Below are 114,210 nucleotides of genomic sequence, written 5' to 3'. Positions count from 1 at the left end.
CCTAAGAGGGTAGGGACCAGGACCGAGCGTTGAAATCGGCCCGCGCCGGGGTACATTCAACCGACGCTACTGATAAGGGAGGGATTGCATGGGGCTGGCAAGGGTGGTGTCCGGGGGACAGACCGGAGTGGACCGGGCGGGGCTGGACGCAGCACTGGAACTGGGGATGCCTATCGGCGGGTACTGCCCCTGCGGAAGGAAGGCGGAAGACGGGACGGTACCGGCTCGCTACCCTCTCATCGAGCTGAGCTCCGATTACTACTGCACCAGGACGGAAAAGAACGTCGTCGAATCGGATGGGACGCTGATCCTGAACCAGGGTGAGCTTACCGAGGGTACCAAGCTCACCCACGACTACGCCAGGCAGCACGGCAGACCCTGCCTGATCGTGCAACTGGACCAGGATCCGGTCCTCGACCCGGCCCGGGTCGCCGAATGGCTTAGGGGCAACCGCATCTCCGTCCTTAACGTCGCCGGGCCGCGGGAGTCGAAGTGTCCCGGCGGTATCTACGACGCTGCCTTCCGGTACCTGCGCCGACTTTTCCAACTGGAGTGCGACCGCGCCTCGGACTCCGGTGGTAACCCCGGTGACCCTGGCGCGCCTTGACTAATGGGGCTTGGGTGATAAAAAGGGGAGATGTTTTTTGCCTTGGGGTTATCTAATGATAGTCCAAGGGACAACTTACCAACGGTCTCCGGACCGAAAAGGGGGATGACATGGCAACACCTTACGTCGACAAGAGTGTCTGTATCAGCTGCGAGCTCTGCGCCAACATGGTTCCCGAGGTTTTCCGGATGGGAGACGACGGCTTCGCCGAGTGCTTCGATCCGCAGGGGGCGCCGGAGGAAAAAATCCAGGAAGCGATGGACAGCTGCCCGGTGAACTGCATCCACTGGCAGTAGGAGGGAGCCGGGCCGATCGGAACGCGCCACGCAGAGCGTGCGGGAGGGGACGTGCTGACCGAAAGCATGAAAAAGATGGTGGAGACCGTGCATCATGCCTTTGTGGCTTCCTCGGGTGCCGATGGCATGCCCCACCTTGCCGCGGCCGAAGCGGTATCGGTCCCGGACCTGCAGCGCCTGCGCTTCGAGGCTTGGTTCTGTCCCACCACGCTGCGCAACGTGAGCGTCAACCCGATCGTTGCGGTGGCGGTTGCCGATCCGGCTTCCGGACAGGGATTTCAATTCGTGGGGCGGGTGGAGACGGTCGAGGAGACCGCGATGATGGACGGCTTTCTTCCCGACGAACCGCCGGGAATGCCGCAGGTCGAGACCAGAATGACCGTCCTCGTGGAATGTGTCATGGAATTTACCGCCGGGGCACACACGGACCAGCCGCTCGGCTAGGTCCCGCGCCCCGACGGTGCCGTTACCCGGTGATCGTTGCCTTGAGCAAAAGCTCTTCGGCAAACGGCACATCCTCCTCAGCTACACAGATTTCTTGCGAGTTTTTCGCCTCAGTCGCTGGCGCTACGGTATATTCGATGCCCCCTTTTTGGAGGATCGCCTCCACGCGATTCAGATCGCTTTCTTCCTTTGCATCGTAGAACTTCATCGGTTACCTCCTTTCCTCATTGGACGGTGCGCACCGCGGCTCCGATTCCTCCTACACCATCCTTCCTGACTTTCTCTTCCCATAATAACATGGGGCGCGTTGCTCCAGTCTCTGTTTCCTCGGATCGGTACTGGCAAAGGGGGAGCACCTTCTTGGCCGGGTTCAGATGCCGGCTGCCTTGGTGTGTCTATAACCTTTGTATCTCTGGTTCTGGAGTTACCGGGGGATGAAACAGATGTCGACGATGATGGCCGCAAAGAGGATAAGCAGGTACATGACGGAACAGCGGAAGGCAAAACGGAGCGGACCTTTCCCGAGCAAGGACCAGTAGCAGCAGCCCCAGAAGGAAGCGCCGGCGACGAGCGCCATGGTGCCGTAGCAGGCCGAGGCGTACCCGGTGGCCGGCAGAAGAAGCGTTGCCCCGGTCAGGAGCGCCACCCAGGTGAGGATGGCGCGGCGGGTGGCATCGATGCTGCGTGCGATCGGGAGGACTGGAAGCAGGGCGGCGTGGTAATCGTTTCGATGGCTGAGGGCGAGCAGCCAGAAATGGGGGGGCTGCCACAGCATGAGGATGAGAAAGAGGATGAGAACGCCGAGGCCCGGAGGATTGCCGGACGCGCTTCCTCCCACGAGCACCGGGAAGGCTCCGGGCAAACCTCCCAGCACCGCGGCCCACGGGGTCTGCGGCTTCAAAAACAGGGTGTAGCACACCGTGTACCCGAAAACACCGCCACAAAGAAGGAGGGTCGGGGCAGGACCGAGAAAGCCGGCCGCGATCGCCACCCCGGCGGTCAACAGCGCAGCCGCTACCCCCAGGATCAGGCGGGGCCCGGCAACGGCTAGGGCCTCGTTTCTTTGCGCCAGCCGCCCCATCTTGAGGTCCCGATCGGCTTCGACGACGCAGTTGATCATGGCGGAGGCGGCTCCGGTGCACAGAAGGGCGAGCAGGCAGGGGAGGAGTTTGGAAAAATGGGGGGGACGCTGGGCGGCAACCGTCAGGGCAGTTGCACCCGAAAGGGCGATGGCTGCCACGATGCGGGGCTTGGCGAGTCGGTAGAGCGCACGGCAGATTTCGGTTGCCGCAGGTGGCTTTGCCGCTGCAACTCCCGCGCCACGCCCGATCATTTCTGGATCCCTTCCGGATTGTTTACCTGTCTCAGCCACAGGCGCAGCCCGAGCCAGATGCTGAGGAGCGCAATGGCCAGGTGGACCGCGGTGAGGGAAAACTGGAAGCCCGATTTCACCACCGCGGCACCGACCATCAGTTGCAGTGCGACCAAAAAAAGGAGGGCGAAGCCGCGGACGATCCCGAAGCTGAGGTCCCGATCCAAAAGCGAAAAGGCGAAGAGGATGGCGGCGGTGGAGAGCAGGGCCAGCGCGATCAACCGGTGTCCGTAATTGATGGCGATGGCGAGGTCCCAGACATCGGGGATCCAGCTCCCCTGGCAGGCCAGGAATCCGGTACAGGCCATCGCCGAGCCGGAATGGCGCAGATAGGCCCCCAAAGACGCCTGGGAGAACATGAGCAAAACCATGCTGAACAGAAGCCCCGAATAGCCGGAAAAGCCAAAGACCGGCGGTTGGAGGACGCCGTCGCACTGAACCATGTAGAGGACCAGGACGAAGATCCCCAGCGCCACCATGAAGTGCACCGTGGTCAACTGGACCGGGAGCCCCAGCAGGACCACGACCCCGCCGATCACGATCTGACCCACCAGAAGCAGTATCGCCGCCAGGGGAATCGCCTTGGACCACCCCCGGTAGGCCTTCCATCTCTGCCCCGCCAAAACGAACAGGGAAACCGATGCCAGCGCCGCAATGACGCGGTGCAGAAATTCCATCCAGACGTCCAGATGCAGGGGGGGCAGGAGCTCGCCCCGGCACAGGGGCCAGTCCGGACAGGCGAGCCCCGCTTTCATACCCGCCACGAGGTTCCCCCAGACAAGAAGCACGAAAAACAGAAACGCGGTGATTCGACCGACCATGATATACCTCCGTCAGCGCTCCGGATTCCCCGGACCGTAGTCATTTCAACCGGCGGGCGATCGCCCGATCCGCAGACCACGGCCCCGCGCCCCCGTCACCAGCACCAGGCTGATGGCGATCGCGAGCAGGTGGTATTCAAACCCTTCCCCGGCCTGGGTTCCCATCCAGTTCATGAAGAAACCGTTGCGCCAGTGCACCAGGATGATGGCGCCGACCATGTCGCAGAGGATGCCGAAGGCACACAAGCGGCAGCAAAAGCCCAAGATGAGCCCCAAGGCGCCGAGCGACTCGGCCAGGATGACCAGGATCGCCAGGAGGGTCGGGATGTGCATGTTGTTGGTGAACATGTTCAGGGCCGCCGTGAACCCCGGGCCGCCGTACCACCCGAGAACCTTCTGGGCCCCATGGGGAAAAAAGACCACCCCCAGGATGACCCTCAGGAGCAGCAGTGATCCCCGGTCGTCGGTCATGAAGAATCTTTTCATAATTCCCCCTTGTGGCTCGCGGCAGGTTTCTAACCCGCGCGTGGCAAGTGTCCTTCGTCAATGGGGCGTAACTGCGGCATTGGTGCCTCAGCGGAACAGGTTATCCATCAGCGTTCCCACGATGAGGAGTGCGAGGATGAACAACGGGAAAACGGCGAACCCGAGCACGAGTTTCACCTCGTAGCGCAGGTGCATGAAATAGAGTGCGACGAGGGTGCCCTTTACCGAGGCGATGAACAGGGCCGCCCCGGCATTCCACAGCCCCAGTTCGAAATAGGAAATGGCAACGGTCGCCCCGGTGAGCACCAGCAGCGCCAGCCATACCAGCAGGTAGTTTCGATATGCCGCCATAGCCACCTCAGCCGACCAGGTAAAAGAGGGGGAACAGGTAGATCCAGATGATGTCCACGAAATGCCAATACAGGCCGGTGATCTCTACCGGCGTGTTGTAGTCGCCGGAAAAGACTCCCTGGCGCCCCTTGATGAGGAGCCAGACCATCACGGCCATGCCGAGAATGACGTGCAGCCCGTGCAGTCCGGTCATGACGAAGTACAGCCCGAAAAACAGGTTGCTCCGGGGAAAGAGCCCCCGGGCAAAATCCTCGCTCCACTCGAGGTACTTGATTCCGAGAAAGCAGGCCCCGCAGAAAAGGGTGGTCGCGACCCCGATCTCCATCAGTTTCCGCTGCCCCTGGCGGATCGCGGCGATGGCGAGCGCCATGCTGAGACTGCTGGTGAGCAGGATGACGGTGTTGGATGCGCCGAGGATCCGGTTCAGCTTCAGGTGTTGGAGGTGGAACAGGTCCGGATAGCTGATCCGGAAGACGGTGTAGGCAGTGAAGAGCCCGCCGAAAAGAAGCAGCTCGGTCGCCAGGAAGGCCCAGATCCCCAGCCGGGCGCTGACCGGCGCGCCGGCATGTTTATTTCCCGCATCAGCGCTCACGTTTACCCTCCGTTCTGCGCTCCGGCTTTTCGCCGTAGTTGTAGGGCCACTCGGAAACGGTCGGGATCTCGGCGAAGTTTTCTTCCGGCGGGGGCGAGCTGGTGCTCCATTCCAGGGTGAGCCCGCGCCACGGGTTATCCGGCGCCAGGCCCCCCCTGCGCAGCGAGCGGATGAAATTCAGGAACATGAGGAACACGCCGAGGGCCAGCACCCAGGAGCCGACGGTGGCGACGATGTTGAGCCCCTGGTACTTGGCGGGGTACTCCGCGTAGCGCCGCGGCATTCCCTGCATCCCGAGGATGAACATGGGGAAGAAGGTGAGGTTGAACCCGACCAGGATGAGCCCCCACGCGTATTTCGCGAGCTTCTCGTTCAGCATCCGGCCGGTAACCTTCGGAAACCAGTAGTGAAGCCCGGCGAAGAGCCCCATCACCGTCCCCCCCATCATCGTGTAGTGAAAATGGGCGACCAGGAAGTAGGTGTCGTGGACGTGGACATCGGTCGCCAGTGAGCCGAGAAAGAGCCCGGTGAGCCCGCCGATGATGAAGAGAAAGATGAAGGTGAGCGCGTAGAGCATCGGTGAATCGAGCGAGATCGATCCGCGGTAAAGGGTGGCGATCCAGTTGAAGATCTTGACCCCGGTCGGCACCGCGACGAAAAAGGTCAGAAACGAAAACACGATCCCCGCGAGGGTACCCATGCCGCTGACGAACATGTGGTGTCCCCAGACCAGGAAACCGATGAAGGCAATGGCCAGCGCGGAATAGGCGATGGCCCGGTAGCCGAAGATCGGTTTTCGGGAAAATACCGGAACCACCTCGGAAATGATTCCCATCGCCGGCAGAATCATCACGTAGACGACCGGATGGGAGTAGAACCAGAAGAAGTGCTGGAACAGCAGCGGATCACCCCCTTTGGCCGGATCGAAGAAGCCGATGCCCAGGACCCGCTCCGCCGCCAAAAGGATAAAGGTGATGCCGATGACCGGGGTGGCGAGCACCTGGATCACGCTGGTCGCGTACATCGCCCAGATGAAGAGCGGCATCCGGTACCAGGTCATGCCGGGGGCGCGCATGGTATGGATCGTGACGATGAAGTTGAGACCGGTAAGGATCGAGGAGAGTCCGACCAGGAAGAGCCCGCCGCTCAGCACGGTGACCGCGGCGCTGGTCTGCTCGGAGTAGGGGGTGTAGAAGGTCCAGCCGGTATCCATCGGGCTTACCAGCGATCCCAGGATAACGACGATGCCGGCGACGAAGCACCAGTAGCTGAAGAGGTTGAGCCTGGGGAAAACGACGTCCCGGGCGCCGATCATGAGCGGGATGAAGAAATTCCCCAGCGAAGACGGGATGGCCGGGATGACGAAGAGGAAGATCATGATGGCGCCGTGGATGGTGAAAAGAACGTTGTAGGTATGATCGCTGAACAGCGCCGGGCCCGGGGTGAGCAGCTTGAGCCGCAACAGGAGCGCGACCACCCCTCCGACCAGGAAGAAGAAGAGCGTGGTGCAGATGTAGAGGACGCCGATCCGCTTGTGGTCCAGGGTGAGCGCCCAGGAACGGAGGGTCTTCTCCGCGAGGTAGCTTCCGTGGTGTCCTGCGGTCGCCTCTGGTGCGTGGTCCATGATCACCCCCGAACTACCGTTTCCGGTCCGGTCGTCGCAAGCTCCCCTTCTTTTGCCGCGCCATCACTTGAGCGTCTTGAGGTAGGCGATGATGGCGGCGACATCGTCATCTTTAAGCGTCGCCTTGAAAGTCGGCATCACCGGCTGGTACCCCTTCACGATCTTGGCATTTGGGTCGACGATCGACTCCCTCAGGTACTCTTCATCGGCGGTCAGCGTCTTGCCGTTGTCGAGCACGACCGTGCTTCCGAAGATCCCCTTCAGCGTCGGTCCCACCTTGGGAGTGCCGTCGATGCTGTGGCAGCCGAGGCAGCCGGAATCCTGGAAGAGCTTTTCCCCCTTTTCCACCGGCGATGCGGCTGCGCCTTTCTGTTTTTGCTCCTCCCGCTCCTCCCAGGCCTGGTAGTCCGCCACCGGCATCACCAGGATCTTTCCCCGCATGATGGAGTGCCCCGTGCCGCAGTACTGCGAGCAGTAAAGGTCGAAACTGCCGGCTTGCCGGGGGAGGAACCAAAGGTAGGTGTAGCGTCCCGGGAGGACGTCCTGCTTCTGGCGGTAAGCCGGCACGAAGAAACCGTGAATCACGTCCTTGGAGGTCATGATCAGCTTCACCGGTTTGCCGACCGGAAGTCTCAACTCGTTCAGAGCGGTCCTGCCGTCCGGATATTTGAAGCTCCATTGAAACTGCGAGGCGGTTACCTGCACTTCCATCGCCCCGGGGATCGGGGTCCGCATCCGGAGAAACACCACCATACCGTACCCGAAGATGGCGACGAGGAGCAGGGACGGGATGATGACCCAGACGATCTCCAGGACGGTGTTCCCGGTGATGTAGGGGGTCGGTTGCTCGATCCCTTTTCTCCTGCGGTACTTCAGGGCGAAGTAGATCAGGAACCCCTGGGTCAGGAGAAAGAAGAAGGACGCTATGGCGAGGATGAAGATGAAGACTCCATCCACGCTGTGGGCGATGAGGGTAGCGTCGCCGGATGTGAGCGGGTAAACGTCGGGCATGGAAGGTTCCTCAATTCCCGGGGGGGGCTTTCCGCTTCCCTTTCCCGCCCCCGGACGGCTCCCGGCGCCAAAGAAACGACAGCAGCGCCGTCGTCAGGAGGAGCACCAGGATCATGGCGGCGGTCATGATTCGCGAGGCGATCAGGACATACTTCTTCCCCACCGGATCGTAGTAGAAACAGTAGAGAAGAGCCCGGTTGATCAAGGGGGAGGTGCCGATCTTCCCTTCCGCCGCCTCGATCAGGGCCAGCTTCAAATCCCTCGGTGCCGGGTCGATTCCGTAGAGGTAGCGGGAGATCCGTCCCTCGGGGGTGACCACCACCATCACGTTGGGGTGGGCGAACTCCCCGTCGGCAAGTCGCACGCTCCGGACCCCCGTAGCGCTTGTAATGGCCTCGACCGCGGCAGCGGTGCCGTAGAGAAAGGGCCAGTTCCGGTACGGCGCCGGCATCGTTTCGTACATCGAGTAGGTAGCGGCGGCCTTCTCCGCGGCCAGCGCCTGCCTTTCCGCCGGATCGATGCTGACGGTCACGACCCGGAAATCCCTTCCCGCCGAAAGCCCCTCCATCTTTTTGAGGGACCGGACCAGGTTCGCCAGGACCTGCGGACAGAGAGTGGGGCAGGAATAGTAGTTGAGCGTCAATAACACCGGTTTTCCGGAAAAGAGCTGCCGCAGTTCGAACCGCTTTCCCTGGGCGTCGAGGAAAACCAGATCCAGGGGGAGCGCCTGCCCCGCGCGTTCGTCCACTCCGACCTGCTCAAGGACCGTGTCTTGCGGATCGTGCCCGGCCGCCTCAAGGGGGGCAAAAACTGAAATAAGCGCCGCTGATATCAACGCCGCTTTCCAAGTCGTCATGACCTGCCCTCACTTCCGCTCAATCCCTTGGTTTGGCGCATGGCCGCAGGGCGCAGATACCGGGCCGAAAAAAACTTAGAGCATTTTAATAGTGTCTTTGGCAAAAGCAAGAAATGGTATTAGAAGGCGGCAGGTAGCTGATGACGCGGCGGAGGGGCGAAACTGGTGTTACGGATGGTTCAAAACGGTGGGCTCGATTTCTGGATGGGGTTAGGGGGCGGTTCGGCGGGGAGATGGATGGACCGGGTCAGCTGCGTTCCTTGAGTTCCTTGATGATCTCAACCTGCCGCTGGAAGATGAACCGGGAGATCAGGTTCTCGCTCTGCTGGTCAGGATCGAACGAAAAGCGGCAAACGGAATAGGAGTCCCGGGTAATGGTTTCCACCAGGGTAGCCGTGGTATTGAGCCGGTCCTCGCGCCCCTGGAGGAGGTTGGGGATGAGAACGGTCAATTCGACCTCGCTGCCTGGTTCCAGGTCGCACGGCTCGGCGGGAATCAGGGAGAAGCCCCCCAGGGAAACGTCGCGCAGTTTGGCAGGGATGATGAGCGACCCGCTGCGCATCTCGGCGTCGGTCTGCGGCACCACCTCAAGACGAATCGAGGTGCGGCGCTCCGCAAGTATCTCCACGAAGCTGAAATTGTGCAGGGAAACGGTTGCCTTGGGGACGTTGACGTCGCGGACCTCCCCGAGGATCGCGCTCTCGAAATAGTCGCACTTGATGAACACATAGCGGCTCCCTTCCAGGGCAGCCGCCTGTTGCTGGTTGACGTCCAGTTCCAGGGTTCCCTGATGAATCTCCACCGGCGTTGCCGGATAGGCAACCGGGAGCCCCTTGTAGTAGTTCACCAGTTTGCAGCGCGCGGAACTTCCGTTTTTCAGCAGGTCGCTGAAGCCGGAGACGATGCTGGTGAGGTCCTCATGGAGGCTTTTTTGGGGGGTGTTACGGTAGAAATGAGAAAAATCCATGTCCATGCCCTCCCGGGCCGCGCTGCCCGGTCCTTCCGGAGACTTTATGCTGCGGGAATGACCTCGTGCCGCCGTAAAACCGCCAAAAGATCGTCCTTCCCAATCGGCTTTACCAGGTAATCGGAGCAATCTCCTTCGATGATCGCCTCCTGCATCTCATCGACCGAGCTGAGCGCCGTGGTCATAATAATGACAGCTTTTTTCCCGGTTGCCGCATCGAGCGTTTTTTCCGCTTCGCGCATCAGTTTCAACGCCTGCTGCCCGTCGAGTTCCGGCATCATGACGTCGAGGAGCACCAAATCGAAAGGGGTCCCTTGCGCCAGCGCGCGCTGGAACATCTCCACTGCTTCTTTTCCGTTTGCAGCGGATTGTATTTCAGCAACGCCCATCAGGAAGAACTCGGTCTGAGCTCTAACAAAATCGTTGTCGTCAACGACGAGGCATCTCATAATTCCCTCCACCGATAATAGTCGGGGCAGTCACCGTTGTTCGATCTTCAAGAGACCCGGCAGTACAAAACTGCGACATTGCGAATTTACTTGACAGCGATGCCGCCATCGGACTTCTCTCCTTATAGCACTATTGGGTATTTCAATCCAACAAGGAAATGTACTTGGAGCACGAGTATCTCTGTTTCCTTGGCGATATTTATTTGCTATACTGCTTTAGTTTTGCGCTGGCACAGCGCCGGCGGACCGCTTTGAAGTGCATCTCTCGTAGATTTGATGGCTTTAACGGTACCGTGGGCAATGGCCATTATCCATCCCTGCGGCGCGGGTTGTGCCTTTCCCAGGGGAACTCTGCTTCATAATTATTCCGCCATCTGCAACAGATACAGATGCCTGCGGGCCAAAATCATGTAATCCGAAACCTTTCGGAGCAATAGGAAGAAGTCATGACGCAAAACCACCTTCAAGCAATTGAAGAGTTAGTAAAGAAAGCCAACGGGCCGGTCAGTCTCCGCATTGGGGAGGGAGAGCTTCGGGAGAACCTGATCGGCTGCGTGCCGGGTCGGCCCGAGGATGGTTTGGAAAACGACGGGAACCCGGCCGAGTTGGAGGTCCAGTTGCGTCTGGACCAGGACGGGAACGGCCTTTCCTTTTGCCTCTCCCAGCAGGGACAGCCCCGCAGCGCCGACTGCCCGCTGAGCACCCTCGACGAATCCACTCTCGAAACGCTCGCCCAGAGGCTCGCCCGCCTGTTCGATGCCAGCCGCCCCGGGAAGGGGGGAGCACCGCGGAACATTATCAAAAGGGAAGGGGAGCCGGATGCCTATGATATTGCCGGCGCGGCGTCGCGGCTGAGGGTGACTCCGGAATGGCTGAAAAGCGTCATCCCCTGCTCGACTTACAGCTACGACGAGATCGACGGCCGCAAGATCATCCGGGAATACTACTGGTACGTGGACCTGATCGAAAACCTGTTCCGGTTCAAGAACACCAAGGTCATGCCCGAGGACCTCAAGTACGTCGCCGACCAGTGCTGCTTTGGTGACCTCGACTGGGCGAAGGACCTGATCGCCCGGTTGAAGTCGCCGAACCGCCCCGACCAGCAGAAGGTGCAGCCGGCCAAAGCGCCCCAGAAGCAGGGGCGCCCCTTCTCCAGGGAGCGCAGTTCCAGCCGGCACCGGGCGAAGAAACCGGCCTGACCTCCCGTGCCTTCGGCATCCTCCCGCCCTCAAGCAACATGCCTTCGCCTGCCAGCGAAGGCATGCCCCTGTTGACCTCCTGCACCAAGAACCCTCCGGCCGATGCCCGCTTGGCAGCTGTTTCCTGCCTGGTCCGGTTTCCTGCCGCCGCGTCCCCCGGTTGTCTCCCCTCGGTAAAAAAGATCCCCTGCCTCTTGACAAATAAATAGAATTCGTTTCTATTTGGAGCTACTTCCGCGGCGTCGGTGTACCTTCCGCCTTCCGCTTTTTCATCTGTCCAAAGGAGAGTGTCGTGAAACGTTCCTTTTTCCTGTGTTTGCTCTTGGCCGCCGTTATTGCCTGTGTCTCCTGCAGCCGGGAGGTCGCACCCAAAAAGCCGGGGAAGCTGGCCGTGGTGACGACCCTCTTCCCTCTCTACGACTTCGCCAGGAACGTGGGGGGGGAGCGCGCCCAGGTGAACCTGCTCGTTCCGCCGGGGGTGGAGCCGCACAGCTTCGAGCCCAAGCCGGGCGATGCGGTGAAGGTTGCCGGGGCCGACCTTTTCGTTTACACCAGCGACCAGATGGAGCCCTGGGCCCCGGGATTCGTCAAGGGTATCGGCTCGGGAGCGGTCACCGTGGTCGACGCGAGCCAGGGGGTGCCGATGATCAAGTCTTCCGAAGAGGAAGGGGCGGAGCCGGAGGGGGAGGGGCATCATCACCACGGCGGGATGGACCCGCATGTCTGGCTTGATTTTGCCAATGCCCAGATCATGGTGGACAACATTGCCGCCGGCATGGCGCGCCAGGATCCGGCGGGGAAGGAATACTACCTGGCTAACGCCAAAAGCTACAAGGAGAAGCTCCAGGATCTCGATGCCCGGTACCGGCAAGGTCTCACCGGATGCGCCAAGCGGACCCTGCTGCACGGAGGGCATTACGCCTTCGGTTACCTCGCCAGAAGGTATCACCTGAAGTACGAAGCCGCTTCCGCGGTAAACGCCGATGCCGAGCCTACCCCGGCGAAGATAGCGGGGCTGGTGCAGAAGATGAGAGCGCAGGGGCTGCATTATGTCTTTACCGAAGAGCTCCTCTCGCCGCGGGTTTCCGAGCTGATCGCCCGGGAGACCGGGGCCAAGGTGCTGCTGCTGCACGGCGCCCACAATATCGGCAAGGACGATTTCGCCCGCGGCGTCACGTTTCTCTCCCTGATGGAAAAGAACCTGCAGAATCTCGAGACCGGTCTGGAGTGCCGGAAACAGTAAGTCGGGAGTAGTTGCCTACTTTCCCGACGCGGCCCCGGGCCCGGGGCTCTTCATGTTCCGGATGGCACTCATCTCTTTTTCGTAACAGTCCGGGCAGAGGCCGTGGCTGAACATGGCTTCGGAGTGCTCCGATATGTACTGCTCCATCTGTTGCCAACTCTGCTCGTCGTTGCGGATCTTTTTGCAGCTGGCGCAGATCGGGATCACCCCCTCCAGTTTCTTCACCGTCGCCATCGCGGCTTCCAACTGGGCTACCTTTTCGTGCAGCTCGCGGGTGCGTGCCTCCACCTGCTGTTCAAGGGTCCTGGCGTAAGCCTCCACCCGGTCCTTGGCACTTTCCACCTCGGCAACCAGCCCCCCGATGTAGGTGTCGAACACCAGCGCCAGGTCGAAATGCAGCAGCTTGTCCAGGGCCGTGCAAACGGCCTCGAACGGGGCGGGGTGCCCCAGGTGGCGTTGCAAGGACTTCACGATGAGGTCCTTGAGGAGCTTCATCGCGGCAAGGTAGAGCTTAGGCTCAACCCCGATCCTGTGATGGACCAGGCCGATCTGGAGCCGGTTGTTCACGTAATCGACCGTGGTTTCTCCCGCAAAAAGATCCAGGATGTATTGACGCTGTGCCAGATGGAGCCGCCGGAAGGTTTCCGGCTCGCCTATTTTATCGGCGATTTCGGGAAAGCTGATCTGGATGTCATAGAATTCGTCGACGATGGCATCGACGTCCGCCTCAATAAACCCTCTGCAGCTTTTCAACAGATTCAGTTCCTGCCGATCCAACCTCAGCAGCTGGTTTCTCCGTGAGATTTCCCGCTCACTCATCTCCTTTTCCATGACGTTTTGCAGCTTGATAGTATCCATGTATGCCTCACGGGCTCTTCCGGTTATGACTTCACAGATCCTGTGATTCCCTATATTTTCGGTTTAAGTGAGCCGGAGTAGGCCGGGCCACGAAACGACGTCAGGAACAGGGTAGCACAGCAGGGTGCAAAGATTCAAAGCACAAGAAGGGAAATATCAGGGGTACTGCCGACTTCTTAAAAAGTTGCTCATAAAAGGGGAATGCGTCTTTTCGCTTTGCCGGACCGAAGTCCTGTCCTGACGCTTTCGTTGTAGTGGCCGATGGCAACGAAGTAGGGTGTTGGATGGGAATGATATAATGAGTGGCAGCGACACGGCCCCGTAATCAACGTTTCCTTGGGGCGGCGCAAGCGTACAGGGGGTGCGGTCATGGCGGTTGCAGCGTCCAGTGTCACCAGATATTGCCGGTTCTTCCACGTCAAACACATCGCCTCTGTTCTCGATTACGGTGCCGGAACCCTCAGAAACGCCCGGTTTCTGGCGAAGGAGGGATTCACCGTCTATGCCGCAGACATCCCGGGGCAGGTAGAAAGGATTTTGAGCATGGCCGGCCACGAGCGGATGGCGGCCATCCTTGACGTCGAGCAACTGGAACGGACCCGGCTCGCAGTCGATCTCGTGGTCTCGACCTACGTCTTCAATATCATCCCCGATCCGAGCGAAAAAAGCCGTTACCTGAGAAATGTCAGGCTGAATCTTCGCCCCGGCGGCTACCTCCTTATCGAGGTCCGCTGCCGGATCCAGTCACCGGACTGCGGCACCCGTTGCACCTTCGCCCACAAGTGCTCCAGCTGCGTCAAAACCTATTCCCATCAGGAACTGGACGACCTGGTTGCCGCATATGGCTTCAGGCGTTTCAGTCACTATTACTGCCGTCACGCCGTCGCGGTGCTCTACCAGTTGCAAAACGCCTGAGCCGCACACCGTCTCATTGCCATCATGGGGAAGGGCTTCAGCAGATGCTGAAGCCCTTCCTTGTTGTGGGGTGGTCTCGACTCTCCTACCGGTACTCGGCTTCCTGCACCGGGGTGACCCCGCGATAGTCCCGCTCGAACCCCGCGCGCAAAAGAAGCCGCAGGTAAGGGGAGTCGTGCACCGGCACCCCATTCACCTTCTCGATCACCTGGAAGTGCCGTCGTCCCGATCGGGGAATGCGATGGAGCCCTCCCAAAGCCGCCAGCAGGAAGTCCTCCTCGCCTTCGGCGTCGGCAAAGCAGATCAGGCTGCGTCCCCCCGAGCCGACCACTACCCCCGGCACTCCCGCCACGATGACCACCCAGGCGTCCGGCACCCGGCGCGGTTGGCCCCCCTCGCCGGAGGCGACCGGCGGCCAGGGGAGCATGGCCCCATAGGGATTGGCCGGGTCCACCGTGGCCAGGACGGTGCAGTCGTCATCATGGTACGGCGCCTCGGGTCCCGCGTTGCGCGACGCCCTGAGCCGATCCACCGCTCCGGGGAGGGCGAACTGGGCTCCGGAAAACCCCTCCACAAAATAGCCGCGCCGTACCCGCCCCGCATCCTCCAGAGCCTTCAGCGCCTGGTAGACCGGTCCGAAGCCACCGGGAATTTCCTCGGCCTGGGCAACCTCCCGGCTGACGATCCCGTACCGCTCCAGGAGCATGGTCGCCGTCTTCAGCGCCAGCTCGGTCGGGTTGGTTTCGAGGGCCAGGTGGCGCACCAGCGACCAGCGCCCGCCGGCGAGGAGGTGCCGGCCCCGCGGCTGGCGGTCCCCGCCGGCCAGCGAGCGTAACGGCGCAAAGGTGTCGTTGGTGATGGCTCCCGCCCACACCAGATCCCAAAGGGCCGCGGTGAACTCCGGCAGGGTCGCCTTGGGTACCGCCGTTCGCGCCCCCTTTTCCAGCTCGGTCAAAAATGAAGCGCCTCGCTGCTCCAGATGGTCAACAATAGCCCGGGACAAGGGGGCGGAAGAAATAACGGCCGGTGCCGGGATCAGGGCGGCGTTTTCCCGGCGGTACAGGGCGACCCGCCCGTCGTTGTGTCCCAAGGGGCCGCGTCCGACCCAGACGATGCTTCCGGTCGCCGCGAGAAGGTCGAGCTCGTCGCGGCGTACCCCGCGCACCCGTGCCGGGATCAGGACCGACTCCAGCATCGACCACGGCAGCGGCACCCCTTCCAGGTGGGCGATCGCGTCCTCCAGCCCGACTCCCGATTTCGCGGTCAACCCTTGCCACGACGCTAAAAAGCGGGCAAAGGCAGGAGCTGCCACCGGCGCCGCCTCGTGACGAAGTTTTTCCAGGGTGCGCCGTTTCAGGCTCCGCAGCACCTCGACGTCGCACCACTCGGTCCCGAACCCGTCGGGGCGGATCTCGCCCCGGGTCAGCTTCCCTTCGGCCTCCAGTTCAATCAGGACCGCCGTTGCCGCCTCAAGGGATATCCCGAAGCGTGCCGCCGGGTCCCGGACCGGGAACGGTCCATGGCTTCGGGCGTAGCGCTGCAGCAGGTTTTCCAGCGGTCGTTCCACGGGGGAAAGGAGGGCCGGCGGCAAGCCGGCGGGAAGCGCAATGCCCAGCCCGTCCCGGTACAGCGCGGCGTCCTCGGCGGCGATACAGCGCTCTTCTCCGGCGACGCAAACCCACAGGGCACGGCGTTCGGCCTGAAGTCGCTCCAGCCACGGCCCGGGAGCTGCTTCGCATCGCGGCGCCAGTTCGACCCGGCTCAGGTCCCCGAGGCGACGCAGCAGGTCGTGCAGGGTGTCCGCGTCGCGCGCCTGCCGCCCGGCTGCCCGATGCTGCAGTTCCTCTTCCAGCTCGGCCAGCGCCCGCGGGTCGATCAGTTCGCGCAGCTCGCCTTGTCCCAGAAGCTCCTTCAACAGGGTCCGGTCCAGGGTGAGCGCCTGAGCCTTGCGCTCGGCCGGCGGGGCATCCTGTTCGTAGAGATAGCGGGCGACGTAGGCGAAGACCAGGGAGCGGGCAAAGGGGGAGGGGATGGGACCCTCGGATTCAACCACCGTGATTTCCCGGCTCCGGATCCCGCGCAAAAGCACCTTGAGCCCCGGGAGGTCGAAGACGTCGGCCATCGCCTGGCGGAAGGTTTCCAATACCACCGGGAAGGAGGGGTAGCGCTTCACGGCGGCCAAAAGGTGCTGGGCCTTGAGCCTTTGTGCCCAGAGCGGGGTGCGCCGGTCCGGCCGACGGCGCGGGATGAGCAGGGCCCGCCCGGCATTTTCCCGGAACAGTCCCGCGAAAAGCGGCGTCTCCAAAAGCTGTTCGGTCACCAGCTGTTCCACCTCGTCCGGATCGGGGAGCAGGGCCGCCGCCGGAGGGATTTCTTCCACGTCGGCGAAGCGGAGCACCATGCCGTCGTCGGTGTACATGACCTCCATTTCAAAGCCGCTTCGAACCGCCAACTGGTGCTGGATCGCCATCGCCCACGGTGCGTGGATGCGGGCTCCGAACGGGGAGAGGACCGCCACCCGCCAATCCCCCAGCTCATCCCGGAAGCGTTCTATGGTGATGGAACGGTCGGTGGGAAGGGTGCCGGTGGCACGTCTTTGGTCGAAGACGTAGGCGGCAATGTTCTGGGCGGCCAGGTGGGAGAGGGGATAATGCTCGCGCAGCCAGGCCACCGCCTCGTCCTCGGGCTGGCTCCCCAAATCCCGAAGGAAGGCGCCCAGCGCGCGCCCCAATTCGATCGGGCGCCCCGGTCCGTCACCGTGCCAGAACGGGAGTTTTCCGGGTTCGCCGGGGGCGGCCGGCGAAACGATGACCCGATCCCGCGTGATCTCCTCGATATGCCAGGTGCTCGCCCCGAGCAGGATGTTCTCCCCGGCCCGGCTCTCGTATACCATCTCCTCGTCCAGCTCCCCGATCCGCGGCCCCTCGGGCCCCAGAAAGACGCCGTAGCTGCCGCGGTCCGGAATGGTGCCGCCGTTCATGAGGACCAGCATCCCGGTACCGCGGCGCGCGGTGAGGAGGTCCTCGGCGCGGTCCCAGGAGATGAGGGGATGGAGATCGGCAAAATCGGTGGAGGGATAGCGCCCGGACAGCATGTCCAGGACCGCGGTGAGGGCTTCGCGGGAGAGATCCCGGTACGGGTAGGCGCGGCGCACCAGGGCGGCGACCTCTTCGACCGTGCGCGGACGGTCGGCGCAGATGGCGGCAATCTGCTGCGCCAGCACGTCGAGCGGCAGATGGGGCACCTTGAGCGGCTCGATCTCCCCCTTCAGCATGCTGGCGGCAACGACCGCACATTCCACGAGATCGCCCCGGAATTTCGGATAGATCCTCCCTACGCTCACCGCCCCGACCTGATGCCCGGATCGGCCGACCCGCTGCAGCCCGCGGGCGACCGACCCCGGCGATTCAACGAGCAGCACCAGGTCCACCGCCCCCATGTCGATCCCGAGTTCCAGGGAACTCGTGGCGACGATCCCCTTCAGGGTTCCTTCCTTGAGGCTCTGCTCGATGGCGAGCCTTTTTTCGCGGGCGACCGAGCCGTGGTGGGCCAGGACCAGTTCCTCCCCGGCAAGCTCGTTCATCCGCCGGGCCAGCCGTTCGCACAGCCCCCGGCTGTTCACGAAGAGGATGGTGGAGCGGTGGTTGCGGATCTCATCCAAAAGAACGGGATAGAGGGTGGGCCAGATGCCGCGCTCGGTCGGGCGCAGCGGCCCCTCTTCCGCGTCCTCCGGATGCCGGGAAGGAAGGACTACCGGCGGGAACTCCATGTCCGGGATCGGGACGGTAACTTCGAGATCGAGCAGCGGCGGCACCGAGGCGTCGACGATGTCCACTTCCCGCTCCCCTCCCAGAAAACGCGCCACCTCGGCGGCGGGACGGACCGTGGCGGAGAGGCCGACCCGTTGCGGATCGCGTCCGGTCAGCTCGGCAAGACGCTCCAGACTGAGGGCGAGATGGGTGCCGCGCTTGGTCGGGGCAAGGGCGTGGATCTCGTCGATGATGACGGTCTCGACGGAGGCGAGGGTTTCCCGTGCGGCGGAGCCCAGCAGGAGAAAGAGGGATTCCGGGGTGGTGACCAGGAGGTCGGCGGGGCGGCGGGCCTGGAGGCGCCGGTCCCGGGCCGGGGTGTCGCCGGTCCGGACGTCCACCCTGAGATCGCGCCAGGGGGCTTCCATGGCCGCGGCGGTAGCGGTGACGCCGGCCAAGGGCGCGCGGAGGTTTCGTTCGACGTCGTAGATGAGCGATTTGAGGGGAGATACGTAAAGGAGCCGGACCCCGGGGACGGTCCCGGGAGGGAGTTGGGAGAGGTGGTCGATGCCCCAGAGGAAGGCGGCGAGGGTTTTGCCGCTGCCGGTGGGCGCGATGAGGAGGGCGTGGTGTCCGGCGGCGATCGCATCCCAGCCGCGGCGCTGGATCTCCGTTGGGGTGCCGAAGGCGTCCTCGAACCAGCGGCCGGTCGCCGGGCTGAAAAGGTGCATCGCCATGGAATCCCCTATTGCCTCCCTCTCCTCCAAGGGTCGCGCGGGTGCGCGCGAGCTTGCGGCGGGCGGGGTGAGGATGGGGTAACTCTGCAACGGCACAGGTCCCTATCCCCCTCCGGTCCTCCCCCTTTGAAGACGGAGGGACGTTCGGCTGATAGTGATGCGGGATGGTTTCGGCCGGCCGTTCGGCATGCCGAACCTGCGATCAGCCGAGTCTTACGATCAGCGCGCCGATCTTGCCGTGGAGCTCTTCGAGACGGCTCTTCATCTGCTCGCGCTGCTTTTTCTTGAGCGACTCCACGTCGATGTGCTCGATCTTCTGTGCCACCGATTTCACGAACCCGACGCCCACCTTTTTCCGCGCCTTTTCCGCTTCAGCGCCGTTTCTCAAAAGGTGGCGGGGGAGCTTTTCCCGCTGGTAGCGCTCGTAAGCCTGGATCATCTCCGCTTCCGAAGGCTTGCGGGCGATCTCCACCAGGATGCTCTTGGCGATCTCCGGGTTGTGCAGGCACTCCTCGCGGATCTGAGCGGGGAGGCGCACCAGGGACAGGGTCTCGCTCACCGTGGTCTTCGATTTTCCCACGATCGCGCGCAACTCGTCCAGAGAATAGCCGTTGCGCTCCTTGAGGCGGTGCATCGCTTCGGCCTCTTCCATGCAGGTGAGATCGCTGCGCTGCAGGTTCTCGATCAGGGCGATCTCGAACGGGTCCCCGCCGGTCAGCACCCCGGGAATCTTCTTCAGGCCGGCCTTTCGGGCCGCAAGGAGACGGCGCTGCCCGGCGATCAGGACATGATCTCCCGTATCCTCGGCCTGGACCAGGACCGGCTGCAAAACCCCATGTTTTTGGATGGATGCGGTGAGTTCTTCGAGTTCCGCTTCAGCGATATAGACCCGTGGCTGGGATTGCGATATGCGGAGGGTATCGACGTCGTAGAGCTCGGTGACCTTGGAACTGCGGGCCGACTTGGCTTCTTTGGGCGGCTTTGCCGGTTTTGGCTGGACCTTCGGCTCCGGTTGAGGCAGGATGTCCATCCCGAACATCGAAAGCTGTTCGAAATCGGTCCCTGCGTCGTTTTCTGCCATGCATTTCCTCCTGGTTCCGGCGTTGTATCAGTACTACGGTGAACTACTCAGTCATACGAGCCAGTGAACCGTGATCAGTAAGGCGGTCGGATCCTGCTGCAATCTGGTCTCTGACTCGTATTGACTGTCGCTACTGATCTTCCCCGCCGGATCGTCCCGCGATAAGGGCCGGTATTATGCCAGAATGACCGGTCAAGTCAACACTGCTGGGCTTTTCCTGGAGTGAAACTTTGGTGTTTGGGGTACAATCAACTGTCCGGAGGTGCTTCGATGCCGCTTAAAGCAAATGCACGTTTCTGTTTGGTCACCCTGCTCGTCGTTGCAGCGCTGGCTCTGCTGGGCGGTTGCAAAACTTCCCCACAATTGAAAAGCGATGCTCCCATCAATGACGATGCCCTGGCCGGGTTTCTTTCCGAAACACCCATTGACGCCGAGCAGTTGCTCGTGGTGATCGGCGACGGGCCGGAACGGACCGGCGGCCGACTCTTTGGTTTCGAACGCCACGGCGACCACTGGATCAAGACCCTCGGGCCTTTTCCGGCAAGCGTCGGCCGGAAGGGGTTCGCTCCCCCGGGCGAAAAGAGGGAAGGGGACGGCCGGACCCCGAGCGGGCTTTTCCCGCTGGAGTTCGTCTTCGGTTACGCCCCCGGGTACACCGGAAGCATGCCGTACCGTCAAGCTACCGCGGCCGATATCTGGGTTGACGATGTGAACTCCCCCGATTACAACACGTGGGTCCGCCGCGGCGAGACGAGCGCGACCTCTTTCGAGAACATGCTTCTTCCCGACAAACGTTACCGGCACGGCGTCGTCATCGGGTACAACCGCAATCCGGTGGTCAAAGGCAAGGGAAGCGCCATCTTTATCCATTCCTGGCTCCAGCCGGGAACGCCGACGGCGGGTTGCGTGGCGCTGGAGGAGGGGGGACTGGTCTGGATCACCGAGTGGCTGCGCCCCGAAAAACGGCCCCAGATCCTGATGGGGAACGCGGGCGACCTGGTCGCGACCGTAGTGGCCCTGAGGAAACCGCAGTAGCAGCAAAAAGGGAACGAGAAAGGGGACCGGCTCCGCAGGTGCCGGCCCCCCTCGGTCGCCGGCCCCCTTGAATAATGTGTCCCCCGCGAATCCTGAAGGAGCATCATCATGAACGTCCTGAGCAGTTACCGGCTCTCGATCCTGCTGGTCATATCCATCGTGGCCGGTTCGGCCGTCGGGCATTTCGCCCCCGGTGTCGCCGCCGTGATCAAGCCGCTGGGCGACCTGTTCCTGAACCTTATCTTCATGATCATCGTCCCCCTGGTCTTCTTCTCGGTCGCCTCGAGCATTGCTTCTTCCCGTGGCTCCACGGTTTCCCGCGTCTCCTGGATGATGCTCCTGGTCTTTCTGATGACCAGCCTGGTGGCCGCGGTCACCTCGTTGGTCTTTCTCCTGTTCGTGCAGCCGGCCCCCGGGGCCGGAATCGCCCTCAAGGGCGCGCTCCCGGTGGAAACCCCTTCGCTTCTGGTCCAACTGGTCAAGACCTTCACCGTGCCGAGTTTTCCGGAAATGCTTTCGCACCGGGCAATGCTTCCGCTGATGATCTTTTCGGCCGCGGTGGGAATCGCCACCCGGCAGCTGGGGGCGGAAGGCGAGCCGCTGGCGCGGGTGCTGCGCAGCGGGTCCCAGGTGGCAATGCGCCTGATCGACTATGTCATGCTCGTGGCGCCCATCGGCCTTTTCGCCTACTTCGCCGCCACCGTCGCCGAAACCGGCGCCCAACTCGCCGGCGCCTATACCAAGCTCTTCATTGCCTACTATCTCTTTGGCACCGCCTACTTCTTCCTCGGATTTTCCGGGTACGCCTGGCTTGCCGGCGGGCGTAACGGGGTGAAGCGGTTTTGGTCCAACATGCTGGCGCCGTCGCTCACCGCGCTGGGGACCTGTTCCAGCATGGCCACCGTTCCGGTTAACCTGGAGGCGGCCCCGCGCATGGGGGTTCCTCGTGAAGTGAGCGACCTCGTGATCCCGGTCGGGGCGGTGCTGCACAAAGATGGCTCCGTGATCGGCGGCGTGGTGAAGGTCCTATTCGCCCTGAGCCTTTTCCACCTCGATTTGACTTCGGGGCGGCTCGCGCTTGCCATCGGCGTGTCCATCCTGGTAGGGGTCGTCATCGGGGCCATCCCGAGCGGCGGCATGATCGCCGAAATCGCGGTCCTTACCATCTTCGGGATGAGTCTGGAGGCGCTCCCCCTGCTCGTCGTGATCAGCGTGATCATCGACCCGCTGGCGACCCTGCTCAACTCGACCGGCGACAACGTTGCGGCGATGATGGTATCGCGGGCGGTCCGCCTCCCGGCCGACACCACGGCAACCGAGCCCACCACCGTGACCTGAAGGTACTCCGATGACCGACTTCCTTCATCTGCTTTCCTATCTTAGACAACCCCTGGTCGGCGCCTTCACCGGCTACGTCACCACCGACGTCGCGATCCGGCTCCTCTTTCACCCCTTGAAACCGTGGCATCTCTTCGGGGTCCGGATCCCGTTGACCCCCGGCGTCTTCCCCGCCAAGCGCTACGAATTCGCCGAGAAGGTCGGTGTCATGGTGGGGAGTCACCTGTTCACCTCCGATGACGTCCGCCAGGCGCTCCAGAAGGAGGAGTTCCGCCGCGAGCTCAAGGGGGCGGTCGACGGCAAGATCGACCGGCTCTTCGCCCGGGAGATGGGAACGCTGGAATCGCTTTTCCCGGTCGACTTCCAGCGCTGGCTGCGGGACCTGGTGGACCAGATGCGCCACCGCGGCATGGAGGAGGTCTACCGGTACCTGGAGAGCGATCCCTGTGCTGCGGAGGTGCGGCGGCTGTTGCATGAGATGGAGGATGCCCTCCTTGCCCGCGATCTGCATTCGCTGGTCACCCCCGAGCAGGACGAAATGCTGCGGCGGCGCCTGTCCGAAACCGTCGGTGAGTTTTTGCATTCCCGGCAGGTGACCGTGGCGCTCGCGGCCCTGGTGGACCGCAAGGTGGAGGAGATCTACGCGTCCGAGACTCCGCTTGGCGCCATCCTTCCGGAGGGGACCGCCGACGCGGTTGCCTCTATGCTGGAGCAGGAGCTTCAGTCCGCTGCCGAGGCACTCACCAGCGGGCCCGAATTCCGGGCGCTCCTTTCCGCGAAGATCCGGGAGTCGCTCCGCTCGGCGGTCGGATCGCTGCGCGGAGTCCCCGGCTTCTTCGCGAAGTTCGTGGACCCGGACTGGCTGATTTCCCAGTTTCCCGACTTCACCCAGAAGATCGAGCAGGAAATGGCGGCGTGGCTGCGGGACGAGCGGACTCAGGAGCAGATTTCGGAGGCACTGCGCGATCGCGTCGACCTTTTTCTATCCCGCCCGTGGTCCGAGCTCCTTTCCGGACTCCCGTACCGGCGCCTGGCGGCGCTGCGGCGGCTGGCGCGGATGAAGGTGCTCCGGATGCTGCGCGGCCGCCAGTTGGCGGCATCGGTCACCGCGGCGGTCGAGAGTAACCTGGATCGGCTCCGGGAGCGCACCCTGGGCGAGCTGCTGAAGGACATGCTTTCCGACCCCGGCGTGGAGCGGGTTCGGGAGGAGATCGCCGCCGAAGTGCTGGCCGCGCTGCGCTCGCCGGTCTCCCGCCAGACGCTGGAAAAGTCGGTGAGCGAGAAAGTGGAGGAGATGGTGTTTCAGCGCCCGATCGGGCATCTGTCTGCCTTCCTTCCGGTCCAGGCCCGTGACGAGTTGACCGAGGCCGTTTTACAGCAACTCTCCGAATTGTTGGTCAAGGAGCTTCCCCCGCTGGTGGACACGCTCAACATCCGGAAGATCGTCGAGGACAAGGTGAACGCCCTCGATATCGTCGCCATGGAAGGACTTCTCCTGGACATCATGAAGGAGTCCTTCATGTTTTTGAACCTCTTTGGAGCCTTCCTCGGGTTCCTCATCGGCATCGCCAACGAAATTCTCCCCGGCTTCGGCTAATACCAATCCGACCGATCCGTTCAATTCTCCCCCGCATAGGGGGTCACCATGAGTAACGGCCTTCGTTCCCACGGCGGTTTCCGCCACCTTCGTTCCTTTCAGGTTGCCGAGATCATTTACGACGGCACGGTCACTTTCTGCGAGCGGCTTGTCGACAAGCGCTCGCGGACCCACGACCAGATGGTACAGGCTGCGCGCAGCGGCCGGCAGAACATCGCGGAGGGGAGCCGGGCGTCGGCGACTTCGAGCCAGACCGAACTGCGGTTGGTGAACGTGGCACGGGCCAGCCTCGACGAACTGCTGCTTGATTTCGAGGACTACCTTCGGCAGCGGGATTTGCCGCAGTGGGGAAAAGACGATCCGGCGGCCCGGCAGGTACGCGCAGTCGGGAGTACCAACCACCCTGCCGCTGATGCGTACGCGCCATGGCTGGCCCACCCTGAACCGGCGGTGGGGGCCAACGCGCTGATCTGCCTGATCCACCAGGCGAACTATCTGCTGGACCGGCAGGTCGCTGCGCTGGAGCGGCAGTTCATCGAGGAGGGTGGTTCCAGCGAGCGCTTGCACGTTGCCCGTCTCCAGGAGCGCGAGCGCCAGCGCCAGCGCAACCAGACTGATCGGACGGATCGCCTCTGCCCGGCCTGCGGACGGCCGATGATCCTCCGCACGGCCCGTCAGGGCCCCTACGCCGGCGGGCAGTTTTGGGGCTGCTCCGGCTTCCCCGACTGCCGTGCCATCCAACCCGCCTCCTAGCCCACCAAAGGCCCCGTCAACTACCTGCCGGGGCCTTTCCTGTTTTCAGCCAGCCGCGTTGACAGCCGAGGTTCTCCCGATACTGTTAACCGTCATTAATTGTTAAAGGGGAGGCAGCGATGGCTCTCATTGACGACGTAAAGGACAGCCCCGGGGTGGGGATCTTCATTGGCATCGGTGCGGTTCTCCTGGCGCCGGTACTGCTCCCCATCCTGGCTTCGGCGGCGCGCCCCCTGGCTCCCCAAATATCGTCCGCAGCTGTTGGATTGACAACTTCACCCAAGAAAGGAGCTACGCCATGGTGAAACAAAGACACGAGGGTGACGAGGCCTCCCATCACGAGGGGGCCTCGTCCACACAGGAGTTTCTACCGCGCACCACGAACCCCCTACCTCCTGACCCTAGGCTTGCACCATGCCTGCACCGGCTACCCGCCCGAAGTTGGCTGCGGGCGAACTGGCCCAAAAGATCGAAGCCCTGGTCCGGGAATTCCTGCACCGTGGCGCCGAGCCGGGTGCTGTCTCGGACGGCACCCCGGGAAAGCCCTATTCCCGCAAACGGTTGCGGCAGCTTGCCCTGCGGGCGAATCAGCCGGAAGAACAGATCTGGCAGGTGATGGACTCGGGCGAGATAGCGCAGCAGCTTGCCACCTCTCCTAGCAAAGGTCTTGACCGCGGTGACATCGGCCCGAGGTTTACTACCTACGGGCCGAATCTGCCCCCCCCAGGCGGTGCCCCGCTCTGCTTTGGCCATCCTGCTCAAACAGTTTCAATCCCTGCCGGTAGCGCTTCTGGGCGGCACCGCAGCGGTTTCTTTGGCGACCGGCGGCCTCGCCGAGGCCGTGGTGATCGCCGCGGTCGTCGGGATCAATGCGAGCGCCGCCTCGCTGAGCGGGAAGGACCCGTACCGGATCGACCGGGTCGGCACCTACGCGGCGCGCTATGCCGCGAAAAACGTCGTCGCTGCAGAGCTGGCGCGGGAGTGCGAAATCTTGCTCACCTATTGCATCGGGATGGCGCGGCCGGTGTCGGTTCAAGTGGAAACCTTTGGTACCGGGCGGATTCCCGATGCCGAAATCGCGGCGCTGGTGCGCCGGCGTTTCGAATTCCGGCTGGCAGGAATCGTGCAGCAGTCCAACCTGCGCCGGCTCCCGGCCCCGGTGAAAGGTGGCTTTTTTCGCAAGCTTGCGGCGTATGGTCAGGTGGGACGGATGGATGTCGGTCTCCCCTGGGAGGTTACCGACCGGGCAGCGCTGCTTAGAGAGCAGGCAGCGGGGCGGGGCCCGGGATAATCCGCCGTTTTAAAAAAGTTGACAGATGATCAAAAAATCATTAAAGGTAGGCTCGCCTGAAACATGCCTTTTAATTCCTTACCAAACAGGGGGTGCGGATGACTTTCAAGAAGATCGGGATGGTGGTCCTTGCGGCGGTTCTGGCCGCGGGCGTCTTTGGATGCAAGAAGAAGGATGAAGCCAAGGAAGGGGCTCCGGCCGCTAGCGGCAACACGATCAAGATCGGATTCCTCGGGGCGCTCACCGGCGACGTCGCCATGTTCGGCGGGCCGAGCCTGCAGGGGATGAAGATGGCGGCCGAGGAAATCAACGCCGCCGGCGGGGTCTTGGGCAAGAAGATCGAAATCGCCGAGGCCGATAACCGCGGCGACAAGCAGGAAGGCGCCTCTATCACTCAGAAGTTCATCTCCCGCGACAAGGTCGTCGCCATCATTGGCGACCCGACCACCGGGATCACCAAGGTCGCCGCTCCCATCGCCCAGAAGGCGGGGGTGGTGCTTCTTTCCGGCGGTTCCACCGGCCCCGGCGTGGTGGAAAACGGCGATTTCATCTATCGCGACACCCTGCTCGACAGCGTCGCCATTCCGGCCTGCATCGGTTACTTCGCCAACACCCTCAAGTTCCGTAACGTTGCCGTCATCACCTCCGACAACAACGACTACAGCGTCGGCCTCTCCCAGACCTTCCGGGATGCCGCCAAGAGCGTGCCGGAAATCAAGATCGTCGCCGACGAGAAGGTGAAAGACGGCGACAAGGATTTCTCCGCCCAGATCACCAACATCAAGGGGAAAAACCCGGACGTGATCTTCTTCTCCGGTTACTACACCGAAGGGGCCCTGATCATGAAAGAGGCCCGCAAGCAGGGGATGAAGGCGGTCATGTTCGGCGGCGACGGCCTCTTCTCGCCGAAGTTCATCGAACTGGGCGGTCCGGCAGTCGAGGGTTCCATGGTCGCGCTCGGCTTCTCTCCGGAGCAGGGTTCCCCCGAAACCACCAAGTTTGTCGCTGATTTCAAGAAGAAGTACAACGAGGTCCCGGGCGTCTTTGCCGCCCAGGCCTATGATTCGATGCTTCTGCTGGCCGACGCGATGAAGCGCGCCAACAGCACCGATCCCAAGGTCTTCAAAAACGAGTTGGCCAAGACCAAGAATTTCAAAGGCGCCTCCGGCACCATCACCATCCGCGCCAACCGCGAACCGATCAAATCGCCGCTCAGCCTCCTGATGGTCAAGGACGGCAAGTTCGTCCTCAAGTCGACGGTTGCGGTGAAGATGGAGTAGGACCTTGAAGGCACGTGGGGCTGTGGCCTTGTGTCAAACTCGTATCGGTAATTCCCTCTCCCTTCGGGAGAGGGTGCCCGTAGGGCGGGTGCGGGAAGGCGCTCGGCAGCAAGCCCCCTCACCCCGACTCTCTCCCGGTGGGAGAGGGAGGTTGCCTTTCCTTTACGGCCCCGCTTGGCGGGGCCTTTTTAATGGCTGGTGCACCGGTGGGCAGCACATTATTCATGAGAAACTTTGTCTTTTATTAGAACAGCACCTCGTGTAGAATCGACTGATCCGCGGAAGGCTCCCGGGAGCGGCGGCGAGGAAAATAGAACGAGAAGGAAATCCGCATGTTCTGGCAACAGCTCCTGAACGGGGTCGCCCTGGGCAGCACCTACGCCCTCATCGCCCTCGGCTACACCATGGTGTACGGCATCATCACGCTGATCAATTTTGCCCACGGCGAGATCTTCATGGCCGGCGCCTTCACCGGCCTTTGCCTGGTCTCCTATTTCAAGACCAACATCTTCGTCGCCATCCTGGCCGCCATGGTCGTCTGCATGATCCTGGGCGTCGTGATGGAATTCATCGCCTACCGGCCGCTGCGCCGCTCCTCGCGGCTTTCCGCCCTGATTTCCGCCATCGGGGTTTCCATCTTCCTCTCCTCGCTCGCCCTCATGATCTTCGGCGCCGACGCCAAAGGCTTTCCGGACACCTCGTTCCCGGTCCGCCTGATCCGGGTCGGGAGCGCCGAGATCTCCACGCTGCAGCTGTTGATCATCGGCATCTCCGCCCTCCTTATGCTCGCCCTCCAGTTCATCGTGCAGAAAACCAAGATCGGCAAGGCGATGCGCGCTACCTCCGAGGATTACAACACCGCGGCCCTCATGGGGATCAACGTGAACCGGATCATCTCGTTCACCTTCGCTATCGGTTCGGCGCTGGCCGCGGCGGGCGGGGTGCTGGTCGGGGTGCTGTTCAACGCGGTCTCCTTCAACATGGGACTCATGGCCGGACTCAAGGCCTTTGCCGCTGCCGTGTTAGGCGGGATCGGCTCCATCCCCGGGGCCATGCTGGGTGGGCTTTTGCTCGGCATCTCCGAGGTCTTCGGGGTCGCCATCGGCTACTCATCCTACCGGGATGCCATCGCTTTCGCGATCCTGGTCCTGGTGCTCCTGATCCGTCCTACCGGGCTGCTCGGGAAGAAAATCGTCAAAAAGGTCTGATTCAATGGGTAATTTCCTCCAAAGCCTGGTCGGCGGGATCGATCCTTACCTGATGCAGATCCTGGTGAACATCGGGATCGGCATCATCCTGGCCCAGGGGCTCAACGTGATCGTCGGCTTCGCCGGTCAGCTCTCCCTGGGGCACGCGGCCTTCGTCAGTATCGGCGCCTTTACCAGCGCGCTCCTCACCATCCGGACCGGGCTTCCTTTCTCGCTGAACGTGGTTGCTTCGGGCGCCTTTGCCGCCCTGGTTGCCGTCCTCATCGGCTTTCCGATCCTGCGTCTCACCGGCGACTACCTGGCCATCTGCACCCTCGGTTTCGCCGAAATCGTCAAGGTCTTCCTGCTCAATTTCGAGCCGACCAACAAGGCGCTCGGGCTCACCATACCCGGTGCCCATACCGACATCCCGATGCCGATCTACGTGCTGGGACTGGCGATCCTTTCCATCCTGCTGGTAAGCTCGGTCAATTCCTCCCGTTTCGGCCGCGCCCTCAAGGCGATCCGCGAAGACGAGATTGCCGCCGAATCGATGGGGATCTACGCCACCGGGTACAAGGTCCAGGCGTTCGCACTGGGAAGTTTCCTGGCCGGCGTCGGCGGCGCGCTCTACGCCCACTTCCTCGGTTACATCAATCCCTCCGACTTCGGCTTCATGAAATCGGTCGACATCCTCTGCATGGTGGTGCTGGGGGGGCTGGGGAGCGTTCCCGGGACCGTCATCGGTGCCGCGGTTCTCGCCTCGGCGCCGGAATTTTTGCGCTTCATGGCCCAGTACCGGATGCTCGTCTACGGAGCGCTCCTGGTGTTCCTCATGGTATTTCGTCCCAACGGGCTTTTGGGCGGGGTCAACATGGTTGCCGTGCTCCTTAAGGTATTGGGCAAGAAGCCCTCCGGGGCGGCCCTGAAAAAGAACCGGGAGGGTAGGGGATGACCGCGACCAACCCGATTCTGCAACTGGAACAGGTGACGGTCCGCTTCGGCGGGCTGGTAGCCGTCGACAAGGTGGATCTTTCCGTGACCCCCGGGAGCATCGTCGCCCTGATCGGTCCCAACGGCGCCGGCAAGAGCACCCTTTTCAACGTGGTGACCGGGATCTATGCCCCCACCCTGGGACGGGTCATCTTCGACGGCACCGACATCAGCGGCAAAAAACCGGAGCGGATCGCCGCCGCCGGCGTCGGGCGGACTTTTCAGAACATCCGGCTTTTCGGACCGTTGAGCGTTTTGGAAAACGTGCTGATCGGCGCCCATACCCGGGGTAAATGGGGGCTCACCGGCGCGGCGCTCAAGTTTCTCCCCGCGGTGCGCCGGGAAGAGGGGGAGCTGCTCGATTGGGCTCTTGAGTGCCTGAAACGGGTCGATCTGGAATACCGCGCCTACGACCCTGCGTGCAGCCTTGCCTACGGCGAACAGCGCCGCCTGGAAATCGCCCGCGCCCTGGCGATCCGTCCCAAGATCCTCCTTCTGGACGAGCCGGCCGCCGGGATGAACCCGCAGGAAAAGCGGGTCCTCTCCGAGATGGTGCAGGCGATCGGGAAAAGCGGCATCACGATCTTTCTGGTGGAGCACGACATGAAGTTCGTCATGGGGATCTCCGAGCGGGTCGCCGTCTTGGACTACGGGGTGAAGATCGCCGAAGGGAGCCCGGCGGAGATCCGGGAAAACCCGGCGGTCATCGAGGCGTACCTCGGTAAAGGGGGAGCCGATGCTTGAGGTGGAAGGGCTTTCGGTAAATTACGGTGCCATCCGGGCCTTGCGCCAGGTGACCTTCTCCATTGCCAAGGGGGAGATCGTGGCCCTCATCGGCGCCAACGGCGCCGGCAAGAGCACCATTCTCAATACCATTTCCGGCATCGTTCCGGCCGCCGCCGGAAAGATCAACTTCCTCGGGAAGGATCTGACCAAGACGCCGCCGCACCGGATCGTGGAACTCGGCATCTGCCAGGTCCCCGAGGGGCGTCGCGTCTTTGCCCGGATGAGCGTCCAGGAGAACCTGGAGATGGGCGCCTACACCCGGACCGATTCCCGCGAGGTCTCCCGCGATCTCGATGCCATCTACCAGCGCTTCCCGCGCCTGGGGGAGCGGCGCAAACAACCGGCGCGCACCCTTTCCGGAGGCGAGCAGCAGATGCTGGCCATGGGCCGGGCGCTGATGGCGCGCCCGAAGCTCCTCCTGCTCGATGAGCCGTCGATGGGGCTCGCGCCGATGCTGGTCGAGACCATCTTCGGGATCATCCAGGAGATCAGCAAGGAAGGGACCACCATCCTGCTGGTGGAGCAAAACGCCAACATGGCGCTCGGCATAGCCGATCGCGGCTACGTGCTGGAGACCGGCGAGGTCGTCGTCCAGGGGCCGGCCGCTGAGTTGGCCGCGAACCCCGAGGTCCGCAAGGCCTACCTCGGCGAGTAAATCCGCCATCCCCGTTGCCTATGTAGGGGCGCAGCATGCTGCGCCCTTTTTTATTTGATTTGGCCACCAGGTCCATCTCGTCCACTCAGTCCACGCCCTTCCTTTCATCACACGTTCAACCCCAGTTGTAGAGCCTTTCAAACAGGGCTATCATCATAGCTGGCCGTCCTCATCTTTGGGAAAAGGAGCCAGTCATGAACAGCGTCGAACTGAACGAAAGGATCGTCTCGCGCGGGAAGGAACTGTTTGCCGCCATCGCGGGAGAGAAACCCTCTCTTTTTAACAAGAACGCCTGGGTGGGCAAAGTCATGGACTGGAGCATGAAGAACGAGACCTTCAAGGTCAGCATGTTCCGCTTTGTCGACGTCTTCCCCGCTTTGACTTCCGGAAAACTCCTCACCGAGCATATCAATGAGTATTTCGGCGACGAAAAGGAGATGCCGCAGTTTCTCTCCACCGGAGCCAAGGTCGCCGGGATGCTCGGCTCCCTGGGCTCAACCGTCCTCAACAAGGTCCTTTCCTCCAACATCCACGAGATGGCCCAGCAGTTCATCGTCGGCGAGAAGACCGGCGATGCGGTGAAGAACCTGGCGCATCTGAGAAAAGACGGCTTCGCCTTCGTCGTCGACGTCCTCGGGGAGGCGACCCTTTCCGAGGACGAGGCCGACGCCTATCAGAACACCTACCTGGAACTTCTGGACCACCTGCAAAAGGTCCAAGGTGACTGGAAACCGCTCCCCCGAAAGGACGGCGATCCCTCTCTCGACTGGGGCCATGCCCCCAAGATCAACGTCGCCATCAAGCCGACCGCCCTGTATGGGTTGGCCAACCCGCAAGATTTCGAGGGTTCCGTCGCCGCCATTTTGAAACGGGTGCTCCGGATCGCGGAAAAGGTGATCGAGGTTAACGGTTTTCTCTGCATCGACATGGAAACCTACCGGCACAAGGAGATCATCCTTGAGGTGTATCGCCGGCTGAAACGGGCCTACCCCGATTACCCGCAGCTTGGCGTCGTGCTCCAGGCCTACCTCAAAGACACCGACCGCGACCTGGAGGAGCTCCTCTCCTTTGCCCGCAAAGAGGGGATGAAGATCTCGATCCGGCTGGTCAAAGGTGCCTACTGGGATTTCGAAACGGTGCGTGCGAAGCAAAACGGCTGGGAAGTGCCGGTATGGACCATCAAGGCCGAGTCCGATGCCGCCTTCGAGCGCCAGGCCCGAAAAATCCTGGTAAACCAGGACATCTGCCACTTTGCCTGTGCCTCCCATAACATACGCAGCATCTCGGCGGTTCTGGAAATGGCCCGGGAACTTGGGGTGCCCGAGGACCGCTACGAATTCCAGGTCCTTTATGGGATGGCGGAACCGGTGCGCAAGGCGCTTCTCAAGGTGGCAGGCCGGATCCGGCTCTACTGCCCCTACGGCGACATGGTCCCCGGAATGGGGTACCTGGTGCGGCGGCTTCTGGAAAACACCGCCAACGAGTCCTTCCTGCGCCAGAGCTTTGCCGAGGAGATGCAGCTCGAGCGGCTCCTGGAAGACCCGGTGATCACCGTGGAGCGCGAGAAGGTCGGCGCCCGGCCTGCGCCGGCGGTGGCAACGGCCGGCGCCGAACTGCCTCCCTTCGAAAACGAACCGATGGTCGATTTCACCAAAGACGAGCCGCGCGAGGAATTCCCCCGCCAGATCGAGCTGGTGCGTTCCCGGCTGGGCCGTAGCTACCCTCTGTTTATCAACGGCAACGAGCGGGTGACCGCCGATACGTTGAAGTCGGTGAACCCGGCCAACCCGGAGGAGGTCGTGGGGGTGGTCTGCCAGGCGGGACCGGCGGAAATAGCCGATGCCCTTGCCGCGGCGAAGGCCGCTTTCCCGGCCTGGCGCGACACCGCGCCGGCCACGCGCGCCGGATACCTGGTCAAGGCGGCCGCCGCGGCACGGCGGCGCATCTACGAGCTTTCCGCCTGGCAGGTAATCGAGATCGGCAAGCAGTGGGACCAGGCCTATGCGGACGTAACCGAGGCGATCGACTTTCTGGAATACTACGCCCGCGAGATGATCCGCCTGGGGACCCCGCGCAAGGTCGGCCACGCCCCGGGGGAGCTGAACCACTACTTCTACGAGCCGCGCGGGGTGGCCGCCGTCATCGCGCCGTGGAACTTCCCGCTCGCCATCAGTACCGGGATGGTTTCCGCGGCGCTGGTCGCCGGCAACACCGTGCTCTTCAAGCCTTCCGGGCTTACCCCGGTCATCGGCTGGAACCTGGTGGAGCTGTTCCGCGAGGCCGGGCTTCCCGACGGCGTCCTCAACTTCACCCCGGGGCGCGGCAGCGTCATGGGGGACCTCCTGGTGGACAGCCCCGAGGTGAGCATGATCGCCTTCACCGGGAGTTTGGAGACCGGGCTGCGGATCATCGAGCGCGCCGCAAAGGTCTACCCGGGGCAGGAACAGGTAAAGCGGGTGGTCTGCGAGATGGGGGGCAAAAACGCGATCATCATCGACGACGACGCCGACCTGGACGAGGCGGTGCCGCACGTGCTCTACTCGGCCTTTGGTTTCCAGGGGCAGAAATGCTCGGCCTGCTCGCGGGTCATCGTCCTTGACGCGGTGTACGACCGGTTCGTGGAGCGGCTGGTCGCCATGGCCAAAACCACCAAGGTCGGGCCCGCGGAGGACCCGGGCAACTACATGGGGGCGGTCGCCGACGAGAACGCGGTGAACCATATCCGGGAGTACATCGAGATCGGCAAGCGGGAAGGGGAGCTTCTCTACCAGGGCGAGGCGCCGACCGGAGGGTACTTCATCCCCATGACCATCATCGGCGGGATCCGCCCCGAGCACCAACTGGCGCAGCATGAGGTGTTCGGACCGGTGCTGGCGGTGATGCGGGTGCAGGATTTCGACCAGGCGCTGGAGTGGGCCAATGCCACGCGCTTTGCCCTGACCGGTGGGGTCTTCAGCCGCAGCCCATCGCACCTGGAACGGGCCCGGCGCGAATTCCGGGTGGGGAACCTCTACCTGAACCGGAACAACACCGGGGCCCTGGTCGAGCGGCAGCCGTTCGGCGGGGCGCGGATGTCCGGCGTCGGCACCAAGGCCGGCGGGCCGGATTACCTGCTGCATTTCATGGACCCGCGGGTGGTGACCGAAAACACCCTGCGCCGCGGGTTTGCGCCGCCGGAAGATGAGGCGTGATCTTGATCCCTTCTTGACGGTAAAACAGCCATTATCTGTGGGAGCGCCATTCCTGGCGCGAACCGCTCGGACTCGCGCCAGGAATGGCGCTCCCACAGGGGTGGCACCCATTTCACCTGATCCGCACCACCCCTTACCCCCCGTCTCTGTTCAACTTGATTTAACCCACGACAGTTGAGGCTTCGTTAACCGTTTTTCCCTTGATTTTAAAGGGTATTTGGCATACATTACGCCGAGGTTAAAAATAATTTCATTTAATTACGGAGGGAACATGATTAAGGAAGCCGGTACCTCAAAATTCCAGATCGAGCTGCGCCGTCACCTGCGCGCCCAGAATATCAGCGACAACCTCGTACACCTGATGTGCGAGATCGCCGAGGCGAGTAAGTACGTGATCAACGCGGTGCGGACCGGTGACCTTGGCGTGGCGGGTACCTCGAATCTTTACGGCGAGGAGCAGCTCGCCCTCGACGTTCTTTCCGACCGCATCCTGCGCAAGCGCCTGATCCATTCCGGCGTGGTCTGCAACATCGCCTCCGAAGAGATGGACACCATCTACGAGTGCCAGGCTGACGCCGACGGGCTCTACTCGGTCGCCTACGATCCCCTCGACGGCTCGTCGCTGGTCGACGTCAACCTCGCGGTCGGCACCATCGTCTCCATCTACTCCGGCTGCGACCTGCTCCAGCCCGGCCGTAACCAGGTCGCCGCGATGTACATCCTGTACGGGCCGCGGGTCTCCCTGGTCTACACCGTCGGCGACGGCGTGCACGAGTTCACCATGAACAACCTGATGGAGTTCACCCTGACCCGCGAGAACGTCAGGATGCAGCCGGACGGGGAGATCTACGCTCCGGGCGGCCTGCGCAAGAAATACCACCCCGGTGACGAGAAGTTCATCCAGTACCTGGAAGGGAAAGGGTGCAAGCTCCGTTACTCCGGCGGCTTCGTTCCCGACATCAACCAGGTGCTGATGAAAGGGAAGGGGCTCTTCATGTATCCCGCCCTGAACGGTTCCCCCAACGGCAAGCTCCGGGTCCTCTTCGAGCTCAACCCGATGGCCTTCATCATCGAGCACGCCGGCGGTTCCGCCACCGACGGGAAGCAGAACATCCTCGATATCGTCCCCGAATCTTTGGACCAGCGTGCCCCGGTTTACATCGGCTGCAGTTCCGACGTAAAGAAGGCAATGGAGTTCGTAAACGGCGGGGCCTAAGCGCAGAGAAAATTTTCCTAAAGTTGCCGACCCCGGTGACGAATAGAATTTGCAAGAACTTTCCTTTTTTAGCAACACAGAGGTAACGAGTCATGGCAAACGAGGAACGTCCGCAGCGACTGTGCAGTGAGATTCAGCTTTTTGATCTGTGCGATCTGGACGTATGTGGACACAAAGACGGGAGATACTGCACCAAAGGTGACATCCTGCAGCGCTTTGAGGCAATCAAGGAAGAAGATGAGCGTTCGCCGGAGCAGTATCTTGCCGAAGAACTCGATGAAGTAGAAGGTGGTGAAGACCTCGGCTACGACGAAGCCTACGGCGTCGACGAATACGAGGACGACTGATCCTTGAGCAATACAGGCAGTGGCCGGGAAAAGGCGCTTTGACGGGTGCTTTTTCCCGGTTACTGTATCAACAGCCCATGTTATTTGAATTTTGATTCTTGCAATACCGAGGGGAGCAAATGTCCGCAAAACTACTGATTCTGGATGACGATCACGACATTCTGCAGATGCTGAAAACCATCTTCTCCACTGAGGAGTACGAACTTCTTTTGGAAAGCGATGGTGAATCGGCGCTGCGCAGGATTGCTGCCGACCGTCCCAACGTGGCGATCATGGACATTTCGCTGCCCAAGAAATCCGGCATCGAGGTGCTGAAGGAAGCGAAGAAGATCGATCCGGGGCTCGCCGTCATCATGGCGACCGGGTACAAGACCACCCAGAACGCGATCGAGGCGATGAAGCACGGCGCCTTCGACTATCTCACCAAGCCGTTCGACATGGGCAAGCTCAAGGCTGCCGTGAAGAAGGCGCTCGACTGCAACCTGATGAGCCGCAAGGTCCGCTACGCCAAGGACCGCAGCCAGATCATCGAGGAGGATGTGGCCGAGGACGTCATGATCGGCTCCTCCCCGGAGATGATCGAGATCTGGAAGATGGTCGGCTCGGTCGCCGATTCCGACGCCACCGTCCTGATCCAGGGCGAGTCCGGCACCGGCAAGGAGCTTCTCGCCCGCGCCATCTACGACAACTCCCGCCGCAAAAACCGCCCCTTTTTAGCCGTCAACTGCGCCGCGCTTCCCGAGGCGCTGTTGGAAAGCGAACTCTTCGGCCATGAGAAGGGGGCCTTCACCGACGCCCATTCCCGCCGCATCGGCAAGTTCGAGCAGTGCAACGGCGGCACCATCTTCCTCGACGAGATCGGGGAGATGAGCCTCGCCAACCAGGGGAAATTCCTCCGCGTCCTGGAAAACCAGGAATTCGAGCGGGTGGGGGGCAACGAGACCATCAAGGTCGACGTCCGCGTCATTGCCGCTACCAACCGGAGCCTCCTTGCCAACGTCAAGGAAAAGGCCTTCCGGATGGACCTTTTCTACCGCCTGCGCGTTGTCTCCTTTTTCCTCCCGCCGCTTCGGGACCGGCAGGAGGACATCCCGCTGCTGGTGGATCTCTTCGTCAAGAAGTTCGCCAAGAAGTACGGCAAGAACATCAAGGGGGTCGCCCACGAGGCGCTGGCGATGCTCTGCGCCCATCCCTACGAAGGGAACATCCGCGAGCTGAAGAACGTCATCAACTCCGCCACGGTCTTCTGCCGGGGCGACATCCTGGTGCCGGGCGATTTCGAATCGTTTTTGAAGGCGAAGGCCGGGTTCAAGGAAGTCGACCTCGATGCGGCCGGCGACGATTACTACGAGGTGTTCTGGAGGATGCTGGAGCCGGTTTTCGACGGCATCTGCCAGAAGAACAAGGGCGCCATCTACGAGAGCGTCAACATGGGGCTGGAAAAGGCCCTGATCCACATGGCGATGGAAAAGAGCAACAACAACCAGGTATTCGCCGCCAAGCTCCTGGGGATCAGCCGCAACACCCTGCGCGACCGCCTCGAGCGCTACCGGATCGGCGCCAGCGACGCCTGACGGACCCTTAACCAGCTCAGCTAAATAAAAAAGGCAGCCAGAATCTGGCTGCCTTTTTCGTTGCCTTTGGTCCGGCCGATCGGTCGACCGGCCGGCTCCCGGCTTTAGCGCAATTTGCTCCCCGCGGCCTTCTCCCAGGCCTCCTTGGGAATCGCCAGGAACACCTCCACGAGCCTCGGGTCGAACTGCTGCCCGCAGCAGCGCACCACTTCCTCGCGTACTTCCTGGTAGGTGAGGGCCTTGCGGTAGGGGCGGTCGGAGGTCATGGCATCGAGCGTGTCGGCCAGGGCGAAGATCCGGGCGCTGATCGGGATCTCCTCTCGGGCGAGGCCGTTGGGATATCCCTTGCCGTCCCAGCGTTCGTGGTGGCAAAGCACCAGTTCGGCCGCACCGGCAAAGTAACGGATCCCGTTCAGGATCTCGAAGCCGACCACCGGATGGGTCTTCATGATCGCCCACTCCTCCTCATCCAGCTTCGCCGGCTTGAGCAGGATGTTGTCCGAGACCCCGATCTTCCCGATGTCGTGGAGCAGTGCCCCCTTGGCCAGTACCTGGCGTCCCCGCTCATCGATGCCGGCCGCCTCAGCCAGAAGCCGCGAGTAGTCCATCACCCGCTCGGAGTGCGAGCCGACCTCCTTTTCCCGCGCGTCCAGGGCCCGGATCAGGGCGGCGAGGGTGTGTTCGTAGGCAAGGTTGATCTCCCCCATGACGGTCCGGATCACCTCGGTCTGCTCGCGCACCTTCTGCTCCAGGTTCGCCTGGTACTCCCGCTTCTCCAGGATCAACTGGCGCTTGGCCATGACGTTTTTCACCGTCAAGAGAACGCGGTCCAGGTTGAAGGGCTTGGTGATGTAATCCTCGGCGCCGAAATGGATGCAGGAGAGGGCGGTATCCATGTCGTTCATCGCCGTGATCATCAGGACCGACGTGTCCGGGGCGATCCGCTTGACGTCTTTGAGCAGGTCGATTCCCGAACGCCCGGGCATCATGATGTCCAGAAGCGCCATGTCCAATTCGGTCGATTGAATCACCTCGAGCCCTTCTTCCGCGCTGGCCGCCTGGAAGCAAGTGAACCCCTCCCTGGAGAGGGTGAGGGCGATCAGTTCCCTGATCATCTCCTCGTCGTCGGCGATGAGGATGTTTCCGTTCAAAAGCTACCTCCTGGGGGCAGATCCGGCTTCCCCGCTTCGCTTCCGTTCCCGAGGGTCTCGGTCACCTTCTTGATCAGCGCGTCCCCGGCAAAAGGTTTGGGGAGGAAGGGGACCCCGTTCTCGAGAATCTTTTCGAAGCTCAGGTTGTTGTCGGTATGACCGGACATAAAGAGTACCTTGAGTTTCGGATTTTTCTGCGTCAATTGCTCGGCAAGTTTGGGCCCGCTCATAAACGGCATGACCACGTCGGTAAGGAGCAGGTCGATCTCGCTTTGATGCTCATCGAAAAGGGTGACCCCCTGGAGCGGGTCGGTGGTCTCGATGATCCGGAATCCCTGCTTCTTGAGGGTGTGGACCACCAAGTTCAGGACCCCCGGTTCGTCCTCCACCACCAGGATCGTCTGGGTGTGCATGCCGGCAATTTCCTCTGCCATCGGCTTCTTCGCCGAAGCCTGCTTCTTGAAAACCCGCGGCAGGAAAATGTTGAATTGGGTCCCCTGGTTGGGCTGGCTGATCACCTCGATGTAGCCGCCGCTTTGCTTGACGATGCCGTAGACGGTGGCAAGCCCCAGGCCGGTGCCGCGTCCCATCTCCTTGGTGGTGAAAAAGGGCTCGAAGATGCGCCGTTTCACCTCGTCGCTCATCCCCACGCCGTCGTCGCTCACCGAAAGCCGCACGTAACTTCCCGGAACCGCACCCGGATGCAGCATCGCGAAGTTCTCGTCGATCTCGTCGTTGCCGGTCTCGATGGTGATCTTGCCGCCGGTGTCCGAGGCGTCGCGCGCATTGAGCACGAGGTTCATGATGATCTGCTCGATCTGCCCCGGGTCGCACTTGATATAGCCAACGTCGTCGAGAAGCCCGGCAACGAGCTCGATGTTTTCCCCGATCAGGCGGCGCAGCATGGTCTCGATGGAGCGGACCTGCTCGTTGATATTGAGGACCTTGGGCTCCATGATCTGGCGCCGGCTGAAGCTCAACAGCTGGCGGGTCAGGTCGGCGGCGCGCTCTCCGGCCCGCAGGATCTGCTCCGCCTCTTTGCGCATCGGGGTCCCGTATTCCAGGGAGCGGATCAAGAGCGTCGAGTAGCCGTTGATGATGGTGAGGAGGTTGTTGAAGTCGTGCGCGATACCGCCGGCCAGCTGGCCGATCGCCTCCATCTTCTGGGCCTGGCGCATCTGTTCGATGCCCCGCTTGCGCTCGGTGATGTTTTCCTTTACGGCGACGAAATGGGTGATCCGTCCGTCGCCGTTTTTGACCGCGGAGATCGAGGCGCTTTCCCAGAACAGTTCGCCGCTCTTTTTCTTGTTGTGGAGCTCGCCGTGCCACTCCCGCCCGTCGGTGATCGTGGCCCACAGGTCCTGGTAGAAGGGCTTGTCCATGGTCCCGGACTTGAGGATGCGCGGGTTCTTGCCGGCCACCTCGGTTTCATCGTAGCCGGTCACCTCGCAGAACTTCGGGTTTACGTACTCGATGTTCCCCATGATGTCGGTGATCACCACCGAAACCGGGCTCTGCTCGACCGCCTGCCAGAGTTTGCTCAGTTCCGCCTCGGCGTGTTTTCTTTCGGTGATGTCGAGCAGCGTGCCGATGATGGCGGGGTGGCCGTTGAGTTCGGTGCGGGACCCGTTCATCTCCAGGTCCACCATGGCGCCGTCGCTGCGCACCCCCTGGCAGAAGACGTGGATATTGCCGCCGGCCTCCTCGAGGGGGCGGAGGAACTGGGCCATGACCCGGAACTGATCTTCCCGGGCAACGAGGTCCAGGAGGGATTTCTGCCCGGTGAGGCTATCCTGGGGATAGGCGAAGATCTGGGCGAACTTGGGATTTACGTAGCTGAAGCGCCCCCCCTGGAGCATGAAGATCCCGACCAGGGACTGCTCGACCAGGCACTGCAGGCGCGCCTCGGTCGCCACCAGGGCTTCCTGGGCCAGGCGCCGTTCCCGGCGCACCACGGCTTCGTTCAGTTCCCGTTTTACCGCCGGGATCAGGCGGGTGAGATTGTTCTTTACCAGGTAGTCCTGGGCCCCGGCGCGCATCGCCTCGACGGCGAGGTCTTCGCCCATCTGGCCGGACACCATGATGAGGGGAAGGTCGAGGTCGCGGTCCTGGAGCAGCTTGAGCGCGGCAAGGCCGCTGAACCCGGGCATGACGAAGTCGGAGATGACCAGCTGCCATCCCCCACGGTCCAACGCCTGCTCCAGTTCCTCGGCGGTCTGAACCCTTTCGTAGCTCGGTTCAAACTCCTTTTGCAACTGCAGCGCGATGAGCGTTGCGTCCTCGGGTGAATCGTCAATGATGAGGATTCGAATGGCCTGTTTCATTGCACGTCGGTCCTTCTCGTTTTCGGGCCGGAAGTAGCGGCGGGCATCGATGTGCCGCACATATCATTTCGCTCTTATCGGCCGCAACGATCCATTAGTTTAGGTAAAAAATGTATCTTACGGGCGAAAAAACGATTTTTCCCGATAACTTGGCGGAAATCTGGTCTCCAGACGGCTTCCGGTTAATCAAATCGTTACCTTAGGTGTTCGTAGGGAAGGTCCCGACATGACGTTGCCTGGTGGCCGTTTCCCTCAAAGCGCCATGAGGACGGTTTTTTCTAAAGCTTCGCCGTCCGGGCGCCGATGGGTCCTATTGAGGTGGCGCGCCCCGGAAACGGGATCGAAACGGCGCCCGATCGGTTGGAGCGGCATCCCTGCCGGGGCGGCTGCTCTGGCCCCCTATCCCGACGCTCCGATCCGGAGGCAGGAGAATTCATGCTGATCAACGACGAGATACAGAGGCAGGTGCTGCCGACCATAGTAAAGGCGACGGCAGCGACCCCTGGGGGAGATACCGAGCAGCGCTCCGCCTCGCAGTTGGCCATGAACCCCGGCCAGCAGGTCAAGGCGGAGATCATCGCCACGCTCCCCAACCACATGTACCTCGCCCGGATCGCCGGGGAACTCTTCAATATCGAGCTTCCGATCATCATGGAGCCGGGGCAGGCGATGAACCTCATCTTCGTCTCGGCCGACCCCCGGGTTACCTTCCAGTACGTCCCATCTAACGGTGCAGAATCGATCCGGTTTACCCAGGTCGGTAAATGGCTTTCCACGGTGGTCGAAAATGCCGCTCCGTTGCTCCCTTCCGGCCCGCTGGTGGAGGACCCGATGCAGGGGGCCGATCTGATTGCGGCCCGTCTGCGGGAGGCTTTGGTGCAGGGGGGGCTTTTCTACGAGTCCCATCTCGCCCAGTGGGCGGCGGGCAATTACGCCACCCAGGAATTGCTCAAGGAGCCGCAGGGGCGTCTTTCCAAGACCGAGGCAAAAGAAGATGCCGATCCCGCCAAGGTGAAACAGGAGCGGGCCGACGGCGCCACCTTCGCGGATCCGAGCACCCTATCCCTGGTGAAGGAACAGCTCTCCATGCTGCGCAGCGGGCTTTTGACCTGGCAGGGGGAGGCGTGGCCCGGGCAGGATATGGAACTGGTGGTCTCCCGCGATCAGGGGGAGGATGGGGAGCCGGCGATTCAGGCGAACCTGGCGGTGGAACTGCCGCAACTCGGGGCGGTTCAGGCATTTTTGAAGATTTCCGCGGAAGGGTTGTCGGTGGAGCTGGCCTGCGGGACCCCGGAAGGGACCCGCCAACTCAAGGATGGCGCGCCCGATTTCAAGGCGGCTCTCTCCTCGGTCGGCTTGTATCTCGGACGGATGGCGGTGAAAGATGTCGAATCGTGAAACGGTGACCAAGCAGGCGGTGGCCATGGCCTACAGCCCAACCGACGGCGCGCCCCGGGTCGTCGCCAAGGGGAAGGGGATCACCGCGGAGGCGATCATCTCCCTGGCGCGGGAAAACGGGATTTACGTGCACCGCTCGCCCGAACTGGTGAACCTCCTGATGCAGGTCGACCTGGACCGGGAGATCCCGCCCGAACTGTATCAGGCGGTCGCCGAGCTTTTGGCCTGGCTTTACCGCATGGATCAGAACATGTCGAAGAACGGGTCCTCGATCAGGTAGTGTCCGTCCTGCGGCGTCACGGTCCTTCGGTTCAGCCCCGGGACCGTGGGAATGATGATCCGGTAGTCCTTTATCTTCAATTCCTCGGGAACTCCCGCCTTTTCCCTTACGTGCCCACCTCCGGCAATCACCACCATCACTCGCTCCGGGTGTGCGCCCAGGTACTCCTCGATCTTGCGGGCCATCACCCGGTTGCGGAGCATCTGCGCCTCGGAAATGTAGACGAAATTGCCGCCATGCACCGGGTAAGCCGCCTTGAGCTCGGCGAGGTATTCCTCCGGCAGCGGCTCGGCGGCCCCTTCCGGCAGGCGGCGCAGGTCGACATCGGTGAGGGAGGCAAACCCCTGCTGGGAAACCTTGAGCACCAGATCCCGGGGGGCGTTCAGCGCGATGACCGGAATGTGCTGGTCCCGGGCGTAGATGAGAATGTCGCGGTACAGGCCCCAAGGGAGATTGCGCCAGTTCCAGAGGTAGGTCCCGACGAACGTCGCCTCCGATACCTTCCCGGCGCTCCAGGCGTCGAGGGCATTCTGGCTCACCCCCTCGAACATCTCCATACCGATGGCAACCGGTTTGCCGGCGTTACGGGCCGCCTTGACCACCTCGAGCTGCAGTTGGTGGTGCGCCGGATCGTCGTGGCGCTCCCCGACCAGGATGATGCGCGAGGAGACCACCTCGTGGAGCATGGTCTCCACGTCGATGCGTTGGCGGTCCTGGACCCGGAGGGCATGGGTGACTGAGCAACCGGGGAGAAAGCAGAGGAGAAACAGCAGTAAGAATAATGGTGACTTGGGCATGCGACACCGTACCATAGGCAATGAACAATGAGCAATCGGATTAGCGTCCATCTCTATGGTCAGAGGGGGCCCGGAGGGCGGGTGAGGGAAGGCTCTTCGTGGGTATTTCCCTCACCCCGACCCTCTCCCGGAGGGAGAGGGAGGTTACTCTCGGCTGGTATGAAGAGGGGCGCAAATCAGAAAAAGTAACTTTGCAAAGGGCGGCCATCGTTGCGGGGAGTCCCTAACGTCCCCGGTGTCCCTTAGGTACCTTCAGCCCTTGTCCACAAAAAAACCCGAAGCTTGCGCCTCGGGTTTTTTTGTAAAAGCAGGTCCGGTGACTACCGCACGTAGACCCTTCTTCCTTCAACCTTGAGTTTCCCTTCGGAGAAGAGCCGGATCGCTTCGGGGTAGAGGCGGTGTTCTTCCTTCAGAATCCGCGCCGCCAGGGTGTCCTCGGTGTCGTCATCCTGGACCGGAACGGCCGCCTGCAAGATGATGGGGCCGGTGTCGGTGCCGGCATCCACAAAATGGACCGTGCAGCCGCCGAGCTTCGCACCGTATTCCAGGGTTTGCCGCTGGGCATGCAGCCCGGGGAACGCCGGGAGCAGGGCGGGGTGGATGTTCATCACCGCCATCGGGAATGCATCCAAAAGCACCTGGGTGATGATCCGCATGAAACCCGCCAGGGCGACCAGTTCCACGCCGTGCCGGCGCAGCACCTCCACGACCGCGGCATCGTAGCTCCGCCGCCCCTCGAACTGGGTGTGGTCGATGTGGATCGCCGGAATCCCGGCCGCTTCGGCCCGTTTGAGGGCGTAGGCGTCGGCCTTGTTGCTGATCACGCAGGCGACGCGTCCCTTGACGGTACCGTTGGCGCAGGCGTCGATGATCGACTGGAGGTTGGTGCCGCTTCCGGAAACAAGAACGCCGATGTTCAGTAACTTATCCATGTAACTGCGGCTCCCCTCAACACCTGTTCAACGTTCGGCGTTCAACGTTTAAAAGGTGTTGGCGCCTTTGGTCCCAACTTCCGACCTTGAACCTGGAACGTTGAACGTTGAACTGTTTATACGAGTTCCACGCATTCCTTGCCGGGCTCGCACTTGGCGACTTCGCCGATGTAGAATGCGGTCTCGTTGAGGCCGTTGAGACGAATCAGGATATCCTCGGCCTCGCGCTCGGGGACGATGAGGACCATGCCGATGCCGCAGTTGAAGGTGCGGTAAAGCTCGGACTCTTCGATGTTGCCGGCCTTCTGCATGATCTTGAAGATCTCCGGGATCTCCCAGCTGTCCTTGCGGATGACCGCCTTGCAACCGTTGGGAAGCACCCTGGGCACGTTCTCCGGCAGGCCGCCGCCGGTGATATGGGCGATCCCGCTCACGTTGAAGTCGCGCATGAGGTTCATGACGGTACGGACGTAAATGCGGGTCGGGGTGAGGAGCTCCTCGGCGACCGTTTTCCCAAGGCCCGGGAGCTCGTCGTTGATGCCGAGGCCCATCCGCTCCAGGATCACCTTGCGGGCCAGCGAATAGCCGTTGCTGTGCAGGCCGCTCGAGGCAAGGCCGATCAGGTGGTTGCCGACGGTGATGGAGGAGCCGTCGATGATCTTCTCGCGTTCCACGACGCCGACGGCGAAGCCGGCCATGTCGTACTCTTCACCGGCATAGAAACCGGGCATCTCCGCGGTTTCCCCGCCGATGAGGGCGCAGCCGGCCTGGACGCACCCTTCGGAAACGCCCTTGATGATGGACGCGGCCTTCTCGGGATCCAGCTTCGCGGTGGCGAGGTAGTCGAGGAAAAAGAGCGGTTCTGCTCCCTGGACGATGATGTCGTTGACGCACATCGCCACCAAGTCGATACCGATGGTGTCGTGTTTGTCGGCAAGGAAGGCGAGCTTCAGTTTGGTCCCGACGCCGTCGGTGCCGGAGACCAGGACCGGGTGTTTGTACTTCCCGGTATTGAGGGAGAAGAGACCACCAAAACCGCCGATGTCAGCGAGGACCTCCGGACGGGAAGTTGCCTTGACCAACGGCTTGATCATTTTGACAAAAGTATTGCCGGCATCTATGTCAACACCGGCATCTTTATAAGTAATTTTGGTCTCGTCCACGTTGGTACCTCCAAGAAATTAAAGGGAAAATCTAACCCATCTCCCCTTAAATGTCAAAGCGAAAAAAAGGTTTACTTCGCTCCGGCGTTTGCATATCATGCGCTTCAGTGCGCGATCTGTCTATGCAATTAATCATTTGTCCCATGTCAGAAAAGCACCTACAAAAGGTGCTCACCATTGAGAACGCCTCCTTCTCACGTCCCTGGACGATCCGTCACTTCCAAGACGAAATTGAATCCCCCCACGCACTCCCCATCGTTGCCGAGTCACCGGACGGTGAGGTGCTCGGCTACCTCTGTCCCAAGGTAGTGTTGGACGAAGGCGAGATACTCGATGTCGCCGTTGCCGAGAGTGCGCGCGGGAAAGGAATCGGGCGTCTGCTGGTGGAGCATGCCCTTTCCTGGTGCCGGGAGCGGGGTGCCGCGGTGGTACTGCTCGAGGTGCGGGTGGGGAACGATTCCGCGATCGAGCTTTACCGCCGGATGGGCTTCACCGAGTCCGGCATCCGCAAGCGCTACTACGAAGACGGCTCCGACGCACTGCTGATGCAACGGCCGTTGTAAATCCGTTCGGCGTTCGACGCTCGGCGTTGCCAAGGATTATAAGACTTGCGGGTAACGCTGATAAGTTGCGCTGAACGGCTTCATCACGGCTGTGTCGCCGGGAATGGGCGTACGAGGGTGCCGCACCAACAAAGAATCGGGCTTTTACTCTTTAACGCCGAACGTCGAACGCCGAACGTCGAACGCCGAACGTTTCTTTAGGAGTCACGATGCAGTTCAAATCCATGGTCATATCCAATGTCGAGCTTTCTCCCTGTTATTTCAGGATGAGAATGACCGCTCCCCAGGACCTCGGAACGTCGCTTCCCGGGCAGTTCCTCATGCTCAAGGTCACTGAGTCGATCGATCCGCTGCTTCGGCGCCCGTTCGGCCTCTTCGACGTCGGCACCTTCCAGGCCGAGTACGACGAGACCCCGCACACCTACGTGGAGATCCTCTACAAGGTGGTGGGGAAGGGTACCAGGATGCTCTCCGCCCTGCACCACGGCGACGGGATCGACCTTTTGGCCCCGCTGGGCAAAGGGTTCCGCCTCGGCGAAAAAGGGGAGGAAAAGATCCTGGTCGGCGGCGGCGTCGGTCTTGCCCCGCTCTACTACCTGGCCAAGGCACTGGTCGCCCAGGGTGAGAAGGTCCGCCTCTTCGCCGGCGGCCGCAACCGGGACGACATCCTGTGCATTACCGAGTTCGAACGCCTCGGCGTCGAGACCTACGTCGCCACCGACGACGGGACCCTTGGCGAGCAGGGCTTCGTGACCGAAGTGCTCGAAAAGCATCTGGGCGCCGGCCAGCGCATCTTCGCCTGCGGCCCGATGCCGATGCTGGGCGCAGTCTCCCGTATGGCCGAAGCGCACGGCGTTCCCTGTCAAGTTTCCCTGGAGGCGTACATGGCCTGCGGCGTCGGCGCTTGCCTCGGCTGCGTCATGCCGGGTGCCAACCACAGCGATCAGACCCCCGACTACCGCTGCGTCTGCAAGGACGGCCCGGTGTTCGACAGCTTTGAGCTCAAATGGAGTTAGTCATGCATAAACCTGATATGTCGGTGGAGGTCGCCGGGATCAAGATGCGCAACCCGGTCATGACCGCGTCCGGGACCTTCGGCTACGGCGCCGAATTTGCCGATTACCTCGACCTGGAGAGCATCGGCGCGATGATCACCAAGGGGCTCTCGCTCAAGCCCAAAGCGGGGAACCCGACGCCGCGCATCGTGGAGACCCCGGGCGGGATGCTGAACGCCATCGGCCTGCAAAACGTCGGCATCGACGCCTTCATCGCGGAGAAGCTCCCGTATCTTAAGAATGTGCAGACCCCGGTGGTGGTGAACCTCTACGGCAACACCCTGGAGGAATACGGCGAGGTTGCCAGTCGCCTGGACGGGCTCCCCGGCGTCGCCGGCATCGAGGTCAACATCTCCTGCCCCAACGTGAAGCAGGGGGGCATCGTGTTCGGCACCGATCCCAAGGCGGCGCAGGAAGTGGTGCGGCTGGTCCGCAAGAGCACCACCAAGCCGATGATCGTCAAGCTTTCCCCCAACGTCACCGACGTTGTTTCCATGGCCATCGCCTGCGCCGAGGCCGGCGCCGACGCGCTGTCGCTCATCAACACCCTGACCGGGATGGCGATCGACCTCGACCGGCGCCGCCCGATTCTGGCCAACGTCACCGGGGGGCTTTCCGGCCCGGCGATCAAGCCGGTCGCGCTGCGCATGGTCTGGCAGGTCGCCAAAAACGTGAAGCTGCCGATCATCGGGATCGGTGGTATCATGAACGGCCGCGACGCCCTCGAATTCATGCTTGCCGGCGCCACCGCCATCCAGGTCGGGACCGCAAGTTTCCTCGATCCGGGCGCGGCCCAGCGGATCGCCCGCGAGATGGAGCAGTACCTCACCGAAAACGGCATCGAGTCGGTATCTTCCCTGATAGGAGCGCTCAACGCCTGATGGAGAAGTGGGAACAGAGCCTGAAAGATTGCGTGACCAGCCCGGAGGAACTAGCCGGGCTTTTTCGCGTCGATACCGGGGATTGCGCTACGGTGAGCCGGCGCTACCCGATGCGGATCACCCGGTACTATCTCGGCCTCGTGCAAAAGCCGGGTGACGCCATCTGGCGCCAGTGCGTCCCGCAGACGGAAGAACTCGCCGATTTTTCCCAGTCCCCCGATCCTTTGGACGAGGAGCGGCTTTCGCCGGTCCCCGGGCTGATCCACCGCTATCCGGACCGGGTGGTCTGGATAGCCTCGGCCTCCTGCCCGGTTTACTGCCGCTTTTGCATGCGCAAAAGGGGGGTGGGGTGCGCCGCCATGGCCCCCGCCGCGCCGGAAGCAGCTCTCGCCTATATCGAAGCCCATCCGGAGATCCGGGACGTCATTCTCTCCGGCGGCGACCCGCTCATGCTCCATGACGACCAGCTCGATGCGCTCTTGAGCTCGATCCGGCAGATTCCCCACGTGGAAATCGTGCGGATCGGGACCCGCGTTCCGGTGACCTTCCCGGAGCGGGTGACCGCAAGGCTCGCCCGCATGCTCAAGAAGCACCATCCTCTCTTCATCAACACCCACTTCAACCACCCGGACGAGATCACGCCGCAGTCCGCCAAGGCGTGCGCCACGCTGAGTGACGCCGGGATTCCGCTGGGGAACCAGTGCGTGCTGCTGAAAGGGGTGAACGACGACCCGCAGGTGATGCGCCGCCTGATGCTCAAGCTCCTTTCCATCCGGGTGCGCCCTTATTACATCCACCAGATGGACCTCGTGAAGGGGACCGCGCATTTCCGCACCCCGGTCACCAGCGGCATCCGGATCCTCAACGCCCTGCGCGGCCACTGTTCCGGCCTGGCCCAGCCCCACTACGTCATCGATCTTCCCGGCGGGAAGGGGAAGGTGGAGATCCCGTCCGGCAAGGTGCGCCGCGATGGTGCCACCCTCTACCTCACCAATTACCTCGGCGAGGAAATCGCCTACGAGGACCTGGGATGAGCGAGCGCCGCCACCTGCAGGTCTCCTGTGCGCTGATCGAGCGCGACGGCGCGGTGCTCGCCTGCCGGCGCAGCGCCACCATGAAGATGCCGCTTAAGTGGGAGTTTCCCGGTGGGAAGATCGAGGCCGGCGAGAGCGCTGCAGAGTGCCTGGTCCGCGAGGTCCTCGAAGAGATGGCGGTGCGGGTCAGCATCATCGAACCGCTTACCCCCGTCACCCATGACTATGCGACGTTCACCGTCACCCTCTATCCCTTCGTCTGCAGCATCGAGGAGGGGGAGCCGGTCTTGCACGAGCACGCCGAGCTTTTGTGGCTCCCACCCGACGAGCTGCCCCACCTCGACTGGTGCGAAGCGGATTTTCCCATCATCGCCGATTACCGGGAGCGCCTTTCGGCGCGGCAGAAAGGGTAGGGGACCCATGTGCGGCCGCTTTGCCTTGACCCTTCCCCCGGAACTCCTGATGGAACTCTTCGGTCTCGCCTCCCTTCCCTCGGTCGCCCCGCGCTATAACATTGCGCCCACCCAGGCGGTGGCGATCATTCGGAAGATCGACGGCGGTAGAAAACTGGAACTGGTTCGGTGGGGGCTGGTGCCGCACTGGGCCAAGGATCTTTCCATCGGGGCCAAGCTGATCAACGCGCGGTCGGAAACCCTTGCTACCAAGGCCTCGTTTCGTGAAGCCTTTCGTTCCCGGCGTTGCGTCATCCCTGCCGACGGCTTCTATGAATGGATGACGGAAGGGAAGAAAAAGGTCCCCTGGTTCATCTGCCGCAAGGACCGGCAGCCGGTCCTCTTCGCCGGGCTTTGGGACCGCTGGGTGGGGCCGGAACAGATGGTGGTCGAAAGCTGCACCATCGTTACTACCGAAGCCAACCAGACGGTGCGTCCTCTCCACGACCGGATGCCGGTGATCTTGGGTCCGGAGCAGGCCGAGCTTTGGCTCTCCCCCGATCCTGCCTCGATGGAATCCCTTTCCCAACTACTCGTTCCCGCTCCCGAAGAGCTCCTTACCTCCTACCAAGTCAACCCGCTGGTCAACAGCGCCGGCCATGACGATCCCGCCTGCCTGGAACCGGCAACTCCTGGAGCCTATTCCCAATCGGAACAACCTTCCCTGTTTTAAAGGATGGAAATCAAACTCCACCCTTTATCTCCCTTTGACAAAGGGGGGAAGGGGGGATTTACCTTTCCCGAGGAGACCCCGACCATGCTGAAGGAAAATCCCGATCCCGGTTATTTGTGGGAGCACCGTTCCAGGCGCGCATGACTCTATCGGATCGCGCCGGGAATGGCACTTCTGCAAGGTACGGCTCATATTTTCCCCACATCCCCTAGACATCCGTTTTCGTGTATACTGAGGTGGTCGTTGAGTTTCCCAGCGGAGGTCTTCACATGAGAATAGATCGCGGCGATGAGGAAAACATTCACCTGCAAAAGAACGGAAAAGAAGCAGTAGCTGTCTGCGGGGTCTGTGGCTCGATCCTGGAACAAGACAAAGAAAGCGGCGAATTCCGCTGCACGGAGTGCGACGAAGAACAATGAAACAATGAGACAATGAGCCAATGAGACGAAAACGATTCTGTTCATTGTTTTATTGTTCATTGTCTCATTGAATCCGGGGGTGTGACATGGCAGAGCTATCACCGGGAACCCATTCGGAATTCAAGGACCTCCTTGCAGAGAGAAAGCGCCGGCTCTGGGCGGAACTTAGGGATGAGATATTCCGTTCCACCGGTGAGAGCCTGGCCAACCAGTATGACATCCCGCAAGACGTGGGCGACAGCAGTATCCTGGACATGTTGTCCGATGCCGGTCTTGCCGTGGCCGATATCCGGAGAGAGGAACTGACGCAACTGGAAGAGGCGCAACGACGTCTCGAAGAAGGAACCTACGGCAAATGCGAACGGTGCGGCCGTCCGATCGGCGCCCAGCGCCTGAACCTGGTACCCTTCACCCGTTACTGCGTAAGTTGCCAGACCGACGTGGAAGGCCCGGCCAAAGGCCCGGGAACCAAGCTGTAAGCCACGCAAAGAGCAAACGCAAAGAGCAAACGCAAAAAGGCAGGGCCGGAATACCGGCCCTGCCTTTTTTAATTCTGTTTCATATCCTCTAGCACCCCCCTTTGACAAAGGGGGGATGGGGGGGGGTGCTTTTGAGGTTCTTAAGTCGGACTCTCGTAAAGTCAAAACCTTAGAGGCAAATCCCCCTAAATCCCCCTTCGAAAAGGGGGATTTCAAACCAATGGTCAAAGCAACGCGTCGATCGCCTCGAAATCCATGACCTCGGCGTTGGCGGTAATCCAGTTCAGCTTTTCCTGATCTTCGTAGGTGATCTTGGCGACGTCTTCCATGAGGGTGGTGAAGACCTTTGCGGTGGTCTCCTCGACCCGGATGTAGGGGATGTTGCTGTCGTGCAGGATCTGCTGGCTGATTTCGGAGACGGCGACGTGACCGGCGACGACGAGCCCGGCAATCTTGTCCCGGTACGCCGGGATATGGTAGAGCGAGGAAAGGGTGACGATGAGCTCGTCGCGGGAACTGGTCAGGATCAGCAGGGTCGAGTCCATCAGCCCGTCGATGACTTTCTGCGACGATGCGGCGCCCAACTGGATGTTGTGGATGATGCGGCTTTTCTCGTTCAAATCCCCCTGTAGCGGAAGATTGAACAACTTGGATATGTGCGCCAGCGTCGGGTTCGCGAGAGTGGGAGAGTAGTTGAAGCCGTCGATGACCTTGAGCCCGATGGGTTCCAGGGAGCGCTGCAGAAAGCTCTTCGTGATCTCCTTCTTGGATGGGATGAGCTTGTTGGCGATGATGCCACGTACGTCCGCCCCTTCCCGCTCGTAAAGCGCCAGGTTCAGGTGGACCGAGTCGATTACCTTCCCGATGCCGCTTTCCGTTACGATCAGTACCGGCGCGTCGATCAGCTTGGCAACCTTGGCGTTGCTGAGCCCGATGACGGCGCCCACTCCGCCGTGCCCCGCCCCCTCGATCACCAAAAAATCGTACTTCTCTTCCAACTCCCGAACCGCGTCCTTGATGCAGTTGGCCAGCGAGAGATCGTCCAGCCGCCCCATCAGGTAATCCTTGGTGAAGTCCCGGTGCAGCGATACCGGCGACATCAGGGCGATGTCCTCTTCGAGGCCGAATGCCTTTGCCATGAGGAGCGCGTCCATATCCACCAGGAAATCATCGTGCATTACCGTCTTTGGTCCAAACGGTTTGATGAAGCCGACCCGCTGGTACTTCTTGCGGGCGAGATGCATCAACGAAATGCTCATGGTGGTTTTGCCGCAGTTCTGACCGGTTGCTGCAATGAATATTTTCTTTGCCATTTTGGGACCCCAAAGGTTGGAATGGCGTATGTTTACATAAATAGCAAGGTGCGGTCAAGCAAATGACAGTGAGGCTCTGGCAATGAGGGAAGTTGAACGTCACTAAAACCAGATCTGGCGGGATCAAACTGATTGGTTGGCTTTTTAAAACGTTCCCTCTCCTTCAAGGGTTGCGTGCGAGAGCACGGCTTGCAACGGACAGGGTGAGGATGGGTTACGGCTGTGATGGGGGCGCATGTTATTGGCAGACCCCCATCTCCCTCCATCCCTCTCCCTTGAAAGGGAAGGAATGGGTAGGCCTATGGTCACTCCGGTAGGAACTTGAAAACCAGCAGTGAAATGTCGTCTTTGGAAATGGTATTGCGGGAAAAGGCGGAGAGAGCATTGAGGATCGCCGCAATGATGCCGGCGGCATTCTTGTGACTGTGCGCCGCAAGGACTTCGCACAGACGTTCCTGGCCGAACATCTCCTCCTTCGGATTTTCCGATTCGGTGATGCCGTCGGTGTAGAGGAGCAGGATGTCGCCCGGTTCCACCGCGATGCTTTTTTCCTCGAAAGCCACGTCCTTGCGCACCCCCAGGATCAGACCGTCGGTGTCCAATTCCTGGAACATCCCCGAAGCGGGGCGATAGAGGACCGGAGGCGGATGGCCGGCATTGGTATAGGTGATCTGACGGGTGGCGAAGTTGAAACTCAAATAGGCCATGGTGATGAAAAGCTCGGCCCGGTTCAGATCCTCGTAAAGGAGGTTGGTCAGCGCGGCCAGGGTTTCCGCGGGACGGTGCAGCCCCCTTTGCCGGGCGTGCAGCACGCTGCGGGTCTCGACCATCATGAGCGCCGCCCCCACGCTGTGTCCCGACACGTCCGCGATCACCATGTCCAGATGCTTCTCGTTGTAAAAGAGGTCGTAATAGTCGCCGCCGATATGGGTTGCCGGGACGCAGCGACCGGCGCACTCGATCCCGCGGCGTTGGGGCGGCGCCGGCGGGAGAAGGGAGAGCTGGATCTGTTTGGCGATCTCCATCTCCTTGAGCATGCTCGTGTTTTCCATCATCGCCTTTTCGGCCAGCTTCCTCTCGGTGATGTCCTGCTTGATGCAGATGAAGTACATGATCCGGCCGATGTCATCGGTTACCGGGGTGATGGTCTGCTCCTCGGTATAGAGCGTGCCGTCCTTGCGGCGGTTGATCATCTCGCCCTGCCAGACTTCGCCGGAGTTGATGGTGCCGCGCAGATCCTGGTAGAACCTCATGTCGTGGAGGTCCGACTTGAGAAAGCTCATGTCGCGGGTGATCGCTTCCTCCGGAGTGTAACCGGTCATCCGGGTGAAGGCCTGGTTCACCCAGATCACCATCCCCTCGGGATTGGTGATGACGATGGCGTTCGCCGCTGCTTCCAGGGCGGCGCTTTGCAGACGCAGGTTTTCTTCGGCGCGCTTTCGAGCGGTGATGTCCGAGATCAGGCCGTCGTAGGCGATGAGTTCCCCGCTGTCGCTGTAACGGGGGACGATGGTATTCACCACCCAGCGGATCGAGCCGTCCTTGTTGCGGATCCGGTGCTCCAGGGAGGGGACGTCGACGTCGTTCCCCTGCAGGATCCGCTCGGTGAGCTGCATCACCGCAGGTTGGTCTTCCTCGACCACCATCTGGTACCAAAGGAAGGGGTTGCTTTCGTACTCCTCGTTGGAATAGCCGGTCACTTTCAGACAGCCGGGGCCGTGCGAGGTGCTGACCACGGTCCCGTTTTGCAGACGGACGGTGTAGATATAGTCGGTGACCGCGTCGACCAGGCGCCGGTAGCGGCGTTCGCTGCGCACCAGGGCCGCCTCGGCCTCGCGCCGCTTGCGGCGGACCTCCGCTTCCTGCATTTCCCTCTCGATGGCGGGGACCAGGCGGGAAATCTTTCCCTTGATGAAGTAGTCGTTGGCGCCGGCTTTCATGGCGTCGACCGCAGTATCTTCGCCGATCTTCCCCGAGACGATAATGAAGGGGATGTCCTGCCCGCTCTTTTGCACCAGCTTCAAAGCGTCCAGCCCGCTGAAACCGGGGAGGACGTAGTCGGAGATGACGACGTCCCAGGTCCCGGTGACCAGGGCGTCGGCCATATCGTCCGCAGTCTCGACCCGGCGTGCCTCCGGCGCAAAACCGCCCCGGCGCAACTCCAGAACGAGAAGGAGGGCGTCGTCCTCGGAATCTTCAACGATGAGCATGCGTAGCGGTTTGGCCATCGCGGGTCCTGTTTACCTATTCTCTTTGGATTTCCTGTTCTCTTTAGAGGTGAAGCCCGATTAAGTCCCCCTTTGCGAAGGGGGATTTAGGGGGATTTGCCTTTTAGCCTCTGTGTTCCAAAGTTCCGGAACAACTACGTGAGGGCAAATCCCCTCCGGCACCCTTTTTCAAAGGCGGAGGTGATCGGTCTTGAGTATTCCTTTGATCTAACAGGATACTATGAGCAATGTCACTGGAGTTTAAACAGGGATGAAGTATAGCACAGAAGAATTGCGCTGGTTCCGGCAATTTAGCAAAGAATGGTTGACAGGCTAATTAGATGGAAGGGACCAGACCGAAGCGGTTCAGCCAGTCGTTGAAGGTCACGACCTTCTCGGCGCCGAACTTGCCGAGGTTCTCCCGCACTTCGTCAACGCTCTTCTCGCGGGTCAATTCGCCTTTGCGTTTGGAGAAGAAGAGGTCGGCCAGGGCGACGATCTGCTCTTCGGGGGTGGTGGGGGACATGGGGCGGGAGGGAAGGGGGAGTTTCTGCTGGGCGATATCCTCGACGGTCAGGCCGACGCCGATGTGGCGCTCGCAGACCAGGGCGTGGCGCGGCAGTCCTTCCGCTTCGAGGATGTCTTTGCCGATGATGCCGTGGCGGATGTACGGTTCCTTGCCGAAGCAGTACATGGAAGGGGCGTGGATACCGCTGATGCCGATGTCGTGCAAAAGCGCCGCCTCTTCGATGAAGCCGACGTCCAGGCCGGGCTTTTGGTAGCGGGCGGCGATGTCGAGCGCCTTGTCGGCGACCGCGCGGCTGTGCCGGTAGACGGTCTCGAAGGCTTCCGGGTTGCCGGCGAAATATTTTTCCAAAAGGGATACGGGGTTCACCTAACCTCCGTTTTATCTCCCGCCGTGGGGTTCGCGGGAGGGGACGACACACACTTCTTCTTTTATACCATGTCGGGAGTTCCGAGTGCAAGGCAGTGTAAAGGACGCCCTATGCATGAGGGGTGACCGAGGACCCTACCTTTTTCCTGTGAGAGCGCCTTTCCTGGTGCGAACAATGCGCGGGTACCGGTGGCGTAAAGGAGGTTTCGCCTGATGGCGCGCATGTCCGAATGGACGAAGGCTAGTTTTTCAGCCTGGAAGCGAACCCTCCATCCGATCATGTTCGTCACTCAGTCGCGGATGCGGTGGATTCGGGCGGAAGATCCCCCATTGTTTACACGAAGATGAGGATCTTCCGGTTGGAGATTGGCATCACCTTCTAAGGGGAGACCTGCGGCGGCACGAGATTCCTGCCTCCCCGTCAAGCTCTGGCACCCGTTGTCCCGTCAACCGCAATAGACGACTCGTCACCCGCGACCGATGACTCGTCACCTGCGACCGATGACTCGTCACCTGCGACCGATGACTCGTCACCTGCGACCGATGACTCGTCACCTGCGACTGATGACTCGTCACCTGCGACTGATGACTCATCACCTGCGACCGATGACTCGTCACCCGCGACTGATGACTCATCACCTGCGACTGATGACTCATCACCTGCGACTGATGACTCATCACCCGCGACTGATGACTCGTCACCCGCGACTGATGACTCATCACCTGCGACTGATGACTCATCACCCGCGACCGATGACTCGTCACCCGCGACCGATGACTCGTCACCCGCGACCGATGACTCGTCACCTGCGACTGATGACTCATCACCTGCGACTGATGACTCATCACCTGCGACTGATGACTCGTCACCCGCGATTGATGGCCTGGGCCGGGCCGGTAAATTTTTTGTGTAAATGTCTGTGGGTCACATAACGGGCGTTTTATCTTCGTAGATGACTCGTCACCGCCAAGCTGAATCATCCAGAAACACGGTGGTGCAGGGGCGTGGGGAGGAGGGAGAGCCGGTGCCGGTTATCCCTTTTTGTAATTGAGGTCCTGAAGGATCATCCGTTCGAGGGTGGCGTCGTAGAAAGGTTTGCGGCAGTCGACCTCGTCGATGACGCCATTTCGCAAGAGGGGAAGGAGGCGGCAACCGCCGAAGCATATCGGCAGGTATTCGCACTCCAGACAGGTGTCGTTCTTCCAGATCCCGAGTTTATGGGATTCGGAGAAGTCCTTGATCCCGTCCTTGAGGGTGCCGACCGAAAGTTCGGGCCATCCCATGAATGAAGCGCACTTATAAAGGGTGCCGTCGTAGTTCACGACGATGTCATGCTCGAACTCGATCATGCAAGACCCCATTACCGTTTTCATCACAGAAAACCCGCGTTTCAAAGTCTCTTCACGTAAATAAACAACAGCCTCGTTAAGCCACGGCTCGTCGGATGAGAGACAGTGACCGGCCAACTCGATGCTGGTGTTTCTCCCCGATTCGGGACGAATGGGTGCAAACATGATCGCATCAAGTTGCCGAGGGTCGACACCTGCTCCTAGAAGCGCATCGAGCATCAAAGGGTAAGCGCGGTAATTATCTTCAGAGAAGTTCCCACCCAGTTTCAAGTTCACCAATTGATAGATATCAGCGATGTTAGCGATAATCGCGTCAAAACTGCCGCTTCCGGAGGTGAACGGCCGCATCTGATCGTGGATTTCTTGCGGCCCGTCAAGGGTCAGCTGCGCGCTGGTAAAGCCCAGCGGAAGTAATTCCTCCACCGTCTCGCGGTTCAAAAGGGTCCCGTTCGTGACCATGCTGAAGGTGAATTTCAGGTTCCGCTTTTGAGCGTTCGAACCGATTTCGGCCGCGATCCGCATTAGTCTGGGAAGCGAGAGAAGAGGCTCACCTCCGTAAAAGTTTAGTTCCACGTTTCGACCATGATCGAGATGGTCCCGAGTAACCAACTCGACCAGCATGCTGGCGGTCTCCTCCGAAAGGTAATAACCTTCCCGGAACTTTTTTTCAAAACAGTAGACACAGTCCAGATTGCAGTCGAGATTCATTACCACCGTGCCGCGGAACTTGCCGCTGCGCTGATTGGTCCGCATTACGATATTTTTTAGCCGCTCCTGCTCGGCCTGCAGATCGTCAACGTACATCTCCAGACGACGTAACAGAGTTATTTCTGCCTCGCCAAGTGAATCGTTTTGAGCCGCCTCGACAAAGGTGGACGGAACTCTAATGATGGAGCCCTTGATGGTGGAGTAAAAAAGGGACCACCCGTTTTGGTCCTTAGAGGGAAAAATCTTCAGGTATCGTGAGAGAGGCATTGTTGAAGTCTCAAAAAAAAAGGAGGAACTGGGTTCCTCCCCTGGGTTAGGCATTAGGCGCGGGCCTGGGATGCACTGCAGCAAGTATTGACTTCATCACAGTTGGACAGTCCTTCCTCGAGAATCTCAATTTCAAAATTCATTACTATCACCTCCTTTTTGTGTAATGTTAGAAAACTCACATATTAATTTTTGATTAAGGATCTGGACCGACTCTGCTCGGTATGCTAAGGATTATTCGGCAACAGCATGTTTTACTTTAGCAATAAATTCCAACCAATCTCCAGCGCGGATATTCCTTGAAGCTAACTGGCTCGCACAAAACCTTTTATGCAGTCCTATTCGTTCTGTTTGGAGCGGCCACCGCGTGGGCAGGCTCTGATGAGGATTTGCAGGACCTCGGTTTTCTTGCGACTCCTGAGTCCATCGTCTCCTCTGCTCGTTCTCCTCGCCCGTCTTCCAAAATAGCTGAAAATATCACCGTTATTACCTCCGAACAAATTGAGGCTCTGAATGCTCATACTCTAGCCGAAGTTCTTAACACGGTTGCAGGTGTTCAGTTAGAAAAAACCCGTACTCCTGGCACGCAGAACTTTTTTTCCATTGATGGTGCAGCTAATGCGCAGGTTCAGGTTTTTATTGATGGAATTCCTCAGAATGACCTTGCGGAAAATCTGACCAACCTTGGTCACATTCCCGTTCAGAACATCGAACGTGTTGAGATTATCAAGGGGGCTGCCTCAGCGGCCTGGGGGAGCGCCCTTGGCGGCGTAATTAACATCATCACCAAGAATCCTTTTGATGCAAAACCAATCGGAGGAAGCGTATTCGGCAGCATCGGCGGCAATCGGACATCGGATACTCATGCTGAAGTCACCGGTACACTGGACAGGTTTGGGTACTACCTCTCCGGGGGCTACCTTAACTCGGATGGATTGCTCCCGCATAATCAGGTCCATTTTGGCGACGCCTATTCAAAATTCGTCTATGAACTCCCGGGGAACGGTGCCATCACGTTAGGTGCTGGTTTCCGAAACATTCGTTCCGGAATAGAAGAGGTTCCCCAAAAGGATTGGAGAGACGATGCGAATGGAAGGTATGGCAACTATTTTCTTAATGCCAATCGCCGGCTGACTGAGCAGCTCGCATTTGAACTGTACGCAAAGATTTCTCGGCAGGATACGGAAACCCGATACGGGTCCATAAGTCTGTTACCGCCTTGGGATGTGCAGCAGAGAAATACTTCTCGTGGCGCTGGCGTGAAGCTCATCTGGGGGGAAAAAGATCACAATCTAACCTCGGGAATCGATTATGAACATGATGATTTCCGCTTTGACTTCTCCGATCCTACGATCAACGAACATAAGACTTTTGAGCGCTACGGCTATTATGCCAATGGTGCCCTGTCGATAAACAAATTTACCTTCCTTCCTGGTATTCGATTCGATAGAACCGGTACCAACGGCGACTTCACCAGTTACACCGCCGGTGCTACCTATCGGGTTACCGACGAAACAATCGTGCGCGGGTACTGGGCCAGAGGTTACAGCCTTCCGAAGATCATTTTCCCGCACGGGCCGCAGAAGGTCTGGACCATCCAGGCTGGGGTCGAATCCAGCGAACTGGAAAATCTCTGGGTCAAAGGGACATTTTTCTACAACAACACCTCCAATATCGAGGACGTCATTACCGGAGCCAACACGGTCACCAACCAGATCCGGCAAGGCTTCGAACTGGAGCTTCGAACGGTTCCGGTCTGGAATACTTCCTTCAGTGCAGCTTATACCTTCTCCGATATCCGCTTTGAGGACACCGGCCACGATGTCCCAGGGCTTCCCAACCAGGTAGTAAAGCTCCAGGCCCACTACAATAACAGCAGCTTGGGATTAAGCGGGGTCCTGACCGGGAACCTTGTTACCTGGTATCGTGTTGAAGGGAAGACCACTAAGGATCAGAACCCGGTCTGGGACCTGACGCTGACCAAGAAGCTTTGGTCGTCGGAAAATGCTGCAGAGATTTTCTTCTCTGGACATAACCTCTTTGATACCCCGCAGTACCTGGATGCAGACTACAAAAACGCCGGCAGATGGTTTGAAGGCGGAGTGAGGTGCAAATTTTGAGCGCACTGATCTCCCTCATCATCGCCGCCGTTCTCTTGACGGTGTCGCCTGCCAACGCCGCCGACATCCTCGTGGTGCAAAGCGTCCGCGACGCGAGTTTCACCGAGGTCATGAAGGGCTTCAGGAGTAGCTGCAGCGCATCGGTTAGGACGCTGATCCTTTCCGACTACACCGAGGTGGATGTACCCCGGGTCGTGCGCGAGGAGCAGCCCTCGCTCATCTTGTCGCTGGGCGAGTCGGCTTACAACGCAGTCAAGAAGGTGCGCCGCACGCCGATCGTCTCCCTCATGTCGCTTGGTCTCTCCCTAGGTCGCAGCGTCCCGAATAACGTCACGGGCGTCGGGATCGTCGCTCCTCCCGACCAGTACATGAAGGTTTTTGCCTCCATGGGAGCCCGCCGGGTTGGTGTTCTCTACAACCCCGCTCGCAGCGGCAACTATCTGAACCAGGCTCGCCGGGCCGCCGAACGGGCCGGTCTGGATATCCTTGCCATCGAGGTGCGGGAACCACGCGACGTGGTACGGCGCCTGGAGGTCTTGAAAGGCCGGGTTGACGCCCTCTGGCTTCTCCCTGACACCACGGCCGTCTCCCCGGCAACCACCGAGGCGTTTTTCCTCTTCTCCATGGAGCAGTGGAAGCCGGTGGTCGCCTTCTCCGGCAACTACCTCCGCATGGGGGCCGCCGCTTCGGTCGACGTCGAACGCTTCGAGATGGGCCGCCAAGGTGGCGAGATTGCCTCTCGCATCCTGAACGGCAGCTCGCCGTCTGACATTCCTTTCCAGGATCCGGTAGTGATCACGGTGAAGAAAAACGCCACCATTCAGCAAAAGCTGGGCATCAAGTCGGACTCCCGCAGGTAGGACCCCTCCTTAAATTTTCGGAATTCTCCCCCAAACAGATGGCAGTGGCTGGTTCAGGGCAAAAACACGATAAAGTCCCCCTTTGCGAAGGGGGATTTAGGGAGATTTGCCTCTAAGGTTCAGGTCTTAGTTCCTGCTCTTTTCCCTTCCGTTTTTTGCTTTCGCCTCTGAAGAAGAACTTGAAGTGGGACGCCGTCGTCGGTGCTACTACGTTCCCCCCTTCGCAAAGGGGGGAACGCGAGTGTTCGTGCTGCGCTTCGTGGAAATATAGTTTACGCAGCAGGAAGTTCCCAAAAACCCTTTTCTACCGTAGGGCGGCGGAAGGTACTGGAAATAATCAGGCTTTCCCCACAACAGGGTTGAATTGTCCGGCGGCAACGTATATGATGTGCAAAATTTTCTAACCGGGCGGTACGATGAGCGAACTGGACATGCAGCACGTGTTGGTGGTGGATGACGAGCCGGGGATCCTTCAAGAGGTATCCCTGCTGCTTTCGGCAAGCGACGTGCCGAGGGTGGTTACTCTTTCTGACAGCCGGGAAGTGCTGCCGTTTCTGGCGGAAAAATCGGTGAGTATCGTGATGCTGGACTGGGTCATGCCGCACGTTACCGGCCGGGATCTCCTGGAGCGGATCACCTCCGACTATCCCCATATCCCGGTCGTGGTGATGACCGCGATGGGGGACGTCGAGACCGCGGTCGGCTGCATGAAAATGGGGGCCTTCGACTTTTTGACCAAGCCGGTCGACCCGAACCGGTTGGTTTCTTCGGTGCGCAAGGCGCTCCAGGTGAGCGAACTGGGGAACCAGAACCGGATCCTGAAGGATTACCTGCTCGACGACCGGCTGAGAAGCCCGGAAGCCTTCGAGGGGATCGTCACCCGCAACAAGAAGATGCGCGGCATCTTCCAGTACATCGAGGCGATCGCGTCCTCGCGGCAGCCGGTCCTGATCACCGGCGAGACCGGGGTCGGCAAGGAACTTTTGGCCAACGCGGTCCATCGTGTCTCGGGCGTCAGCGGTCCTTTCATCTCCTTAAACGCGGCCGGCCTGGACGACTTCATGTTTTCCGACACCTTGTTCGGACACAAGAAGGGGGCTTTTACCGGGGCCGACAGCAAGCGCGACGGCCTGATCACCGCCGCCGCCGGCGGAACGCTCTTTCTGGACGAGATCGGGGACCTGAGCCTCGCCTCGCAGATCAAGCTTTTGCGAGTGCTCCAGGAGAAGGAATACTACCGGATGGGTTCGGACCTGCTCCTCAAGAGCGAGGCCCGGATCATCGCGGCATCCAACATGGACTTCAGCGCCTTGCGCAAGGAAGGTAAGTTCCGCCACGACCTCTACTTCCGGCTCTGTGCCCACGAGTTCCATGTCCCGCCGCTTAGGGAGCGGCTCGAAGACCTGCCGCTGCTCATCGAATACTTCGCGGACCGGATCTCCCGGCAACTCGGCAAGCCGGTGCCGAGCGTCTCCCCCGACGTTGTCTCCTCCCTGGAGCACTACCCCTTTAGCGGAAACGTGCGCGAGCTCTACAACATGGTGCACCACGCGGTCACCTGCTGCGAAACCGGGATCCTGGGCTCGTCAGACTTTCCCGGGCTCAAACCGGTCCAGGCGCGCACCCCCGTGGTGGTGCGGGACGGAAATCCGCTGTTTGATGTGTTCGGGAAGTTCCCCACCATCGTTCAGGTAGAGGATTATCTGATCGAGGAGGCGATGCGCCTGGCGCACGGCAACCAGACCATGGCTGCCGAAATGCTCGGGGTGGCCCGTCCGACCCTGAACCGGAAGCTCAAGGAAAAGTGACCTGACGAAAAAGGCCCCCGATCTCCTGGTAATGGAGTCCGGGGGCCTTCTATTTTTGAGCTCGTTACAGCGAGCCTTGCAGATCCAGTTTCTTGCCCCGATTAGAAAGCTGGAGCTTCGTAGATCGGCTGCGTTCCCAAGGTGGACCTTGGGAACGAGGGATTTACTGTCTCATTGTCTCATTGTCTTATGCCGGTATTCCTGCAACACGAGTTCTTCCAGGGTCTGATCGAGGTTGCTTTCCCGGCATTCCAACTCGTTCATCTCTTTACCGTTGAGCAGGTTCAAAAAGCGGCAGCCGCCGAAACAGATGGGGAGGTAGGCGCAGGAAAGGCATTTTTCGTTCTGCCATCCCCTCAGCCCGTGCGAGGCGGCAAAGTCGCCGATGCCTTCCCGCAGGCTCCCCACGCTGTAGCCGTTCCACCCCATGAAGGCGGGACATTTATAGAGGGCGCCGTCCCAGTTCACCACGATGTTGTGCTCCATCTCGACCATGCAGGCGCTGACCTTGACCCGGCCGGTTCGAAAACCCCGGCGCATAATCTCTTCGCGCAGGTACAGACCGGCCTCGTTAACCCAGGGCTCGTCGGAGGTGGAACAGTCGCTGCCGTACTCGGCCATGCCCGCTTTCTGGGTAACTGGGCCGAATTGTACATGGGCCAGGTGATCGGGGCCGATACCATTTTCCAGGAGCATGTCGAGCAGCCTCGGGAATTCGCGGTAATTGTCCCGGCGGTAGTTCCCGCCCAGGTTGATAGCGACGAGGGGGGCCACCTCTTTCAGGTTTTGCATGATGGCGTCGAAACTTCCGGCTCCGGAAGTGAAGGGGCGTTGTCGGTCATGGATCTGGGGCGGGCCGTCCAGGCTGACTTTGGCGCCGACAAAACCAAGAGGCAAAAGTTCCTCGACGGTTTGTCGATTGAGAAGGGTGCCGTTGGTCACCATGCTGAACTCGTAACTGCCGGTTCCCTTGGCGGCCCGTTCCTGCAGGGCCAGGGAGATCTCCTTGATCCGATCCAGGGAGAGGAGCGCTTCGCCGCCGTAGTAGCTTACGGATACCTTCAGCCCGCGGTCGAGGCGCTCGCCGAGGAATTCGATCAGCAGTGACACCGACTCGTCGTTAATGTATTGGCGGTGCCGGAATCCCTCTTCATAGCAATAATCGCAGGCCAGGTTGCAGTCCAGATTCAGGATGACGACCGCACGATAGATGCCAAGGGCCGCGCTGGACCGTTCCAGGACGCCGCGCATCGCTTCCCGTTCCGCGTGGAGGTCGGGAACCAGCATCCCGAGGCGCTGCAGGGTCTCCAGTTCGGATTTTTCGGCCGTGCCGGATTCAACCGCTTCGTGCATGGCATCGCTAACTACCGCCATCGAGGCGCGCAGGGTGGAAAAAAGAAGTGATTCCCCCGGCTTGCCGGGGAGGGGGAAACGTTTCAGGTACTGGGAGAAACGCATTGCATGCTCCTGGTAAAAAAATGGCCCGGGGTTGCCCCCGGGCAAAGTTCTACATGTGTAAAGGGATACTAAGCTCTGGACGTGCCATGGTGGGCATCACGCCTGAGAGCTATACGAAACAGAGGATGATGACGTAGCAGCAGGTGAAATCGGCGGACACAACCTCCATTCCTTCATCAATCACGCTCAACCCTTTTCCCGACGTTTCCATGTGAGCCCTCCTGGTTAAAGTTTGCTGGACTTAATGTCCGAGTGGTGCTAAATTAGCACACCTCTGATATTTTGTTCAAGAAAAAAATCTAATTATTTTTGGCTTATGGTAAGTACTTGAGATTCTTTTTCATTCATAAAATAAATATAAAAATAAGCCACTGTCTCAGGCTTTTCTTCTTTGCTTGTGCAATGGTCGGCTTTGGCTGTCCGGCCTGGGCCAATGAGGAGGATTTCCGCTCTATTGAGCTCTTCACCGGAGATCAGCCCGACGTTGTGTCTTCAGGACGTTCTCCACGTCCCGCATCGCTTACCGCCGAGAATGTCTCCGTAATTACGGCCGCCGAAATCGCAGCTCTCAACGCACATACGCTCACTGATATTCTCCTCGCCATACCGGGAGTCCAGACGATACAAAACCGTACTCCTGGAACGGTTGCTCCGCTCATGATCCAGGGGTCGAAGTGGAACCATGTGCTGGTCCTGGTCGATAACGTTCCGATCAACAATCTCTCCGATGACGTACCCGATATCAGCTCCATTCCGGCTCAGATCATCGAGCGGGTCGAGGTGGTGAAGGGAGCGGCCTCCTCGTCGTGGGGTAGCGCCCTGGGCGGGGTGATCAACGTGATCACCAAACTTCCCAACACGGATCGGCCGGTATCCGGTGAGGTTTCTGCCTCGGTCGGGCGAAGCAGCACCAATGACGACCGCGGCGAGCTCGCTGGGACCGCCTGGAATGTCGGCTATTACGTTTCCGGTGGTCGCCTTCATTCCGAAGGCCTGCTGCCCAACAACCATGTCGATCTCGATCACGTCTACGGCAAATTCCGCCACGAGCTTTCCAGCCGCACTTCCCTCACCCTTTCTTCGCTCTACACCAACAACACCTCGGGCCAGGGTGTCTTTAGCGGAATCAATGCCGATCAGGAGATTCGTCAGCTGCTTGCCAGTGCTACCCTCGAGTCGCGTCCTTCCGACCGGCTCTCCTTGGAGGGGAGCGTAAAGACGCGGATGATGAACGGCCAGGTCTGGGCCGACTCGGGTGGGACGGTTCTGCAGCGAAGCGAGTCCGATGAAACCTCAATCTTCGGTTGCCTTAATGCAGGATGGCGGGGGGACCAAAATCGTATCTCTGCTGGTGTCGATTTTGAGGATGCGAAAGTTCATGTACAGGTACAGCGCCGCGCCAACTTGATCCCCTTTGACCGTCAAGCCGAGCGGGTCGGCGTGTATTTCAACGATGCCTTCACCGTGGGACGGCTCGCCCTCATTCCCAGTGTCCGTTACGACCACACCGGGACCGGCGGCGAACTCTTCAGCCCCAGTTTCGGGGTCACTTATGCGCTAAGCGACAACAGCGTGCTGCGCGGCTATACCGGCCGCGGCTACAGCATCAACACGCTGGGGAGCAACGACAATACGGAGAAGGTCTGGACCTCCCAGGTCGGCTTCGAGACGGGCGAAATCCCCTACCTCTGGCTGAAGACCACTTTATTCCGTAACGATACCTGGAATATCGGCTATGCCGCCCCCAAGGCGCAGCAACTGAAACAGGGGGTGGAGATCGAATTCAAGACCCTCCCCGTTTTCCACAGCTCCCTCTCCGCCGGGTACACCTTCATCGATTCCCGGGACGACCAGACCCACCAGCGGGTTCCCGAGGTCCCCCACCGCTCGGTCAAGGTCGGCATCACCTACGACAACCCGTCCTACTTCCGGGCGCTTTTGATCGGCAACTATGTCGACTGGAACGCCAACGCCGGCGAGTTAAGTGCTGACGACATGCTGTGGGACCTGCACGTCGGAAGGAGCTTCGCCGCCGGCGAGGGCGTCGATATCGAGCTCTTCTTCTCCATCCACAATATCTTCAATGGCAAGCAGTTCACCACTCTGAGTCAAGTGAATCCGGGACGGTGGGCGGAGGCAGGGTTTAGATGCCGTTTCTAAGCCTTGTTGTCGCCGTCGTTTACCTCCTGGCACCGACGCTGGGACTCTGTTACGACGTCCTGATCCTGCAGTCTTTGCGCGACAAGGGATACCAGGAAGCGGTCCAGGGATTCAAGAGGGAATGCACCGCATCGTCCCGCACCGTGGTCCTTTCCGATTTCGTCGCCGCCGACCTGACCCGGATGGTCCGGGAGGAACGTCCCAAGCTGATCATCGCCGTGGGGGAGCGGGCCCACGAGATGTCGATCAAGGTCCGGGAGATCCCGGTGCTCTACATGATGGTGATCACCCCCCGGCACCGGCTCCCGGCCAACCACAGCGGCGTCGGGATGCTCATCGATCCCTCCCGCTATGTCAGCGTGCTCGACAACCTGGGTTCCCGGCGGATCGGCGTCCTTTTCGATCCTTCCCGCACCGGGGCCTACCTGAAAAAGGCCCAGTCCGCGGCCCGACGCAGCGGGATGGATCTCGTGGTGCGTGAGGTCCGTTCGCCCCGGGAGACCCCGGCCCTGCTCGACTCGCTGCGCGGCAGAGTGGATGCCATCTGGATGATTCCGGACCTCACCGCGGTCTCCACCGCCACTACCGAGGCCTTCTTCCTCTTCTCGCAAGGTGAGATGATCCCGGTCGTCACCTTCTCCGACTTCTATCTCACCATGGGGGGGGCGATCGCCTTGAGCATCGACCGCCACGACATCGGTCGGCAGCTGGGTGAGATGGCGCGGCAGGTCCTGGACGGGACCCCGGTCGAGGAGTTGCCCGCGCAGTCCCCCCGCAAGTTCACCATCAAGGCCAACAACGGTGTCCTGAAGAAACTACGCCTCTCGCTGACCGTGCCGGGGGGCTCATGAGACGTTTCCCCTTTCCCTTTCTGGCCAAGAGCTTCCGCTTCCGGCTCTATTTTCTCTATTCGGCGACCATTGCGCTTTTGACCGGCGCCTTCGTATCCTTCTACGTCTATACGGAGTTCACCGGGTTCCGCAGCGCCCTGATCCGCGAGGGGAGGCTTCTGGCGACGGTGCTGGCGCAAAACGCCCGCCTCCCGCTTTTCGCCGAAAACCGGGAGGCGCTCTGGACGCTGGCCAAGAGCACCGGTCGTTATCCTTCCGTGCTCCAGGTCTCCATCGTCACCGCCGACGGTAAGCTGCTGACCCAGGTCAAGGAGCGGACCGCCGTCAAGGAGCGGACCATCGAGATGGAGGTTCCGGTCACCTCGCCGGGGCTCGTTTCCTCTCCGGATGCGGTCCTGCTCGGCCACGCCGCCGGCGACGAAGACCGGGTGATCGGACGGGTGCGGTTGAGCCTGGACACCTCGGACATGCGGGAGCGGCTCAGGAAGCTGATCTACGCATCCATCGGCATCGGGATCGCCTTCTGGGCGCTCGCCTCGCTCCTGAGCTACCAGATCCTCAACCGGGTCACCGCCTCGTTTAACCTGATGATGGGCGGGATCGAGAAGATCGGCTCGGGCAACCTTTCGGCACGGGTGGCGCTGGACGGCGACGACGAGCTGGGGCGCGCGGCCAACGCCATCAACGAGATGGCCGCCTCGCTGGAGCTGCGCGAACTGGAAAACCGGGAACTCCAGGAGGAGCTCATCAATGCGATGAAGCTCGAGGTCCAGGAGGAGAAAAAGCAGGTGATGGCGCGCCTCATCCAGACCAACAAGATGACCTCGCTGGGGCTTCTCCTGTCGAGCATGGCCCACGAGATCAACAACCCCAACGCCTCGATCCGTTTCTCGGGGCACCTTATCGAAAAGATGTGGCGCGACGCCGTTCCGCTTCTGGACGGCGTGCGGCGCGAAGAGGGGGATTTCTACCTGGGCGGGGTCCCCTTTGCCACCGCGCGGGACGCGGTTGCCGAGAACGCGGCGAAGATCGTGGAGAACTCCGAGCGGATCGCCCGGGTCGTACAGGGGCTGCGAGAATATGGGGTAGGTGGCGGCACCAAAAGGCGCCCGAACCTCGACGTCAACGGTGCGGTCAGCGGGGCCCTGTCGGTGCTTGCCTGTCAGATGAAACAGCAGGTGATGCTGAAGACCTCGCTCTGTCCCACCCTGCCGCCGGTGAACGGCAGCCAGCAGCAGATCGAGCAGGTCCTCATCAACCTGATCACCAACGCCATGCAGGCCTTCCCCAACGGGTGCGGCGAGGTCGTGGTGACCACCGCCCTGGATCGGGAGCAAAACGAGGTTGTCGTGGTAGTGCGGGACAATGGGGTGGGTATCGAAGAGGAGACGATGCACCGGCTTTTCGAGCCGTTTTACTCGACCCGGCTGGAGAGCGGCGGCAGCGGACTGGGCCTATACATTTCGCAGTACATCGTCGCCGACCACGGAGGGAAGCTGGTTCTGACCTCGCGGCCGGGGGAGGGGACTACGGCGCAGGTGCGGCTCCCTGCGGCTGAGCCGCTGACATCAGGATGAGAGGTGTCTCCCGCCGAGCATGCTCAGCATGCCGCCGATCCGGTTCATGAGCTCGGCAAGCCCTTCGTTGGAGCTCGGTCCGTGGCAGACCCCGCGCATCTGGGTGAGGAGCCCTTCAAATACCTCGGTGCTGCACGAGCCCCGTCGCACATCCATCGGGATGCTTTCGTTGAGCAGCAGGCGCTTCATCTGGATGAGCTGGATCTCCACCCGCAGTTTCTTGATCGTCGGCATGTCGCTGTGCTTGAGCAGATGCAGGCACTGGTTGATGATGTTGTACTGCTGGTCCATCGCCGTCCCTCCGGTAGGTTTTTCCTCTGACCCTCCTTATCCAAAAAACGTGCCGCATCTGCTGCCGGTGCCCCAAACGAAAAAACGCGCGGTTGCGCGTTTTTGTCGTTTATAGGCGACAGAACAGGTGTCCATTTTGTTACAGATGTGCCGCCTTTGGTTGCGGTTTTTGTTGTGCTTTCAGCTAGTTACCTGGGAGCTGTAACATTCTGGACTGTCCATTTTTTTACAGCTGCTGTCCTCTGCTTTAGCCTCAGGCCACGCCGGTTGTTGAAAAAAGATCGTTAAAGACGCGAACTTTTTCGGCGCCGATGACGCGGCACGGCCCGGATCCCCGGATCCCCGGATCCCCGGATCCCCGGATCCCCAGATCCCCAGACCCCGCCTCGGTCTTAAATGAACATCTTTACCTTCCCGACGATGTCGGACGGAGAGAACGGTTTCAGCAGGTAACCGTCCGCCCCCGATTCCGCAGTCAGACGCCGCATTTCGTCGTCCGCCTTGGAAGAAAGGAGGATGATCGGGATGTCCCGGCTCATCTCGTTTTCCTTGAGGATCTTCGCCTTCTTGTTGCCGTCCAGCATGGGCATCATGATGTCCATGATGATGAGGTCCGGCCGCTCCCGGGAAAAGATGTAGCGGTTCGCCTCGATGCCGTTGGTAGCGGTCACCACCTCGTATCCGGCTTCTTCGAGGGCGTCCTTCGCCATCTCCAGGACCAGTTCGCTGTCGTCGAGTATCAGAATCTTCTTCACTTCCTGCCTCCGCATTTCATATTTGAAAACCTGGGACCTTCCTTGAGTCTCGGATGAGGACGGGTGGTGCCTGCTTGATAATCAAGATCCCCCCGGTTGGGGAGTGCTGTCAAGGTGAAACCGGTGCGGTGGCTCCTCCGCCGGAGGTGCGGCCGACGTCACGCCGGCGGGGCGTTGGGGAAAAGCCGCAAGAGCGTGCCGGGGATTTCCGGCAGGGGGAGAACCTGCTGGGCGGCACCGAGCTGGATCGCCGCCTTGGGCATCCCGAAGATGGCGCAGCTTTGCTGGTCCTGAACGATGGTTACCCCTCCCTTTTCGCGCAGTGCCGCCATGCCGCGGGCGCCGTCCTTCCCCATCCCTGTTAAAAGGACCCCGACCACGTGGCGGCACGGCTCCTCGGCCAGCGATTCCAAAAAGACGTCGATCGACGGGCGGCAGCAGTTGACCGGGGCGCCCGGCTCAAGGCGCACGACACCGAAGTCGAGCCGCAGGTGGTAGCCGTTGGGAGCCACCAGCACCTCGCCGCGGCGCAGCGCCGCCCCGTCTTCGGCCAGCCGCACCGGGATCCGGCACTCCCGGTCCAGCCACTGGGCAAACCCCAGATCGCAACCGTCGGCGATGTGCTGCACGACGATGATGGCCCCGCCGAAGGAGTCGGGAAGCGCCTTCAGGATGCTCATCACCGCCTTGGGGCCCCCGGTGGAGGCGCCGATGGCGAGGATGCTCGGTACGGCAGGCGCTCCGGGGCGCCGGGATGGGATTGGGTAATCGGTCATCCGATCAGCATCTCCACGGTTTCCAGGAGGACCCCCTGGTCGAAGGACCCCTTCACGATGTAGGCCTGCGCACCCGCCTCGAGCGCCTCGCGCTTGTCCTGGTCCCGGGACAGCGACGATACCACGATCACCGGGATCTCGCGGGTCTTTTCCCGGTCCCTGAGGGCGCGGGTGAGCTGGAAGCCGTTCATCCCCGGCATTTCGATGTCCGAGATGATCAGGTCGAAGGCGCCGGCGAGCGCACGCTCCAGGGCCTCCTCGCCGCAGACGGAAACGGTGACGTCGTAGCCTCGGGCGCTCAGGATGCTCTGTTCCATGGTCCGGGTGGTGATGGAATCGTCCACCACCAGCACCTTCTTGGCCGCCGGGAGGGAGAGTTCCGGACGGCGCAGGGCGGGAGCCGCCGCCCCGCCGTCGAAGAGGTCGGGCACGTCCAGGATCAGTGCCGGATTGCCGTCTCCCATGATGGTGGCCCCGAAAACGAACCGTACCCCCTGGAACTGGGCCCCGAGTCTTTTCACCACCACCTCGGAGTTCCCCAACTGGCGCTCCACGGTCACCGCCAGGCGCTGGTCGCAAAGCTTCAGGACCACGGCGGAGAGGTGGCGGGGGGAGGGGACGGCCTCGGGAAGACCGAGCGCGCCGGCGAGCGAGCAGATCGGCATGGGGGCGTCGTTGAGCCGGATCGTGTCCTTGCCGGCGGCCGACTCGATCTCGTCCACCCGGAGCTTCACGATCTCCTGGACGTAACTGGTGGGGATGGCGTAGATCTCGCCGGCTGCCGCCACCAGCAACGCGTCCACCACCGAGAGGGTGAGGGGGAGCTGGAGCAGGATCTCGCTGTAGCTCCCCACCGCGCTTTTCAAGATGATGTTTCCCTTGACCCGATCCACGTTCTGCTTCACCACGTCCAGGCCGACCCCGCGCCCCGCGACGGCGGTCACCGTCTCCGAGGTGGAGAAGCCGGGGCGCAGGGTGAGGTAGAGCGCCTCGTCGTCGGAGAGCCGCTCGGCGTCGGCGCCGTTAATGATGCCGCGGGCCACCGCCGCCTCCCGGATCCGCTCCGGATCCATGCCCCGGCCGTCGTCGCGGATGCAGACCAGGACGCTGCTCCCTTCGTGCTGGGCGGCGATCCGGACCGTCCCGCAGGAAGGCTTACCGCCCGCGGAGCGCTCCTCGGGGCTCTCGATCCCGTGGCAGACCGCATTGGTGACCAGGTGGATGAACGCGGGCTTGAGCGCCTCCAAAAGGACCCGGTCCATCTCGATGGTCCCACCCACCAGTTCGAGCCGTACCTCTTTCCCCTGATCCCGGGAGAGATCCCGGACCAGCCGCTCGAAGCCGTCGGTGATGCTCTTCAAGGGGAGCATGCGCAGCCCCATCGCCTTGCCGTGGAGCTCCTGGATCAGGTAGTCGAGGTAGAGGACGTCGTCTTCCAGCTCCCGGTGGAATTCCTTGAGCCTTGGGCGGCACTCGGCCGGAAGCTCGGGGAGGAGGTCGCGCAGGGTGTCGGTCTTGGTCTCGAAGCGCTTGCGGTTGATGATCAGCTCCCCGACCAGGTTGACCAGGATGTCCAGGGTACTCACCCGGGCCCGGACCGTATCCGCGGGGTCGGGGATGGTCGGGACCGGGTCGGCAGGAGCCGGGGCCGGCAGTTCTCCCTTGTCGAAGTCGGCGACGAAGGCGTCGGCATCCAGCGGGGGGGGCTCGCCCTTGACCAGCGCCGCGGTGAGGAGCCCCACGGCATCGGCCCCTTTGAGCAGAAGGTCGATGCCGGGCGCGTCGACCGGGTGGGTTCCCCCTTCCATCTCCTTGAGCCGCTCCTCCATCCGGTGGGTGATGGCGGCGATGTCCCCGAGCCCCACCATCCGCGCCGACCCCTTCAAGGTGTGCGCGTGGCGCAAAAGTTCGTGGAGCATCCCCCGGTCCCCCGGACGCTTTTCCAGGGCCAGCAGGCCACTCTGCAAAAGGGCGAGCTGCTCGTGCGCCTCCCGGCAGAAGATGTCCAGGTATTTCCGGGAGATCATGCTACCGCTCCTTCTCGGTCAGGTCCGCCAGCCGCTCGGCCAGGGCGAGGATCTCCGCGACCGCCCGCTCGGTTTCGTGGGCGGAAAGCGCGACCTGCTGGGCCACGTCGCGCACCTCGGTCATCGTCTCGGCCATCTGGACGCAGGCCGCGGTCTGCTGCTGGGTGGAGAGGGCGATTTCCTTGGCGTTTTGCGAGGTCTCCCCCACCTGCGAGATGATGCTGCCGAAGAAAAGCTGCACCTTGTCCACCAGCCCCGAGGCGTGGTCCACCGCCTTGGTCCCCTCCTCGGTGACCGCGATGGTCGCGTTGGTGGCGTGCTGGATCTCCCCGATCAGCCCCCGGATCTGCATGGTTGCGTCCACGGTCCGGTCGGCCAGCCTTTTCACCTCCTTGGCGACCACAGCGAAGCGCTTGCCCGCCTCCCCGGCGCCGGCCGCCTCGATGGCCGCGTTCAGGGCGAGGAGGTTGGTCTGGTCGCTGATCTCGTCGATGATCTCCACGATCCCGCCGATCTTCTGGGAGTTATCGGCGAGCCCCACCATGCTGGAGGCGATCCCCTGCACCTGGGAGCGGACCGCCTGCATCCCCTCGATCACGTTGGCGACGTCCACCTTGCCCGCGCTGCAGTTGCTCGCCGCGTCGTCGGCCACCCCTTCGACCAGGTGGGCGTTCTCGGTGATGGCCCGGGCGGTGACCGCGATCTCCTCGGAGGTGGTGGTCACCTGCTGCACCGCGGTCGCCTGCTGGGTCGCCCCGGCCGCCTGCTGCGCGCTGATCGCCATCATCTCGTTGGCCGAGGTGGAAAGCTGGCTCACCGCCTCCTTGACCGATCCGATCAGGCGACTGCTCCGGGCGATCTCCTCCTTCAGGTCCTTCACGATCACCGTGGTCATGACGTTGAACGCCGAGGCGAGGGTGCCGATCTCGTCGTCGCTGGCGACCGGGATGGCCTCGTCCAGCTTTCCCGCCGTGATGCGGCGCGCGGCGCTGGTCAAGGCGTGCAGCGGCTGGATCACCCGGGTCACCACCAAAAGGATGGTGATGCTGGAGACCAGGAGCATGACCAGCATCCCGCCGAGGATCTCGTTTCTCAGCTGCGCGGTCTTGTTTTCGATCTTTTGCATGGAAAAGCCGATCCGGAAGGCGCCCCAATGCTTGCCGGCCACGTAGACCGGGGCCGAGAGGTCCCACATCAGCTCCTGGGTGTCGCGGTGGTAAACCTGTCTGAGGTGCGGCCGCAGGTTGCGCGCCGCGGTGAGGCCGACCTCGTCGTTGAAAAGCCGCTTGGTCCGGTTGTTGACCCGGTCTTTTTCCGGATCCCCGGTCGGCGGACCGGAATACTTGCTGTTGTGGGTCGGCAGATAGCCGTTTCGGTCCACGAGGACCGCGAAGACGACCTGGTCGTCCTGGAGGAACTCGTCTTCGAGCTTCTGGACCGCCTGGTCGGTAAAGGCGTCGAAACGGCTGTGGTACTTCTGGGGCGAGGTTCCCGGGATCGGGACGTACTTTTCGTCGAAGAGGTCCGCCTTGCTCAGGGTGCCGTTGGCCAGGGCCTCTTCCAGGATCCGCTCCATGGAGCGCGCCCCGGTGCGGGCCAGGATGACCCCCTTGCCGAGGAGTTCCTCTTCCATGCTCGCGGAGCGGGAGCGGATGAAGTAGATGGAGAAGCCGGTCATGATGACGACCATGACCAGGATCAGTACGCAGGCGATCTTAACCGAGAGCTTCTTGGTCATGCCGTTGCCTCCAGGCGAAAAAAAATTCGGCGGGGTCATTTCTGCGCCCCGATCAGCATCTCCGGCGCCGCCAGGAGGGCCGGCAGGTCGAGGAGCAGCACCGCTTCCCCTTCGTGGTCGAAGCGGCCACGGATGAAGCGCTCCTCCGCTGCCCCGGGCGCGGGCCGGAAGGCGTCCATCGGGAGGGTGTGCACCCCGAGGGCCCCCTCGATCAGAAGCGCGGTGACGAAGGTTTCTCCCTTCACCACCACCAGGCGTCCCTTGGCATCGATCGGGGGCGCGTCAAAGCAGAGCAGGAAACGCACGTCCATCGCCGCGGTAATCTCGCCGCGCAGGTTGAAGATGCCGACCACCGGCTCGCTGACCGCGGGAAGCCGGATCAGCTTCGGCAGGCGCAGCACTTCGGCGGCAAAGCGGGTTTCAAAGGCGCAGGTGAGCCCCCCCAGGGTGAACAGGAGGGCCTCCAGCACCTCTCCCGGCGCCTCTTCCTGCTCGGCGACGCCGGCCCAGTAGGCCTCTCGCATCTCGCCGAGGATCCCGCCGATGTCGTAACTTCCCGGTCCGCTCATCCGAATTCCATCCTCCCTTCGGCGCTAGGCAAGCTGCGCCAGGGTCCTTTGCATTTCCACCTTGCATACCGCACGGGTCATCCCTCCGGAGTAGGGAATCGTGTCGAGCTCCCCGTAACGGGCGAGCATCCTGATGCCGTTGCGGATCTCCCGGGCCGCATCGGCCCGTTTGCCCATCCTGAGGAACAGGCGGGCGCGGTAGTAGCGGGGCATGATGAAGCCGTGATCCAAAAGGAGCGCCTTGCGGTACTCGTCGGCGGCCTGCTCGGTCTTCCCCTCGGCGTCCCGGATCACCCCGCGCAGGAAGTACCCCTCGGCTGAAAGGTCGTTGCCCGAGATGGCGCGCTCGCACAGGGAAAGCGCCTCGGCGAGGTTGCCGCGGCCGGCCAGGATGAATCCCTTGAGGACCAGCGCACCCGGTTCGCCCGGAAATGCCGCGAGATGCCGGTCCAGCAGGCTCAGCGCGGCATCGAAATCCTCCGCCTCGAAACGGGCCCGGGCCCGCTCCAGGAGGGGGACCGGCTGGGGGAGGGGGGGGCGCGGCACGGCGGGCACGGTTTTCGCGCGCGGCACCGCAAGGGGGTCGGTCCGCTTGCGGTAATAGAAACAGCCGTTTCCCCCCTGGGAGACGAAGTCGGGGCATTGGTGCAGCAGCGTTTCGGCATGGCCGAGGAAAAGGGAGCCGCCCCCCTTCAGGGCGCGGGCGAAGGCATCCACCATCAGCTGCCCCTGTTCCCGGGTGAAGTAGATCATCACGTTGCGGCAAAATACCGCGTCCAGGTCGCGCAGTTCCCCGCCCGAGGCGGCAGCGTAGTCCAGCTCGCTCAGGTTCAGGTGGGAAAACCGGACCAGGCGCTTGGCCTCCGGGGCCACCAGGTAGCTCTCCCCGACCTTTTCGAAGTAGCGCCCGAGATATTCGGAATTGAGGTTGCGCAGCGACCACGAGGAGTAGACCCCTTCCCGGGCGCGCTGCAGCGAGTGGTTGTTGATGTCGGTGGCATGGATCACCACGTCCCGTTCGCGCCAGTCGGGGAGGGTTTCCAGCACCGTGATCGCAATGGAGTACGCCTCTTCCCCGGTGGAGCAGCCGGCGGACCAGATGCGGAGCCTTCCGCCCCGGTGCTCGGCCAGAAGGGCGCGCAGCGCGTCGAACTGGGCCCGGTAGCGGAAGAAATGGGTTTCCCCGATGGTGAGGTAGCGCAGGAGTTTTTGCAGCTCCCGGCGGTCCTCGCCGTGGCGCTTGAGAAAGTCGTGGTAGTCACGGTACTTGGCGATCCTCAGGGCGGACATCCGCCGTCCCACCCCCCGTTCCAGGGAGCTGCGGTTACGCTGATCGAAGTGCAGACCGGTCCGGCTGAGGAGGTGGCTGCGCAAAAGGCGGTAGCTGGCGTCGTCGAGGGGGGGGATGGTGATGCGGCGCCGGGCGGGGTCGGCCAGGGCGGAGAGGTCGTCCAGAAGACGCCGGTGGTCGACCGGTTTCCGGATGACGTCGAAGGCTTCGAGCAGTTCCTCCTCCAAAAAGGAGGACTCGGTGATCGCCACCACGGGAAGCTGGTCCGCGGTGACGGCTGCTTTCATCTTCTGCCCGTACTCGGAACCGAGAAATTCCGGCAGAAATTCCACGATGAGGAGGTCGGGCCTGCCGCTGCGGATCAGTCGGAGGGCCGCTTCGCCGTGGGGAGAACTGGTGGCGGTGTACCCCTTGTCCGTCAGCAGTTCGCAGAGGAAGGATCCAAAAGAGCTGTTGTCGGCGATGACGAGGATGTTCAGTGACAAGGTATTCCCTGACCAACCGAAAAATGACCGGAAACGGGTACGAGCCGCAATAAAACAACCGCTGCTTCAGGGGGTGAAAAGCCCATTCTGTCAAAGAAAACATGGGGCTGGCGAGATACTAGGTAATTGCGCCGGTGCGGTCAACTAAAAATATACTCATAGCTTAAAATGACGTTTTGTTTTATATTTTCTATTTCGTTTTCGGTCCGGCACTGATTGTGCGGACTTGCGGGAGCGGTTGCGCTAGAATTGAGCGTGCCTTTATTCCTCCGGAGGGTTGACATGAACAAGGAGCTCTATCAAAGCATCACTTTGGCCCTGATCACCGTGGCGGCGCTCGTGCTGCTCGCGCTTCTCTTTGCCCCGGTCGCCGAGCCGTTGGCCTGGGCGGTGATCATCGGTGTCTCCACCATGCCGCACTACAACCGCCTGGCGGCCAAGCTGCCCAACTCCCCGAACCTCTCCGCGGCGGTCATGGTCCTCATCGTCACCGTCTGCGTCATCCTGCCGCTGGGGCTTCTGGCCTACCTGGTCGCGCAAAACGCGATCGATTGGTACGCGCAGGCGGAAAAATGGGCGAGCTCGCTCAAGAGCGGGGGCGGGGTCTTCGGGCAGTTCCCGGCCCTGGAACGGCTGCACGATGTTGCCACCCGGTACGGGATCAACATCTCCGGGGTCGGCTCCAAGGTTGCCTCCGGAGTCTCCCAGTTCGCCCTGGACGCGGTCAAGGGGCTCGCCAAGAACGTGGTGGACCTCATTTTCATCCTGGTCCTGACCCTCTTCATCCTCTATTTCGTCTACCGCGACGGGGAACGGGTGGTGAACCGCACCATCGGGCGCTTCGCCCGCAACACCCGCAAGGCGAACCGACTGGTTTCCGACCTGCGCGACACCATGACGTCGGTCACCGTGGGGACCCTTTTCACCTGCCTGGCCCAGGGGGTCACCGCCGCCCTCGGCTACTGGGTCGCAAGCGTTCCGGCCCCGTTTCTCTTCGGGGCCCTGACTGCCATCGCCGCGCTGTTGCCGGTGGTGGGGACCGGCTTCGTCTGGATCCCGCTCTGCCTGCTGGTGGCGGCCCAGGGGGCGCTGGTCAAGGCGGGGCTTCTCGCCCTTTGGTGTCTCATCTTCGTCGGTTTTGCCGACAACGCGATCCGGCCGCTGGCGATCGGGGCGACCAGCGACATCCCGGTGCCGGCGGTGGTACTGGGGGCGATCTGCGGCGTCTTCACGGTGGGGCTTTTGGGGCTGATCCTGGGGCCGGTGGTCTTTGCCGCGCTGGTGACCGTGTGGCGCGACGCGGTGACCCTGGAGGACGGGGAGGATACTTCGGAGCTTCCCGGCAGCTGAACCGTTCCGGGAAGGGGAGGGGGGATCAGAGGTTCTGGACCGCCTGGCGGGATTTTGCGACGATGGTCTCGGGTTCTTCGGGGCCGAAACGAAGCGGCGCACCGAAGGTGACGCGGACCTTTCCGGGGGTGATGCGGAGGGTATCGGGATTGAGAACGTTCCCGGTGCCCTCTACTTTTATGGGGACCACGGCGACGCCAAGTTCCTTGACGATGAGTCCCAGGCCGGGCTGGAAGAGCTGGAGCTGGCCGTCGCGGGAGTGGGCTCCTTCCGGGAAGATGAGGATGCTGATGCCGTTGTCGACGAGTTTTCCCATGAAACGAAACGAGCGGCTGAACCCCTTCGATTGGGGGAGCGGGAAGAGGTTGAAGAAGAGGGTTCCGTAGTCGTAGGTGAGCCGTTTCCAGAGGCGGGCGGCGAGCCCCCGGTCGTCTTGGAAGAAGAACTCCTCCCACGCTGCGGTGGCGGTCCGGTAGCGGAGCCCCGGTGGGAGGGCGTACATGATGCTCGGCTGGTCCAGGTAGCTTAAGTGGTTGGCGATGAAAAGGACCGGCCCCTGGAGCGCATCCAGCCGCTCCGCCCCCCGGATCTCCAACGATTCCATCATCCGAAGGAGCGGAAAGTGGAAGATGCGGTCCCAGGCCGCCCGGCAGCTCCGGGCCCAGGGGGCGTTGGTCCAAAAACGCAGGTGATCCTTTTGGCGCACGTTTTCCCGCGTCTGCACCATCCGGCGCAGGTCGGAGACGCGGGTCTGCGGCCCGATCCCCGCTTCGTCGACGTCGAGCCGGAACTCCTGCTCCAGGTAGTTGACCAGCTCCAGCCTCCCGATGGAAGTAAGCCCCAGGTCGGCCATCAGCAACGACTCCTCGCGGATCTCCCCGGCGGAGGTGCCGGTCACCGAGGCGATCAGGTTGGTCAGCCGGTCCCGGCTGGCCGCCCCCCCCGGCGCCCCTCCCTTGAGAATCTCCTCCTTGACCACGAACTTGCGGATCTTCAGGGTCGTCGTCTTGGGGAACTCCGGTTCCTTCCAGATGCTGTAGCCGGTGATCTGGTGCAGGGAATCGAGCTGGCGGTTGGCTTGCGCCACGATCGTCTCGGGAGCGACCCCGCTTTCATCCAGAAGCAGCACCGCATGGACCTCCTCACCCCCGCCGCGATCGACCCCGATGACGCAGGCTTCGCGCACCCCCGGGGTCCGGTTCAGGACCGCCTCCAGTTCGTCGGGAAAGACGTTCACCCCCCCGCCGGTGACGATGAGTTCCTTTTCCCTCCCTTTGATGGTAAGCCAGCCGTCGGCTCCGATCTCACCGAGATCCCCGGTGCGGAACCAGCCGTCCGGGGTGAAGGCCCCCTGCGTCGCGGCCTCGTTTTGGTAATACCCGGGGAAGATGTTGGGGCCGCGGGCCTGGATCTCCTTTTCGGCAAGGCGCAGTTCCACGTCGGGAAGGGGCACCCCGACCGAGCCAGCCACCTGGCGATCCATGGTATTGGCGGTGAGGACCGGGGAGCATTCGGTGAGACCGTACCCCTCCAGCACCCGAAACCCGAGTTGTTGCCAGAATCGGAAGGTGTCCGGGTCCAGCGGCGCGCCGCCCGAGACGAAGAGGGTGAAGTGTTTCCCGAATTTGCGCTGCACCGGGGCGAAAAGGAGCTTGCGCAGCTTGGGCGACAGCCGCGGCGCCACCTTTTGCAATTCCCGGAACGCGCCGGTCAGGTGCTTTTCCGCGAGCTGGCGTTCGATTGAGGTTTTCAAAAGCTGCAGCAGGCGCGGCACCGCGATCACCGCGTAGACGTCCTCCTCGGCGAGCGCCTCCAGCAGGGCGGACGGTTTCAGGGTTCTCAAGTAGACGATGCGCCCTCCCCGGGAGAGCGGGGTGAAGAATCCCCCCATCTGCTCGAACATGTGGGAAAGGGGAAGCAGGGAGAGGAAGGTGAATTCCGGGGTGACCACCGGGATGTGGCGGTTCACCGAGGCGAGGTTCGCCACCAGGTTGGCATGGGTGAGGATGACCCCCTTGGGGTTGCCGGTGGTGCCCGAGGTGTAGATGAGCTGCGCGGCGTCCTCCGGCTTCGGACGGGCAATCTCCGCGATCGGCTCCAGTCCCTCGACGAGGTAGGGGAGGTCTTCGAAAAACAGGAAATCGCGGGAGCCGATCTGCTCCAGTTTGTAACGACTCTGCAGCACGAGCTTCGCCGAGGTGAGCTGGGCGATCGTTTCGGCCCGTTCCCGCTCGCTCATGAAGTCGACCGGCACCGCAACAGCGCCGGCGGCCAGGATCCCCCAAAAGGAGGCACCCCACCAGGAGGAATTCGCCCCCCAAAGGAGCACCCGGTCCCCCGGTGCCACGCCGTGCTCGGCAAAGAGGCGCGCCAGCTTCCGGGCGCGCCGGTCCAGCTCGGCGTAGCTTGCGGTCAAACGGCGCACCCCGGTGCGGTCCACGAAGACCGGACGTTCTCCGTAGGAGGCGAAGCTTTCGAAAAGATCGATCAGGGTCTGCATGACGTTTCCCGTTTCGTAAAAAAAAGATCCCTTTCCCGCGGCGTCGGTTCCCGCCTTTGGAAAAGGGATCCGGTTGCAAAGACCGTCGGTATGGTTATTTCTTGGTGGCCAACTCCCGCCGTTCCCGGGTGAAGAAACGGACCATTTCGTACTCAAAGGGGTAGCCGCTTTCGAAGTAGCGGAACGGAATCTGGTGCCGGGTGTCGATCGCGTCGAGGGTGGCGACCCCGGCTTCGATGGTGAAGGACTCGTCCAGGGACCGGAACGGATCGGCGAGGGTATATATACCATATGATATCCCGCCGTCCACCGCGAGCCCCCCCGCGTCCCGCGCCGAGGATGGCCCGAAGACCGGGAGCACCAGGTAGTTCCCGGAGGCGACCCCCCAGCGGGCCAGCGTCAGTCCGAAATCCTCCGGACGCCGTTCCAGCCCCCACGTGGTCGCCGGGTCGAAGAGCCCCCCGAGCCCCACCGTCGAGTTGGTGAGAAAGCGCGCCAGGGTGTGCCCGGTTTCGCCGCCTTTCAGCTGGAGCACGCTGTTGGTCAGGTTCTTGATCTCCCCGAGGTTGTTGAAGAAATCGGACACCCGGTCCTGGACGAAAACCGGGGTAATGAACTCGTAGCCGTGCACCACCGGGAGGAAGAGGTAGTGGTCCAGGTAGTAGTTGAACTGGTACATGCTCCGGTTGAACCCCTCCCACGGGTCCGGCTCGTAGGCGATCCGCAGGTCCCGGAACTCGGCCGCCGTGTGGCGGGCCGGCACGTCTGGGGCGGGACGGTTGGCGGCGGTCGTGGCGCAGCCGGCCAAAAGGGTGAATAGCAGCGCCACCAGGGCGCCGCGCCGAAGGGTTCCGATGGCGTGGTTCATGGCTTTCCTCCCTCCCGCTTCAAAAACTCGACCAGGTAGGCCAGGTTGTCGCGGTACTCGAGGTTCCCCAGGTGTCCCCCCCACGGGTAAACCTTGATGTTGGGACCGAAAAGGCCCTTCAGATAGTCGAGCTCCCCGGGCGCCAGGATGAAGTCGTTCTCGTTGGTGATGACCCCGAACTTCGGGTTGTCCCGCAGGTACGGGTCGATCGCCTTGAGCCCCTGGCTGCGAATGAAGGCGTCCTGGGTGAGACCGGGATTTTGGGACCGGAAATAGGGGAAGAGGTACTCGTTGAAAAACTGGAAGAAACTCAGGTGGGTGGCCACCTGGAAGTAGTCGGAAAGCGGGTCGGTGTAGTGGAGCACCAGGTTTTTCGGGACGATGTAGCCGCTGTTGGTCATAACGTCGGAAGCGAAGATCTGCCCGGCCAGGTTCACCCGGTAGGAGAGGCCGATCAGCGCCCCGGCTTCATCGTTGGAAAACAGCTGCTCCTGGTACACGGCGAAGAGGAACTGGTCGTTGAAGGAGACGAAGTTCCCGGCCCGGTAAAAGGATATGAACCGGGTGAGCATCCGGTTGAAGAATTCCCCCTCGCGGTTGGAGCCCCCGGGGATCTTGGCCAGGAGGGCCTCGATCATGTTCACCGAGTTGTACAGGTTCACCGAAGGGTTGATCAGCATCACCTTGCGGAATTTGAAGAACTGCCGCTCCTCGTCGTAGCGGGCCACGAAGGCCGCCTGGGTGGCCCCGAGGCTCGTCCCCACCAGGTAGAAATCGGACACCTCGATCTTGTGTTTGACCGCGTTCCAGGCCGCCTCCATGGCCCGGTACATGTCCACCGCGTCCGCGGTCAAGTCCCCCGGCACCGAGCTGCTCGAGGCGGAGATGATGAAGTTTGGATGGGTGGAAGAGGGTAGGGTGATCACGTGGAATCCGGCCTGATAGAGCGTTTTCATCAGCGTCTGCTGCGCACTGGAGAGATTGCTCGCTCCGTAGGAGGCGATCAGAAAGACCAGGGGTGCCTTCTTTTTCTGATAGGCAAGGGTGGAGACCAGGCCGTGATCGTAGAAAAAGACCGGCGGTTTTTTCCGGTCCGGGAAGATCTCCAGTTCCAGGGTCCGGGTCGGGACGTACTCGGGGAGCTTCGGCTTGAGCTTTTCCGGCGTCCCGATGATGGACGACCCGAAGGCGCTGCGGAGCGGGTAGCCATACTCGGGGTCGGCCCCCCGGGTTGATGCCGGCGCCAGGAAGAGGCACAGGAACAGCACCGTCAAGGTTCGCATCATGTCCATACCCTCCTTTTTCATGTACGCTGCGCCAAGTCTGAGTTAAGGACGTCTAATTGTTACGGCGACAGCCAATGCTGTCAAGGCGATGCAGGGCGCGGCGGCAAATATGGTAGTATTGACCGGTTCATTTTAATAAGAGAGGCGGAGGCGGGCATGACGGGGTCCGAAGCGCCGCTGGTCGAGTTGACCGGGGTGGCGAAAAGTTATCGGGAAGGGGACCGGGAGCGGGTAGTGTTCCGGGACGCGCGGCTTGCCGTGGCGCCGGGGGAATGGCTCTTCCTGGTCGGGCGCAGCGGTTCCGGGAAATCCACCCTGCTCAACCTGGTGGGGGGCCTCGACCTCCCGGACGCGGGGACCGTTGCCGTGCAGGGGATGCCGATCAACCGGCTCTCCGAGCGGGAGCGCACCCTGTTCCGGCGCCGGCACGTCGGTTTCGTGTTCCAGCTTTACAACCTGATCCCCACCCTGACCGTCGGGGAAAACCTCCTGCTCCCCCTGGAACTGAGCGGGCAACTCGACCAGCAAGGACGGGAACGGGCCCGCTACCTGCTCGAAGAGGTGGGGCTGTCGGACCGCTTTTCCAGCTATCCGGACCGCCTTTCCGGCGGCGAGCAGCAACGGGTGGCCGTGGCGCGGGCCCTGGTGCACCGCCCGGAATTGCTTTTGGCCGACGAGCCGACCGGAAACCTCGACGCCGAGACCAGCCGGCAGGTGCTCGACCTTTTCGAACGCCTGATCCGCCCCAGCGGCGCCACCATGATCCTGGTGACCCACAGCATGGAGACGGTGCGCCTGGCGGACCGGGTGGTGACCGTGCGCGAGGGCCGCCTTACCGAAATGACCGCCGGGGTGGGACCATGATCCTCTGGCGTGCGGCAGCGCGGCATCTTTTGCGCCATCCGTGGCAGACCGTGCTGGCCGTCCTCGGGGTCGCCCTCGGTGTGGCGGTGGTGACCGCGGTCGACCTGGCCAACGAGACCGCCCGGAGGGCCTTTACCAGCGCCGCCCAGGCGGTGGCGGGGAAGGCAACCCACCAGGTGGTCGCCGGGCCGGCCGGGATCCCCGAGGAGCTCTACCGGAGCTTGAGGCTCTCCGGCATCCGGGAGTGCGCCCCGATGCTGACCGCCCCGGTGCAGACCGCGGCCCCTCCCTACCGAACCCTGCAGTTGGTCGGGATCGACCCGTTTGCCGAGGCCCCGGTCCGTTCCTACACCGGGCACTTTTCCGGCCCCCTGCTGGAGACCCTGGTGGCCCAGCAGGGGAGCTGCCTGTTGCTGCAAAGTACCGCAGCCGCGCTGCGCCTTCGTCCCGGCCAGCCGTTCACCGTGGAGAGCGGGGGGAGGCGGGTGCTTTTGACCCTGGCCGGCTACCTCGATCCTCCCGATGCGGTGACCCGGCTGGGGCTGGATTCGGTGCTGGTTGTCGACATCGCTACCGCCCAGGAGGTCCTCTCCCAGGAAGGGAGGCTTACCCGGATCGACCTGGTCCTCCCGGAGGGGGAGGCGGGGGCCCGGGAACTTGCCGCTCTCGAAAAGCTTCTTCCCCGGGGGACGTCCGTCGTTTCCGCCGGCGCCCGGGCCGGCGCCCTGGACCGGATGACCCGCGCCTTCCGCCTGAACCTCACCGCGCTCAGCCTCCTCGCGCTCGTGGTCGGGATGTTTCTCATCTACAACACCATGACCTTCTCGGTCATCACGCGCCGGAGCACCATCGGGATGCTGCGGGCGCTCGGCGTGACCCGGCGCGAGGTCTGCGCCGGCGTCCTGGGCGAGGCGTTTCTGCTCGGCTCCGCCGGGACCGTTGCCGGCCTTCTCCTCGGTTCCCTGCTCGCCCGGGAGCTGACCCGCCTGGTGACCCGGACCATCAACGACCTGTATTTCACCCTCCAGGTGACCGGGGTGCACCTTTATCCCGAAACGGTACTCAAAGGGGTGCTGCTGGGCGTCGGGGCCACGCTGGCGGCGGCGCTCCCCCCCGCCCTGGAAGCGACCGGGGCCCCGCCCCGGGCGGCCATGGCCCGCTCCGACATCGAGGAAACCAGGCGCCGGTTGGTCCCTTGGGCGGCGCTCGCCGGAGCCTTGCTGATGGCGGCGGGAGGGGGCCTCTTCTTCGTCTCCTCGGCCGGAATCACCGGCGGTTTCGCCGCCCTTTTTGCCGTGATCATCGGCTATGCCCTCACCGTCCCCGGAGCCGTCCTGGTGTTAAGCCGCCTCTTCCGCCCGCTCCTTGGCCTCTGGCTCGGGGTGATCGGCAAGATGGCGGCGCGCGGGGTGGTGGTATCGCTTTCCCGGACCGGCGTCGCTGCCGCAGCGCTCGTCGTCGCGGTCTCGGCCACCATCGGGGTCGGGATCATGGTCGGGAGTTTTCGGGACACGGTGCAGCAGTGGCTGGGGAGCTGGCTGCGCGCCGACGTCTACCTGAGGGTGGCCGACCGGGGGAACGCGCGGCTGCGCCCGGTCCTTGACCCGGGATTGGTGCGACGGGTGGCCGCCGCCCCCGGCGCCGCGGGATATACCCTGTCGCGCCGGGTGAGCGTGGAGGGTGCCGAAGGGGCAACCGAGATCTTTTCCCTGCAGATGCCCAAAAGCACCTTCATCGGGTACCGGTTCAAGGAAGGCGACCCGGAAGCCGCCTGGGGACCATTCTCCCGCGGTGAGGCGGTGGTCGTGTCCGAGCCCTATGCCTACCGGCATCATCTGACGGTCGGGAGACGGCTCACCCTCGCCACCGCACACGGACCCCGCAGCTTCGGTGTCGCCGGCGTCTTCTATGATTACGGCACCGATGCCGGGATCGTGATGATGAGCCGGGGCGCCTATCTTGCCAACTGGGACGATCCGGGCGTGGACGGCATGTCCTTCTATGCCCGGCCGGGGGTGAGCCCCGGGGAACTGGTCGCCCAGCTGCGGCGCCTTGCCGGGAGCGCCGAGGTCTTCGTCATTTCCAACGCGGAGCTGCGGCGGGCCACCGTGCAGGTTTTCGACCGTACCTTCGCGATCACCGGGGTGCTCCGCCTGCTGACCCTGGTGGTCGCCTGCATCGGCATTCTTGCCGCGCTGATGGCGCTTCAGGTCGAGCGCGCCCGGGAACTGGCGGTGATGCGGGCGCTCGGGCTGACCCCGGCCCAGGTCTGGGGGACCGTGATCGGGGAGACCGCCCTGATCGGCATCCTTTCCGGCATTTTGTCGGTGCCGCTGGGGATCATCCAGGCCCTGGTGCTGATCTACGTGGTCAATCTCCGTTCCTTCGGCTGGACCATGGAACTTTCCATCGACCCGCTGTTGGTGCTCCAGTCGGTAGCGCTTGCGCTGGTTGCCGCGGTGCTGGGAGGGATCTACCCGTCGCTGCGGATCGCGCGGTCCCTGCCGGCTTTGGCCCTGAAGGAGGAATGAGATGCGGCGCCGATCCCTTGGTATAGGCATTGCGGTCGTCGTGCTGGGAGCCGGATTGCTCCTCATCCGGCAGGGGGGCGACCGGAAGAGCGGGCATGTCGAGCGCCCCGCGGGCGCGGTCACCGGGGTTCTGGGCGGCGCCGCTGACCCGAGGTTCACCCGTGCCTATGTCCCACGACCCTTTACCTTTCCCCGGGACCACGGCCCCCATCCCGACTTTCGCACCGAGTGGTGGTACTTCACCGGAAACCTGGCCACCGCCGAAGGGAGAAAATTCGGCTACCAGCTCACCTTTTTCCGCCTGGCCCTTGCCCCGGGGGCACCGAACCGGCGGTCCCGGTGGGGGGCCAACCAGGTGTACATGGCCCATTTCGCGCTGACCGACGTCGCCGGGAAACGGTTTCGCTTTGAGGAGCGTTTCAGCCGTGCCGCACTGGGGCTTGCCGGAGCCGAAAGCTCGCCGGTGCGGGTATGGCTGGAAGATTGGACGGCACGCCAGATCCCGGAGCGCCCGGAGCGGTTCCGTCTGGCCGCCTCGGAAGCCGATTACGGCATCGATCTCGACCTCGCCAGGCTCACCCGGGAGGTCCTCAACGGGGAGCGGGGCCTGAGCCGGAAGGGCCCCACGTCGGGTAACGCCTCGTACTATTACAGCCTGCCCCGTCTGGCGACGACCGGGACGGTACGGATCGGAGCGGCCCGTTTCACGGTGGCCGGAAGTTCCTGGCTGGACCGGGAATGGAGCACCAGTGCCCTGGAGCCGGACCAGGTGGGGTGGGATTGGTTCGCCCTGCAGTTGGACGACGGGAGGGAGCTCATGTGGTACCGGCTGCGTCGGCGCGACGGTTCGATCGATCCCTTCAGTTCGGGGACGTTGGTCGAAGCCGACGGAAGGTGCCGGCAGCTTACCCCCGCGCAGGTCGTGCTGGTTCCGGAAGGGAGCTGGACCAGCCCCAAGACCGGCGCCCGTTATCCGGCGCGGTGGCGGCTGCAACTGCCGGCGCAGCGGATCGACCTGGCGGTCGTGCCCCGCATCGCCGACCAGGAGCTGACCGGAAACTTTCCCTATTGGGAGGGAGCGGTGGCGCTTTTGGGAAGAGATGGTGCTCCAAAGGGGGTGGGTTATCTGGAGATGACCGGATACGCCGGAGCGGGTACGGCAGGGGGGAAATGAGCGGGGCGGCTTTGGAGGCCGCCCCTTGGTCAGTCAGATGAGCTTGAAACCGGCCTGTTTCCAGCCGTCGACTCCGCCCCTCAGGGCCTTGGCGTTGCGGTAACCCATCTGGATGAATTTCGCCGCCAAACTGGCGGACGTGGCTTCCTTCGGTCAGGCGCAATAGAAGACGATCTCCTTGTCCTTGGGAAGGGAAGGCTGGATTTCCTGGAACTGGTGCCGGGAAAGCGCCTTTTCCAGGTGGAGCGCCCGGAATTTCTCCTCGTCGTCGTAGGCGCAGACCAGAAGTGCTTCGCCGGTCTGAATCCTGGATTGGACCTCTTGCGGATCGATGCGCGGGGTGACATCCATGGTGAAACCTCCTTTTGAGCTGGGATCGGGTCCGACCGGACCCTCCACGGGTAACTGCCGTGACTCCAGGGGAAAAGGTTAGAGAAGGGGGGCTCAAAGTCAAGGAAGGCAAAAAGGGGGACTGGCACCGCCGGTACCGGTCCCCCTGGACCGACAATGGATTAAATGTGAAGGGCTGAGCAGGTTACTGAAGTAAATCGAAGCAGGATCTGTGACGGGAAGTAATTCAGGAGGGATGGATACAAAAAAAAGGAGTCCGGCTTGTGCCGGACTCCTTGATTTCTTTGGTGGAGCTGATCAGGATCGAACTGACGACCTCTTGAATGCCATTCAAGCGCTCTCCCAACTGAGCTACAGCCCCTTGAAGTCCTCACTTTATAGCAGAGCCGATTTGCTGAGTCAACGATTTTTTGCAAGCCGAAAACTTTTTTTAAATTCTTGACGAAGAGAAACTCATCCGCTATATTCCCGAGACTGTTTCGGCCGGAGTGGTGAAACTGGTAGACGCACTGGACTCAAAATCCAGCGGGGGCGACCCCGTGTCGGTTCGAGCCCGACCTCCGGCACCAGCTTCAATAAAGGGGTTAGCCCGCCGCTAACCCCTCTCGTTTTGCCGCAACTGTTTTACCATGCCGAAATCGGTGCGTAGCGCAGCCTGGTAGCGCACTAGACTGGGGGTCTAGTGGTCGCTGGTTCGAATCCAGTCGCACCGACCATAATAAAACGGCCGCCTTGGGAATCCTTCCCGGGGCGGCCGTTTTCATTTTTAGGCCTTTCAGAACCGGTACGCCAAACCGAGGAGGAGCAGGTCCGCGTCGCGGTCGTAGTCGGTGACGACCCGGTCCCAGATCGCCCGGAAGCCCCAGTGGGGCGTCATCCGGTATCCTCCGGTCAGCCCGATCAGCCCGTTGAACCGGGACCCGCCCCCGTGGTGGCCGAAGTCGAGGTAGGCCCCTGCGCCGGCACCGATGGTGAACCGGTGGTGGTACAGGTCCTGGGTAACCCAGAGCTGGGAGGCGACCCCGTCGCGCTCGATCTGGCGGTTTTCCCCCTCGTCGAGAAGGCTTACCGTCCACTCCAGGTGCGGGATCACCACCCTGCGGTACTCGACCCCGAAGGCCGCCGACTGCGACGACCCCAGGCTGTTGACGATGGTCTGCCCGGCCATCAGGGCGATTTCATTGTCGGCGCGCTGCAGCTCGACCGTCTTGTTGCGCGGATCGTTGCGAAACTGGGCCCCGATCCCCACCATCGCCGAAAGGCTGTCCGGTCCCGGTCCGCCCGCCACGTAATTGCTCCGGATCAGGAAAATAAGGGCGCCGTCGGTCCGCCAGGTAGCGTCGACACTGGTCAGGGCCTGCCAGCTGTGGCGGTTGGCGTACCCGCCGTCGGTCGTTTGGGTATCGAAGGCGAGGTAGGGCCCGATCCCGGCGCCGAGAGTGAGGTGGTCGTCGAGGAGATTGGTCCTCCCCCAAAACTGCACTGCGTACCCGTCGCGGCGGTGGTTGTCCAGGTGTCCCTCGTTGAGATAGCTGACGCTTGCGGCGAAGTGCGGGGCGAGGTCCTGCGTGTAGCCAAGCTGCCACGAATAGGAACCGAAGTTGCGATCCACCGACGTGGTCGCCCCGCCGAGTCCGTAAAATTCGTCCGCGGCGGCGCCACCCGGGTACGCCGCCGCTGCCACCAGTAAGATCATAGCGGTCATGATCTTGAGACGGAGAAATATTGACGCCAGCCGTGGGCTGACTCCGGAAACCGGTGTCCTGCAGACCGAACCGCAGCGCGCAGCCCGGCCTGGCGTCGGATCGGGGTGGCGCATGCGGTGGGGGAGGGACTTTGCCCCGCTTTTGCCGTCGCCTGATCTGGGTTCTGTCGAAGGATAGGTCGTCATGGCGTTCCCCGATCGATGCTGAAAAAGCAAGGGCCCCTTCCTTAAAAAGGGCCCTTGCCGGTGTCGCTGCCGCGGGAGTCATCCGGGCGGTCCCCAAAGCGGGGACCGATGGCGTCGCAGAGCCGAGGGTCTCTTTTACTTGAGCCGTCCTTCCACCGCCTGCCAGTTGATGTTCTGGAAGAAAGCGGCGATGTAATCCGGCCGCTTCAGACCGTAGTCGAGCATGAAGGCGTGCTCGAAGACGTCGAGGATCAGCAGCGGCACGCAGCCGGCGGGATGCCCCTGCTGGTGCTCGTTGATCCACATGTTGAGGAGCTTTCCGCTGGCCTGGTCCTGGTAGAGGATGGCCCAGCCGATGCCCCGGATCGCCCCGGTGGCCATGAAGTCCTTCTCCCAGGCTTCATAGCTGCCGTAATCCTGGCGGATCCGCGCGCCGAGTTTTCCTTCCATGTTGAGTTGTCCGCCCCCGCCGAGGTTTTCGAAGTACAGCTCATGAAGCCGCATCCCGTTCCATTCCCAGCCGAAGCGGCGCTTCAGTTCGCCGTATTCCGGGCCGGAGGTCTTCCCTTCCTCGAACAGCTGGTTCAGCGTCTTGTAAAGGGTGTTGGTGTTGTTGACGTACCCCTGGTAGAGGGTGAAGTGATTCTTGAGCAACCCCTCGCTAAACCCCTGCATCCCCACCAGATGATCGTAATTTTTCGCTTCATAGGTCATAATGCGCTCTCCTTCGCGGTGGATCCCGTAGCCTGGCTACCGGGTGGTGGCCGGATGACTGTGCCGTTGTAATGAGGGACAGGGAGGTAGCACGTTCACCCGGCACGACAATGGGAGAGTTTACTGAGTAAAGAATTAGTGTCAATTAATTTAACCCGATGCCGCCCCGGTGGCCGCGGGAACAAAAAAAGGCGGCCCCATGAACGGAAGGGCCGCCTGTGCCGGACGTAATCGGCGAGGGCAATCAGAACGAGTACTGCATGGTCATGCCGGTCATCTCTTTGCTCAGGGAAGGCATCAGGGTCAGGCGGTTCGGGGTCGATTTTTCCTTGTGAAAGCTCAATACCGCCTTCCCCACGAAGTAGCCGATCGCGCCGCCGACGAAGGTGTCGGAGGCCCAGTGGGCATTACTGTAGATGCGGGATAGCCCGGTCAGGGTGGCCAGACCGTACGCGATGGGGGGAACGTACGGATTGTCTGCGTACTGGTTGGCGATCACCGTGGCGATGGAGAACGCCGAGGTGGTGTGCCCGGAGGCGAACGAGAGGTTGTTGAGGCCGAGCTTGGGACCGTCGAAGGTATACGGGGAATCGCCGGTATTCGGGCGGTGCCGCTGGGCCAGGATCTTGATCCCGTCGGTGATGGCGCCGCTGATAACGAAACTCTCCAGCGCCAATAGCGAGGTCCGCCGCGCCTTGACGTCGTCGTTCAGCATGCCGTACAGGTAAAAGGCGCCCAACGGCGGGAGGGTGAAAAGCGGGTTGCCCAGGTCGTTGCCGACGGTGGCGAATTTGTTGGCGACCGCGTTTTGATGGCTCTGCGCGAAGTTCTTCACCTTGCCGTCGATCAGGAACAGGCTTCCGGCGACCCCGCCCACCGCCGCGACTTTCAGCCAGTCGTAACGGTCGAAGTGGGCCGGTGCGCTGAGGATCTTCCCGGCATCGCTCAGGTAGCCCATGAGGTACTTGCCGTTGATCCGATCCGAATCGGGCTGCGGTTTCAGGTCCGGAGGAATGGCGTCATCCAAACCGTATGCGCCCTTCTGCTTGCCCGAAAAGGGTGCGGGTCCCTCGGGCGGTTGCGGCGTAACGGTATTTTCCTGCGGGGGGGCGAGTGTGGCCGGCGCAGCGGTGCCGGCCGGCAGCGAAGGGGATGTTCCGGAGTCGGCCCCGGCAGGCAGGGTAACCGACATGGTTGAGACGACGAGGACGAGTCCTGCCACCCATTTTTTGTGCATGCGGTGCTTTTCCTTTTAGGGTTGGTTCTTCTTTAACGAGATCGGAGGGTTGGGTTGGCTCATGATAAAAGCGGCAAAAAGAAAAAACAACACAAATACGGTTATTTAAGGCTAATCATTTATGTGATTCTTTATCTTTACCGCCTGCCCGGAGCAGGGGAGGGGGGAACTCGGGAAGGAAAAGCCGAGGCGATCGGGGAGGGGCGGCATACTCCATCTTTGCTGCACAAAGGGATGCTACGTTCGGCACTTCCGGACCGTCGCCCCCGGCGGGGCCGGACCCCTTAAAATGTTGTGGACACGGTCTTTTCTCCGTTCTATAGTGGCGGGTCACCACCCCCTGCAGGGAGTGCGGCGCCGGTTTGGGCACCGTCGGGCAGGATGCGGGCCGTGACCGCCTGGTCGCCCGCCGTTTCCGCTCCAGCATTTCCGTTTCCGAGGTCACGTGTGAAAAAACTGATTCTTGTCCTGGTTCCGGTGGTCGCGGTGCTCGCCGTCGCCGGGTTCTTCCTGTTCAAAAAGTCTCCCAAGCCGCAATACAAGACGGTGAAGATCGAGCGAGGCTCGATCGTTTCCACGGTATCCGCTACCGGCACCATCAACGCCGTCGTCAACGTCCAGGTGGGGACCCAGGTGTCCGGGACCATCGCCAAGCTCTACGTCGACTTCAACTCTCCGGTGCGCAAGGGGCAGGCGATCGCCCAGATCGACCCGGCCCTGTTCATCTCCGCGGTGGAGCAGGCCCGCGGCAACCATCTCAATGCCCTTGCCAACGTGGGCAAGGCCAAGGTGGTCCTCGCCGACGCCAAGCGGACCCTGGGCCGAAACCAGAAGCTTCTCGAGCAGGGGATCGTCTCGCAAAGCGACCTCGACGTGGCCCAGACCGCCTACGATACCGCCGTGGCCGGCCTGAGCTCGGCGGAAGCGCAGGTGCTCCAGACCAAAGGCGCGCTGCGCCAGGCGGAAACCAACCTCACCTATTCGACCATCCGTTCTCCGGTGGACGGCATCATCGTCTCCCGGGCCGTCGACGTCGGCCAGACGGTCGCTGCTTCCTTCCAGACCCCGACCCTCTTCACCATCGCGCAGGATCTCACCAAGATGCAGATCGAGACCAGCGTCGACGAGTCCGACATCAGCCGGGTCCGTCTGGGGCAGAGCGCCAACTTCACCGTGGATGCCTACCCGGAGCTGCAGTTTACCGGCACGGTCTCCCAGATCCGCAACGCCCCGGTGGTAACCCAAAACGTGGTGACCTACGTGACCGTCATCAGCGTGGATAACCGCGATCTGAAGCTCAAACCGGGGATGACCGCCAACGTCTCCATCGTGACCCAGAAGAAGGACGGGGTGCTCAAGATCCCCAGCGCCGCGCTCCGGTTCAAACCCAAGGCCGATAAGGACGAGAAAGGAAAGAAAACGGAGGGTGCCGCAGTCAAGCCGTCTGCCGCCAAGGCCGCCGCGGCCGGGAAATCCGGGGCTCCCCAGCCGATGAAACCGATCCAGCACGTCTACCAGCTCACCCCGGAAGGTACGCCGCGCGCGGTATCGGTGGAGACCGGGATCTCGGACAGCAAGTTCGTGGAGATGGCGAACGGGGAGCTCAAGGAAGGGGACGAGGTGGTCGTGGAGCAGGTGACCACCGGCAAGAAGGCGATGGGATCGCCCATGGGACCGAGGTTCTGATGCGCGAGGTGGTACGCCTGGAAGAGGTCCGCAAGGTCTACCTGATGGGCGAGGAACGCGTCGAGGCGCTGAAGGGGGTTTCCTTCTCGGTCGGGGAAGGGGAGTTCGTGGCGATCATGGGGGCTTCGGGAAGCGGCAAGTCGACCTGCATGAATACCCTCGGCTGCCTCGACACCCCCACTTCGGGACGCTATCTCCTGGAGGGGACCGAGGTCGGCACCCTCTCCCACAACGAGCTTGCCGAGATCCGCAACCGCAGGCTCGGCTTTGTCTTCCAGGGGTTCAACCTGCTTCCGCGCACCACGGCCCGGGAAAACGTGGAGCTTCCCCTGGTGTACGGCCGGGTGCCGGCCGCCCAGCGGCGGGAGCGGGCCCTGCAGGCTCTGGCGCGGGTGGGACTTTCCGGACGGGAAGGGCACTACAGCAACCAGCTTTCCGGCGGCCAGCAGCAGCGGGTCGCCATCGCCCGGGCCCTGGTGAACGAGCCGGCCATCATCCTGGCCGACGAGCCGACCGGCAACCTGGACACCCGGACCACCGTCGAAATCATGGCGCTCTTTCAGGAGCTGAACCGTCAGGGGATCACCATCATCATGGTCACCCACGAACCCGACGTTGCCGCCTTCACCACCCGGCACATCGTCTTTCGCGACGGCGCCATCGTCTCCGATCTCGCCAATCCCGCCCCGGTCCGGGCGGTACCGAAGACGGAGGCGGCATGACCACGCTGTTGCAAAGCCTCCTCATTGCACTTCGGGCGCTCAGGGTCAACAAGATGCGCGCCCTGCTTACCATGCTGGGGATCATCATCGGGATCGCCGCGGTGATCGCCATGGTCGCCATCGGGGCCGGCGCCAGCAAGATGATTTCGGACCAGATCTCCAGCATCGGGAGTAACCTCCTCCTGGTCCTTCCCGGCTCGATCACCAGCGGCGGCATGCGCAGCGGCAGCGGCGCCATCATCACCTTGACCTACGACGATGCCAAGGCGATCAAGGCGGAGTGCCCCTCGGTCGGCCAGGCGGCCCCCACCGTCCGGGGGAGCGGCCCGGTCGTCTACGGGAACCAGAACTGGACCACGGTGATCAACGGGGTCACCCCCGAGATGCTCCTGGTGCGCGAATGGCCGATCGAATCGGGGCGCAATCTCCTGCAGTCGGATGTGGACGGCGCCGCCAAGAACTGCCTGATCGGGCAGACCGTGGCCGAGAACCTCTTCGGGAGCGCGGATCCGATCGGGAAGATCATCCGGATCCGGAAGATCCCCTTCACCGTGATCGGGCTTTTGGCACACAAGGGACAGACCCCCCAGGGACAGGACCAGGACGACGTGATCTACGTCCCGATCTCCACCGCGCAGCGCAAGCTCCTGGGGAGCCAGTTCCCGAACAGCGTCGGTGCCATCATGATCCAGGCGAAAAGCGCGGAGGTCCTCTCCAAGGCCGAGGAGGAGGTGACCGAGCTCCTGAAGCAGCGCCACCGCGTCGGGCCTACCCGCGAGATCGACTTCACCGTGCGCAACCTGACCGAGATCCTCGCCGTTTCCGAGCAGTCCTCCAAGGTCATGTCCATGCTCCTGGGCGCGGTCGCCTCGATCTCGCTCGTGGTGGGGGGAATCGGGATCATGAACATCATGCTGGTCTCGGTGACCGAGCGGACCCGGGAGATCGGCATCCGGGTCGCCATCGGAGCCAAGCGGCGCGACATCATGCTGCAGTTTCTCACCGAGGCGGTGCTTCTGACCACCTTGGGGGGGATCGTCGGCATCCTGGTCGGCATCGCCGGCGCGGCCCTGGTCGCCAACCTGGTCGGTTGGCCCACCCTCGTCTCCATCAATACCGTGGCCATCGCCTTTGCCTTTTCGGCCGGCGTTGGCGTATTCTTCGGCTTCTACCCGGCCCGCAAGGCTGCCGCGCTCAACCCTATCGACGCACTCCGCTACGAATAGCGTCACTTTGGCAACTGCAGAGGAACCTGATATGAAGATGAACCGCTTTTTCGCCGCCCTGGCCGTCGCCCCCGCCCTGCTGCTGGGAACCGCTGCGGCCCAGGCCCAGGAGGGAACCGTCAACCTGAAACTCCGCGACGCCATCAAATCGGCGGTGGAGAAAAACCTCGACGTGAAGGTCGAGCTCTACAACCCGGCCATGGCCGAGGCCGACATCTGGCGGGCACTGGGGATCTACGACCCGGGGCTGAACCTGTCCCTCAACTACAGCCGCACCAACTCCTTTTTCGGACCGGGTCTGGGGCCTTTCCGGACCGATACCCTGGAATTCCAGGGGGGGGTGAGCCAGCTCCTTTCTACTGGCGGCACCGCCGGGGTTAATGCCAACAGCGCCTGGAACACCAGCAGCTCGGATTACTACACGAACAACGTGAACTTCACCTTCAGCCAGCCGCTGTTGAAGAACTTCGGGAAGGAGACCACCGAGCTCGCCATCAACGTCGCCAAGTACAGCAAGGAAGGGGCGATGGACCGCTTCCGCACCAAGCTGAGCGACGTGGTCAACCAGGTGCGCAAGGATTACTTCACCCTCTACAGCCTGCGCCAGAACCTCGAGGTGCAGCGGGCCGCCTACAACTTCGCGCTGCGCAACCTGACTGATACCCAGGGGCGGGTGAAGGCGGGCGTTCTCCCGGCGATCGAGATTCTGAGCGCGGAAGTCGCCGTCGCCACCCAGGAGAAGAACATCATCGACGCGGAGAAGGCGTTGCGGGACCAGATGGACGTGCTGCGCCTGGAGCTCCAGATTCCCGGCACCGACGATATCGTGCCCGTCGACCCGCCTACCGAAGAGCCGTTTGCGGTGGCGGAAAAAGATGCCGTGGTACGCGCCCTGGGCCAGCGCCCGGAGCTGGTGAACCAGCGGGTCGCGGTCACCATCAACGATTTGCAGCAGCGGGTCGCGCGCAACCGGACCCAGCCCGACCTGAGCCTGAACGCCAACGTCGGTGCGGGGAGCTACGACAACAGTTTCGGGGGCGGGGTTCGCAAGGTCTTCACGGTCGACGCGCCGGCGTGGGGGGTGGGGCTCACCTTCAGCTATCCCTTGGGGAACCACACGGCGGAAAACGACTACATCAAGAGCAAGCTGCTCCTGGAGCAGTCGCAGACCCAGCTGCAGAACCTGGAGGCGTCGGTTTCCAACGAGGTCCGCACCGCAATACGGGCGCTGGCCTCGAACTACAAGCAGATCGACGTGACCAAGCGGGAGGTCGCCGCAGCGAAGGCGAACCTCGACGCCTACCAGAAGAAGAACGCCGTCGGCCTGGCCACCACCAAGGAAGTGTTCGATGTCCTTCGGGCCTACGTCGCGGCCCAGGGTGACGAGATCACCGCGGTGGTCAATTACAACAACTCGCTGACCCAGCTCTGGCGCTCCACCGGCGAAATACTCGACCGGGTGGGGATCCAGGTGACCCAGCGCGAGGCGGGCCAGCTCTACGAAAAGAAGAAATAACGGCAGTAAGATTCTCCTGCCCGCGCATAAGCACAGCTTGTGTCGAAAGGGGGACCGGCACCTGCGGAGCCAGTCCCCGCGGCGAAAGGGGGACAGGCAGCTGCGGAGCCAGTCCCCGCGGCGAAAGAGGGACAGGCAGCTGCGGAGCCAGCCCCCGCGACGAAAGAGGGACCGGTAGCTGCGGAGCCAGCCCCCGGCTGGGCTGAAGGTGACGCCATGAACGGACTGAACGGGTTGCAGGATGGGGTCTCGGAGGAGTCGACCGGTATCCTCCGCGCCCTGAAATCCCGCAACTACCGGCTTTTCTTTTTCGGGCAGAGCGTCTCGCTGATCGGTACCTGGATGCAGCAGGTCGCCATGAGCTGGCTCGTGTACCGGCTCACCGGCTCGGCGCTTTTGCTCGGTACCATCGGCTTTTGCAGCCAGGCCCCCACCTTCGTCGTCGCTCCTATCGCCGGTGTCCTCGCCGACCGTTGGAACCGGCGGCGCCTGTTGATGCTCACCCAAAGCTTCGCCATGCTCCAGGCCTTTCTCCTGGCCTTCTTCGTTTTTCACGGCAGCATCCAGGTCTGGCACCTGGTGGTGCTGAGCCTGTGGCTCGGTACCGTGAACGGGGTCGACATCCCGGTGCGCCAGTCCTTCGTCGTGGAGATGGTCGAGGAAAAACGCCTTCTCGCCAACGCCATCGCCCTCAACTCCTCCATGGTCAACGGCGCCCGCCTGATCGGCCCGTCCATCGCCGGCCTGGTCATCTCCGTTGCCGGGGAGGGGGTCTGCTTTCTGATCAACGGCCTGAGCTACCTGGCCGTACTCACCTCCATCTTCCTCATGCGGTTAAAAGCCGCGCCGCCGCGCGCCGCCGCGCGATCCTTTCTGCACGAGCTCAAAGAAGGTTTCGGCTACGCTCTCTCTTTCATGCCGATCCGCACCATCTTGCTGCTGGTTTCCCTGATGAGCCTGACCGGGATGCCCTACGCCGTCCTGATGCCGGTTTTCGCGCGGGACGTGCTGCACGGCGGCGCCCACACCTTCGGCTTTCTCATGGCCGCGGCCGGGGTCGGCTCCTTTGCGGGAACCGTCTACCTCGCCTCGCGCAAGAGCGTGATCGGGCTGGGCCGGATCATCGCGCTTTCCTGCGGACTTTTCGGGGTCGGAATCGCCTGTTTCTCCCAGTCGCGGAACTTCTGGCTGTCGCTGCTCGCCCTGCTGTTCTCCGGTTACGGCGCCATGACCCAGGTCGCTTCCTGCAACACCATCCTGCAGACCATCGTCGAGGACGACAAGCGGGGGAGGGTGATGAGCCTGTTTACCATGTCGTTCATGGGGATGGCTCCCTTCGGCAGCCTTTTTGCCGGGGCGATCGCCTCGCGCGTCGGAGCCCCGGTCACCGTCCTGATCGGCGGCATTTCCTGCGTCTGCGGCGCGATCCTTTTTGCCTTGCGGCTGCCGGTGTTCAGGGAACAGGTGCTTCCGATCTACCGGGAAAAGGATATTCTCCCCTGAATTTGCATTCGGTTAAAACAAGGCTAGTGTCAGTTCTCTTTTCTTTCAGGTTAGCCGCGTCTGCTGAAACGTCTTTTATGTTATTGTCCGACTGTCTTTGGGACTAATTGATGAGACTGCTATTTCCTTTCTTTACCAGTTTCTGTGCCTTTTATTCCAGAAAGAAAGTACGAGCACCTTTTTTTCGAATAGGCTATACTACAGCAAATTTATTTCATTGCCCTTTTCTCTAAGGCAAAAGGAGTAGGGATTATGACCGCAAAAAGCCGCGACGGTGAGGATCCCGTCTGGGACCGGCTTCACGACGAGGTTGCCGATATTGCACACCGGGAACCGATGCTCGCCAGTTACCTGCAGGCTACGGTACTCAACCACGCGTCCCTGGAGGATGCGCTTTCCTACCTGCTGGCGTCCAAACTCGCCTCGGCGCACTTTGCCGCCATGTCGCTTAGAGACGTGATCCAGGAGGCGCTCGGAGGCGCTCCCGAGGTCCGTGAGGCGATCCGCGCCGACCTGACGGCGGTTCTGGACCGTGATCCGGCGGCCCGCGGGCTGGCCCAGCCCTTTTTGCATTACAAGGGATTCCACGCTCTGGAGTCTTACCGCATCGCGCACTGGCTCTGGGAACAGGGCCGGGAGCCGCTTGCGTACTACCTGCAGAACCGGATCTCCGAGATGTTCGCGGTGGATATTCATCCGGCGGCGCGGATCGGGAAGGGGATCCTGATCGACCACGGCACCAGCGTGGTGATCGGCGAGACCGCGGTGGTCGGTGACGACGTGTCGATGCTGCACGAGGTGACCCTCGGGGGGACCGGCAAGGAGAGCGGAGACCGGCATCCCAAGGTGGGTAACGGCGTCCTGATCGGCGCCGGCGCGAAAATCCTGGGGAACGTCAAGATCGGCGACTGGTCCAAGGTCGCTTCGGGGAGCGTGGTCCTGAAAGAGGTTCCGGCTCATGCCACGGTGGCCGGCGTTCCGGCCCGGGTGGTGGGCAAGCCGACCGCGGAAGAACCGGCACTGATCATGGACCAGGTCTTCGAGGAAAACGGCAAGGGGTGCAGCGACTGCCCGCGGTAGTCATTAAACCGTGAGCTGTAGATAGTGATCGGAATCAGTACCAAGGTATCCGTAGGAGAAAGAAACTAGATGTCCCATCTGCACCGTTTTTCCCGCACCGAACTCCTCATCGGCCGCGACAAACTCGAAAAACTGAAAAACTCCACCGTTGCCATCTTCGGCCTGGGCGGGGTCGGCAGCTACGCCGCCGAAGCCCTCTGCCGGGCCGGTATCGGCCGGATCGTCATCGTCGACTTCGACGAGATCTGCCTTACCAACGTAAATCGCCAGCTGCATGCCATGGACGGCACGGTCGGCAAATCCAAGGCCATGGTCATGGCCGAACGGATGCGCCTGATCTCCCCGGAGACCGAGGTCGTCCCTTACCAGGATTTCTACGAGGCGAAGAACAGTGACTTCCTTCTGGAGGGGCCCTACGATTACGTGGTCGACGCCATCGACCACATCACCAGCAAGCTACACCTGATCCAGAGCTGCCGGGAGCGCAATATTCCCATCATCTCCAGCATGGGGGCCGCGGCAAAGCTCGATCCGACCCAGATCAAGGTCGCCGATATCTCCCAGACCCAGAAGTGCCGCATGGCCCGCTCGGTTCGCAAGCTTCTGAAAAAGAAGGGGATCACCCACGACGTAAAAGTGGTGTACTCCACCGAGGAGTATCGGCCCCAGCAAGAGCAGGCGGGCGGCTGCAAGGGGAACTGCATCTGTCCCAACAAGGACGACCAGCGCTTCTCCTGCGAGCACCGGCGCGTCATCCTGGGGAGCATCTCCTTCATCCCCTCCATTTTCGGGCTTACCATGGCGGGCGTCGTGGTGAATGATCTGATCGGGGAGTAGGTATCGACGGTGGGCACGGGGTGCCCGCCCGGCGAGCAAACAAAAAGACCCACGGCGACTGCCGGTGGGTCTTTTTGTTTCGATCTATGTCGCTGCCTGGTCAGTCGACCAGTGGTTTCAGGCTCTGGTGCCGTTTGGAGGCCTGGCGCAGCTCATTGACCAGATCCTCGGGGAGGCCGGACTTGAAGTCCTTGACCACCCTCTGGTAATCACCTTCGACCTTGGTGGCCGAATCGGCGAGGATGCTGGGAACGGCAGGGGGATTGAGCGCAAGGTTGTTGACCTTGAGATACGAGCTGTACAGCCGCCCCAACTTGTCATTGGCCGGAACGTACTTCTCGGGCGGCTCCTTCATCTTCTGCATCAGAGCTTCGATTTGCGACTTGAGGGTCTTAAGGTCGCGCTCCTCGTCGACGGCAAGCCTGGTGGGGGCGGTCTGCCCGGCGTCCATCTTGGTCTTGGCGTCGGCGGCGAGCTTGGCGCATGACTTGAGCCCGCGATCCGCCGCAGTCTGCATGCAATAAGCGGTGTTGATGAAATTCTGGGTGTATTCCGCGGCCGCCTTGCGGCTGGAGTAATAGAAGTAGCCTCCTCCCGCCAGGACGAGGACGAGGATCCCGGCCAGGATCAATACCATCGGCTTGCTTGCCGCCGGGCCTTTCTTTGCGGCCGGACGTGCTCCGGAGGGTTTGGAGTCCCGCGGCGCGGTCGGCTGGAGTTTGGGCAGGGTCCAGCCGAAAGAGATCTGCTTGCTGAAGGGGCTGCTTCTGAGCTTGACCTTCTTCACCTTGCTCAGTGGTTTCCGACCGGGGCTCACCACGAAGTAATCGGGGAAGTTGGTGCCGCAGGAGGCGCAGTAGGTCTGGGGACCGAGGATTTCGCCGCAGTTGCCGCACGATATCTCGCCGGCCTTACGGTAGACCCGGGCGCCGAACGACTCGCGGTGCACCACGAGCTTGGCTTGGCAAAGTGGACAGTCCGCGGGGGTGCCGGCCTCGGTCACGTCGGCGACGTTGAGCTCAATTTCGGCATGGCATTTTGGGCAGGAACACTTCATCGGCGTCTATCACCTATCAATATTTGCTGGCGGTCCCAACGAAACTGCCGTTGGCGCCGCGCACCACGTCGTCTGCGCTGGTGGAATCGGTCAGGGAGAGGGCGGAGGCCCCGTCCGGTCCCATGCTGTAGAGGTCGAAGTCGGTATTGAGCGGGACCAGGGCGATGTCCTTGCGGGGGGCTCCGCCGTTGGCAAGGTTCACGTAGACGTAGGGACGCTTCCAGGGATCCAGCGGCACCCCACCCTGCAAACCGATTTCGCTCAGGTTGTTGGGGAGGACACCCTTGTCGATGGCGTAGGCATTGACGCTCTTCTCGATGTCCCGGATCTCCTCCATCGCCCGCGTCTGGCGCGCCAGGTCCTTCATGGTCTTGAGGGTCGGTAAAACCATGAGGGTGAGCGCGATCAGGATCGCGACGACGATCACGAGCTCCACCATGGTGAACCCGCCCTGGCTCTTCCGGCGCAAACGGTCGCCTGGAAGGAGGCGGCTTCTCACTGCTGCGCTCACTGCCCTGGTTCTCTTTGAATATGTCGCGGCGTTTTTCTTCATTGAACACTCGTTAGGTGAGACAGTACGCAATGACTGCCCAGCCGGCAGTCGTTGGAAAATTGTTCCGCTACCAGCCATTTATCGGCAACAGGAGAAAAAACTTCAGAAATATCTCCGGATTTCCCCGGCGGGGAAAAAAATAATTCCCTGGTCGAGGCGACGGGGGAGGCGGATGCCGCTTGCCAAGCCCGAGCGACATCCGTCACGGCAGCAGCCTCAGGACGAGGTTTACCAGCCATAAAACCACGCTGAATAAAAGCGCCCAACCGAACCCGGCCACCTGGAAGCCGGGGACCAGGGCGCTGGTGAGCAGGATGAGGAGCGCGTTGATCACCAGGGTGAAGAGCCCCAGGGTGAGGATGTTGAACGGCAGGGTGAGCAGGAGGATCAGCGGCCGGATGAAGGCGTTGATGAAGCCGAGGACGACCGCGGTGGCAAGCGCCGCTCCAAACCCGGAGAGCCGGATGCCGGGAAGCAGGTACGCGGTGATGATGATGGCGACTGCGGAAATCAGCCAGTGCAGGAGAATATGGACCATGTCGGGGCTCCTTCGCGCCTTTGTTTTCCGGGGAACCGGAACAGTATACCGTATCCGTTTTCGGACCAATGTCGTAGCTTTTGCCTTCGCTTGTTTCCCTCAGGTTAAAACTCTGAACTAATTGCTGCAATGAGAAAAAGCAGCACTCACAACCCTTACTAAAACGCAAGTTGATGTTGACACAATCTTCAATACTCCTGTATATTTCGCACTTCAACCCATGTATCCAGAGAGGGAAACATTCACATGAAGCAGATCCTTTCGGGCAACGAAGCCATCGCCCGCGGCGCCCATGAAGCAGGCGTCAAGGTAGCCAGCGCCTATCCCGGCACCCCCTCCACCGAAATCCTCGAAAACATCACCCGTTACCCCGAGATCGACGCAGCCTGGGCCACCAACGAGAAGGTCGCCCTCGAAGTCGGCATCGGCGCCTCCTTCGGCGGCGCCCGGACCCTGGTCACCATGAAGCACGTCGGGGTCAACGTGGCCGCCGACCCGCTGTTCACCCTTTCCTATACCGGCGTCCGTGGCGGTCTGGTGCTGGTTACCGCCGACGACCCCGAGCTGCACTCCTCCCAGGACGAGCAGGATAACCGCAATTACGCGAAGTTCGCCAAGGTCCCGATGCTGGAGCCCTCCAACTCCCAGGAGTGCAAGGATTTCACCAAGCTCGGCTTCGAACTTTCCGAGAAATACGACACGCCGGTGCTGTTGCGGACCACCACCCGCATCTCGCACAGTAAATCGATCGTGGAACTGGACGACAACGTGGCGCAGACTCCCCAGACCGGGCTTTTCAAGGATCCGGCCAAGTACGTCATGCTCCCCGGCAACGCCCGGGTGCGCCACAAGATCGTCGAAGAGCGCCTGGTGCAGCTTTCCCAGGATGCCGCGTCGATGGCGGTAAACCGGATCGAGATGCGCGACACCAAGGTCGGCGTCATCACCGCCGGCGTTTCCTACCAGTACGTCCGTGAAGTCCTCCCCGAGGCGTCGGTCCTCAAGCTCGGCCTGGTGCATCCGCTTCCCCATGACCTGATCCGCGAGTTCGCTGGCAAGGTGGAAAAGCTCTTCGTGGTCGAGGAGCTCGACCCGTTTATCGAGGAGCAGGTGCAGGCGATGGGAATCGAGGTGACCGGCAAGGAGATCCTTTCCCTCTGCGGCGAGCTCACCCCGGGACGCCTCAAGCAGGGCTTCGGCCTGCCGGCCAGTGCCGAGTCCGCCGTAGACAAACTTCCCGGGCGTCCGCCCAACATGTGCCCGGGGTGCCCGCACCGCGGCGTCTTTTACACCCTCAACAAGCTCAAGGCTTACGTCTGCGGCGATATCGGCTGCTACACCCTCGGCTTCATGCCGCCGCTTTCCGCGATGGATTCCTGCATCTGCATGGGGGCCTCCATCGGGATGGCGACCGGCGCGAGCAAGGTGGTGAGCCCCGAGGAGCGCAAGAAGGTGGTCGGCGTCATCGGCGACTCGACCTTCCTCCATACCGGCGTGAACGGCCTGATCGACCTGGTCTACAACCAGAGCACCGCCACCATCATCATCTTGGACAACCGGATCACCGCGATGACCGGCCGCCAGGAAAACCCCGGTTCCGGCCACACCCTCATGGGCGAGGCCACCAACGCCATCGACTTCACCATGCTTTGCAAGGCGATCGGCGTAAAGCACGTCCGCACCATCAATCCGCTTGATCTTGCCGAGTGCGAAAAGGTGATCAAGGAAGAGATGGAGCGCCCCGAACCGTCGGTGATCATCACCGACAAGCCCTGCGTCCTCATCAAGACCGAAGGGGTCTTCACCAAAGGTGACACCCTCTGCGTCGAAGAGGATGCCTGTGTCGGCTGCCGCGCCTGCCTGAAGATCGGGTGTCCCGCCATCGAGTGGGTCCCCGACAGTGGCAAGAAGGGCAAGGCGAAAATCGACCCGCTGCTTTGCAATGGGTGCGACGTCTGCAGGCAGCTGTGCAAATTCTCGGCGATCGGGGTGGCGAAATGAGCGGCAAAGTGACGAACGTGCTTTTGGTTGGGGTAGGGGGGCAGGGGATCCTGCTCGCCTCGGAGGTCCTGTCTGAGGCCTGCATGCTGGCCGGCTTCGACGTCAAGAAGAGCGAGATCCACGGCATGAGCCAGCGCGGGGGGAGCGTCGTCTCCCATGTTCGCTACGGCGAAGAGGTTTTCTCGCCGATCGTGCCGGAAGGGGAGGGGGACCTCCTATTCGGGTTCGAGCTGATGGAGAGCTACCGGTCGCTGCCGCTTTTGCGTCCCGGCGCCACCGTCGTTGCCAACGATCTCTGCATCCCGCCGCCGTCGGTACTCATGGGTAACGAGGCGTATCCCGAGGGGCTGGACCAGAAGATCGCCCAGAAGTTTCCCGACTTCATCCTGGTCGACGGCCTGAAGCTCGCCAACGAGGCGGGGAACCCGCGCGCTGCCAACACCGTTCTGCTCGGCGCGGTTTCCAAGCGCCTGAACCTCGAGGAGCGCTACTGGCTCGAAGCGATCGAGCGCATGGTCCCGAAAAAGGCGCTGGAAGTGAACCTGAAGGCGTTCGCCGCCGGAAGAAACCTCTAGGTTCGGTAATCCTCCCTCTCCTTCAAGGAGAGGGTCGGGGTGAGGATGGGGTTAAAGCTAGACTTCGAATATCCCCCTCCCCCTCCTTCCACCCCCTTGACGGGGGAGGGCCGCTGTGCTGAGATCGACGCTTTTCGGCTTGTATTTTTTATTGTCAAACTGGGAGGGGAAAGATGTTTTTCGACGAGGAGTTCGAGACGCTGCCGCGTGAGGCGATCCAGGCGTTGCAACTCAAGCGGCTGCAGGCGATGGTCAGTCGCGTTTACCACTGCGTTCCCTTCTACCGCGACTCCCTCGACAAGGCGGGAGTCGCTCCCGATTCCTTCAGGTCGCTCGCCGACCTGCAGCGCCTTCCCTTCACCTACAAGCAGGACATGCGCGACTCCTATCCCTATCGCATGTTCGCCGTCCCCATGGAGGAGATCGTCCGCATCCACGCCTCCTCCGGCACCACCGGCAAGCCGACCGTCGTCGGCTACACCAAAAAGGACATCGACAACTGGGCGGCGCTCATGGCCCGCTCCTTCGTCGCCGCCGGGGTCCACAAGGGCGACATCATCCACAACGCCTACGGCTACGGCCTTTTCACCGGCGGTCTGGGTGCCCACTACGGCGCCGAGCGCCTCGGGGCCTCCGTCATCCCCATGTCCGGGGGAAATACCCAGAAACAGATCATGATCATGCAGGACTTCGGCTCCACCGTCCTCACCTGCACCCCGTCCTATTCGTTGTTCATGGCCGAGGCGGCCAAGGAAGAGGGGATCGACTTCAAGCAGCTCAAGCTGCGGGTCGGGATCTTCGGCGCTGAGCCGTGGTCCGAGGCGATGCGCAACGACATCGAGAGCAAGCTGAACCTCTCCGCCGTCGACATCTACGGTCTCTCCGAAATCATGGGCCCCGGCGTCGCCATCGAGTGCGCCGCCGCCAAGAAGGGGCTCCACATCTGGGAGGATCACTTCATCCCAGAGATCATCAACCCCGAGACCGGCGCGGTGCTCCCCGAAGGTGAGAAAGGGGAGCTGGTTATCACCACCATCACCAAGGAAGGGATCCCGCTGATCCGCTACCGGACCCGCGACATCACCTCGCTTACCTACGAGCCCTGCGTCTGCGGCCGGACCCATGCCCGGATCGCCCGGATGAGCGGCCGCAGCGACGACATGCTCATCATCCGCGGCGTCAACGTCTTCCCGTCGCAGATCGAATCGATCCTCATGGGGGTGGAAGGGGTCGAGCCCCACTACGTCCTCATCGTCGACCGCAAAGACATGCTCGATACCCTGGAGGTCCAGGTGGAGGTCGGCGAGGAGATCTTCTCCGACGAGATCAAGCACCTGCAGGCGCTTTCGTTCCAGATCGAGAAGAAGATCAAGGAGATGCTCGGCGTCACCTGCAAGGTACGCCTGGTCGAGCCGAAGAGCATCACCCGCAGCGAAGGCAAGGCAAAGCGAGTCATCGACAACAGGCCCAAGGCTTAAAAATAAGGGGGAACCGGGAATGCACGTAGAACAGATCTCCGTATTCATCGAAAACAAGTCCGGCAGGCTGGCCGAAGTGACGCGCATCCTCGGGGAGGCAGGCATCAACATTCGCACCCTCTCCCTGGCCGACACTTCCGACTTTGGCATCCTGCGCCTCATCGTCAACGACGCCGAGCAGGCCAAGGGGGTGCTCAAGGAGCGTGGCTTCACCGTAAGCAAGAACGAAGTCGTCGCGGTGGAGATTCCCGATCGTCCCGGCGGGTTGGCCGAACTGCTCCAGGTGCTGGACGGCGAGTCCATCAACGTGGAGTACATGTACGCCTTCGTGGAGCGCTCCGGCGAGAACGCCGTCATGATCTTCCGTTTCGAGGAGACCGAGCGCGCCATTACCACCCTGACCGGCAAGGGGTTCGCGATCCTGCCGGGGGAAAGGCTGTATTAAAAGCGGGGATCGGGGGTCGGGGATCGGGGAAAGGCTTTAATCGGTCCACTCCGTCCACCTCATCCAAGGAGCCCAGCTACCGCGCACGTCACTGCTATTGTCCGCAGCATGGGTTATTGCTTCGTGGGGTCCACGAAGACCCTTGCTGCATTTGCATTCATTCGGGAGGTTGTCAATGAGGAAACTAGTAGGGCTTGTCTGTTGTTTCGTGCTTCTTTGCTGCACCAGCGCCGCCTTCGCAGCCGCTCCGATCCGGATCGGCGGCCTCTTCGCGGTCACCGGTCCCGCCTCCTTTCTCGGTGAGCCGGAAAAAAACACCCTGGAAATGCTGGTCAAACAGGTCAACGCCAGGGGGGGCATCAAAGGCTCCAAGATCGAACTGGTCGTCTATGACACCGGCGGAGACGCCACCAAGGCGGTCCAGCTCGCCACCAAGCTGATCAAGAATGACAAGGTCGTCGCCATCGTCGGTCCGAGCACCACGGGCGAGACCATGGCGGTCATCCCGGTCTGCGAAAAGGAGCAGATTCCGCTGATCTCCTGCGCCGCCGGCATCAAGATCACCGACCCGGTCAAGAAATGGGTCTTCAAGACCCCGGCCAACGACCACGTCGCCGCCGAGAAGATCCTGATCCAGGCTCAGAAAGCCAAGCAGAAAACCCTCGCCATCATCACCGTTTCCGACGCCTTCGGGGCTTCCGGCCGCGAGCAGCTCAAGCAGATGGCCGCCAAGCGCGGCTTCAAGATCGTCGCCGACGAAGTGTACGGTCCCAAAGACACCGACATGACCGCCCAACTCACCAAGATCAAGGCGGCCAAGCCGGATGCCATCATCTGCTGGGGGACCAACCCGGGTCCGGCGGTCATCACCCGCAACATCAAGCAGCTCGGCATCAAGACCCCGGTCTACCAAAGCCACGGCGTTGCTTCCAAGAAGTACATCGAGCTCGCCACCCCCGAAGCTGCCGAAGGGGTGATGCTCCCCGCCGGCAAGCTTGCCGTGTACCACCTCCTCAAGAAAAACGATCCCCAGGCCAAAGTCCTCAAGGAATACGCCGACTCCTACCGCAGAAACTACAACGTCGAGCCCTCCACCTTCGGCGGCTATGCCTACGACGGGTTCGCGCTCATTGCGGCCGCAGTGAAGGGTGGCGCCCAGACCCCGGCGGCGATCCGCGACGGTATCGAGAAAAACGGCAAGATGGTCGGCGTTTCCGGCATCTTCCACATGAGCGCGGCCGACCACAACGGCCTCGATCTCTCCGCCTTCGAAATGGTCCAGGTCCGCAAGGGCGACTGGGTCATCATGCACTAAGCCAGGTTGCACCAATACTAAGGAGGTACCAACGTGAGAAAACTGCTTTCGACCTGCCTTGTAGGGTTCTCCCTGATCCTTGCCGCGTCGCAGGCCTTTGCCGCAGCTCCGATCAAGATCGGCGCCCTTTTCGCCGTCACCGGTCCCGCTTCTTTTCTGGGTGAGCCGGAGCGTAACACCGCCGTGATGGTCGTCGACGAGATCAACCGCGCCGGTGGCATCCACGGCCAGAAAATCGAGCTGATCACCTACGACACCGGCGGTGACGCCACCAAAGCGGTGCAGCTCGCCAACAAGCTCATCAAGAACGACCACGTGGTCGCCATCATCGGTCCCAGTACCACCGGGGATACCATGGCGGTCATCCCGGTGGTTGAAAAAGCCCAGATTCCGATGATTTCCTGCGCCGCCGGCATCAAGATCACCGATCCGGTGAAAAAGTGGGTGTTCAAGACCGCCCAGAACGACTCCCTCGCGGTGGCCCGTATCTTCGAAGAGCTCAGAAAGGAGCGCAAGACCAAGGTCGCCATCCTGACCGTTTCCGACTCCTTCGGCGCTTCCGGACGCGAGCAGCTCAAGGCCCAGGCTCGCCGCTACGGGATCGACATCGTGGTCGACGATACCTACGGCCCCAAAGACACCGACATGACCGCACAGCTCACCAAGATCCGCGGCTCGCACGCCCAGGCGGTGATCTGCTGGGGAACCAACCCGGGTCCGGCGGTGGTCGCCCGCAATGCCAAGCAGCTCGGGCTGACCATCCCGGTCTACATGAGCCACGGCGTCTCGTCGAAGAAGTTCATCGAGCTTGCCGGTGACGCGGCCGAGGGGATCCGCCTGCCGACCGGCAAGGTGCTGGTTGCCGATCTGCTCCCCAAAAGCGACAAGCAGAAGGCTTCTCTCCAGGCGTTCATCCGGGATTACAAGAAGCACTACCGGACCGAGGGCGACCACTTCGGCGGCCATGCCTGGGATGCCATGATGCTGCTCAAGGAAGCCATCTCCCGCGGCGCCACCACCCCGGCGGCGATTCGCGGCCAGATTGAAGCAACTCGCGGCTTTGCCGGCATCGGCGGGGTCTTCACCTATTCCGCAAAAGACCACGCCGGTCTCAACAAGGACGCCTTCGTCCTGGTAGAGGTACGCAAGAAGGGCTGGACCCTGGTCAAGTAAAGAGGCTTCATGGAGTTGCTACAGTTCGTCATTTCCGGTCTGGCGACCGGGTCGATCTACGCCCTGATCGGGCTTAGTTTCGCCATCATCTTCAACTCCACGGGAATCATCAATTTCGCCCAAGGGGAGTTCGTCATGCTCGGTGGGGTGCTGACCATCTGCGCCATCACCCTGCTGAAACTCCCGCTTTTGGCGGCGATCCTCGCGGCGGTCGCCGGAACCACCCTGGTCGGGATCATCTTCGAGCGTTTTGCCATCCGCCCGTTGAAGAACGCGACCCCGCTTTCCCTGATCATCATCACCATCGGCGCCTCCATCCTGATCCGCGGCGTCGTGATGCTGCTTTTCGGCAAGGACACCCAGGCGCTTCCCGCTTTCTCGGGGACCACCCCGATCGAAGTGGGAAGCGCCACGTTGTTGCCGCAGCATCTCTGGATTTTCGGGGTGACCATCCTGGTCATCATCGGAAGCCGGCTTTTCTTTCACCACACCATTACCGGCAAGGCGATGCGCGCCTGCTCCTTCAACCGCCGTGCGGCGAGCCTGGTCGGGATCAGCGTCTGGAGGATGGTCTTGCTCTCCTTCGTGATCAGCTCCGCGCTCGGCTCCCTGGCCGGGGTGATCATCGCCCCGTTGACCATGACCGCCTATGACGTCGGGGTCATGCTCGGGCTGAAAGGCTTCTGTGCCGCGATCATGGGGGGAATGGGGAGCGGGCTCGGGACCGTCCTGGGCGGGCTTATCCTGGGGATCCTCGAATCTCTCGGGGCAGGGCTTCTCTCGTCGGGTTACAAGGATGCGATAGCCTTCTTCATCCTGCTCTTGATTCTGTTCGTGCGTCCGCAGGGACTTTTCAAGAAGGGCGAAACCGAAAGGGTGTAGTACCTCAAGTCCCCCTTTGCGAAGGGGGACTTAGGGGGATTTGCCGTTAAGGTTTTGATCTTCAGTAAAGTCAGGACCTGACACCTCAAAAGCAAATCCCCCCCGCCCCCCCTTTGTCAAAGGGGGGGGCAGGGTTTCTGTGTACCCCCCGTCTTTGGGGCGGGTTTCTGTCTGTGGCTAAAAAAAAGAAGGTCGCTTTGAAATCGGATAAGATCAAGTTTCTTGTTTTTTGCCTGGTGGTACTCCTGGCACCGCTTCCTTTTGCCAAGGGGTATCTCAGTAACGTGCTCATCTTCGTCGGCGTTAACAGTATGCTGGCGCTGGGGCTCAATCTCCTGCTCGGCTACGCGGGACAGATCTCGCTCGGCCAGGCGGCATTTTTCGGCCTGGGCGCCTACGGCTCCGGGGTCCTCACCACGCAGTTCACGATGAACCCCTGGCTTGCCATGGTGTTGGTTGCCGTCTCGGTCGCGCTGTTCGCCTTCCTGATCGGTTTTCCGGTGCTCAAGCTCAAAGGGCACTACCTGGCCATGGCGACCTTGGGCGTCGGGATCATCGCCAACATCGCCTTCAACGAAACCGTCGATCTTACCGGCGGCCCCTCCGGGCTCTCCGGGATCCCCAACCTCAGTATCGGCGGCTTCACCTTCGACAACGATCTCAAAAACTACTACCTGGTCTGGGGATTTGCCCTGGTGGCCATCCTCCTCTCCCTCAACCTGGTCAATTCCCGGGTAGGGCGGGGCCTGCGCGCCATCCACGACTCCGAGGTCGCCGCCCGCGTCATGGGGGTCAACGCCCGGATCATGAAGGTCCAGGTCTTCACCTTTTCCGCACTCATTTCCGCGCTCGCCGGCAGCCTCTACGCCCACGTGGTTACCTTCATTTCCCCGACCTCGTTCAGCTTCGCCGTGTCGGTGGAACTCCTTACCATGGTGGTCATCGGCGGGTTGGGGAGCGTCTACGGCTCGATTCTCGGTGCGCTGCTGCTGACCCTGCTTCCCGAGCTGCTGCGTGCCTTCCAGGACTTCGACATCATCGTGTACGGGCTTTTGCTGATCTCCATGACCATCTACCTCCCCGGTGGATTGGTCCGGGGCATCCCTGAACTGTTCCGGCGCCTGGTGCCGGCAAGGAGGGGCAATGCTTAGGCTCGAAGGGATCGGCAAAAGATTCGGCGGGCTTACCGCGCTCTCCGGCATCACCTTTTCGGTCATCGAGGGGTCGATTACCGGCATCATCGGCCCCAACGGTGCCGGCAAGACGACCCTCTTCAACGTCGCCACCGGCATTTATCCCCCTTCCGAGGGCGCCGTTCTGCTGGGGGAGAAGAACATCTCCGCCCTCCCTCCGGAGCGCCGGGCCCGGATCGGGTTGGTCCGGACCTTCCAGAACATCGAGCTTTTCGGCAAGATGACCGTCTTGGAAAACGTGATGGTGGGGCTGCATACCCAGAGCAAGTGCGGCTTTCTGGCCTGCTCGTTGCGGATGCCCTGGCAGATGAGCGAAGAGCGGCGAATCCGGGAAAAGGCGTTGGAATGGCTGGATTTTGTCGGCATTCCTGATCTGGCCGACGTCGAGGCCGGGGCGCTTCCTTTTGGCAAAGGACGTCTCTTGGAGATCGCCCGGGCGATGGCGCTGGAGCCGAAGATCCTGCTGATGGACGAACCCGCCGCCGGCCTGAACAGCCGGGAAACCGCCGAACTGGCGGAGCTGATCAAGAAGATCCGTGACCTTGGTGTCACCGTGGCCCTGGTCGAGCACGACATGGACCTCGTGATGGACATCTGCGACCAGATTGTCGTTCTCAATCTAGGAACCATGCTTGCCCAAGGGACTCCAAGGGAGATCCAGGAGAACCCTGAGGTCATCGCGGCATATCTGGGAGAGAGCGAAGACTAACAGCCGACAAGTCTCCCGTTGCGAAGGGGGATTTAGGGGGATTTGCCTTTCAGGTTTTTGTCTTCCCAGAGGCAGAAAAGAACCTTTACAGCAAATCCCCCCCCAGCCCCCCTTTGTTAAAGGGGGGAGATATTGATTTGAGCCCCTCTCAGAGGGGTAGCCTTCAAAGAAACGGATTTACATGCTTCGTATCCGAAATTTAAATGCTTACTACGGGAAGGTGCACGCGCTCAAGAACGTGTCGCTGCACCTGAACCGGGGCGAAATCGTCACCCTCATCGGCGCCAACGGCGCAGGCAAAACGACGCTTTTGAACACCCTGTCGTCCGTCATCCCCGGCGCCGATGGTGACATCCAGTTGGATGGAAAGCCGATCCTCGGCCTGGCGCCGGACAAGGTGGTATCCCTCGGGCTTTCTCAGGTGCCGGAAGGGCGCCAGGTCTTCAATCCGCTGACCGTCGAGGAAAACCTGGAACTGGGTGCCTATCTTCGCTACCGTGCCGGTGGGAAGCGCAACGAGATCGCGGCCGACATGGAGCGGATGAACCTGCTGTTTCCCCGACTGAAGGAACGGCGTCGTCAGGCGGCCGGGACCCTTTCCGGCGGCGAACAGCAGATGCTCGCCATCGGGCGGGCCCTGATGGCGCGGCCGCGGCTGTTGCTTCTCGACGAGCCCTCCATGGGGCTGGCACCGCTGGTGGTACAGGAGATTTTCCGGGTCATCCAGCAACTGCGCGCCGAGGAGGGGACCACCATCCTGCTGGTAGAGCAGAATGCCCGCGCTGCGCTGAAAATCGCCGATCGCGGCTATGTGCTCGAGACCGGAAAAGTTGTCCTCGAAGGAAAAGCCGCCGAACTTTTGGAAAACAAGGATGTCCAACGCGCCTACCTTGGGCACGAGAAGAAAGAAATCTGGGAAAAATAGGCATTGAGCAATGATCAAAAAGCAAAGAGCTGTCTCTAGTTTCCTGCTCATTGCTCATTGCTCATTGCTCTTCGCTCACTGCAAAAGGGGTTTTTTAGATGGCTATCTGGGAACCGGAATATGAATGCATGCCGCGGGAGGAGATCGAGCAGCTTCAGCTCGAAAGACTCCAGGCTACTTTGAACCGCGTCTACAAGAACGTCACCTGCTACAGGAACAAGTTCAAGGAGCTTGGCATCGTCCCTGAGGACGTTCGCTCCCTGGCGGACCTCTCCAAGCTTCCGTTCACCACCAAGGAAGATCTCCGGCTCAACTACCCCTACGGCATGTTCGCCGTTCCGCTGCGCGAGGTGGTCCGGATCCATTCCTCCAGCGGTACGACCGGCAAGCCGACCGTCGTCGGTTACACCCGCCACGACCTCAAAGTCTGGTCCAGCCTGGTCGCCCGTTTCATGACCGCCGCCGGCGTCTCCCACGACGACGTCGTCCAGATCGCTTTCGGCTACGGCATGTTCACCGGCGCTTTCGGCCTGCACTACGGCTCCGAACTGATCGGCGCCTCCGTCATCCCGATGGGGGCCGGCAACACCGAAAAGCAGATCATGATCATGCAGGATTACCGGAGCACCGCGCTCGTTTCCACCCCGAGCTACGCGATCACCATCGCCGAGCGGATGGAAAAGATGGGGGTCGATCCCAAGACCCTGTCGCTCAAGGTCGGTCTCTTCGGGGGCGAGCCGTGGTCCGAGGCGATGCGCAAGGAAATCGAGAGCAAGCTCTGCATTTCGGCCACCGACAACTACGGGCTCTCCGAAGTCATCGGACCGGGTGTGGCCGGCGAATGCCAGGTGAAGAGCGGCATGCACATCTCCGAAGACGCCTTCATCGCCGAAATCATCGATCCGGAAACCGGCGAAACGCTCCCCCCGGGAAGCGTCGGGGAACTGGTGCTGACCTCCCTCACCAAGGAGGCCTTCCCGATGGTCCGCTATCGGACCCGCGACATCACCTGCCTCGACTACACCCCGTGCCAATGCGGCCGGACCACCGTGCGGATGCGCAAGACCATGGGGCGCTCCGACGACATGCTCATCATCAAGGGGGTCAATGTCTATCCCTCGCAGATCGAGGATGTGCTCATCGCGATCGAGGGGTGCCAGCCGCACTATCAGCTCGTGGTCGACCGGAAGGGGTCCATGGATACGCTGGAGGTGCAGATCGAGGTAACCGAAAACATCTTCTTTGACGAGATGAGGATGCAGAAGGCCTTCCTCGACACCGTGGAGCGGCGTCTGGACTCGGTCCTGGGGGTCGGCGCGGTGGTGAAGCTGGTCGAGCCGAACAGCATCCCGCGCGCCGAAGGAAAGGCATCCCGGGTCATCGACAAGAGGCGGATCTGATTGCCGCCGTCGCGCACTGTCTTAAAAAAAATCTCTCAGCAGGTTGGCAACTGAATACTTTGTAGTAACCTTCTACTTCAATTTTTTCAGTCAATCATCCCAAGGAGGAATTACATGAAAAAGGCAGTAACTCTCGGTGCGGTTCTCCTCTCCATTTCCGCTCTCAGTGTCAACGGCTATTGCGACGTGAAGAAAGGGCAGAAGATCAACGGTGCGACCGAGTTCCAGGAGCACTGCGCTTCCTGTCATCCCAAGGGTGGCAACATCGTCAATGCCAAGAAGCCGCTGAACAAGAAAGCTCTCAATGCCAATGGCATCCGCACCGCCAAGGACATCGTGGCGAAGATGCGGAATCCCGGACCGGGGATGACCAAGTTCGACGAGAAATCCGTTCCGACGGTCGAGGCCAATGCCATCGCGGAATACATTCTGAAGACCTTCAAGTAACCCTTCAGACATAACAAAACAAAAAGCACCTGCCGGATACGCTCCCGCAGGTGCTTTTTGTTTTGGGGGACTTTATTCCGGTGGGAGCGCCATTCCTGGCGCGATCCGCCGCAGGCGGTAAGGAAACGGGTCATTCGCGCCCGGAAAGGCGCTCCCACCGGGTAGGGGCCGACGG

The 114,210-nt window shown here is 61.8% G+C and carries 102 protein-coding genes and 3 tRNA genes; 62 read left to right on the top strand and 43 right to left on the bottom strand.

Annotated elements, in window-relative coordinates; translation table 11 throughout:
• The first annotated feature begins 88 nt into the window (after window positions 1–88).
• From JFN93_RS04900 to JFN93_RS04890, 3 genes are all read left to right on the top strand, one after another.
• Window positions 89–607 carry a putative molybdenum carrier protein gene (locus JFN93_RS04900; protein WP_199382877.1) on the top strand — a complete coding sequence of 173 codons (519 nt, stop codon included), beginning with the start codon at window positions 89–91 and terminating at the stop codon, window positions 605–607.
• Between the two features lie 110 nt (window positions 608–717).
• Complete coding sequence (locus JFN93_RS04895; RefSeq protein WP_199382876.1) at window positions 718–903, top strand: ferredoxin; 186 nt, start codon at window positions 718–720, stop codon at window positions 901–903.
• Window positions 904–954: 51 nt separating this feature from the next.
• Window positions 955–1,347, top strand: coding sequence for a pyridoxamine 5'-phosphate oxidase family protein (locus JFN93_RS04890; RefSeq protein WP_199382875.1), 393 nt, complete (start codon window positions 955–957; stop codon window positions 1,345–1,347).
• A gap of 22 nt (window positions 1,348–1,369) precedes the next feature.
• Here JFN93_RS04890 and JFN93_RS04885 read toward each other — a convergent pair whose 3' ends face one another.
• From JFN93_RS04885 to JFN93_RS04835, 11 genes are all read right to left on the bottom strand, one after another.
• Window positions 1,370–1,555 (bottom strand): hypothetical protein, encoded by a 186-nt coding sequence (locus JFN93_RS04885; protein WP_199382874.1) that lies wholly within the window; start codon window positions 1,553–1,555, stop codon window positions 1,370–1,372.
• 216 nt (window positions 1,556–1,771) lie between these two features.
• On the bottom strand, window positions 1,772–2,680 hold the full coding sequence (locus JFN93_RS04880; protein ID WP_199382873.1) for a protoheme IX farnesyltransferase: 909 nt from the start codon (window positions 2,678–2,680) through the stop codon (window positions 1,772–1,774).
• A complete protein-coding gene (locus tag JFN93_RS04875; RefSeq protein WP_199382872.1) occupies window positions 2,677–3,540 on the bottom strand; it encodes a COX15/CtaA family protein in 864 nt (287 codons plus the stop codon). The genes JFN93_RS04880 and JFN93_RS04875 overlap by 4 nt, the downstream gene beginning before the upstream one ends.
• A gap of 45 nt (window positions 3,541–3,585) precedes the next feature.
• Window positions 3,586–4,026 carry a DoxX family protein gene (locus JFN93_RS04870; protein ID WP_199382871.1) on the bottom strand — a complete coding sequence of 147 codons (441 nt, stop codon included), beginning with the start codon at window positions 4,024–4,026 and terminating at the stop codon, window positions 3,586–3,588.
• Window positions 4,027–4,113: 87 nt separating this feature from the next.
• Complete coding sequence (locus JFN93_RS04865; protein ID WP_199382870.1) at window positions 4,114–4,377, bottom strand: cytochrome C oxidase subunit IV family protein; 264 nt, start codon at window positions 4,375–4,377, stop codon at window positions 4,114–4,116.
• A 7-nt stretch (window positions 4,378–4,384) separates the two neighbouring features.
• Window positions 4,385–4,969, bottom strand: a complete 585-nt coding sequence (locus JFN93_RS04860; protein ID WP_199382869.1) for a cytochrome c oxidase subunit 3 family protein — start codon at window positions 4,967–4,969, stop codon at window positions 4,385–4,387.
• Window positions 4,959–6,593: a cytochrome c oxidase subunit I gene (gene ctaD, locus JFN93_RS04855; RefSeq protein WP_199382868.1), complete on the bottom strand. Its 1,635-nt coding sequence runs from the start codon at window positions 6,591–6,593 to the stop codon at window positions 4,959–4,961. The genes JFN93_RS04860 and ctaD overlap by 11 nt, the downstream gene beginning before the upstream one ends.
• A gap of 63 nt (window positions 6,594–6,656) precedes the next feature.
• Complete coding sequence (gene coxB, locus JFN93_RS04850) at window positions 6,657–7,604, bottom strand: cytochrome c oxidase subunit II (RefSeq protein ID WP_199382867.1); 948 nt, start codon at window positions 7,602–7,604, stop codon at window positions 6,657–6,659.
• 10 nt (window positions 7,605–7,614) lie between these two features.
• Window positions 7,615–8,460 (bottom strand): SCO family protein, encoded by an 846-nt coding sequence (locus JFN93_RS04845; RefSeq protein WP_199382866.1) that lies wholly within the window; start codon window positions 8,458–8,460, stop codon window positions 7,615–7,617.
• A 247-nt stretch (window positions 8,461–8,707) separates the two neighbouring features.
• Window positions 8,708–9,427 (bottom strand): PilZ domain-containing protein, encoded by a 720-nt coding sequence (locus JFN93_RS04840; RefSeq protein ID WP_199382865.1) that lies wholly within the window; start codon window positions 9,425–9,427, stop codon window positions 8,708–8,710.
• Between the two features lie 44 nt (window positions 9,428–9,471).
• A complete protein-coding gene (locus tag JFN93_RS04835; protein WP_199382864.1) occupies window positions 9,472–9,876 on the bottom strand; it encodes a response regulator in 405 nt (134 codons plus the stop codon).
• A gap of 446 nt (window positions 9,877–10,322) precedes the next feature.
• Between JFN93_RS04835 and JFN93_RS04830 the strand changes: the two genes are divergently transcribed.
• Both JFN93_RS04830 and JFN93_RS04825 read left to right on the top strand, forming a co-directional pair.
• On the top strand, window positions 10,323–11,075 hold the full coding sequence (locus tag JFN93_RS04830; protein ID WP_199382863.1) for a hypothetical protein: 753 nt from the start codon (window positions 10,323–10,325) through the stop codon (window positions 11,073–11,075).
• Window positions 11,076–11,367: 292 nt separating this feature from the next.
• Complete coding sequence (locus tag JFN93_RS04825) at window positions 11,368–12,318, top strand: metal ABC transporter solute-binding protein, Zn/Mn family (protein ID WP_199382862.1); 951 nt, start codon at window positions 11,368–11,370, stop codon at window positions 12,316–12,318.
• Between the two features lie 15 nt (window positions 12,319–12,333).
• Here JFN93_RS04825 and JFN93_RS04820 read toward each other — a convergent pair whose 3' ends face one another.
• On the bottom strand, window positions 12,334–13,176 hold the full coding sequence (locus JFN93_RS04820; RefSeq protein ID WP_199382861.1) for a protoglobin domain-containing protein: 843 nt from the start codon (window positions 13,174–13,176) through the stop codon (window positions 12,334–12,336).
• A gap of 369 nt (window positions 13,177–13,545) precedes the next feature.
• Here JFN93_RS04820 and JFN93_RS04815 point away from each other — a divergent pair, with 369 nt between their 5' ends.
• Window positions 13,546–14,091 carry a class I SAM-dependent methyltransferase gene (locus JFN93_RS04815; protein ID WP_199382860.1) on the top strand — a complete coding sequence of 182 codons (546 nt, stop codon included), beginning with the start codon at window positions 13,546–13,548 and terminating at the stop codon, window positions 14,089–14,091.
• Between the two features lie 85 nt (window positions 14,092–14,176).
• Here the strand turns inward: JFN93_RS04815 and JFN93_RS04810 are convergent, their stop codons facing one another.
• The gene (locus JFN93_RS04810) at window positions 14,177–18,577 is read right to left on the bottom strand and encodes an Lhr family helicase (RefSeq protein ID WP_199382859.1); all 4,401 of its coding nucleotides are present in this window, start codon (window positions 18,575–18,577) and stop codon (window positions 14,177–14,179) included.
• Between the two features lie 202 nt (window positions 18,578–18,779).
• A complete protein-coding gene (locus JFN93_RS04805; protein WP_199382858.1) occupies window positions 18,780–19,658 on the bottom strand; it encodes a ParB/RepB/Spo0J family partition protein in 879 nt (292 codons plus the stop codon).
• 270 nt (window positions 19,659–19,928) lie between these two features.
• Between JFN93_RS04805 and JFN93_RS04800 the strand changes: the two genes are divergently transcribed.
• The 15 genes from JFN93_RS04800 to JFN93_RS04730 all read left to right on the top strand — a co-directional run bounded on the left by JFN93_RS04800 (window position 19,929) and on the right by JFN93_RS04730 (window position 36,901).
• Complete coding sequence (locus tag JFN93_RS04800; protein ID WP_199382857.1) at window positions 19,929–20,693, top strand: L,D-transpeptidase family protein; 765 nt, start codon at window positions 19,929–19,931, stop codon at window positions 20,691–20,693.
• 108 nt (window positions 20,694–20,801) lie between these two features.
• Window positions 20,802–22,031 (top strand): dicarboxylate/amino acid:cation symporter, encoded by a 1,230-nt coding sequence (locus tag JFN93_RS04795; RefSeq protein WP_199382856.1) that lies wholly within the window; start codon window positions 20,802–20,804, stop codon window positions 22,029–22,031.
• Between the two features lie 10 nt (window positions 22,032–22,041).
• Window positions 22,042–23,628: a DUF445 family protein gene (locus JFN93_RS04790; RefSeq protein WP_199382855.1), complete on the top strand. Its 1,587-nt coding sequence runs from the start codon at window positions 22,042–22,044 to the stop codon at window positions 23,626–23,628.
• Between the two features lie 48 nt (window positions 23,629–23,676).
• Entirely contained in the window at window positions 23,677–24,381 is a 705-nt protein-coding gene (locus JFN93_RS04785; protein ID WP_199382854.1) for a four helix bundle suffix domain-containing protein, read from the top strand.
• 119 nt (window positions 24,382–24,500) lie between these two features.
• Entirely contained in the window at window positions 24,501–24,686 is a 186-nt protein-coding gene (locus JFN93_RS04780) for a hypothetical protein (protein ID WP_199382853.1), read from the top strand.
• Between the two features lie 440 nt (window positions 24,687–25,126).
• Window positions 25,127–25,672, top strand: coding sequence for a methionine adenosyltransferase domain-containing protein (locus JFN93_RS04775; protein ID WP_199382852.1), 546 nt, complete (start codon window positions 25,127–25,129; stop codon window positions 25,670–25,672).
• A gap of 98 nt (window positions 25,673–25,770) precedes the next feature.
• The gene (locus JFN93_RS04770; protein ID WP_199382851.1) at window positions 25,771–26,952 is read left to right on the top strand and encodes an ABC transporter substrate-binding protein; all 1,182 of its coding nucleotides are present in this window, start codon (window positions 25,771–25,773) and stop codon (window positions 26,950–26,952) included.
• Window positions 26,953–27,284: 332 nt separating this feature from the next.
• Complete coding sequence (locus JFN93_RS04765; protein WP_199382850.1) at window positions 27,285–28,160, top strand: branched-chain amino acid ABC transporter permease; 876 nt, start codon at window positions 27,285–27,287, stop codon at window positions 28,158–28,160.
• 4 nt (window positions 28,161–28,164) lie between these two features.
• Window positions 28,165–29,094 (top strand): branched-chain amino acid ABC transporter permease, encoded by a 930-nt coding sequence (locus JFN93_RS04760; RefSeq protein WP_199382849.1) that lies wholly within the window; start codon window positions 28,165–28,167, stop codon window positions 29,092–29,094.
• Entirely contained in the window at window positions 29,091–29,876 is a 786-nt protein-coding gene (locus JFN93_RS04755) for an ABC transporter ATP-binding protein (RefSeq protein ID WP_199382848.1), read from the top strand. The genes JFN93_RS04760 and JFN93_RS04755 overlap by 4 nt, the downstream gene beginning before the upstream one ends.
• Window positions 29,869–30,573 (top strand): ABC transporter ATP-binding protein, encoded by a 705-nt coding sequence (locus JFN93_RS04750; RefSeq protein ID WP_199382847.1) that lies wholly within the window; start codon window positions 29,869–29,871, stop codon window positions 30,571–30,573. The genes JFN93_RS04755 and JFN93_RS04750 overlap by 8 nt, the downstream gene beginning before the upstream one ends.
• A gap of 194 nt (window positions 30,574–30,767) precedes the next feature.
• Window positions 30,768–33,764, top strand: a complete 2,997-nt coding sequence (pruA, locus tag JFN93_RS04745; protein ID WP_199382846.1) for an L-glutamate gamma-semialdehyde dehydrogenase — start codon at window positions 30,768–30,770, stop codon at window positions 33,762–33,764.
• Window positions 33,765–34,035: 271 nt separating this feature from the next.
• Window positions 34,036–34,980, top strand: a complete 945-nt coding sequence (locus JFN93_RS04740; RefSeq protein WP_199382845.1) for a class 1 fructose-bisphosphatase — start codon at window positions 34,036–34,038, stop codon at window positions 34,978–34,980.
• A gap of 92 nt (window positions 34,981–35,072) precedes the next feature.
• Complete coding sequence (locus JFN93_RS04735) at window positions 35,073–35,327, top strand: hypothetical protein (protein WP_199382844.1); 255 nt, start codon at window positions 35,073–35,075, stop codon at window positions 35,325–35,327.
• 119 nt (window positions 35,328–35,446) lie between these two features.
• Window positions 35,447–36,901 carry a sigma-54-dependent transcriptional regulator gene (locus JFN93_RS04730; protein ID WP_199382843.1) on the top strand — a complete coding sequence of 485 codons (1,455 nt, stop codon included), beginning with the start codon at window positions 35,447–35,449 and terminating at the stop codon, window positions 36,899–36,901.
• Window positions 36,902–37,005: 104 nt separating this feature from the next.
• Here JFN93_RS04730 and JFN93_RS04725 read toward each other — a convergent pair whose 3' ends face one another.
• Together JFN93_RS04725 and JFN93_RS04720 are read right to left on the bottom strand one after the other, a co-directional pair.
• Window positions 37,006–38,052, bottom strand: a complete 1,047-nt coding sequence (locus JFN93_RS04725; protein WP_199382842.1) for an HD domain-containing phosphohydrolase — start codon at window positions 38,050–38,052, stop codon at window positions 37,006–37,008.
• Window positions 38,049–40,376, bottom strand: coding sequence for a PAS domain S-box protein (locus JFN93_RS04720; protein ID WP_199382841.1), 2,328 nt, complete (start codon window positions 40,374–40,376; stop codon window positions 38,049–38,051). Before JFN93_RS04720 ends, JFN93_RS04725 begins: the two co-directional genes overlap by 4 nt.
• Window positions 40,377–40,811: 435 nt before the next feature.
• Here JFN93_RS04720 and fliK point away from each other — a divergent pair, with 435 nt between their 5' ends.
• Together fliK and JFN93_RS04710 are read left to right on the top strand one after the other, a co-directional pair.
• A complete protein-coding gene (gene fliK / locus JFN93_RS04715) occupies window positions 40,812–41,774 on the top strand; it encodes a flagellar hook-length control protein FliK (RefSeq protein WP_199382840.1) in 963 nt (320 codons plus the stop codon).
• Window positions 41,761–42,054 (top strand): EscU/YscU/HrcU family type III secretion system export apparatus switch protein, encoded by a 294-nt coding sequence (locus JFN93_RS04710; protein ID WP_199382839.1) that lies wholly within the window; start codon window positions 41,761–41,763, stop codon window positions 42,052–42,054. The genes fliK and JFN93_RS04710 overlap by 14 nt, the downstream gene beginning before the upstream one ends.
• On the opposite strand, the gene JFN93_RS04705 is transcribed toward JFN93_RS04710, so the two are convergent.
• The 3 genes from JFN93_RS04705 to purM form a co-directional block, all read right to left on the bottom strand.
• The gene (locus tag JFN93_RS04705; RefSeq protein ID WP_199382838.1) at window positions 42,018–42,851 is read right to left on the bottom strand and encodes a ChaN family lipoprotein; all 834 of its coding nucleotides are present in this window, start codon (window positions 42,849–42,851) and stop codon (window positions 42,018–42,020) included. The two genes, JFN93_RS04710 and JFN93_RS04705, sit on opposite strands and share 37 nt — an antisense overlap.
• Before the next feature lie 320 nt (window positions 42,852–43,171).
• Complete coding sequence (gene purN, locus JFN93_RS04700; RefSeq protein ID WP_199382837.1) at window positions 43,172–43,783, bottom strand: phosphoribosylglycinamide formyltransferase; 612 nt, start codon at window positions 43,781–43,783, stop codon at window positions 43,172–43,174.
• Window positions 43,784–43,899: 116 nt separating this feature from the next.
• The gene (purM, locus tag JFN93_RS04695) at window positions 43,900–44,946 is read right to left on the bottom strand and encodes a phosphoribosylformylglycinamidine cyclo-ligase (protein ID WP_199382836.1); all 1,047 of its coding nucleotides are present in this window, start codon (window positions 44,944–44,946) and stop codon (window positions 43,900–43,902) included.
• A gap of 143 nt (window positions 44,947–45,089) precedes the next feature.
• Between purM and rimI the strand changes: the two genes are divergently transcribed.
• The 8 genes from rimI (at window position 45,090) to JFN93_RS04655 (ending at window position 50,502) form a co-directional block, all read left to right on the top strand.
• Complete coding sequence (rimI, locus tag JFN93_RS04690; protein WP_236021534.1) at window positions 45,090–45,509, top strand: ribosomal protein S18-alanine N-acetyltransferase; 420 nt, start codon at window positions 45,090–45,092, stop codon at window positions 45,507–45,509.
• A 209-nt stretch (window positions 45,510–45,718) separates the two neighbouring features.
• On the top strand, window positions 45,719–46,525 hold the full coding sequence (locus JFN93_RS04685; protein ID WP_199382834.1) for a dihydroorotate dehydrogenase electron transfer subunit: 807 nt from the start codon (window positions 45,719–45,721) through the stop codon (window positions 46,523–46,525).
• Between the two features lie 2 nt (window positions 46,526–46,527).
• Complete coding sequence (locus JFN93_RS04680; protein WP_199382833.1) at window positions 46,528–47,445, top strand: dihydroorotate dehydrogenase; 918 nt, start codon at window positions 46,528–46,530, stop codon at window positions 47,443–47,445.
• Window positions 47,445–48,479 carry a KamA family radical SAM protein gene (locus JFN93_RS04675; RefSeq protein ID WP_199382832.1) on the top strand — a complete coding sequence of 345 codons (1,035 nt, stop codon included), beginning with the start codon at window positions 47,445–47,447 and terminating at the stop codon, window positions 48,477–48,479. The genes JFN93_RS04680 and JFN93_RS04675 overlap by 1 nt, the downstream gene beginning before the upstream one ends.
• A complete protein-coding gene (locus JFN93_RS04670; protein ID WP_199382831.1) occupies window positions 48,476–48,892 on the top strand; it encodes a (deoxy)nucleoside triphosphate pyrophosphohydrolase in 417 nt (138 codons plus the stop codon). Before JFN93_RS04675 ends, JFN93_RS04670 begins: the two co-directional genes overlap by 4 nt.
• A 7-nt stretch (window positions 48,893–48,899) precedes the next feature.
• The gene (locus JFN93_RS04665) at window positions 48,900–49,604 is read left to right on the top strand and encodes an SOS response-associated peptidase (RefSeq protein WP_199382830.1); all 705 of its coding nucleotides are present in this window, start codon (window positions 48,900–48,902) and stop codon (window positions 49,602–49,604) included.
• 269 nt (window positions 49,605–49,873) lie between these two features.
• Window positions 49,874–50,023, top strand: coding sequence for a hypothetical protein (locus JFN93_RS04660; protein WP_199382829.1), 150 nt, complete (start codon window positions 49,874–49,876; stop codon window positions 50,021–50,023).
• An 86-nt stretch (window positions 50,024–50,109) separates the two neighbouring features.
• Window positions 50,110–50,502: a TraR/DksA family transcriptional regulator gene (locus JFN93_RS04655; protein WP_199382828.1), complete on the top strand. Its 393-nt coding sequence runs from the start codon at window positions 50,110–50,112 to the stop codon at window positions 50,500–50,502.
• A gap of 224 nt (window positions 50,503–50,726) precedes the next feature.
• On the opposite strand, the gene JFN93_RS04650 is transcribed toward JFN93_RS04655, so the two are convergent.
• The 5 genes from JFN93_RS04650 to gptM (JFN93_RS04635) all read right to left on the bottom strand — a co-directional run bounded on the left by JFN93_RS04650 (window position 50,727) and on the right by gptM (JFN93_RS04635) (window position 57,242).
• On the bottom strand, window positions 50,727–51,815 hold the full coding sequence (locus tag JFN93_RS04650; RefSeq protein WP_199382827.1) for an AAA family ATPase: 1,089 nt from the start codon (window positions 51,813–51,815) through the stop codon (window positions 50,727–50,729).
• 305 nt (window positions 51,816–52,120) lie between these two features.
• Window positions 52,121–54,043, bottom strand: a complete 1,923-nt coding sequence (locus JFN93_RS04645) for a SpoIIE family protein phosphatase (RefSeq protein WP_199382826.1) — start codon at window positions 54,041–54,043, stop codon at window positions 52,121–52,123.
• A 316-nt stretch (window positions 54,044–54,359) separates the two neighbouring features.
• A complete protein-coding gene (locus JFN93_RS04640; RefSeq protein ID WP_199382825.1) occupies window positions 54,360–54,917 on the bottom strand; it encodes an HD domain-containing protein in 558 nt (185 codons plus the stop codon).
• A gap of 421 nt (window positions 54,918–55,338) precedes the next feature.
• Entirely contained in the window at window positions 55,339–55,794 is a 456-nt protein-coding gene (locus tag JFN93_RS26020; protein ID WP_407931871.1) for a hypothetical protein, read from the bottom strand.
• A gap of 155 nt (window positions 55,795–55,949) precedes the next feature.
• Entirely contained in the window at window positions 55,950–57,242 is a 1,293-nt protein-coding gene (gene gptM, locus JFN93_RS04635; protein ID WP_199382824.1) for a geopeptide radical SAM maturase, read from the bottom strand.
• A 299-nt stretch (window positions 57,243–57,541) separates the two neighbouring features.
• Between gptM (JFN93_RS04635) and JFN93_RS04630 the strand changes: the two genes are divergently transcribed.
• The 3 genes from JFN93_RS04630 (at window position 57,542) to JFN93_RS04620 (ending at window position 62,030) form a co-directional block, all read left to right on the top strand.
• Window positions 57,542–59,362, top strand: a complete 1,821-nt coding sequence (locus JFN93_RS04630; RefSeq protein ID WP_199382823.1) for a TonB-dependent receptor plug domain-containing protein — start codon at window positions 57,542–57,544, stop codon at window positions 59,360–59,362.
• Window positions 59,350–60,222 carry an ABC transporter substrate-binding protein gene (locus JFN93_RS04625; protein ID WP_199382822.1) on the top strand — a complete coding sequence of 291 codons (873 nt, stop codon included), beginning with the start codon at window positions 59,350–59,352 and terminating at the stop codon, window positions 60,220–60,222. The genes JFN93_RS04630 and JFN93_RS04625 overlap by 13 nt, the downstream gene beginning before the upstream one ends.
• A gap of 416 nt (window positions 60,223–60,638) precedes the next feature.
• Entirely contained in the window at window positions 60,639–62,030 is a 1,392-nt protein-coding gene (locus tag JFN93_RS04620) for a sigma-54-dependent transcriptional regulator (RefSeq protein ID WP_199382821.1), read from the top strand.
• A gap of 171 nt (window positions 62,031–62,201) precedes the next feature.
• On the opposite strand, the gene gptM (JFN93_RS04615) is transcribed toward JFN93_RS04620, so the two are convergent.
• Window positions 62,202–63,488: a geopeptide radical SAM maturase gene (gene gptM, locus JFN93_RS04615; protein WP_199382820.1), complete on the bottom strand. Its 1,287-nt coding sequence runs from the start codon at window positions 63,486–63,488 to the stop codon at window positions 62,202–62,204.
• 402 nt (window positions 63,489–63,890) lie between these two features.
• Here gptM (JFN93_RS04615) and JFN93_RS04610 point away from each other — a divergent pair, with 402 nt between their 5' ends.
• From JFN93_RS04610 to JFN93_RS04600, 3 genes are read left to right on the top strand one after another with little or no spacing between them, the layout of a single operon-like run.
• Window positions 63,891–65,648, top strand: coding sequence for a TonB-dependent receptor plug domain-containing protein (locus JFN93_RS04610; protein ID WP_236021533.1), 1,758 nt, complete (start codon window positions 63,891–63,893; stop codon window positions 65,646–65,648).
• Window positions 65,636–66,499: an ABC transporter substrate-binding protein gene (locus JFN93_RS04605; protein WP_199382818.1), complete on the top strand. Its 864-nt coding sequence runs from the start codon at window positions 65,636–65,638 to the stop codon at window positions 66,497–66,499. Before JFN93_RS04610 ends, JFN93_RS04605 begins: the two co-directional genes overlap by 13 nt.
• Entirely contained in the window at window positions 66,496–68,076 is a 1,581-nt protein-coding gene (locus tag JFN93_RS04600) for a sensor histidine kinase (RefSeq protein WP_199382817.1), read from the top strand. Before JFN93_RS04605 ends, JFN93_RS04600 begins: the two co-directional genes overlap by 4 nt.
• Here the strand turns inward: JFN93_RS04600 and JFN93_RS04595 are convergent.
• From JFN93_RS04595 to JFN93_RS04565, 7 genes are all read right to left on the bottom strand, one after another.
• A complete protein-coding gene (locus tag JFN93_RS04595) occupies window positions 68,068–68,367 on the bottom strand; it encodes a hypothetical protein (RefSeq protein WP_199382816.1) in 300 nt (99 codons plus the stop codon). The two genes, JFN93_RS04600 and JFN93_RS04595, sit on opposite strands and share 9 nt — an antisense overlap.
• 392 nt (window positions 68,368–68,759) lie before the next feature.
• Window positions 68,760–69,122, bottom strand: coding sequence for a response regulator (locus JFN93_RS04590; protein WP_407931866.1), 363 nt, complete (start codon window positions 69,120–69,122; stop codon window positions 68,760–68,762).
• Window positions 69,123–69,280: 158 nt separating this feature from the next.
• Window positions 69,281–69,898, bottom strand: a complete 618-nt coding sequence (locus JFN93_RS04585; protein ID WP_199382814.1) for a CheB methylesterase domain-containing protein — start codon at window positions 69,896–69,898, stop codon at window positions 69,281–69,283.
• Entirely contained in the window at window positions 69,895–71,925 is a 2,031-nt protein-coding gene (locus JFN93_RS04580; protein WP_215907682.1) for a hybrid sensor histidine kinase/response regulator, read from the bottom strand. Before JFN93_RS04580 ends, JFN93_RS04585 begins: the two co-directional genes overlap by 4 nt.
• Window position 71,926: 1 nt before the next feature.
• Entirely contained in the window at window positions 71,927–73,663 is a 1,737-nt protein-coding gene (locus JFN93_RS04575; RefSeq protein WP_199382813.1) for a methyl-accepting chemotaxis protein, read from the bottom strand.
• 35 nt (window positions 73,664–73,698) lie between these two features.
• Window positions 73,699–74,232, bottom strand: a complete 534-nt coding sequence (locus JFN93_RS04570; RefSeq protein ID WP_199382812.1) for a chemotaxis protein CheW — start codon at window positions 74,230–74,232, stop codon at window positions 73,699–73,701.
• A 24-nt stretch (window positions 74,233–74,256) separates the two neighbouring features.
• Window positions 74,257–76,008, bottom strand: a complete 1,752-nt coding sequence (locus JFN93_RS04565; protein ID WP_199382811.1) for a CheR family methyltransferase — start codon at window positions 76,006–76,008, stop codon at window positions 74,257–74,259.
• Between the two features lie 282 nt (window positions 76,009–76,290).
• Here JFN93_RS04565 and JFN93_RS04560 point away from each other — a divergent pair, with 282 nt between their 5' ends.
• Window positions 76,291–77,358: an AI-2E family transporter gene (locus JFN93_RS04560; protein ID WP_199382810.1), complete on the top strand. Its 1,068-nt coding sequence runs from the start codon at window positions 76,291–76,293 to the stop codon at window positions 77,356–77,358.
• A gap of 25 nt (window positions 77,359–77,383) precedes the next feature.
• On the opposite strand, the gene JFN93_RS04555 is transcribed toward JFN93_RS04560, so the two are convergent.
• The 3 genes from JFN93_RS04555 to JFN93_RS04545 form a co-directional block, all read right to left on the bottom strand.
• Window positions 77,384–79,858 (bottom strand): AMP-binding protein, encoded by a 2,475-nt coding sequence (locus JFN93_RS04555; RefSeq protein WP_199382809.1) that lies wholly within the window; start codon window positions 79,856–79,858, stop codon window positions 77,384–77,386.
• Window positions 79,859–79,952: 94 nt separating this feature from the next.
• On the bottom strand, window positions 79,953–80,726 hold the full coding sequence (locus JFN93_RS04550) for an MlaA family lipoprotein (protein ID WP_199382808.1): 774 nt from the start codon (window positions 80,724–80,726) through the stop codon (window positions 79,953–79,955).
• Window positions 80,723–82,012, bottom strand: coding sequence for an alpha/beta hydrolase family protein (locus tag JFN93_RS04545; RefSeq protein ID WP_199382807.1), 1,290 nt, complete (start codon window positions 82,010–82,012; stop codon window positions 80,723–80,725). The genes JFN93_RS04550 and JFN93_RS04545 overlap by 4 nt, the downstream gene beginning before the upstream one ends.
• Before the next feature lie 156 nt (window positions 82,013–82,168).
• On the opposite strand from JFN93_RS04545, the gene JFN93_RS04540 reads away from it, so the two are divergent.
• Genes JFN93_RS04540 through JFN93_RS04530 form a run of 3 tightly spaced genes read left to right on the top strand, consistent with a single transcriptional unit; the run spans window position 82,169 to window position 86,581 of the window.
• Window positions 82,169–82,876, top strand: coding sequence for an ABC transporter ATP-binding protein (locus tag JFN93_RS04540; protein WP_199382806.1), 708 nt, complete (start codon window positions 82,169–82,171; stop codon window positions 82,874–82,876).
• On the top strand, window positions 82,873–85,407 hold the full coding sequence (locus JFN93_RS04535; RefSeq protein ID WP_199382805.1) for an ABC transporter permease: 2,535 nt from the start codon (window positions 82,873–82,875) through the stop codon (window positions 85,405–85,407). The genes JFN93_RS04540 and JFN93_RS04535 overlap by 4 nt, the downstream gene beginning before the upstream one ends.
• 1 nt (window position 85,408) lies before the next feature.
• Complete coding sequence (locus JFN93_RS04530) at window positions 85,409–86,581, top strand: lipocalin-like domain-containing protein (protein WP_199382804.1); 1,173 nt, start codon at window positions 85,409–85,411, stop codon at window positions 86,579–86,581.
• A 153-nt stretch (window positions 86,582–86,734) separates the two neighbouring features.
• Here JFN93_RS04530 and JFN93_RS04525 read toward each other — a convergent pair whose 3' ends face one another.
• Both JFN93_RS04525 and JFN93_RS04520 read right to left on the bottom strand, forming a co-directional pair.
• A complete protein-coding gene (locus tag JFN93_RS04525; RefSeq protein ID WP_199382803.1) occupies window positions 86,735–86,932 on the bottom strand; it encodes a rhodanese-like domain-containing protein in 198 nt (65 codons plus the stop codon).
• 285 nt (window positions 86,933–87,217) lie between these two features.
• A tRNA-Ala gene (locus tag JFN93_RS04520) sits at window positions 87,218–87,293 on the bottom strand.
• A 121-nt stretch (window positions 87,294–87,414) separates the two neighbouring features.
• Between JFN93_RS04520 and JFN93_RS04515 the strand changes: the two genes are divergently transcribed.
• Both JFN93_RS04515 and JFN93_RS04510 read left to right on the top strand, forming a co-directional pair.
• Window positions 87,415–87,501: transfer RNA gene (locus tag JFN93_RS04515), tRNA-Leu, on the top strand.
• A gap of 70 nt (window positions 87,502–87,571) precedes the next feature.
• Window positions 87,572–87,648: transfer RNA gene (locus JFN93_RS04510), tRNA-Pro, on the top strand.
• 59 nt (window positions 87,649–87,707) lie between these two features.
• Here the strand turns inward: JFN93_RS04510 and JFN93_RS04505 are convergent.
• The 3 genes from JFN93_RS04505 to JFN93_RS04495 all read right to left on the bottom strand — a co-directional run bounded on the left by JFN93_RS04505 (window position 87,708) and on the right by JFN93_RS04495 (window position 90,774).
• A complete protein-coding gene (locus tag JFN93_RS04505; protein ID WP_199382802.1) occupies window positions 87,708–88,628 on the bottom strand; it encodes a hypothetical protein in 921 nt (306 codons plus the stop codon).
• Window positions 88,629–88,958: 330 nt separating this feature from the next.
• Window positions 88,959–89,537, bottom strand: coding sequence for a superoxide dismutase (locus tag JFN93_RS04500; protein ID WP_199382801.1), 579 nt, complete (start codon window positions 89,535–89,537; stop codon window positions 88,959–88,961).
• Window positions 89,538–89,781: 244 nt separating this feature from the next.
• Window positions 89,782–90,774, bottom strand: a complete 993-nt coding sequence (locus tag JFN93_RS04495) for a phosphatase PAP2 family protein (RefSeq protein WP_199382800.1) — start codon at window positions 90,772–90,774, stop codon at window positions 89,782–89,784.
• A gap of 447 nt (window positions 90,775–91,221) precedes the next feature.
• Here JFN93_RS04495 and JFN93_RS04490 point away from each other — a divergent pair, with 447 nt between their 5' ends.
• The 7 genes from JFN93_RS04490 (at window position 91,222) to JFN93_RS04460 (ending at window position 99,344) form a co-directional block, all read left to right on the top strand.
• A complete protein-coding gene (locus tag JFN93_RS04490; protein WP_328753619.1) occupies window positions 91,222–92,460 on the top strand; it encodes an efflux RND transporter periplasmic adaptor subunit in 1,239 nt (412 codons plus the stop codon).
• Window positions 92,460–93,182: an ABC transporter ATP-binding protein gene (locus JFN93_RS04485; protein WP_215907681.1), complete on the top strand. Its 723-nt coding sequence runs from the start codon at window positions 92,460–92,462 to the stop codon at window positions 93,180–93,182. Before JFN93_RS04490 ends, JFN93_RS04485 begins: the two co-directional genes overlap by 1 nt.
• A complete protein-coding gene (locus JFN93_RS04480) occupies window positions 93,179–94,408 on the top strand; it encodes an ABC transporter permease (RefSeq protein WP_199382798.1) in 1,230 nt (409 codons plus the stop codon). The genes JFN93_RS04485 and JFN93_RS04480 overlap by 4 nt, the downstream gene beginning before the upstream one ends.
• Before the next feature lie 31 nt (window positions 94,409–94,439).
• Window positions 94,440–95,924, top strand: a complete 1,485-nt coding sequence (locus JFN93_RS04475) for a TolC family protein (RefSeq protein WP_199382797.1) — start codon at window positions 94,440–94,442, stop codon at window positions 95,922–95,924.
• 216 nt (window positions 95,925–96,140) lie between these two features.
• Entirely contained in the window at window positions 96,141–97,427 is a 1,287-nt protein-coding gene (locus tag JFN93_RS04470) for an MFS transporter (RefSeq protein ID WP_199382796.1), read from the top strand.
• A gap of 252 nt (window positions 97,428–97,679) precedes the next feature.
• Window positions 97,680–98,507: a serine O-acetyltransferase gene (gene cysE, locus JFN93_RS04465; protein ID WP_199382795.1), complete on the top strand. Its 828-nt coding sequence runs from the start codon at window positions 97,680–97,682 to the stop codon at window positions 98,505–98,507.
• 69 nt (window positions 98,508–98,576) lie between these two features.
• Window positions 98,577–99,344: a tRNA threonylcarbamoyladenosine dehydratase gene (locus JFN93_RS04460; RefSeq protein WP_199382794.1), complete on the top strand. Its 768-nt coding sequence runs from the start codon at window positions 98,577–98,579 to the stop codon at window positions 99,342–99,344.
• A 100-nt stretch (window positions 99,345–99,444) separates the two neighbouring features.
• Here the strand turns inward: JFN93_RS04460 and JFN93_RS04455 are convergent, their stop codons facing one another.
• The 3 genes from JFN93_RS04455 to JFN93_RS04445 form a co-directional block, all read right to left on the bottom strand.
• Window positions 99,445–100,401, bottom strand: a complete 957-nt coding sequence (locus tag JFN93_RS04455) for a flagellar basal body-associated FliL family protein (protein WP_199382793.1) — start codon at window positions 100,399–100,401, stop codon at window positions 99,445–99,447.
• A 16-nt stretch (window positions 100,402–100,417) separates the two neighbouring features.
• Entirely contained in the window at window positions 100,418–100,912 is a 495-nt protein-coding gene (locus JFN93_RS04450) for a prepilin-type N-terminal cleavage/methylation domain-containing protein (RefSeq protein WP_199382792.1), read from the bottom strand.
• Window positions 100,913–101,156: 244 nt separating this feature from the next.
• A complete protein-coding gene (locus JFN93_RS04445; RefSeq protein ID WP_199382791.1) occupies window positions 101,157–101,492 on the bottom strand; it encodes a phage holin family protein in 336 nt (111 codons plus the stop codon).
• 246 nt (window positions 101,493–101,738) lie between these two features.
• Here JFN93_RS04445 and iorA point away from each other — a divergent pair, with 246 nt between their 5' ends.
• The 12 genes from iorA to JFN93_RS04385 all read left to right on the top strand — a co-directional run bounded on the left by iorA (window position 101,739) and on the right by JFN93_RS04385 (window position 114,035).
• Complete coding sequence (gene iorA / locus JFN93_RS04440) at window positions 101,739–103,493, top strand: indolepyruvate ferredoxin oxidoreductase subunit alpha (protein WP_199382790.1); 1,755 nt, start codon at window positions 101,739–101,741, stop codon at window positions 103,491–103,493.
• Complete coding sequence (locus tag JFN93_RS04435) at window positions 103,490–104,068, top strand: indolepyruvate oxidoreductase subunit beta (protein ID WP_199382789.1); 579 nt, start codon at window positions 103,490–103,492, stop codon at window positions 104,066–104,068. Before iorA ends, JFN93_RS04435 begins: the two co-directional genes overlap by 4 nt.
• A 173-nt stretch (window positions 104,069–104,241) precedes the next feature.
• Window positions 104,242–105,546 carry a phenylacetate--CoA ligase family protein gene (locus JFN93_RS04430; protein WP_199382788.1) on the top strand — a complete coding sequence of 435 codons (1,305 nt, stop codon included), beginning with the start codon at window positions 104,242–104,244 and terminating at the stop codon, window positions 105,544–105,546.
• A gap of 19 nt (window positions 105,547–105,565) precedes the next feature.
• Window positions 105,566–105,991: an ACT domain-containing protein gene (locus JFN93_RS04425; protein WP_199382787.1), complete on the top strand. Its 426-nt coding sequence runs from the start codon at window positions 105,566–105,568 to the stop codon at window positions 105,989–105,991.
• A gap of 175 nt (window positions 105,992–106,166) precedes the next feature.
• On the top strand, window positions 106,167–107,306 hold the full coding sequence (locus JFN93_RS04420; protein ID WP_199382786.1) for an ABC transporter substrate-binding protein: 1,140 nt from the start codon (window positions 106,167–106,169) through the stop codon (window positions 107,304–107,306).
• A gap of 33 nt (window positions 107,307–107,339) precedes the next feature.
• Window positions 107,340–108,479: an ABC transporter substrate-binding protein gene (locus JFN93_RS04415; RefSeq protein ID WP_199382785.1), complete on the top strand. Its 1,140-nt coding sequence runs from the start codon at window positions 107,340–107,342 to the stop codon at window positions 108,477–108,479.
• Window positions 108,480–108,488: 9 nt separating this feature from the next.
• Window positions 108,489–109,361, top strand: a complete 873-nt coding sequence (locus JFN93_RS04410) for a branched-chain amino acid ABC transporter permease (protein WP_199382784.1) — start codon at window positions 108,489–108,491, stop codon at window positions 109,359–109,361.
• Window positions 109,362–109,558: 197 nt separating this feature from the next.
• A complete protein-coding gene (locus JFN93_RS04405; protein ID WP_199382783.1) occupies window positions 109,559–110,512 on the top strand; it encodes a branched-chain amino acid ABC transporter permease in 954 nt (317 codons plus the stop codon).
• Complete coding sequence (locus JFN93_RS04400; RefSeq protein ID WP_199382782.1) at window positions 110,505–111,263, top strand: ABC transporter ATP-binding protein; 759 nt, start codon at window positions 110,505–110,507, stop codon at window positions 111,261–111,263. Before JFN93_RS04405 ends, JFN93_RS04400 begins: the two co-directional genes overlap by 8 nt.
• Window positions 111,264–111,444: 181 nt before the next feature.
• Entirely contained in the window at window positions 111,445–112,188 is a 744-nt protein-coding gene (locus JFN93_RS04395) for an ABC transporter ATP-binding protein (RefSeq protein WP_199382781.1), read from the top strand.
• A gap of 98 nt (window positions 112,189–112,286) precedes the next feature.
• A complete protein-coding gene (locus tag JFN93_RS04390) occupies window positions 112,287–113,588 on the top strand; it encodes a phenylacetate--CoA ligase family protein (RefSeq protein ID WP_199382780.1) in 1,302 nt (433 codons plus the stop codon).
• Window positions 113,589–113,702: 114 nt separating this feature from the next.
• The gene (locus JFN93_RS04385; protein ID WP_199382779.1) at window positions 113,703–114,035 is read left to right on the top strand and encodes a c-type cytochrome; all 333 of its coding nucleotides are present in this window, start codon (window positions 113,703–113,705) and stop codon (window positions 114,033–114,035) included.
• Window positions 114,036–114,210 lie beyond the last annotated feature (175 nt).

Origin of the sequence: Geomesophilobacter sediminis, from assembly GCF_016458275.1 — a bacterium.
In the GTDB taxonomy this organism is placed as follows: domain Bacteria; phylum Desulfobacterota; class Desulfuromonadia; order Geobacterales; family Geobacteraceae; genus Geomesophilobacter; species Geomesophilobacter sediminis.
The sequence above is the reverse complement of the archived record's forward strand: the minus strand, read 5'-3'. Positions and strand labels throughout refer to the sequence as shown.

Bases quoted from the DNA above. Each gene is read 5' to 3' on its own strand.
- JFN93_RS04900 (WP_199382877.1), top strand. From the start codon at position 89: ATGGGGCTGGCAAGGGTGGTGTCCGGGGGACAGACCGGAGTGGACCGG.
- JFN93_RS04895 (WP_199382876.1), top strand. From the start codon at position 718: ATGGCAACACCTTACGTCGACAAGAGTGTCTGTATCAGCTGCGAGCTC.
- JFN93_RS04885 (WP_199382874.1), bottom strand. From the start codon at position 1,555: ATGAAGTTCTACGATGCAAAGGAAGAAAGCGATCTGAATCGCGTGGAG.
- JFN93_RS04880 (WP_199382873.1), bottom strand. From the start codon at position 2,680: ATGATCGGGCGTGGCGCGGGAGTTGCAGCGGCAAAGCCACCTGCGGCA.
- JFN93_RS04875 (WP_199382872.1), bottom strand. From the start codon at position 3,540: ATGGTCGGTCGAATCACCGCGTTTCTGTTTTTCGTGCTTCTTGTCTGG.
- JFN93_RS04870 (WP_199382871.1), bottom strand. From the start codon at position 4,026: ATGAAAAGATTCTTCATGACCGACGACCGGGGATCACTGCTGCTCCTG.
- JFN93_RS04865 (WP_199382870.1), bottom strand. From the start codon at position 4,377: ATGGCGGCATATCGAAACTACCTGCTGGTATGGCTGGCGCTGCTGGTG.
- ctaD (WP_199382868.1), bottom strand. From the start codon at position 6,593: ATGGACCACGCACCAGAGGCGACCGCAGGACACCACGGAAGCTACCTC.
- coxB (WP_199382867.1), bottom strand. From the start codon at position 7,604: ATGCCCGACGTTTACCCGCTCACATCCGGCGACGCTACCCTCATCGCC.
- JFN93_RS04845 (WP_199382866.1), bottom strand. From the start codon at position 8,460: ATGACGACTTGGAAAGCGGCGTTGATATCAGCGGCGCTTATTTCAGTT.
- JFN93_RS04840 (WP_199382865.1), bottom strand. From the start codon at position 9,427: ATGGATTTTTCTCATTTCTACCGTAACACCCCCCAAAAAAGCCTCCAT.
- JFN93_RS04835 (WP_199382864.1), bottom strand. From the start codon at position 9,876: ATGAGATGCCTCGTCGTTGACGACAACGATTTTGTTAGAGCTCAGACC.
- JFN93_RS04830 (WP_199382863.1), top strand. From the start codon at position 10,323: ATGACGCAAAACCACCTTCAAGCAATTGAAGAGTTAGTAAAGAAAGCC.
- JFN93_RS04820 (WP_199382861.1), bottom strand. From the start codon at position 13,176: ATGGATACTATCAAGCTGCAAAACGTCATGGAAAAGGAGATGAGTGAG.
- JFN93_RS04815 (WP_199382860.1), top strand. From the start codon at position 13,546: ATGGCGGTTGCAGCGTCCAGTGTCACCAGATATTGCCGGTTCTTCCAC.
- JFN93_RS04810 (WP_199382859.1), bottom strand. From the start codon at position 18,577: ATGGCGATGCACCTTTTCAGCCCGGCGACCGGCCGCTGGTTCGAGGAC.
- JFN93_RS04805 (WP_199382858.1), bottom strand. From the start codon at position 19,658: ATGGCAGAAAACGACGCAGGGACCGATTTCGAACAGCTTTCGATGTTC.
- JFN93_RS04800 (WP_199382857.1), top strand. From the start codon at position 19,929: ATGCCGCTTAAAGCAAATGCACGTTTCTGTTTGGTCACCCTGCTCGTC.
- JFN93_RS04795 (WP_199382856.1), top strand. From the start codon at position 20,802: ATGAACGTCCTGAGCAGTTACCGGCTCTCGATCCTGCTGGTCATATCC.
- JFN93_RS04790 (WP_199382855.1), top strand. From the start codon at position 22,042: ATGACCGACTTCCTTCATCTGCTTTCCTATCTTAGACAACCCCTGGTC.
- JFN93_RS04785 (WP_199382854.1), top strand. From the start codon at position 23,677: ATGAGTAACGGCCTTCGTTCCCACGGCGGTTTCCGCCACCTTCGTTCC.
- JFN93_RS04780 (WP_199382853.1), top strand. From the start codon at position 24,501: ATGGCTCTCATTGACGACGTAAAGGACAGCCCCGGGGTGGGGATCTTC.
- JFN93_RS04770 (WP_199382851.1), top strand. From the start codon at position 25,771: ATGACTTTCAAGAAGATCGGGATGGTGGTCCTTGCGGCGGTTCTGGCC.
- JFN93_RS04765 (WP_199382850.1), top strand. From the start codon at position 27,285: ATGTTCTGGCAACAGCTCCTGAACGGGGTCGCCCTGGGCAGCACCTAC.
- JFN93_RS04760 (WP_199382849.1), top strand. From the start codon at position 28,165: ATGGGTAATTTCCTCCAAAGCCTGGTCGGCGGGATCGATCCTTACCTG.
- JFN93_RS04755 (WP_199382848.1), top strand. From the start codon at position 29,091: ATGACCGCGACCAACCCGATTCTGCAACTGGAACAGGTGACGGTCCGC.
- JFN93_RS04750 (WP_199382847.1), top strand. From the start codon at position 29,869: ATGCTTGAGGTGGAAGGGCTTTCGGTAAATTACGGTGCCATCCGGGCC.
- pruA (WP_199382846.1), top strand. From the start codon at position 30,768: ATGAACAGCGTCGAACTGAACGAAAGGATCGTCTCGCGCGGGAAGGAA.
- JFN93_RS04740 (WP_199382845.1), top strand. From the start codon at position 34,036: ATGATTAAGGAAGCCGGTACCTCAAAATTCCAGATCGAGCTGCGCCGT.
- JFN93_RS04735 (WP_199382844.1), top strand. From the start codon at position 35,073: ATGGCAAACGAGGAACGTCCGCAGCGACTGTGCAGTGAGATTCAGCTT.
- JFN93_RS04730 (WP_199382843.1), top strand. From the start codon at position 35,447: ATGTCCGCAAAACTACTGATTCTGGATGACGATCACGACATTCTGCAG.
- JFN93_RS04720 (WP_199382841.1), bottom strand. From the start codon at position 40,376: ATGAAACAGGCCATTCGAATCCTCATCATTGACGATTCACCCGAGGAC.
- fliK (WP_199382840.1), top strand. From the start codon at position 40,812: ATGCTGATCAACGACGAGATACAGAGGCAGGTGCTGCCGACCATAGTA.
- JFN93_RS04710 (WP_199382839.1), top strand. From the start codon at position 41,761: ATGTCGAATCGTGAAACGGTGACCAAGCAGGCGGTGGCCATGGCCTAC.
- JFN93_RS04705 (WP_199382838.1), bottom strand. From the start codon at position 42,851: ATGCCCAAGTCACCATTATTCTTACTGCTGTTTCTCCTCTGCTTTCTC.
- purN (WP_199382837.1), bottom strand. From the start codon at position 43,783: ATGGATAAGTTACTGAACATCGGCGTTCTTGTTTCCGGAAGCGGCACC.
- rimI (WP_236021534.1), top strand. From the start codon at position 45,090: ATGTCAGAAAAGCACCTACAAAAGGTGCTCACCATTGAGAACGCCTCC.
- JFN93_RS04685 (WP_199382834.1), top strand. From the start codon at position 45,719: ATGCAGTTCAAATCCATGGTCATATCCAATGTCGAGCTTTCTCCCTGT.
- JFN93_RS04680 (WP_199382833.1), top strand. From the start codon at position 46,528: ATGCATAAACCTGATATGTCGGTGGAGGTCGCCGGGATCAAGATGCGC.
- JFN93_RS04675 (WP_199382832.1), top strand. From the start codon at position 47,445: ATGGAGAAGTGGGAACAGAGCCTGAAAGATTGCGTGACCAGCCCGGAG.
- JFN93_RS04670 (WP_199382831.1), top strand. From the start codon at position 48,476: ATGAGCGAGCGCCGCCACCTGCAGGTCTCCTGTGCGCTGATCGAGCGC.
- JFN93_RS04665 (WP_199382830.1), top strand. From the start codon at position 48,900: ATGTGCGGCCGCTTTGCCTTGACCCTTCCCCCGGAACTCCTGATGGAA.
- JFN93_RS04660 (WP_199382829.1), top strand. From the start codon at position 49,874: ATGAGAATAGATCGCGGCGATGAGGAAAACATTCACCTGCAAAAGAAC.
- JFN93_RS04655 (WP_199382828.1), top strand. From the start codon at position 50,110: ATGGCAGAGCTATCACCGGGAACCCATTCGGAATTCAAGGACCTCCTT.
- JFN93_RS04650 (WP_199382827.1), bottom strand. From the start codon at position 51,815: ATGGCAAAGAAAATATTCATTGCAGCAACCGGTCAGAACTGCGGCAAA.
- JFN93_RS04645 (WP_199382826.1), bottom strand. From the start codon at position 54,043: ATGGCCAAACCGCTACGCATGCTCATCGTTGAAGATTCCGAGGACGAC.
- gptM (WP_199382824.1), bottom strand. From the start codon at position 57,242: ATGCCTCTCTCACGATACCTGAAGATTTTTCCCTCTAAGGACCAAAAC.
- JFN93_RS04620 (WP_199382821.1), top strand. From the start codon at position 60,639: ATGAGCGAACTGGACATGCAGCACGTGTTGGTGGTGGATGACGAGCCG.
- gptM (WP_199382820.1), bottom strand. From the start codon at position 63,488: ATGCGTTTCTCCCAGTACCTGAAACGTTTCCCCCTCCCCGGCAAGCCG.
- JFN93_RS04610 (WP_236021533.1), top strand. From the start codon at position 63,891: ATGGTCGGCTTTGGCTGTCCGGCCTGGGCCAATGAGGAGGATTTCCGC.
- JFN93_RS04605 (WP_199382818.1), top strand. From the start codon at position 65,636: ATGCCGTTTCTAAGCCTTGTTGTCGCCGTCGTTTACCTCCTGGCACCG.
- JFN93_RS04600 (WP_199382817.1), top strand. From the start codon at position 66,496: ATGAGACGTTTCCCCTTTCCCTTTCTGGCCAAGAGCTTCCGCTTCCGG.
- JFN93_RS04595 (WP_199382816.1), bottom strand. From the start codon at position 68,367: ATGGACCAGCAGTACAACATCATCAACCAGTGCCTGCATCTGCTCAAG.
- JFN93_RS04585 (WP_199382814.1), bottom strand. From the start codon at position 69,898: ATGACCGATTACCCAATCCCATCCCGGCGCCCCGGAGCGCCTGCCGTA.
- JFN93_RS04580 (WP_215907682.1), bottom strand. From the start codon at position 71,925: ATGATCTCCCGGAAATACCTGGACATCTTCTGCCGGGAGGCGCACGAG.
- JFN93_RS04575 (WP_199382813.1), bottom strand. From the start codon at position 73,663: ATGACCAAGAAGCTCTCGGTTAAGATCGCCTGCGTACTGATCCTGGTC.
- JFN93_RS04570 (WP_199382812.1), bottom strand. From the start codon at position 74,232: ATGAGCGGACCGGGAAGTTACGACATCGGCGGGATCCTCGGCGAGATG.
- JFN93_RS04560 (WP_199382810.1), top strand. From the start codon at position 76,291: ATGAACAAGGAGCTCTATCAAAGCATCACTTTGGCCCTGATCACCGTG.
- JFN93_RS04555 (WP_199382809.1), bottom strand. From the start codon at position 79,858: ATGCAGACCCTGATCGATCTTTTCGAAAGCTTCGCCTCCTACGGAGAA.
- JFN93_RS04550 (WP_199382808.1), bottom strand. From the start codon at position 80,726: ATGAACCACGCCATCGGAACCCTTCGGCGCGGCGCCCTGGTGGCGCTG.
- JFN93_RS04545 (WP_199382807.1), bottom strand. From the start codon at position 82,012: ATGATGCGAACCTTGACGGTGCTGTTCCTGTGCCTCTTCCTGGCGCCG.
- JFN93_RS04540 (WP_199382806.1), top strand. From the start codon at position 82,169: ATGACGGGGTCCGAAGCGCCGCTGGTCGAGTTGACCGGGGTGGCGAAA.
- JFN93_RS04535 (WP_199382805.1), top strand. From the start codon at position 82,873: ATGATCCTCTGGCGTGCGGCAGCGCGGCATCTTTTGCGCCATCCGTGG.
- JFN93_RS04530 (WP_199382804.1), top strand. From the start codon at position 85,409: ATGCGGCGCCGATCCCTTGGTATAGGCATTGCGGTCGTCGTGCTGGGA.
- JFN93_RS04525 (WP_199382803.1), bottom strand. From the start codon at position 86,932: ATGGATGTCACCCCGCGCATCGATCCGCAAGAGGTCCAATCCAGGATT.
- JFN93_RS04505 (WP_199382802.1), bottom strand. From the start codon at position 88,628: ATGATCTTACTGGTGGCAGCGGCGGCGTACCCGGGTGGCGCCGCCGCG.
- JFN93_RS04500 (WP_199382801.1), bottom strand. From the start codon at position 89,537: ATGACCTATGAAGCGAAAAATTACGATCATCTGGTGGGGATGCAGGGG.
- JFN93_RS04495 (WP_199382800.1), bottom strand. From the start codon at position 90,774: ATGCACAAAAAATGGGTGGCAGGACTCGTCCTCGTCGTCTCAACCATG.
- JFN93_RS04485 (WP_215907681.1), top strand. From the start codon at position 92,460: ATGCGCGAGGTGGTACGCCTGGAAGAGGTCCGCAAGGTCTACCTGATG.
- JFN93_RS04480 (WP_199382798.1), top strand. From the start codon at position 93,179: ATGACCACGCTGTTGCAAAGCCTCCTCATTGCACTTCGGGCGCTCAGG.
- JFN93_RS04475 (WP_199382797.1), top strand. From the start codon at position 94,440: ATGAAGATGAACCGCTTTTTCGCCGCCCTGGCCGTCGCCCCCGCCCTG.
- JFN93_RS04470 (WP_199382796.1), top strand. From the start codon at position 96,141: ATGAACGGACTGAACGGGTTGCAGGATGGGGTCTCGGAGGAGTCGACC.
- cysE (WP_199382795.1), top strand. From the start codon at position 97,680: ATGACCGCAAAAAGCCGCGACGGTGAGGATCCCGTCTGGGACCGGCTT.
- JFN93_RS04460 (WP_199382794.1), top strand. From the start codon at position 98,577: ATGTCCCATCTGCACCGTTTTTCCCGCACCGAACTCCTCATCGGCCGC.
- JFN93_RS04455 (WP_199382793.1), bottom strand. From the start codon at position 100,401: ATGAAGTGTTCCTGCCCAAAATGCCATGCCGAAATTGAGCTCAACGTC.
- JFN93_RS04445 (WP_199382791.1), bottom strand. From the start codon at position 101,492: ATGGTCCATATTCTCCTGCACTGGCTGATTTCCGCAGTCGCCATCATC.
- iorA (WP_199382790.1), top strand. From the start codon at position 101,739: ATGAAGCAGATCCTTTCGGGCAACGAAGCCATCGCCCGCGGCGCCCAT.
- JFN93_RS04435 (WP_199382789.1), top strand. From the start codon at position 103,490: ATGAGCGGCAAAGTGACGAACGTGCTTTTGGTTGGGGTAGGGGGGCAG.
- JFN93_RS04430 (WP_199382788.1), top strand. From the start codon at position 104,242: ATGTTTTTCGACGAGGAGTTCGAGACGCTGCCGCGTGAGGCGATCCAG.
- JFN93_RS04425 (WP_199382787.1), top strand. From the start codon at position 105,566: ATGCACGTAGAACAGATCTCCGTATTCATCGAAAACAAGTCCGGCAGG.
- JFN93_RS04420 (WP_199382786.1), top strand. From the start codon at position 106,167: ATGAGGAAACTAGTAGGGCTTGTCTGTTGTTTCGTGCTTCTTTGCTGC.
- JFN93_RS04410 (WP_199382784.1), top strand. From the start codon at position 108,489: ATGGAGTTGCTACAGTTCGTCATTTCCGGTCTGGCGACCGGGTCGATC.
- JFN93_RS04400 (WP_199382782.1), top strand. From the start codon at position 110,505: ATGCTTAGGCTCGAAGGGATCGGCAAAAGATTCGGCGGGCTTACCGCG.
- JFN93_RS04395 (WP_199382781.1), top strand. From the start codon at position 111,445: ATGCTTCGTATCCGAAATTTAAATGCTTACTACGGGAAGGTGCACGCG.
- JFN93_RS04390 (WP_199382780.1), top strand. From the start codon at position 112,287: ATGGCTATCTGGGAACCGGAATATGAATGCATGCCGCGGGAGGAGATC.
- JFN93_RS04385 (WP_199382779.1), top strand. From the start codon at position 113,703: ATGAAAAAGGCAGTAACTCTCGGTGCGGTTCTCCTCTCCATTTCCGCT.